Below are 112,354 nucleotides of genomic sequence, written 5' to 3'. Positions count from 1 at the left end.
AATTTTTGCGCCGCAGTTCCAACGGGTCCACCCCCAATTGATGTGCAGCGTGGTCCATCACCCGCTCGATCCCGACCATGCCCTGCGGGCCGCCGAAGCCTCGGTAGGCGGTGGCGGATTGGGTATTGGTCTTCCAGCGGTGGGAGGTGATCCGCGCGGCTGGCAGAAGATAGGCGTTGTCAGCATGCAACATGGCGCGGTCGGCTACGGGCAGCGACAGGTCCATCGCCCATCCACACCGGATGTGCTGGGTGAAATCGACACCAAGCAGATGCCCCTCCGCGTCGAACCCCGCGCGGTAGCTCACGCGCGCATCGTGGCGCTTGCCCGTGATGATGAAGTCATCGTCCCGGTCATAGCGCATCTTGCAGGGCCGTCCGGTACGAGCCGCCATGACGGCGCAGGCGATGGCCAGATGGTTGCCCTGGCTCTCCTTGCCGCCGAAGCCGCCGCCCATGCGCCGCACTTCCACGCGGACCGCGTGCATCGGCAGGCCGAGGGCATCAGCGACCTTGTGTTGAATTTCGGTCGGGTGCTGGGAGGAGGAATAGACGACCATGTCGCCGCCTTCCTGCGGCAGGGCGAGGGCCGATTGCCCCTCGAGGTAGAAATGCTCCTGCCCGCCGATGTCGATGCTACCCTCCACTACATGTTGGGCGTCCGAGAGGGCCGCGTCGATATCTCCCTTCCGGTAAATTCGAGGACCGTCTTCGAACCGGCTGTCGGCGGCCTCCGCCTCTTCGATGCTGAGGATCGGCGTCTCCTCATCCAGCGAGACATGGGCCAGGACGGCGGCGCGGCGCGCCTGCAGATGGGTCTGTGCAGCGACGAGGTAGAGCGGCTGACCCGCGTAGTGGATCGTGCCGTCGGACAGGAGCGGCTCGTCGTGGTTGGAGGGCGAGCAATCGGGGATCGGATCGAGGTCTGCGCCTGACACCACCGCATGGACACCTGCGGCAGCCATGGTCGGTGCAAGGTCCATCCCGGTCACACGGCCCTTCGCGATCGGCGACAGGCCGAAGGCAAGGTGAAGGCAGTCCGACGGCGTGGGAATGTCATCGATGTAGCGCGCGGCGCCCGTTACATGCAGGCGCGCGGCGTCATGGGGCAGGGGCTTGTGAACGCTCATGGCCGCACCTCCAGCACGTTGGTGGCTTGACCGGACAGCTCTGCCACCGCCCGAAGCAGCATGTTCTGCGCCGCTTGCATCCGGTACGCCGCCGAGGCGCGCATGTCGGTGAGGGGAGAGAAATCCTTGGCCAATTCGCCCATGGCCGCGGCCGCCGTCTCTTGCGAGGCCGGTTGGCCGGAGAGGGCCGCCTCGACTGCCTTGGCGCGTTTCGGGATGCCAGCCATGCCGCCGAACGCAATGCGGGCAGCGGTGATGGTGCCGTCTTCCACCACGAGGTTGAAGGCACCGCACACGGCGGAGATGTCCTGGTCGAAGCGTTTCGACAATTTGTAGACGCGCAGAGTGTCGGGCTGCACTGGAAGGCTCACAGCCTCCACGAATTCGCCGGGCGCCCGGTCCTGTTTGCCGTAGTCGAGAAAGAAGTCCTCCAGTGCCACCTCGCGGCGGCTGTCGCCGTGCCGCAGGTGAAGACGGGCGCCGAGGGCGATCAGGGCGGGAGGGTTGTCGCCGATGGGCGAGCCATTGGCGATATTGCCCCCGATCGTCGCCGCATTGCGGACCTGCACCGAGCCATAGCGGCGGATCATCTCGGCGTAGCTCGCGTGACGCGGTTTCATCGCGGCGAGCACCTCCGTCATTGAGGTCATCGCCCCGATGCGGATCGTGTCGTCGGTTATCGAAATACCCTTGAGGTCGGCGCATTGATTGAGAAACGCCACCTGCCCGAGATCGCGGTGCAGCTTGGTCACCCAGAGGCCGACGTCCGTGGCGCCCGCGATGAGCGTGGCGTCAGGATGCGCCGAGTACCAATCGGCGAGGGCGTCCGAGGAGGTCGGGGTGAAAGGTTCTTCATGCTGCCCCTCGGGGGCAAGGGGGGACGCTGTCCCCCGTCCTGCGGACTCCCCCTGGGATATTTCGGGAACGGGGAAGGGGGCGGACGCGAGGGTTTCAGCGTCGCTTTGCATATGCGCGGGGATGGGCTTGACTGCGGCGGCGTCGGCGGCGCGCAGGATCGGGGCGTAGCCGGTGCAGCGGCAGAGGTTTCCGGCGAGTTGATCCTCGTGATCCCGCTCGCCGTTCAGGTGCGCGATCGCCATCGAAGCGATGAAGCCGGGCGTGCAGAAGCCGCATTGGCTGCCGTGGTGTTCGACCATTGCCTCCTGCACCGGATGCAGGGTGCCGTCGGGGGCGGCAATGCCCTCGACCGTGCGCACGGCGCGCCCTTCGAGTTGTGGCAGGAACAGGATGCAGGCGTTGAGCGCGCGGGCCGTGCCATCGGCATCGGTGACCATGACGGTGCAGGCGCCGCAATCGCCCTCGTTGCAGCCTTCCTTGGTGCCAGTCAGGCGCGCGTCTTCGCGCAACCAGTCGAGGAGCGTGCGTGTCGGTGCCGCCTCCACTGATTGCGGCTCTCCGTTCAGAAGGAACCGGGTCGTCATATGGCTATGCCCACCGCGTTACTGGAGCTTTTGGGCGGTCATCCGGCCCTCGATGCGGCGTAGAGGGCGGCCCGTGGTGTAAGACCGCTCACAGGACAAACCATTTGCCCGCAATAATCAAGCCGTGTTGTGGCCAGGGCGTCGCGTCAGGACAGGTAACGGGTCAGGCCGTCGACCGCGTGGGACCAGCCGGATTCGACTTCGGGCAATGCCTCCGCGCCCACAAAGCTGGCCACGAAGACGGTGACGGCCATGTCGGTGCCTTTTCCTGTCGCGGTCAGCTCAAAGATCGCCATCGAGGTCGCGAAGGCGTCGCCCTCTGCCTCCAGGGTTTCGGCGTAGCTGATCCGGGTCGGCGTGATCTCGACCCAATCGGTGCGGACGGTGACGTAGGGGTTGTCGCGCGGCCCGCAGGTCGAGACCTCGCGCACGCCCGGAGCGGGATCCGGTTGGCCCTCGATCAGTACGACCATCTCGGCGTCGGGGGTGCCCCATGTCATCCGCGCCTCGGCGCTGGTCACGGCCTCCGCGACGCGCGCTGGATCGGCGCTCAGGGAGCGGGTGAAGGTGAGGGTCTTGGTGTCTGTCATCGGGTGTCCTTTTCAAGATAGGCCTCGAGGCGGCCCAGTTTGCCCTTCCAGGCGGCGCGTTGCTGATCGAGCCATGACTGGGCGGTTTGCAGGGCTTCGGGGTGCAATGTGCAGATGCGGGTGCGCCCGACTTTGCGCGAGGTCACGAGGCCCGCGCGTTCCAGTTGGGCGAGGTGTTTGAGGAAGCTGGGCAGCGCCATCTCGTGGGGCTGGGCGAGATCCTTTACCGGCGCTTCGCCCGCGCCGAGTTGCGCAATGACGGCGCGGCGCGTGGGGTCTGAGAGCGCAGTAAACAGGTGGTCGAGATTGTTATCCATATGGCTAACTAACATGCTTTGAGGATGATTGGTAGCCTTTTGGCTAAGTTTATTTATCCACAAGATCGCGTGGCCGGGCGCTGGCGTGTCGTCAGGGGGTGGGGTAGGTTTGGGCATGTCCAAATCTCCCAAGTTCATCCACCTGCGCCTGCACACCGAATACTCGCTGCTGGAAGGCGCGATGAAGGTGAAGAAAATGCCCGGCATGGTGGCCGACGCGGGCATGCCGGCCGTCGCGGTGACCGACACGAACAACATGTTCTGCGCGCTGGAATTCTCTGAGACGGCGAAGAAGGCCGGGGTGCAGCCGATCATCGGGTGCCAGATCGATGTGGCCTACGAGGTCGCGGCGCCCGGCGAGAAGCCGCGCGATCCGGCGGCGATCGTCCTGCTGGCACAGAATCGCCGGGGCTACGAGAACCTGATGAAGCTGAACTCGGCGCTCTACCTGCGCGGCGACGGCTCCTTGCCCCACGTGACGCTGCCCGAGTTGACCGAACATGCCGAGGGGCTGATCTGCCTCAGCGGCGGGCCCGACGGCCCTGTGGGTCAGCACCTGCGCGCGGCGCAACGCTCCAAGGCCGAGGCGCTGCTCACGACGCTTTCCGCGATCTATCCCAACCGCCTCTACGTTGAGTTGCAACGTCACCCGGTGGACGGCGGCCTGCCCCCGGCCGAGCGGGCGACGGAGCGGGGCCACGTGGAGCTCGCCTATGCGTTGGAGCTGCCGCTGGTCGCCACCAATGACGTCTACTTCCCCAAGCCCGAGATCTTCGAGGCCCATGACGCGATGATGTGCATTGCGCAGGGCGCTTACGTCGACCAGTCCGAGCCGCGCCGACGCCTGACGCCGCAGCATTACTTCAAGTCCCCCGAGGAGATGGCCGCGCTCTTCGCCGACCTGCCCGAGGCGCTGGAGAACACCGTCGAGATCGCGCAACGCTGCGCCTTCCGCGCCGAGACCCACGACCCGATCCTGCCGAAATTTGCCGACGACGAGGTGGCCGAGCTGCGACGCATGGCGAACGAGGGCCTGCAGGAGCGGCTCCGCGTCATCCCCCATGCGGCGTCGGTGGAGGAATACCAGAAACGGCTCGATTTCGAGCTGGAGATCATCGAGGGGATGGGCTTCCCGGGCTACTTCCTGATCGTGGCCGACTTCATCCAATGGTCGAAGGACCACAAGATCCCGGTGGGGCCGGGTCGGGGTTCGGGCGCGGGCAGCCTCGTGGCCTACGCGTTGACGATCACCGACCTCGACCCCCTGCGCTACAGCCTGCTGTTCGAACGCTTCCTGAACCCCGAGCGGATCTCGATGCCGGACTTCGACATCGACTTCTGCATGGATCGCCGGGAAGAGGTGATCCGCTACGTGCAGGAGAAATACGGCCGCGACCGGGTGGGGCAGATCATCACCTTCGGCGCGCTCCTGTCCAAGGCCGCCGTGCGCGACGTGGGCCGGGTGCTGCAGATGCCCTTCGGCCAGGTCGACCGCCTGTCGAAGATGATCCCCGTGGAGGGGGTGAAGCCGGTGGGCATTGCCCAGGCGATCAAGGACGAGCCGCGCTTCCTCGAGGAGATGCGCGAGAGTGATCAGGACAAGCGCGACGGACGGGTGAACCCGACCCGCCGCTTGATGGACTACGCCGAGAAGATCGAGGGGCTGCTACGCAACGCCTCGACCCACGCGGCGGGCGTGGTGATCGGCGACCGGCCGCTGGACGAGCTGGTGCCGCTCTACCGCGATCCGCGCTCGGACATGCCGGCGACGCAGTTCAACATGAAGTGGGTCGAGCCCGCGGGCCTTGTGAAGTTCGACTTCCTGGGCCTCAAGACCCTGACGGTGATCCAGAACGCCATCGACCTGATCCATGCCTCGGGCCGGCAGCTCCACGAGGGGCCCGATGGCAGCCGCCTCTACGAGCCGCCCGAGGGGGCGGAGAACCAGATCAACGCGATCCCGCTGGACGACAAGGCGAGTTACGATCTCTACGCCTCGGCCAAGACGGTCGCCGTGTTCCAGGTGGAAAGCTCGGGCATGATGGACGCGCTCCGGCGCATGAAGCCCGACTGTATCGAGGACATCATCGCGCTGGTGGCGCTCTACCGGCCCGGCCCGATGGAGAACATCCCGAAGTTCTGCGAGGTCAAGAACGGCACCAGCGAGCGTGACCGGCTGCATCCGACGGTGGACCACTTGCTCGACGAGACCCAGGGCATCATCGTCTACCAGGAACAGGTGATGCAAATCGCTCAGGAGATGGCGGGCTACTCGCTCGGCGGGGCCGACATGCTGCGGCGCGCCATGGGCAAAAAAATCCAGGAAGCGATGGACGCCGAGCGGCCGAAGTTTCTCGCCGGGGCAAAGGCAAACGGCGTCGACGAGGCCAAGGCGCTGGAGACCTGGGCGCTGCTCGACAAATTCGCCAACTACGGCTTCAACAAGTCCCACGCTGCAGCCTATGCGGTCGTCTCATACCAGACGGCCTGGCTGAAGGCGAACCACCCGGTGGAATTCATGGCCGCGGTGATGAACTGCGACATCCACCTGACCGACAAGCTTGCCGTCTACAAGCAGGAGGTCGACCGCATGGGGATCGAGACGCTGGCCCCCTGCGTCAACCGCTCGGCGGCGACCTTCACGGTTGAGGACGGCAAGATCCTCTACGCGCTCGGCGCGCTCAAGAACGTGGGCGTCGAGGCGATGAAGATGATCGTCGACGGCCGGCAGACCGAGCAGGGGGTGAAGCCCTATGCGACGCTTTTCGACCTGGCACGGCGGGTGGACCTCAAGCGCGTCGGCAAGCGCTCGCTGGAGATGCTGGCGCGCGCGGGCGCCTTCGACGCGCTCGACCGCAACCGGCGCCGCGTGCTCGACAGCCTCGACGGGCTGACCGCCTATTCCGGCGCGATCCACGATCAGAAGGCTTCTAGCCAGGTCTCGCTCTTCGGTGATGCCGGAGAAGATCTGCCCGAACCGCGCCTCTCCTCTGCGCCCGATTGGCTGCCCAATGAGCGGCTGGCGGCCGAGCATCAGGCGGTGGGATTCTACTTCTCCGGCCATCCGCTGGACGACTACCAGCCCGCCCTGAAGCGCCGCGGCGTGATGACCCTGCGAGAGGTGGAGCAGCGCGTTCAGCAGGGCGCCTTCGTCGCGAAAATGGCAGGTGCGGTCAGCGTCAAGCAGGAGCGCAAGAGCCAGAAGGGCAACCGCTTCGCCTTCGTCTCGCTCTCCGATCCGACGGGGCTCTACGAGATCACCATCTTCTCCGACACGCTGGAGGCCTCGCGGCAGTTCCTTGAGACCGGCAGCAACGTGATCATCCAGGCCGAGGCGACGCTGGAGGCCGACCAGTTGAAGCTTCTCGGCCGCAGCGTGCAGCCGGTGGACAACGCCATCGCCGGAGAGGCCAACGGCCTGCGCGTATTCATCGAGGACGAGACCGGCATCGTCTCGGTCGAGAGCCTGCTGGAGCGTACCGCCGCGGAGGCGGCAAAAGCGGCAAAGGGCCCGATCCACCTCTGCCTCATGGCGCCCGACCTGCCCGGCGAGGTCGAGGTGATCCTCGGCGACAGCTTCCCCGTATCCCCCCAGATCAAGGGTGCCCTGCGGTCGTTGGAAGGCGTGGTGATGGTGGAGGAGGTGTGAGGCTACATGACTGGGTAAGCTCACGCGCATCCGACCAAAGTTAAGTGCTCCAAAACTTAATCAGGCGTATCCAGCCGCAACTGCATTTCTTTGGTGCAGGTGTCGAACCGTATTTGTGAAAAGATGAAGAACGTAAGGAAAAAGATGCTCTCGTCGCTTCTCTGTCTAACGACAAAAAAAACGGCAGGCGCGCCGCTAAATCTGAAGCAACCTACCTCTCCTTCCTCGTTCCACAAATATCCCCCCGCGGGAGCGTGGGGGAGCCTGAGGCCTGAAAGGCCACAGGCGGGGGCAACGCCCCTTTAATGCGGCAACCGCGCCGAACGCACCGCTCAACTTACTGAAGCGTCGGCGCCTCATCGGACCATTCAACGAAATGGATGATGCCTTCTTCCGTCTGCGGTGCCGCGGCGAAGGCAGCGGCGACGACGTTGGCAGGGGCGCAGGAGAACCACTCGACGCCGCTGGTGTTGGTCAGCGACACGCAGATGCCGGGATAGACCTCATCGACTTCGCCCGAGAACAGAGACCATGTCGCAAAGAAATCTCCGCCTTCGGTCAGGAGGTTGCAGACCTCGACCAACCGGCTGCCGCCGTCCCAGGCGTATTGGGTCGAGACGCTGATCGCGCCGATCGCGTCGCTTGGTTCGACAAGTGCATCTGCCGCGTAGCCGCCGCCGGAGCATTCGGGCTCGGCCATCGCGGGGGCGGCGAGGAGGAGAGTGACGGGAAGGGCGAGGGCGGGGGTGAGGCGATGCATTTTCATGGGAGTTCTTTTGGCGGCGGGATTGCGCTTCTGTCAACGCACCTTTTGGTGCAGGCGTCTTTCGGTCCGTTCTCGCTGAACGCAGCGTCACAGCCGCAGGCGCTGCAGAGGTACGGGTGTCGGCGCAGAGCGGCGATTGCGGTTTCCTCTGTTGGTTCAGCGCACTAGGGTTCGCGCATGAACGACACGGATATTCTTGATACAGGGGCCTCGTGGGGCCGGTTGGCGCTTGCTTTGCTGGTTTCCTTGATCGGCAACGCGGGGATGTGGACGATCATCCTGATCTTGCCCGACGTGCAGGCCGAGTTCGACGTCTCGCGGGCCGCGGCATCGCTGCCCTACACGGCGACGATGGTCGGGTTCGGGCTCGGCAACTTCCTGATCGGGCGCGCGGTCGATCGCTTTGGCTTGGCCTGGTCGCTGGCGGCGTCGGCGATCCTAATGGGGGCGGGCTATGGCGTGGCCTCGGTCGCGCCAACGCTCGGGCTGCTTGCCGCAGCGCAGTTCTTCATCGGCTTCGGATCGGCCGCGAGCTTCGGCCCCCTGATTGCCGATGTGTCACAATGGTTCATGCGCCGAAGGGGCCTCGCCGTGGCGATCGCGGCTTCGGGCAATTACATCTCGGGTGCGGTCTGGCCGATGCTTCTGGCCGGCACCTTGGCCGCGGACGGGTGGCGAGCGGCTTATGTCGTCGTCGCGTTGAGTTGCGTTGTCGTGATGCTGCCCCTGACGTGGAGCCTGCGGAAAGGCCTTCCCGAAAACGCCATCGCGCAATCGGATGCGGCGGCGGCGATGCGGGCCAGCACCACCGGCCTCAGCCCGCGCGGCCTGACGGCTTTGCTTGCCATCGCAGGCATTGGCTGCTGCGTGGCCATGGCGATGCCGCAGGTCCATATCGTCGCCTATTGCGTCGACCTCGGCTATGGGCCGGTAGCGGGCGCGGAGATGCTGTCGCTCATGCTGCTGTTTGGCGTTGCCTCGCGGCTCATCTCTGGCGTGATGGCAGACAAGTTGGGCGGCGTGCTGACGCTTCTCGTGGGGTCCACGCTGCAGATGCTGGCGCTGTTCCTGTACCTTCCGGCAGCGGGCCTGACGTCACTTTATATCGTGTCGATGGTCTTCGGTCTCAGCCAAGGCGGGATCGTGCCCTCCTACGCCGTCATCGTCCGGGAGTACCTGCCGGCGCGCGAGGCCGGGGCGCGGGTCGGGTTCGTCATCATGTCGACGATCGCGGGCATGGCTGTGGGCGGCTGGCTGTCCGGCGTGATCTACGACGCGACCGGGTCTTACCAATGGGCGTTTCTTAACGGGATCGCCTTCAACGTTCTGAATGTGGCGGTGATGGTCTATATCCTGCTCCGCTCCCGACCGCGGCGCGGGGCGCGACCAGTGCCTGCGCCCGCTTGAGCCGGCGAAAACTCTTGCAAGAGTTTTCTCCCCATCCCTTGCAAGGGATGGTGCAGATCCTTGCAAGGATCTGGTGGCGATCACCAATGCGGCGGTTTCTGATCGGCCAGCGGGATCGAGCCGCTGTTGGCATTTGCCTCGCGTTCGGCCTCGCGCGACATCAGCATCTCGACGCGGCGGGTCAGCAGGGCGATCTCGGTATCCTGACGCGCGACCACGTCCGAGAGGTCATCGACCGTCTTGGTCAGATGCGCCAATTGCTCTTCCAATCTTGTATCTTGTGACATTTCTGTAGCCCTCCTTGCCCCGGCCCATGGCACCCGTTAGACGGTGCGCGACGTGAATTGAAGGCACCGCAGCCATGGCCAAGCAGAAAAAACAGCCCCGCCCGAAGGCAGAGACGCCCAAGGGCTTCCGCGACTACTTCGGCGCCGAGGTGGTGGAGCGGCAGGCGATGCTACGCAAGATCGCCGAGGTTTACCACCGCTACGGCTTCGATCCGCTGGAAACCAGTGCTGTTGAAACGGTCGAGGCGCTCGGCAAGTTCCTTCCCGATGTGGATCGTCCCAACGAGGGGGTCTTTGCCTTCGAGGAAGACGACAAGTGGCTGGCGCTGCGCTACGACATGACCGCGCCGCTGGCGCGCGTGGCAGCACAGTTCCGCAATGACCTGCCCGCGCCTTACCGCCGCTATACGCAAGGCCCCGTCTGGCGCAACGAGAAGCCCGGCCCCGGCCGCTTCCGGCAGTTCTACCAGTGCGATGCCGACACCGTCGGTGCGCCTTCGGTCGCCGCCGACGCGGAGATCTGCGCCATGCTCTCCGACTGCCTCGAGGCCGTGGGCATCGAGCGGGGCGATTACGTGGTGCGGGTAAACAACCGCAAGGTGCTCAACGGCGTGATGGAAGTGGCGGGCCTGTCGGGTGACGACAAGGAAGCCGAGCGCGGCATCGTGCTGCGCGCCATCGACAAGCTGGACCGCCTGGGCGAGCAGGGCGTCCGTGATCTGCTCGGCGAGGGGCGCAAGGACGAAAGCGGGGATTTCACCAGGGGCGCGGGGATAAGTCCCGAGAATGCCGAGACGATCATCGCCTTCGTGCAAGCTACCGCCGGGGATAACGAGACGACGCTCGCCAACCTCGACCGGCTTACCGAGGGGTCGGAGGTCGGCATGCAGGGCGTGTCGGAGCTGCGCCAGATCGCGGACCTACTCGCTGCGCAGGGCTACGGGCCGGACCGTATCATCATCGACCCCTCCGTGGTTCGTGGCCTCGGTTACTACACCGGCCCGGTCTACGAGGCGGAGCTGACCTTCGACGTCCAGAACGAGAAGGGTCAGACGGTCCAGTTTGGCTCCGTTGCCGGCGGGGGGCGCTACGACGATCTGGTCAAGCGCTTCACCGGGCAGGAGGTGCCGGCCACCGGCGTCTCCATCGGGGTCGACCGGCTGCTCGCCGCGCTGCGCGCCACGGGCAAGATCAAGGGCGAGGATGCGGGGCCGGTGATCGTCACCGTCATGGACCGCGACCGGATGGCGGATTACCAGGCCATGGTCGCGACCCTGCGCAATGCCGGGATCCGGGCGGAGGTCTACCTCGGCAACCCCAAGAACTTCGGCAACCAGTTGAAATACGCCGACAAGCGCCGTTCACCGGTAGCGGTGATCCAGGGTTCGGACGAGGCCGCGCGCGGGGTTGTGCAACTCAAGGACCTGGTGCTCGGGGCGAAGCTGGCGCAGGACGCCTCGCTCGAGGAATGGAAGTCGCAGCCCGCGCAAAGCGAGGTGGCCACCGGCGATCTCGTGACCGAGGTGCAGGCCATCATCGCGCGCCACCAGTGACTGCCAAGGCTGCCATACGGGCCGAGGCGGAGGCGCTTCAGGCTGCGATCACCCGCGGTGCGCCGGGCACCGTCGCCGTCGACGCGCCGATGCTGGTAAGCGCGGATACGCTACTCGACCTCTACGGCGAGGACATCCGCGCGCGCGCCTTCACCACTCAGGACCCGGACCGGGGCGAGATGATGCTGCGCCCGGACTTCACGGTGCCGGTCGTGGAAATGCACATGTCCGGCGGCGCGGAGCCTGCGCGCTACACCTACCTGGGCGAGGTCTTCCGCAAGCAGTCTGTCGGCGCGGGTCTGCCGTCGGAATACCTTCAGGTCGGCTACGAGGTCTTCGACCGAGAGGCGCCGTTGCAGGCCGACGTGGAAGTCTTTGCCCTTTTCAACGAGGCGCTGGCCGAGGTGCCGATCCGCGCGGTGACGGGCGATACCGGCGTGCTCCTGGCCGCGATCGAGGCGCTTTCGACGACAGAGGCGCGCAAGGCCGCGCTGCGGCGCCACGTCTGGCGGCCCCGTCGTTTTCGCACCCTGCTGGACAGGTTCACCGGTGCGGCGCCCGCGCCGAAGGGGCGTGAAGCCTATCTGGAAGCTGCACGAGCGCAGGGTCTCGCCGCCTTGATCGCGCAGGCCGGCCCGCCCATCGGTCTGCGCACGACGGACGAGATGACCGCTCGTCTCGAACGGCTCGAAGCCGATGCCGCCGAGCCGCCGATCGACGCGACTCAGGCAGAGGTTCTGTCAGAGCTTCTGGCGCTCAAGGCGCCCTTGGCCGAGGCGGCTGCGATCCTTTCGAATTACGCCGTAGACCTGCCAGGCCTTCAGACGGCCGTGGACCGGTTCTCTGCGCGGGTGAACGCTCTGGCCGATGCGGGCGTCGAGGTGGAGACGCTGCCGTTCGAGGCATCCTACGGGCGCACGCAGATGGAATATTACGACGGCTTCGTCTTCGGCATCCTTCCCGCGACGCCGGGGCAGCCGCCTTTGGCCACCGGCGGGCGCTATGACACCCTGACCCGCCTGCTCGGCGGCGGGCGCGAGATTCCCGCCGTGGGTGGGGTCATCCGTCCCGAGCTGGTCTTGGCCGCGAAGGAGGCCGCGCGATGATCACGCTTGGTGTGCCCTCCAAGGGTCGGTTGATGGAGAAGACGTTCCAGTGGTTCGCCGCGCGCGGCATCGAGATGCGGCGCACCGGGTCGGAGCGCGACTACGGCGCCGAAATCGCTGGCCTGCCGGTCGCTCTACGCTTGCTGGCCGCAGGCGAAATCCCGCGCGAGCTCGCAGCGGGGCGCATCCACCTGGGCGTGACCGGTAGCGATCTGGTGCAGGAACGCATCCCGGCATGGGATCAGGCGGTGGAAACCGTCGAGCGCATGGGCTTCGGCCACGCTGACCTGATCATTGCGGTCCCGGCATGGTGGGTGGACGTCACCAGCCTCGACGATCTCGACTCTGTTGCTGCCGACTTCCGCGCGACCCACGGACATCGGTTGCGGATTGCCACCAAGTACCACCGGCTGGTGCGGGACTTCCTGCGAGAGAAGGGCGTGGCCGATTACCGGCTGATCGACAGTCAGGGAGCCACCGAAGGCACGGTCGCTCACGGCACCGCCGAGGCTATTGCCGATATCACCTCCACCGGAGAAACCCTGCGGGCCAATCATTTGGCTATCTTGCAAGACGGCATGATCCACCGCTCGGAGGCCACCTTGTTTCGATCGAGGATCGCACATTGGGGGCAGGAAGAGCGTGCCAGCCTCGGTGCTGTGACAGATCTGCTGCAAGCAGGGCCAACAAAATAGGCCTCAAGCAGCCGGTGTTGCATTTTGGCGACTGGCTCGAAAAAACCGCGTGAGCGAGGGGGCTGGTTTCCCTCCAGTTGCCGCGTGGCGGCCCGTTAACTTATCTTAACAGCATTAAACGACCCGGCATATTTCAGTCGGTATTCTCAAACCTTTCACGACCAAATTTTTTCAAGAACACAGTTTATAGGACCCATTACAATGATCAGACCTGCCATTTTCGTGGGGGTGCTGGCCGCACTCCCTTCCACCACAGTCGCACAAGGCATCTCCTTCGAGGGTGCGGCGACCATCGGCTACAATTTCAACACCATCAGCGGCCTTCCCGGCGACGACCTGACCCTGAACGGGGCTTCCATCGACGTCGACGGCGACCTGCGCTTCAGCGAGCATGTGTCGGTCGGTCTCGGCTTCGGTCTTGCTTCCGGCGAGCTGGACACCGGGGGTGGAACAAACCTCGACGTTGACCTGATGAGCCTCGCCATCGAGCCGGTCTACAACTTCGGCAACGGCGGCTACGTCGGCGCCTACTACCGCACCGGCGACCTCGACATCGCCCTACTGGGGCCGCTCTCGATCGGGATCGATACCAACCAATACGGTATCTTTGGTGGCTATGACTTCGGCCAAGGCCATGTGGAAGCCTTCTACGGCGTCTCGGACCTCGACAATGACAGCCCCGGCTTCGACGTCGACATCGTGGACTATGGCCTCTCCGCCTCCTACGACGTGATGCCGGCCCTCGAGGTCTACGGCGCCGTGATGCGGACCGAGATCGGCGCGGGCGGGTCGGACTTCGACGTCACCGGCTTCTCCATCGGGGCGGACTACATGGTGAATGACGAGTTCACCCTCTATGGCGCCGTGGGCCGGACCACCTTTGTTCTGGGTGCGCCTGACGACATCCATGCCACGGGCCTGACGCTTGGTGCGTCCTACGACCTGACGGCGGCCGCCTCCATGCCCCTGCTGGTGAGTGCCGAATATTCCCACACGGTGGTCGACGGCAGTGGCCTCTTCGGGTTCGAGCCGCAGGTTGACCGTTTTGCGCTCGGCCTGACCATCCCGATCGGCAACAATGCCTCGGCGGTTCCGCTGAACTCCAACACCCGCGCGGCTCGGGGTGAGTACCGCTCCGCCATCGCGTCGGTCATCCAGTCGTTCTGATCCGGATGGACAGCAAACAGGGGCCGGGCACCGCGAGGTGGCCGGCCTTTTCATGTTCTAGAGGACGCCGATCTCGGCAAGGGCGCTTTCAAGCGCCGGGGGCAGCGGCTCCTGCTGGCGGGAGCCGGCGCGCAGATCACGCGGGGCATCTGCCGGCGCGAGATAACGCCAGCCTTGGAAGGCCCGCTTCGGGGTCGCGGCGACGCGCGTCACCTCCGGGTTCAGCACGATGCCACAGCGGTTGATGCCGTCACCCCGGTCGACAGGATCGAAGCGGATGATCGGCTGACGGCACAGGATGACGCCCTTGAAAACCCAATAGAGCGAGCCGCCGTTCAGCACCTCGTCCGCGCGCTTCGGCCACATGCGTGTGACGTGGCGCGGCAGACCGTCCGCACCCTTGGCGCGGGCGCTGGATTGCCAGTTCAGCAAGTCCTCGACGCAAGTCGCGCCAACGCAAAGCTTCAGCATGTGTGTGGTAGCAGGCAACAGGCATTCCCCAAGATGATGTAGCCTTAAAGTTAACATGCGCGGGGTGGGTAACAAGACCTCACGCGACAACCCTGCGTGAAAGCGCCGATGAAACGGCGGTGAAGCCTCTCTCGCTGACGGTGAGGCAAGGCGCAGAAATGGCGTCCGGTTTGCGTGGCGCTTCGGCGGAAAAGAGGCTATCTTGGGTCTCCGCACTCTCATCGATCAAGGACTCTCTGCCGTGAGCCGTTTCTCTGCCCCCATCGCTGAACAAATCTGGGACATGAAATATCGCCTCAAGGAGGCGGACGGCACGCCCGTGGATGCCGGTGTCGAGGATACCTGGCGCCGCATCGCCCGCGCGCTGGCCGAGGTCGAGACCGACAAGGAGACGTGGGAGGAAAAATTCTACGGCGCGCTGGAGGATTTCAAATATCTGCCCGCCGGCCGCATCGTTGCCGGGGCGGGCACCGGGCGCTCCGTGACGCTGTTCAACTGCTTCGTCATGGGCACCGTGCCCGACAGCATGGGCGGCATCTTCGACATGTTGAAAGAGGCCGCGCTGACAATGCAGCAGGGCGGCGGCATCGGCTACGATTTCTCCACCATCCGGCCCAAGGGTGCGGCGGTCAGCGGTGTGGCGGCGGATGCCTCCGGCCCGCTGAGCTTCATGGACGTCTGGGACGCCATGTGCCGCACGATCATGTCGGCCGGTTCGCGCCGCGGCGCGATGATGGCGACGATGCGCTGCGATCATCCCGATATCGAGGCCTTCATCGCCGCCAAGCAAGACCCCGCGCGGTTGCGGATGTTCAACATGTCGGTGCTGGCGACCGACCCCTTCATGGAGGCGGTCGAGGCCGACGGCCCGTGGGATCTCGTCTTCGGCGGACGCGTCTACCGCACCGTGCAGGCGCGCGATCTGTGGAACCAGATCATGCGCGCGACCTATGATTACGCCGAGCCGGGCGTCATCTTCATCGACCGCATCAACGCCGAGAACAACCTCAACTATGCCGAGACCATCTGCGCCACCAATCCGTGCGGCGAGCAGCCTCTGCCGCCCTATGGCGCGTGCCTGCTCGGGTCGGTGAACCTTGCGCAGCTGGTGGAGACGCCGTTCGAGGGCGGCACGCTGAACGCGGAAAAGCTGGCTGATCTGACGGCCACGGCGATCCGGATGATGGACAACGTGGTCGACGCCTCGCGTTTCCCGCTGGAGGCGCAGGCCGCCGAGGCGGCGGCGAAGCGTCGGATCGGTCTGGGTGTGACCGGCCTTGCTGACGCGCTGGCCATGTGCGGACTGCGCTATGGCTCGGAAGAGGCCGCCCGGAAGACCGGCGAGTGGATGGCACTGATCGCCAATGCCGCCTACCGCGCCTCGGCCGAGCTGGCTGCCGAGAAGGGGGCCTTCCCGCTCTTCGACGCGGCGGAATACGCGCGCGCACCGATGGTGCAGCGGCTCGATGCGGATGTGCAGGAACTGATCGCGAAGCATGGGTTGCGCAACGCGCTTCTCACGTCCATCGCGCCCACGGGCACGATCTCTCTCTTCGCGGGCAATGTCTCTTCCGGGATCGAGCCGATCTTCGCCAATGCCTACACCCGCAAGGTGTTGCAGGTGGACGGCACCCGGACCGAGGAGGAGGTCGTCGATTTCGCGGTCTCCAAGTGGCGCGAGTTGCACGGCGACGCGCCGCTGCCCGATTACTTCGTCAACGCGCAGACACTGGCGCCGCTCGATCACGTGCGGATGCAGGCCGCCGCGCAGCCTTGGATCGACAGCAGCATTTCCAAGACGATCAACGTGCCCGCCGACATCAGCTTCGAGGCCTTCAAGGACGTCTATGCCGAGGCCTATGCCACCGGCTGCAAGGGCTGCACGACCTATCGCCCGAACGATGTGACGGGGAGCGTGTTGAGTGTGGCTGAGACGCCGGTCGCGGTGCTTCCATCGTTGGAAACAACCGCAGAGCGCGTGATCTGGGCGCAAAAAGCGGCGGGCTTCGAGACGCAGCAGGAAGCTGCTGACGCAGCCGGCGTCAAGCGGAGCGCATATTCCCATTGGGTGGTGGATGGCGCGCAGGAGCTATCGAAGAAGGGCGCCGAAGCATTGGCTGCAATTTTCAATGTCTCTCCCGGCTGGCTCCTCTTCGGAGACGCGGACACGCCCGGCGGCACGCCGGGCAGCGCCGTTCCGCCCCCCCGGGGCGGCGCTTCGCACCTCCCCGACGGCCCGGCGCAGCCCTCTGTCGAGAGCGAGGATTCCCCCGCGACGCCGATGGAAATGTCCTCCGGCTCCAGTGAAGTCGTCTACATGTCCGAGCCGCTGCAGCGCCCCGGCGAGTTGGAGGGCAATACCTACAAGGTCAAATGGCCCGACAGCGAACATGCGCTCTACATCACGATCAACGACATCGTGCTGAACGGCCACCGGCGCCCCTTCGAGGTCTTCATCAACTCCAAGAACATGGAGCATTTCGCCTGGACCGTGGCGCTGACCCGGATGATCTCGGCGGTGTTCCGGCGCGGCGGTGACGTGTCTTTCGTGGTCGAGGAACTCAAGGCCGTCTTCGACCCGCGCGGCGGCGCTTGGATGCAGGGCAAATACGTGCCCTCGATCCTCGCGGCCATCGGTGGCGTGATCGAGAAACACATGATCGCGACGGGCTTTCTGGCGGGCGAGGGGATGGGCCTCAAGTCCGACCCGCAGGCCGAAGTGGTGAACATCGGCCATCGCCCCGGTCCGGCCTGCCCCTCCTGCGGTCAATACGACTTGCGGATGATGGAGGGCTGCCTGACCTGCGGGTCCTGTGGACATTCCAAATGCGGATGAGACCTGCGCGGGCCGATTAGGCCTGCGCCGCGCGTCGCGCTGTCAGGAACCGTCGTCCTCGGCGGCAAGCAATGTCTCGAGCTTCTGGGTCAATTCCTCGGCACGGACGGGCTTGTCGACCAGCGGCGCGCCGCGGAAGCCTTCGGGCAGTTGGTGCGCCGAATAGCCTGACAGCACGATGAACGGCGTGCCGTTCTCGGTCAATCTCGCGGCAATCGGCTCGGACGTCTCGCGGCCAAGGTTCACATCCAGCACGGCGCCGTCACAGCTTTTCTTGTCAAGCAGCGCCAGCGCGCCTTTGACGCTGCCCACGGGGCCGAGGACGCCGTAGCCCTCGTCTTTCAGCAGGAAGGCCATATCGGCGGCAACCAGCGCCTCGTCTTCCACGATCAGCACAACCGGTTGATGACGCTCCGTTGCGGTCTCGGGCGGTGCCGTCGCGCTGTCCGTTGCATCCAGCTTCGAGTTGCCGGTCAAGAGGTTGCAATTTTCGCAATCGAGCTGCCAGACGAACCCTTCGGGCTCGTAGCGCGCCGTGACCTTTCCGCCGGTGTTCATCTCGACCATGTCGGTCGTGACCGTGTAGCCGAACCCCGTCTTTTCAGGCTCCGATACGGCCGGGCCGCCGCTTTCCTTCCAGGTCAGTTGGAAGCCGGTCTTGGGATCGGCTTCGGTTCCGATCGACCACGTGATGGTGACTTCACCGTCATCATCGGACAGCGCGCCGTATTTCGAGGCATTCGTGGCCAGCTCGTGCAGCGCCATCCCGACGGTCTGCGCCGCATCCGGCGAGAGAGAGATTTCTCCGCCCTCGATCAGGATGCGATCGCCCACGAGGCCCGCAAAATGAACCAGCTGCGAATGGACCAGTTCGATCAGCGGCACGTCGCGCCAGGTGTGGTTCACCAGGACATCCTGTGAGGCGGCCAACCCCCTGAGGCGATTTCCGAAGCGACGCAGGAAATCTTCCGCGTCCGTGTGCTCGGTCTGGCGCGCGATTGCCAGCACGAGGCTCAGCAGGTTCTTCGCGCGGTGATTGACCTCACGCAGCAGCAGTTCGTTGTGTTTCTGGTGCTTCTTGTGCTCGGAATTGTCCCTGAACAGGATCGCGACCAGACCCTTGGCCTCATCAATCCGAAACGCGAAGACGTCGAAGGATCGCCCGAGAAACTCCGAGTTCTCTTCGAAACGCTTCGGCTCGCCACTGCGCGCCACATCGCCGTAGATCTCGTACCAATGTTCTTCCAGATCGGGGGCGGCCTTGCGCAACCAGGCGCCCAGAATTTCGCGCGGAAAACCGGTATTGTCGTAAAAGGCGGAGTTTGCTTCGACGACGCGGTAATCGATCTGGCCATTGCCGTTGTCGAGGTTCACTTCGACAACGCAGAGCCCTTCTTCCAGCCCCTCGAATATCGAATTGTATTTTGCAACCGAGGCGCGCGAGATCGCCAAATCGTCAATCACGATATCCCGCGCGCCATCGGTCCGGGCGACCGGCAGGATGAGCGCGCCGACGACATCGCCGTTTTCATCCCGCACGGGGCTGAAATGCTGGTCAAATTTTGTCGTCTTCAACGAGGACGCTTCGCCCCGGAAGGCCTGCGCGACGGCTTCGGCGACCACGTCCTCGACGTCGAGAAATATCTCGGACAGGTCGCAGCCAAGCTCGGGCGCGCGACCGTTGAGACAGGCGAGATAGGCATCGTTATAGGCAACCACCGCACAGTGTTTCGCGCAGATCAGTGCCATCGGGAGGTCTGTCCCGAGCACGACGTCCCGCGCCGCGTGCAGCGCAGGGGACCAGGCACCGGCCGGGCCAAGGGTCGTAATCGTCCAGTCCTTGTTCTGAACACGTTCGGCCATGGTACGACCACCCGAAGCGGGTGCACCAATGCCGTGTTCAGTTAGATCTGCCATTTCGTCCACTTGGGTATTGCGCATCTCGAAGGTGTGATCAGCTAGCACCTTTAAATGTTCAGAGGTAAGGGTAGCTCGTAGCTATTATCGCCCATTTCAATAGGCTTAGGCAACTTTCTGCCAATCCGTGCGGAATTGGCGCTCTGGAAAGCAAAAAAATTGAGCGTGCAGAGGGTGTCACCAAGCTGCCGCAGGGCAGGGGCCTTTCGTCTGCACGGGGCGCTTTTCCCGCGCTTCGCCGTCAATCGGTGCTAAAAAGGCCACAAATCACCGGCATCATGGCCGGAACGAAAAAACGAGCAGGCAGCAGTAATGGCATTCTTCACGCGCGGGGCGGTGGCCCTTTCCATGGTTGCAACCCTTTGGGGCGGCGGCGCCGTTCAGGCGCAGGACGACGGCCTGACGCGTCTTGGGATCGTGCAGATTTTCGACAACGATTGGTTCGGCATGCCTGTGGGCGACCGCTATGATCGCTGGCGCACGGGCGCCTATCAGGTCAGCGGTTTCTGGGGTCAGGATGACTGGGACGGCACGCTGCCATACGCGCCTTTCGACCTGATCGAATTCCGTTTCCGCGGCGAGATCATCGCGCCTGACAACCTCGCAGCACCGGCTGCAGGCGATCGCCATTACGCGCCGATCCTGTCCTTTGGAGCTGCCACGCACTTCGATTATCGCGGGCTGGAGGTGTCTGCCGGCGCCGATCTGGTGCTTACGGGCGAGCAGACGGGCCTGATGGATGTGCATGACGGCATCCACCGGACCTTCGGTGGCGCAGACGTCGACCTGTCGGACTTCATGGTCGAGGACGGCGTCTATCTGAATGCGACACTGGAGGGCGGCCGCACGTTCGACTGGGGCAACAATCAGGTTCGTCCCTTCGTGGAGGCGCAGGCCGGGTTCGAGAATCTCGTGCGCGTGGGCGCAGACCTGCGTCTGGGCAGCTACGATCCGGACTCTCTCCTGATCCGCGATGCGACGACGGGTCAGCGCATCGTGGCGGTGCCGGGCGAAAGCGTCGGCGGCTGGAGCTTCACGCTCGGCGCGGATGCGGCCTACGTGGAGAGCTCGGTCCTTCTGCCCGACACCGGTCCGGCCCATGAGGACATGCGCTACCGCGTGCGGGGCGGCGTGGGTCATGGCTACGGTCCTGCCGATTTCTTCTACGGCGTGACCTACCTTTCCGAGGAATTCGAAGGGCAGGACGAAGGCCAGTTGGTCGGCACGCTGTCCCTGATGCTGCGGTTCTGAGGCCGCGAGGACTCACTTTCCACGCTTTTGCGAATCGCCCTCTTCCCAGAGCGAATCACCTCTGCTAGCGTCGCCGGCAAGACCCGGGGATCAACCACCGGGTCACGCCATAATTCGGCGAGGCAAGGGCATACATATGGGTACGGGCTTTCAGGGCGCGTTCGTGATTGCATGGGCGCAAACCTGCATTGAAGGGTTTCCGGCAGAACCAGAAATAGAACTGGTCGAAGGAATGAGTTGGAGTTGGCATGGTCAACTTATGCCGCTGGATGGAGATCCGGCGGCCCTGCTCCTGACGGCCAGCCGGGACCAAGATGAGCTCCGTTCCCGTGCGGCGCGGGTGGTGCGCAAGTTATTGCAGCACCCCGCGCCGGGCGCTGCAGAATTCGCCGCCGCAGATGCGGACCCGCTGTTTCGCGGCGCCTTCATCGTCAGCGATGGCGCGAAGTTCCACACCATCGTTCCGATCCTTCTGGAAGACGGCGCAGCCCCGTTGCTGTTGTTCGCAGGCAATCCGCCGCCCTCAGGGCGCGAATTGACGATCGTACATCGCAACGAACAGACCCTGACACCGACCCCCTCGGACGCGCCGGCAGTGATCTGCTTCACACCCGGCACGCGCATTCGAACCGAGGATGGCGATGTTGCAATCGAAGAACTTGGCACCGGCGACCGGGTTCTGACCCGCGACAACGGCCCGCAAGAGGTTCTGTGGTCCGGCCATCGCCGGATGTCGGGCGCACGGCTCTTTGCGATGCCGGATCAACGTCCGATCCGGATGCGGGCCGGGGCGCTTGGCATCGACCGGCCCGATGAGGATCTGATCGTCTCGCCCGAGCACCGGGTTCTGGTCACGGGACGTGCCGCGATGGACCTATGGGGCGAGAAGGAGGTGCTGGTGCGTGCCGCCGACCTCGTGGGAGACAGCCGCGTCACCGTTGATCATTCCTTGCGCGAGACATTCTACATCCACCTGATGCTGGACCGGCACGAGGTGGTCTGGGCCAACGGCCTCGAGGTCGAAAGCTTCCATCCCGGCTTCATGGGTCTCGACCACCTTACCAACCTGCAGCGCACGTCGATGCTCGAGATGCGCCCGGAGCTGGCCGAGAACCCCCATGCCTACGGCGCGCCCGCGCGACGGATGCTCAGCCGGGCCGAGGCGGCGATCCTGATCAACGGGGCGCCAACGAAACCGCTGGCGGCGCGCTCGATGTACGGCGCTCATTGACAGCCCCCTGAACCCCCTCTAAAGACCGCCCAGATCCCGGCAGCGATGCCGGGGTTTTTATTGGTGTTGGTGGCCCCCGCAAGGGGATCCCTGTCAGAGCTACGGCTCAGAGGACAACGCCCTTCATATCGCGGTCTGGAGCTTCTCGGTGAGAGGCGGCAGGGCGCACAACCGAAGGAGAACAGCCGTGACCAAACGCACGTCTGCCAAGTACAAGATCGACCGCCGGATGGGTGAAAACATCTGGGGCCGTCCGAAATCCCCCGTCAACCGTCGCGAGTACGGCCCCGGCCAGCACGGCCAGCGTCGCAAGGGCAAGCTGTCCGACTTCGGTCTGCAGCTGCGCGCCAAGCAGAAGCTGAAGGGCTACTACGGCGACCTGACCGAGAAGCAGTTCCGCCGCATCTACGCCGAAGCCGAGCGTCTGCGCGGTGACACCGGTGAATTCCTGATCGGTCTGCTGGAGCGTCGCCTCGACGCCGTCGTCTACCGTGCCAAGTTCGTCCCGACCGTCTTCGCGGCGCGTCAGTTCGTGAACCACGGCCACGTCACGGTGAACGGCAAGAAGGTCAACATCCCTTCCTACCGTGTACAGGAAGGCGACGTGATCGCCGTTCGCGACAAGTCCAAGCAGCTCGCCGTTGTTCTGGAAGCCGTGCAACTGGCCGAGCGCGATGTGCCCGACTACATCGACGCCGACCACAACAAGATGACCGCGACTTTCGTGCGCACACCGGGTCTGGGCGATGTGCCGTACCCTGTCGTCATGGAGCCGAACCTCGTCGTGGAATTCTACGCGAAGAACTAATCTTCGCGCACCACCAGAGATTTCAGAAGGCCGCCTCAATCGGGGCGGCCTTTTTCGTGGCACGCCCCTGCGGCTGCGGGAACCCAAGGTGCACACGGGCCGTTCCCTTCCTGAACACTCATGAAGGAGAGAACACCATGGCCGATCTTAAACGCGAATTCTGGGACCGGGTGGAAGATGTCCACTCGGGCATGTTGGGCATCAAGGGGCAGGGCCGTCTCGTGCCGATGTCCCCCCAGATCGACGATGACGTGCCGGGCGCCGTGTGGTTCATCACCGCCAAGGGCACCGATCTGGCCAAGGGCGTGGAGTCCGGCCCACGGGACGCGCAATTTGTCGTGGCCAACGATAGCGAAGGCCTCTGGGCCGATATCGACGGTACGCTGGAGCGCTCAACCGACCGTGAAGCGCTGGACGAGGTCTGGAACTTCGTTGCCGACGCGTGGTTCGAGGGCGGCAAACATGACCCCGACGTCTGCCTGCTGAAGTTCACGCCGGCATCGGGCGAAGTCTCGATCACCGAGGGCGGGGGCGCCAAGTTCCTCTACGAGATCGCCAAGGCCCACGTGACGGACCAGAAGCCTGATGAAGGCGAACAGGGCCCCGTCACGTTCTGATCGCCGGAACACACGAATACCTGCAAGGCCGCTCCGACAAAAGGGGCGGCCTTTATCGTTGAGCGAATGCACGGCGCGCGTGGAGATTGCTCTATCTACAGTTTCTTTTTGAACGACACCCCCCTATGAAGCGGGCAGTTTTCTAAGGGGGATTCCATGGCCGACACGCATCCAGTCTACGCGAAAATCGAGGGTCCGATCGTGATGATCGGCTTCGGGTCGATCGGGAAGGGCACCTGGCCCCTGATCGAGCGGCACTTCGATTACGACCATGACCGCTTCACGGTGATCGAACCCGATGCCCGCCAGCATGACTTCCTGCGCGAGCAGGGCTTGGCCTTCGACGACACCGCCCTGACCCCCGACAATTACCGCGAGGTTCTGGGCCGCCTGCTGGAGCCCGGCAAAGGTTTTTGCGTGAACCTCAGCGTCGATACGTCCTCGCTCGACCTGATGAAGTTCTGCCGCGAGATCGGGGTGCCTTACATCGACACCGTGGTCGAGCCATGGGCGGGCTATTACTTCGGCACCACCGACAATGCGAAGCGCACCAACTACGCCCTGCGTCAGGCCGTGCGCGACGAGAAGGCCGCCAACTCCGGCGGCACCACGGCGGTCTCCTGCTGCGGCGCGAACCCCGGCATGGTCTCGTGGTTTGTGAAGGAAGGGCTGCTGACGCTCGCGAAAGACACCGGCCACGACGCAACCGCCCCGTCGGATCGCGCGGGGTGGGCGAAGCTGATGCAATCGCTTGGCGTCAAGGGCGTCCACATCGCCGAGCGCGATACGCAAGTCCGGCTGGAGCCGCGACCGCGCGGCGTCTTCGTGAACACCTGGTCGGTGGAGGGCTTCATCTCGGAAGGCTTCCAGCCCGCTGAGCTCGGGTGGGGCACGCACGAGCCGTGGTTCCCCGAGAACGCTCACCGTCAGGAAGAGGGCTGCAGGGCCGCGATCTGGATGGAGCGTCCCGGCGCTGTGACACGGGTACACACATGGTGCCCGACACCGGGGCCGCAGTTCGGCTATCTCGTGACCCACAACGAAGCCGTCTCGATCAGCGATTATTACACCGTGGGCGAGGGCCACGACCCTGAGTTCCGCCCCACCTGCCACTATGCCTACCACCCCTGCGACGATGCGGTTCTCTCGCTGCACGAGATGTTCGGCTCGGGCGAGACCCAGACCGAGCACCACATCCTGGGCGAGGACGAGATCGTGGAGGGCATCGACGAGTTGGGCGTGCTGCTTTACGGCCACGAGAAGAACGCTCTCTGGTTCGGCTCGCGCCTGTCGAACGAGGAAGCGAAGACGCTCGCCCCCTACCAGAACGCCACCGGCCTGCAGGTGACAAGCGCCGTGCTCGCCGGCATGGTCTGGGCACTGGAAAACCCCAATGCGGGAATCGTGGAAAGCGACGAGATGGACCACGCGCGCTGCCTCGAAGTGCAGCGCCCCTACCTCGGCCCGGTCGAGGCGCATTACACCGATTGGACGCCGCTTCAGGATCGGTGGGAGCTGTTCGACGAGAACCTCGATACCGACGAGCCCTGGGCCTTCCGCAACGTGCTGGCCACCTGACGGGTCATCCGGCAAAAGCGACGCGCTCTCTCGCCATTCCCTCGGGATCGGCGTAAGTGCTCTGCATGGCTCTCGGAGACTCACTCAGAACGATCACCCTCGAAGAGGCGCGCGCCTTGCCCCCTTGGCGCCGCCCGACCGCGTTGTTGGCGCTGATGGCCTTCGCGATGCCGGTGGCCTTCGCCACGTGGTCCGCGCTCCTCAACAACTTCGTGGTCGAGGTCGCGGCCTTCGACGGCTCGGACATCGGGTGGCTCCACACGGTGCGCGAAATCCCCGGATTCCTCGCGATCGGCGTGATCTTCCTGCTGCTGTTCATCCGCGAGCAGGTCCTGGGCCTGTGCGCGCTTCTCCTCCTGGGGGTCGCTACCGCGCTGACGGCGCAGTTCCCCTCCATGGGCGGGCTTCTGATCGTGACGCTGCTCTCCTCCATCGGCTTTCACTACTACGAGACGGTGAACCAATCGCTCCTGCTGCAATGGGTCGAGAAAGAGCGCGCGCCGCAGGTGCTTGGCGCCATGCTCGGCGTCGGATCCGGCGCGACGCTGCTGGCCTACCTGCTGATCGTGGCGACCTGGGACGCCTATGACCTGAGCTACGATCTGATTTACTGGGTGTCGGGCGGCGCAACGGCCCTGATCGCCGTCCTCTGCTTCCTGCTCTTTCCGCAGTTCGAAAGCCCGAACCCGCAGCGCAAGGAAATGGTGCTGCGCAAGCGCTACTGGCTCTACTACGCGATGCAGTTCATGTCGGGGTCCCGGCGTCAGATCTTCGTGGTCTTCGTGCCCTTCATGATGGTCGAGCGCTACGCCTTCGAGGCCGATGACATCACCCGTCTGCTGATGGCAGGCTTTGCAGTGAACATGTTCCTCGCGCCGATCTTCGGTCGCGTCGTCGCGCGGGTCGGTGAGCGCTTGGCACTGATCGTAGAATACTCGGGTCTGGCGCTGGTTTTCGTCGGTTACATGGCGCTGTACTTCATGGACCTGGGGTGGGTCTTCGCCTCGGTCCTCTACGTGGTGAACCAGTTGTTCTTCGGACTAGCCCTCGCCATCAAGACCTACTTCCAGAAGATCGCGTCACCCGAAGACATCGCACCGACGGCGGCAGTGGCCTTCACCATCAACCACATCGCGGCTGTCTTCCTGCCGGCGGCCCTTGGCTATCTCTGGCTCACCTCGCCCACGGCGGTTTTCGTGGCGGCGTCTGCCATGGCGCTGATCTCGCTGGCATTGTCCTGCCTCGTGCCGCGCCACCCGATGCAGGGGCACGAGACCATCATCGCCCGGTTCAACGCGCCTCAGCCCGCCGAGTGATCCACTCAGATGTCGGTGCCGGCTCTCGGGCAGAGCGGCGTGATGTCGAAGGATTGGATCAAGCCGCCAAGAAGCTCGACCCGCAGGGCGCTCTCACAGCCGGAAACCGCCTCCCCGACACCGTAGAGCTCCGTGAAGCGCCCGTCGCCCCGGCCATGGCTGCTGCGCGAGGAGAAGCCGATGTGGTCCCAAGGTTCGATCTCGCCAAAGATCCGCGCCAGCCCACCCGGACCGACCTGCGCTGACAGCGAGGGGTGGAGCAGCGCAACCGCTTCGCTGTGTTCTTCGGCCGCGATGTGGGTCAGGAACGCCCGAGACACGGCCACGTCGTCGCGCTGCCCGCCGAACGCCATCCAGATCAAGGCGCCCATGAAGGTCACGCTCGCGAGTGCGAGAGAGATCGGAACGATCGCGCGTCGGAAGGCACTGGGTCGGTCTGATTGGTCGGCAAGCATCGGGTCAGACATCAGAGGCGCCCTCGCGGCAAAGAGGCTCGATCTCGAAGGCCGTGATCAACCCGTCCACCAACGTGAACCGCAGGGTGCTTTCGCAACCGGCGTCGGTGCTTCCCGTCCCCGACAGCTCTGTCCTGCGAGTGCCGTTCGATGTGGAGAAACTGACAGAGGGAAAGCTGATCTGGGTGTAGGGCGCCATCTGCGCCATCATGCCCGACAGCTCCTCGACGCTGACGTGGGCGTGGACCGTGGGGTGCAGCAATGCGTGGGCTTGCGCCGTTTCTTGCGCGGCGGCGTGGGTCATGAACAGACGCGATGTCTCCGAGTCCCCCCTTTGGCCCGCGAAACCGAAATAGAACGCGCTGGCGATGACGACAGCGGCCCCCAGAAGCGTAACGAGAAGGCCGCGCGGTCCCTTGATCATGGCCTGTCCCTTCCTGAAGCCTGCCAAGCGCAGGTTAGACCATTTCGCACGGCCCGGCGATCTGCGGTTTTCCTCCAATACCCGGCGGCATCATTTGCCTTGGCGCATCAAAGCGGCTACCGAACGGCGACACATCGGATCGGAGTTCCCATGCCTACCTGGACCGCCTTGACCACCTTGCCGCAAAAGCCTCCTGCCGAAGCCTTGGGAGAGGCGTTGGAACAGCTCGATCCCGCGCCCACCGGCGTCGGCGTGTTCGAGTTGGAAGATGGCTCGGGGCTCTACGAGGTCGGCGCCTATTTCGTCGAGGCACCCGATGAGATCGGCCTCGCGGTCCTTGCGGCAGCCCACGGCGCGAAGGATTTTGCCGTCTCGGAAATCCCTGAGACCGATTGGGTCGCCCATGTCCGGCGCGAGCTTCATCCGGTCGAGGCGGGGCGCTTCTTTCTCTACGGCAGCCACGATGCCGACAAGGTGCCCGAAGGCTGCGTTCCACTGCTGATCGAGGCGGCGATGGCATTCGGGACCGGGCACCACGGGACGACAAAGGGTTGTCTCGAGGCTGTGGACAAACTGTTTACGGACGGGTTTTCGCCACAATCTGTGGCCGACATCGGCTGCGGAACAGCCGTCCTCGCGATTGCTGCGGCGAAGGTTCTGGACCTCCCCGTGATGGCGTCTGACATCGATCCGCAAGCGGTCGACGTGGCCCTCGTGAACGCCAATGCCAACGGCGTCGGTGGCTTGGTATCCTGCGTCGAGGCACCGGGATTCGACCATGAGGCCTTGGTGGAAAACGGGCCTTACGACCTTGTTTTTGCTAACATTTTGAAGGGGCCGCTGATCGAGCTGGCGCCGGATATCGCGGCCCAGACTAATGCGCAGGGCTTCGTCATTCTGTCAGGTCTCCTGACCGCTCAGGCCGAGGATGTGATCGCCGCCTACGAGGCGCAAAACCTCTCGGTCCACGCTCGGTCCGAGATCGGGGAATGGTCGACTTTGACGCTCCGCAAGGGGGCCTGACCCGGCGACGTGCGGCGGCGTTGGATTGCCCAAAAGTTGTCGTAATTGCACCGGATCATTGCTATATTCATCTACGGTGGGGGCAGTAACGAGTAGAGCTGCCCAATGGTAAATGAAACAGAAAGCTTTCACGAACGGCTGAACCGGATTCAGCGCGTTCGTCGTCGCAACCGCGGCGGAATGGGCTTTGTCATACATCCCGACGGGATCGTGACGCCCATCGGTAGATCTTCGTCGAGACTACGGTTTGGATTCCCCCTGCGCGGGCTCATCCTGGGCCTGATCGCTGCAATCGCGGTGAAGTCCTACTTGATGTGGGCGCTCGGGATCGAGATCTACGCGCTGAATATTCAATCGCTGCTTTCAGGCACGGCCTTCGAACAACTCGCGGCCATGGTCCTGATGCCGGATGCCCTGTCCCTGTGGGTGACCGAGCGCTACGACGCGATCTACGCCTTCATGCAGGCTGGCTTGGCGGCAAGCAACGCGGCCTGACTTCCGCGATTTCCAAGACGTAGGGCCTGCGCAGGTGCTATTCGCGCGGGCCAGTTGAGCGAACACAAAAAAGCGGCGTAGGGATGCACCCTCGCCGCCTATTGCGTTTCGAGTTGTTCAGCGGCGCTTAGCCGATGCGACGACCCTGCGCGATGTCGTCGATGTCGCCACGGCACAGGCCGAGGTCGTCAAGCTCGCGGTTGGACAGCGAGGAGAGCGCCTTGCGCGTTACGCGCGCGTCATTCCAGATAGCAATCTGGGCAACCAGATTGGAGAGTACACGGGTTGCGCTGAAGCCTGCGCCGAGAGGGCGATTGGTGATCGAGGCCATAGGTCTCATCCTTTCCAGTTCTGTGTTGTATCTCTTGACGGTGGTTCATCCGTGCCGTCGATAGGCGGCAGATAGTAGGGCGATCTGACTCGGGCAAGAATAATTACTGCATGTGTCCTATGCGTTTTATGCATAGCTTTACCGGTCCGTAAGGCGCTGATATAGTTAACATTTTATAGACTTTACGCGCGTCAACGCGATTGAGCCCAATGCCGCCTCTGCGCAAATTTTAAGCGGCTGTCGAAAACAGATGGTGATCCGTCGAATCTGACCCTCGGCCGCATGACTTCTTGGCGATGTTCGCGTTTCGTGCTAACGAAAGCGAAAGCCGGGAAACGGTGAACGTCGGGCGGAGCGGGCAGAATGCGAATAATTGGGATCGATCCGGGGCTCAGAACGCTCGGGTGGGGCGTGATCGAAGCTGAAGGCGGGCGCTTGCGTCATGTGGCGAACGGCCAGTGCTGCTCTGAAGGCGGCGTCCTCGCGGAACGGTTGCTGTCCCTGCATACCCAACTCAGCGCCGTCGTGGCGCGCTATCTGCCCGAGGCCGCTGCCGTCGAGCAAACCTTCGTCAACCGTGATGGAGCCGGGACCCTGAAACTGGGTCAGGCGCGGGGCATTGCCATGCTGGTGCCGGCGCAAGCGGGGCTGATCGTCGGAGAATATGCGCCGAACGCGGTCAAGAAAGCGGTCGTGGGCGTCGGTCATGCCGACAAGAAGCAGGTCGAGCATATGGTGCGCCTGCAACTTCCCGGCTGCGCGCCCGTGGGCTCGGATGCCGCCGATGCGCTGGCCATCGCGATCTGCCATTCCTTTCATGTCGCAACGTCTGCGCGGCTGGCCACGGCAATCGGAGCGGCGCGATGATCGGCAAGTTGACAGGACGTCTGGATTACAAAGCGTCAGATCACGCGCTGATCGACGTGGGCGGGGTCGGCTACGTCGTCCATTGCTCGGACCGGACGCTGGCGGCCTTGCCGGGCAGCGGGGAAATCGTGTCGCTCTACACCGAGATGCTGGTGCGCGAGGATTTGTTGCAGCTGTTCGGCTTTGTCACGCCTTACGAGAAGGAATGGCACCGGTTGCTGACCTCGGTCCAAGGCGTGGGCGCCAAGGCGTCGATGGCGATCCTTGGCACCTTGGGCGCGGAGGGCGCGTCGCGGGCGATTACCCTGGGTGATGCCACGGCCATCAAGGCCGCGCCGGGTGTCGGGCCCAAACTCGCGCAGCGCGTGGTGATGGAACTGAAAGACAAGGCGCCCGCCGTGATGGCCATGGGCGGCACCCTGGACGCGGCCATGGATGCGGTGGTGGAGGATGACAGGCCCGGTGATGCCGCGCCGGCCAAGCCCGCGCCGGTTCGCCGTCCGGCCTCGAACGCTCAGGCGGAAGCCTTGTCGGCGCTGCAAAATCTGGGCTACGGCCCCTCTGACGCGGCGCAGGCTGTGGCGCAGGCGGCCGAGAATGCCTCGGACACGGCGGACCTGATCCGTCAGGCGCTCCGGCTGCTGGCCCCGAAGGATTGAGCCTGATGCCGATGCATCACGAACCATGCTTCAAGCCCGCCATCGGTTGCCATAAGGAGGCACCATGACCGAGCCTGATCCCACCCTCCGTGCTGACCGTTTGCCTGACGACGACCGCGCGCTGCGCCCACAATCGCTGGATGATTTCACCGGGCAGGAGGAGGCGCGCGCCAACCTGCGCGTTTTCGTGGAAAGCGCCCGGCGGCGAGGCGAGGCGATGGACCACGTGTTGTTTCACGGACCTCCCGGCCTTGGCAAAACGACGCTGGCGCAGATCATGGCGAAGGAATTGGGCGTCGGCTTTCGGATGACCTCGGGGCCGGTGCTGGCGAAGGCCGGGGATCTTGCGGCGATCCTCACGAACCTCGAGGCCCATGACGTTTTGTTCATCGACGAAATCCACCGTCTGAACCCGGTGGTGGAAGAGATCCTCTACCCCGCACTGGAAGATTTCGAGTTGGACCTCGTGATCGGCGAAGGCCCCGCCGCGCGCACCGTGCGGATCGAGTTGCAGCCTTTCACACTCGTCGGCGCCACGACGCGCCTCGGGCTGCTGACCACGCCGCTGCGGGACCGCTTCGGCATTCCGACGCGGCTGAATTTCTACACCACCGACGAGTTGGACAAGATCGTCGCCCGTGGTGCGCGGTTGGCGGGGATCGACGCCGATCCCAAGGGCACCGCCGAGATTGCCAAACGCGCGCGCGGCACGCCCCGCATCGCCGGGCGCCTGCTGCGGCGGGTGATCGACTTTGCCGTCGTCGAAGGCAATGGCCGCCTGACGCAGGAAATCGCCGACAGCGCGTTGACCCGGCTGGGTGTCGACGAGTTGGGGCTCGACGGGGCGGACCGGCGTTACCTCAAGCTGATTGCCGAGAATTATCATGGAGGCCCCGTGGGCATTGAAACCGTGGCCGCTGCCCTGGCCGAGCCGCGCGATGCGCTGGAAGAGGTGATCGAGCCGTTCTTGCTGCAACAGGGCCTGATCGCGCGCACCCCGCGCGGCCGTATGCTGGCGCACAAGGGCTGGACCCATCTCGGGTTGCAGCCTCCGCGCCCCGACACTTTCATCTAGGCGCCATTCCGTACCATAAGAGGGCCGAAAGCCCGGCCGTTTCCGGCTCGGACGCGATGACCATGGAGAGTGATGTGACCCGCTTATCGATGATCGCCCTCGCGGGCGCGCTTCTGGCGACACCGACCCAGGCCGAGATCCCGTTCGCCTACGAAGAGGCGCTGAGCACCCGCTATGGCGAGATCCACGTTGTCGGGCAGGGTTTCGAGTTCAACCTCTGGCACAATCAGGAGCCCTTGCCGCTTCCCCAGGACGCCCGCTGGTGGGCGCAATGGAGTGCCGAGGGGGAGGGCGCTTACGACTGGGTGCTGGCCGCGCACCACCATGGCGGCAATGCCTGCGGCGGCGGTTACTACCTCTTGCGATTGGATGCGGACGGGGTGGACCAGAGCCCCGAAATCTCGGACTGCGACGGACGGCTCCTCGACATCCGCACCGGCGATGGGTGGATCGAATTGGACCGGAAGGATCGCGACATACGCGTGTCACTGGTGACGATCCGCTGGCAGGGCGCGAATTACTCCGAGACCTTCCATTACGCGCCGCCCGCCCCGCCCGCAGGCGCAGGAGCGGACGTCACCCGTTGGATCGGCGTGCATGGGTTCGAGATCCTGCAAGACGCGAGCGAGCGCGCTCGTTTCGCGACGGTCATGGCGCCAGCCGAGATGCAGGACCTCGCCATGCGCTTGAGTGTCGGCAGCGGTGTCCGACAGGAAGGCGACTGGGTCGTCGCGACCGGCTGCATGGCGCATTCCTGCGGGCTCGAGATGGGCGCGCTCGGCATAAGGATCAGCGACGGCGCGGTGGCAGCGATCATCCGCAGTCAGGGGCTCGATGACCGCGTCTACGGGCTCGGCGATGACAGAACATTTCGAAACGCGGTGGCGGAGGGCCTGCAATGAGCGATCCTAGCGAAATCGAGGCACTCTTCACACGGGCGGACGGGCAATTCCTCTTTGCGCGGTGGGGGCGGCCCATCGTGCCGATCGTCTTCGGCGTGGAGGACAGCACGATTTCCGTCTTCAAAGGTGCGATCGAGTCGGTCGTCGCTCTGGCCGATCACAAGATGGCCGAGCACGATCCCGAGTTGGGTGCGAACCTGATGGTCTTCTTCCTGCGCGAATGGGACGAGCTGACCGACACTCCGAACCTCGACCGGCTGATCCCCGACGTCGCGCCCCTCGTCGAGCGTTTGAAACAGGCGCAGGCCAACCAGTATCGCAGCTTCCGCTTCGATGAAGAGGGCGGCATCAAGGCGGCCTTCGTCTTCATCCGCATGGATGACGCGATGGCGCAAGCCAGCGCCGACACCATCGCGCTGTCGCAGATCGTTCAGACGATCCTGCTGTGGAGCGATACCGCCTTCCAGAACGCTTCGCCGCTTGCGGTGTTGCAGGATGACGGCCCCGCCGTGCTGAAACCCGACATCGCCGAGGTGATCCGCGCGTCCTATGATCCGGTCCTGCCGGTGGCCGCGACCGACCCGTCGCATGCGTTGCGCATTTTCGCGCGGATGGGGCAGACGCAATGATCCATCGCTGGCCGCTCCGCGTGTATTACGAAGACGTCGATCTGGCGGGCATCGTCTATTATGCGAACTATCTGAAATACCTCGAACGCGGCCGCTCCGAGATGGTGCGCGAGGCGGGTATCTCGCAGCTCGACATGAAGGCGGCGGGGTTGGTTTTTGCCGTCCGGCGGGTCGAGGCCGACTATCTGAAGCCCGCCAAATACGATGATGAACTGGTCATCGAGACGCAGCTCGACGCCCTGAAAGGCGCGAGTTTCGACATGCCGCAAAGGGTGCTGCGGGGCGAGGAAGTCCTGCTAGAGGCCCGAATCAAAGTGGTAATTCTAGACGAACAGGGCCGCGCGGCCCGACTTCCGGCGGATATTCGCGCAAAAGTCACAGCGATCACGGCATGTGACAGCCCGTGACGCAGAAGTGTTCGCCATAGGTCTTCCCAACTGCTAAACTTAGGCACAAATGAGGCGCATCAAAAACAGCGCCCTATCGTGACACACGGTGTTGAGGCCGGGGCAGAGGACAGCAGAAGACTTATGGAAACCGAAACGCTCGCGTTGGCGAATGAGGCGGACTTTACCCTCATCGCGCTTTTCTTTCGTGCAAGCCTGATCGTTCAGTTGGTCATGATCGCCTTGATGGTGGCCTCTGTCTGGGTCTGGGCGATTGCCTTCTCCAAATTCGCCATGTTCCGGCGCTCTCGGGCCAATGCCGCCGCTTTCGACGCGGCCTTCTGGTCGGGCGAGCCGCTGGACGAGTTCTATGACAAGGTGGCCGATGCGCCGCGCTCGGCCTCGGAGAGGGTCTTCGTCGCCGGCATGACCGAATGGCGCCGTTCCCTGCGCGACGATGGCGCGCTGATCCCCGGCGTGCAGCAGCGCGTCGACCGCTCGATGGATGTGGCCATCGCCCGCGAAAGCGCGCGGATGACCAACGGTTTGACCTTCCTCGCCACCACCGGCGCCACCGCGCCCTTCGTGGGCCTTTTCGGCACCGTCTGGGGCATCATGCGGTCGTTTCAGGAGATCGCAATTTCCGGTCAGACCTCGCTTGCCGTCGTTGCTCCGGGTATCGCCGAGGCGCTTCTGGCCACGGGCCTCGGCCTTCTGGCGGCTATTCCGGCGGTTATCCTCTACAACAAGTTGTCCAATGACGCGGACGGCATCGTCGGCACGTACGAGAGCTTTGCCGACGAATTCTCCACCCTGCTGAGCAGGCAGCTCGACTGATGGGCGCGTCGGTGGCCAACAGGGGCGGCGGGACGCGTCGTCGGGGGCGGGCACGGCGCGGTGGCGCGAAGCCCATGTCCGAGATCAACGTCACGCCCTTCGTGGACGTGATGCTCTGCCTGCTGATCATCTTCATGGTTGCCGCGCCGCTGATGACGGTAGGCGTGCCGATCGACCTGCCTGACACCTCGGCCGAAGCCCTGCCGAGCGAACAGGAAGAACCGCTGACCGTGACACTGGCGGCTGACGGGCGCGTCATGCTCCAGACCACCGAGGTCGCGCGGGACGAGATCATTCCGCGCCTGCAGGCGATCGCGGCCGAGCGTGACAGCCCCCGCATCTTCGTCCGTGCCGATGGTGGTATCCCCTATGAGCAGGTGATGGAGGTCATGGGCGCGCTCAACGCGGGCGGTTTCCGCGAGATTGGCCTCGTCACCGACGCGGGCGGACCGCGTCTCGACGGCAACCCGGAAGTCGGGGAGTGACGCTGCCATGCGCCGGTCCCTCTACGCCTCTGCGTCCATACACGTCGCGCTTCTCGCCTGGTTGGCGTTTGGCGGGCTGCTGTTTGACCGGAGCCCGGATGTAGAGTTCGAGGTCACGGGCGTGACCCTGATGTCGGTGGCGGAATTCGACGCCCTGACCCGCGCGACACCGACGCCGGAAGTGGTCGAACAACCGGCAGCGCTGGCGCAACCTGAGGCGACGGAAGAGGCGCCGTCAGCCTCTGCCGCCGAAGCGCCGCCCCCCGCGCAGGACGTTCCCGCCGAGACCCAGGCGCCCCCGCCCGAGCAGATGCCGGCGCCGGTGGAGCCGGTCCCCGAAACCGAGGTGACCGACGAAGTGGCCGCCTTGGCACCGCCACCGGGCGCCCCGGAGGCAGAGGCCTCTCCCACGCCGCGCCCCGAAAGCGCGCCGCGTGTCGCACCCGTCGCCGCACCGATGCCCGAGCCCGAGGCAGAGACCGCGCCGGAGGTACTGGAACAGATTACCGAACCCGAAGTGACCGACGAGACGCCCGTCGAAGAGACGCCCGACACGGCGCCGGAAGAGGCGACGACGGAAATCGTGACGGAGGCCGATGAGCCGGCTGCGGCACCGCGCGGTCCGACCTCTTCGGTCCGGCCCACCGCACGCCCGGCGCGTCCCGCGCCGGTGGAAGAGCCCGTGGAGGTCGCGGTCGAGACGCCGACGGAACCCACGCCCGAGGCGCCGGTGGAGGCTGAGCCCGAGCCGGAGACCCCGGTCGATCCGATGGCAGCCGCCATCGCCGAGGCCGTGGCCGATGCCGTGGAAACGCCTACACCCGCGCCGGCGCCCACGCCCGCTGCGCCGACGTCACCTCCCCTGTCCCAAGGGGTGCGCGACGGGTTCCGTGTTGCCGTTCAGGCCTGCTGGAACGTCGGCGCGCTCTCGACCGAGGCGCTCAACACCACAGTCGTGCTGGCCTTCGACATGGCCCGCGACGCCCGGCCAGACGCGGGCACGATCCGCATGATCGAGTTCTCCGGCGGGTCGGAAGCCGCGGCGAACCAGGCCTTCGAGGCCGCCCGCCGCGCGATCATCCGCTGTGGCGCGAATGGTTTTGACTTGCCGATCGAAAGCTATGATCGTTGGAGCCAGATCGAATTGGTCTTCAACCCGGAGGGGATGCGCCTGAGATGATCCCAGTGTCTCCAGACCCCGGCTTTCGCGACGCGCGCCAGCGAGTCTGGCAGTGCGGAAGTCTTGCCCGGGGTCTGGCGCATCGCAGCATCAAGGCGCGTGTGGCTTTTGCTAGGCTCGCGATCCTCTGCGGACTGGTTGCGGCACCCTTGGCGGCTCAGACCGCCTTGGAAGATCGCCCCGGCCGCTGGATCACCAATTCACGCGCGGCTGAGGCTGTGCAAACCGCGCCCGCAGGCAACATGCCGGTGATGGAGGCTCCTGCCTCCGGGCCTCTCATCCCTGTCGCGCCAGCGCCGCGTTTCATCATTTCCGCGCCGTCTGCATCCGGCGGGCCGCTGCTGACGCCGTCGGGTTCCATCTCGATTGCCGGACAGCGCACTGTTCCGGGCATCAGGCCGGTTCCCCGGCCAACTGAGATCGCCGCCGTCGATCCCGCGCCCGAGGAGGCCGCACCGGCGCAGATAACCGAGACGGCGCCGACCCCGCTCCCGCAAGCTGCCGAGACCCTCGCCGTGGCCGAAGCCATCGCCGCGGACCTTGCGGCGCAGGCGCGTACGATCGCGATTGCAGCACCGCGCGAGGTGCCGGGTGCGGAAGGCATCGCGCCGGATGAGGCCATCGCGCGCACTGATCCCGCGGCGTCTGAAATTCCAGCCTACAGCCCTGTCGCCCCTGCGGTCGTGCCCGCACTCTCCGTTGCGTCCTGGGCCGAGACGCCGCCTTCGCCAGTGCGCGCGGGCGCGGCGGTGCTGCGGATCGACGCCGGTCCCCGCGCGCGCGCCTTGCCGCAGCCGGTGGCCTTTGTGATGTCGCCGCCAGACCAAGCGCCGATCCTGCCGCGGCTCACCCCGTCGGGGCCCGTTGCCTCAGCGCGGGTCGCGGCCCTTGCAGCGCCTGAGGCGCCTGCAGGCTCAACGCATCTTCAACCCTACGCCCCTGACAGGCCGACGCGCCTGCCGCGCCTGCGCCGGCTCGCATCGCCGGCCTTCGACCCTTTCCCGCGCTCCGCGCTGCCGCCCCCCGTTCTGGGTGAGGCCCCTGATACGCTGCTCCGCGCGATCCAGCCGCCGCGACCGTTTGCAGGCAATAATTCTGCCGTGGTCTTTGGCGAGGCCTCGGTCATCCCCGCGCGGCTTCCGGTTCTTCCGGCGCCCGTGACACCCGCGCGCGAGGCGCCGGTCTCCGATCCGGACGCGGCGGTCACCCTTCCCGAGCCCGACCGCGCCGCCTTGGCGCGGATGGTGAACGACGCCACGATCTGCTGGCGCTTGGCCGACATGTCGGTCGAGGCGCAATGGGCGCGGCTTTCGGTTGACGTGGCCTTGGACGAGACAAACATGCCCGCGTCACAGTCCATTCGCCTCACGGGATTTGCCCATGCCGTCTCCAACGCGGCGGAAGATGCCTACCGTGCAGCCCAAAGCGCCCTAGTTGCCTGTGCTGAAGCGACGGACAACCTGCCCGCCACAGCCGCCGCGACACTTGTATTCGATCGTAACGGGGTGCGTCTGAGATGATCCGCAGCCCAATGGAAGTCACAACAGGAGGTCTCAAATGTTGAACCGCCGACACTTTATCCACGCCACCTCGGCCCTCGCCGCGTCGACCGCACTGCCGGGCTACGCCTTCGCGCAAGCGGGGCCCTTGCGGCTTGAAATCACCGAGGGCGTGATCGAGCCACTGCCCTTCGCCTTGCCGACGTTCATCCCGCAGGGCGGGGCCAATGATGCGGCCGCCGACATCAGCCGGGTCATCGCGGCGGACCTCCGCGGGACAGGCCTGTTCCGGCAGATCCCGCCAGAGGCCTATATCAGCCAGATCACCAACTTCACGGCACCGGTCGCCTATGCCGATTGGCAGGCCATCAACGCGCAGGCCTTGATCACGGGCGAGGTCGAGCAGCGAGCCGACGGGCAGCTCGTGGTGCGCTTCCGCCTGTTCGATGTTTTCAGCCAGGCACCCCTTGGGGAAGGCCTGCAATTCGTCGGGCCTGCCGACAGCTGGCGTCGCATGGCCCACACGGTCGCCGATCAGGTCTACAGCAGGATCACCGGCGAGGGCGGCTACTTCGACACCCGCGTGGCGTTCATCGCCGAGGAGGGCCCCAAGAACGCCCGCCTTAAGCGGCTCGCGATCATGGATTACGACGGCGCCAACGTGCAGTACCTGACCGACTCGCGCTCCATCGTGCTGGCGCCGCGCTTCTCGCCGCAGGGGGATCGCATCCTCTACACCAGCTACGAGAGCGGTTTCCCGCAGGTCTACATCATGGACGTGGCCACGGTGCAGCGCCGTCCACTGGAGGCCATTCCGGCCGAGACCATGACGTTCTCGCCGCGGTTCAGCCCGTCGGGGCAATCGGTGGTCTTCAGCCTTGTCGAAGGCTCCAACACCGACATCTTCTCCCTCGATCTGGCAACCGGTACGCGCACACGGCTGACGCAAACGCCCTCGATCGAGACCGCACCCTCCTTCTCGCCCGACGGCAGCGAGATCACCTTCGAGAGCGATCGCTCGGGCGGGCCGCAGATCTATGTCATGTCCGCCACCGGCGGTGAGCCCCGGCGCATCTCGGCGGGGACCGGGCGCTATGGCACGCCGGTCTGGTCGCCGCGCGGTGACTACATCGCCTTCACCAAGCAGGAGAACGGCCGCTTCCACATCGGCGTGATGCGCGCCGACGGCTCGGACGAGCGCCTTCTCACATCTTCGTTCCTTGACGAAGGCCCGACTTGGGCGCCTAACGGCCGCGTATTGATGTTTACCCGCGAGACACCGGGAGACGACGGCGCGCCGGCTGTCTACTCGGTCGATATCTCGGGTCGAAACCTGCAGCGTGTGGCGACACCCGGGATGGCATCGGACCCTGCCTGGTCGCCGTTGCAGACGTAATTGACACTCTCCGTTGGCCGGGGCGCCATGCCCATGCTAAACTGGACAAAACTGAAGATCCGAGGATCAGAGCACATGACAATTTCTTTCCTGAAGCCAACTATTCTGGTGGCAACGCTTGCCTTGGCGGCCTGTTCGCAGGGCGGCATCAACGGCGCGGGCGTCAATGGCGCGGGCGCGGCAGCCGGTCTTTCGGCAGGCGGCGTCAACGACCCGTCGAGCCCCGCCTATTTCAACGAGGTCGTCGGTGACCGTGTCCTGTTTGCCGTGGATCAATCCACACTGTCGGCACAGGCACAGGGCATTCTGGCGGGGCAGGCCCGGTGGCTCATGTCCAACCCCGAGTTCACGGCCCTGATCGAAGGCCATGCGGATGAGCAGGGCACGCGTGAATACAACCTTGCTCTCGGCGCGCGCCGGGCGGCTGCGGTTCAGGAATACCTGCTGAGCCAAGGCGTGCCACGCTCGCGCCTGCGCACGATCTCCTACGGCAAGGAGCGTCCGCTGCAGATCTGCTCGACGGAGGTGTGCTACAGCCAGAACCGCCGCGCCGTGACGGTGATTTCCGCCGGTCTGGGGGCCTGACATGCGGCTTGCACTGGCATTTTGCTGCGCCCTCGTCGCAGCCCCTGCCGCCGCGCAGGACAACACGCAGACCCTCGCCGACATCCGGCAGGAGCTGTCGATCCTCTATGTCGAAATCCAACGGCTTCGCGGTGAGCTGAACACCACCGGCGGGGCAACTGGATCGGGCGGTGGTGCCACCACGCTCGACCGGGTCAACGCGATCGAGGCCGAGGTGACCCGTCTGACAGCCCTGACCGAACGGCTGCAGCTGGACGTCGACAGCGTCGTGCGTGACGGCACCAACCGGATCGGCGATCTGGAGTTCCGCCTCTGCGAGCTGGAGCCTGATTGCGACATCAGCTCGCTCGGTGAGACCCCCTCGCTCGGTGGTGTGACGGCCGAGACCGCAGGTGCAAGCGCGCCGTCGGTTCAAGCGACACCGCTTCCCGCGACTCCTCAGCCTTCGGGTTTGGCCGTGGCAGAGCAAGGGGACTTCGACCGCGCCAACGCCGCGTTTGAGAACGGCGACTTCGCCGACGCGGTGACGGCGTTCCAGACCTTCGTCGACACCTACCCCGGATCGCCGCTCTCGGCCGATGCGCATTACCTGAGGGGGGAGGCGGAAGCCAACCTCGACCGCTGGAACCCGGCGGCGCGTGCCTTCCTCGCGTCCTTCTCCGCCGCGCCGGACGGGCCGCGCGCACCTACGGCGCTCACTTCTCTCGGGGTCGCTCTGGCGCAAATTGGCCAGCCGGAGGAAGCCTGCCTGACGCTCGCGGAAGTCTCCGTGCGCTATCCGGGCAGCCCCTCGGTCGCTGAGGCTCAAGCCGAGATGGGACGCTTGGGCTGCCAGTGACGGCAGACCTGCCTCAGCGCTTTGCCGATCAGATGGGTCGGCTTCTGGGCCCCGATTTCCCTTCAAAAATCGCCCTCGCCGTCAGCGGCGGGGGCGACAGCATGACGATGCTCGCCTTGGCGCATGAATGGTCGCGCAGCTTCGGTGTGGCTTTGCATGTGGTCACCGTGGACCACGGGCTGAGGCCGGAGAGCCGCGCCGAGGCGGCGCTTGTCGCAGAGGAATGCGCGACGCTCGGGCATCCCCACAGCGTGCTGAACTGGCAGTGGGACGGGCAGGGCAACCTGCAAGACGCGGCCCGACGCGCACGTCTGCGACTGATTGGCGATTGGCGCGGAAAGATTGCCCACGTTCTGCTGGCCCACACTCAGGACGACCAGGCGGAAACCCTCCTCATGCGCTTGGCGCGCGGCTCGGGGGTGGAGGGCCTCTCCGCCATGGCGCCGACGCGCGATATGGGCGGCTGGCAGATCGTCCGCCCGCTTCTGTCCGAGCGGCGCGCCACCCTTCGCCACCATATCGACGTGCTGAAGGTGCCCTACGTCGACGACCCGACGAATGAGGACGACAGCTACGAGCGCGTACGCATGCGCAAGGCGATCTCGGCCCTCGACCTCGATGTCACGGTACTATCCGACACGGCGGATCGCATGGCCCGCGCCCGGGAAGCGCTGGCCGCGAGGGCCGCTGATGTCGCCCGAACCTGCGTGACCGAGACCGAATTCGGCGAGCTGCTCATAGACCGAGACCGCTTTGCAACCGTCGAGCGCGATACGCAACTGCGGCTTCTGGCAGCCGCCGTGCAATGGATCACCGGCGCGTCCTATCGTCCGCGCGCAAAAGCGCTCGATCTCCTGCTGGACCGCGCCCTGGGCGGGGCGGGGGGCACGCTGCAGGGCGCGGAGCTGCGCGTCACCAAGATGTGTCTGCAAATTCTGCGCGAGTTCTCGCCGCTTCAACATGTGCTGCAAGCCGCGCCGGAGGCGCGGCTTTGGGACGGAAGATGGCGCATCATCGGGACCGGATTGGACGGCGCGAATGTGCGCGCGCTCGGGCCAGAGGGATGGGCGCAAATGCCGAAAGAGACGGTGTCAAAGGGGCTTAGCCACAGCGTCGCAGTGACCCTGCCTGCGCTGTTCAAGGATGGTGAACTCGTAGGGTTTGCGCCCGCATCCTACGGCCTGCCGCACCGGATCGAATTGTGTCCGCACGGTGGATCATTCGTCGCATCCTTGCTTTCGCGTTGAACTCAGCGCCTTACAGCTTATCTTAGAGAAAACGCGTGGGTTCAGACCCGCGCCTTCCCCCGTTTGAGGAGACGTGCCTTGGGCAACGCGCGAAATATCGCATTTTGGGTCATCCTGTTTCTTTTGATCCTGGCTCTTTTCAACCTGTTTTCAGGTGGTCAAAGCCAAGTGAACAGCCGCACGGTGGCTTATTCCGATTTTGTCGAACAGGTTGAAAGCGGTGGCGTTCTGTCGGCCACGCTGGATGGCGAAAACGTCCAGTTCACGACCAGCGAGGGGACGTTCTCGACGATTGCGCCGGCCGATGCCGAGACGACGAGCACGTTGCTCACCAATGACGTCCGCATCGAGGCGCGCGCGCAGCAGCAGTCGGGTTTCCTGAGCATCCTGTCGCTGTGGCTGCCGGTTCTGGTGCTGATCGGCATCTGGATCTTCTTCATGAACCGGATGCAGGGCGGCGGCAAAGGTGGCGCGATGGGCTTCGGCAAGTCCAAGGCCAAGCTGCTGACCGAAAAGCACGGCCGGGTGACGTTTGATGACGTGGCCGGCATCGACGAGGCCAAGGAAGAACTCGAGGAAATCGTCGAGTTCCTGCGCAATCCTCAGAAATTCTCGCGTCTCGGCGGCAAGATCCCCAAGGGCGCGCTGCTGGTGGGCCCTCCGGGCACCGGTAAGACGCTGCTGGCGCGCGCCATCGCCGGTGAGGCGGGCGTGCCCTTCTTCACCATCTCGGGCTCCGACTTCGTCGAGATGTTCGTGGGCGTCGGCGCAAGCCGTGTGCGCGATATGTTCGAGCAGGCGAAAAAGAACGCGCCCTGCATCGTTTTCATCGACGAGATCGACGCCGTGGGCCGGTCCCGTGGCGCGGGCTACGGCGGCGGCAATGACGAGCGTGAGCAGACGCTGAACCAGTTGCTGGTGGAGATGGACGGCTTCGAGGCCAACGAGGGCATCATCATCGTCGCGGCCACCAACCGCCCCGACGTGCTCGACCCCGCGCTGTTGCGCCCGGGCCGTTTCGACCGTCAGGTGCAGGTGCCCAACCCCGACATCAAGGGCCGCGAGCGCATTCTCGGCGTTCACGCCCGCAAGGTGCCGCTCGGCCCCGATGTGGACCTGCGCATCATCGCGCGCGGCACGCCCGGCTTCTCGGGCGCCGACCTCGCGAACCTGGTGAACGAAAGTGCGCTGATGGCGGCGCGGATCGGCCGTCGTTTCGTGACGATGGATGATTTCGAGAGCGCCAAGGACAAGGTCATGATGGGCAGCGAGCGCCGCTCCATGGTCATGACCGAGGACGAGAAGAAGCTGACCGCCTATCACGAGGCCGGTCACGCCATCGTCGGTCTGAACGTTCCCGATCACGACCCGATCCACAAAGCCACGATCATTCCTCGCGGCCGCGCGCTCGGTCTTGTCCTGTCGCTGCCCGAGCGGGATCAGCTGTCGGTCAGCTATCGCAAATACACCTCCAAGATCGCCATGGCGATGGGTGGACGTGTGGCGGAGGAACTGGTCTTCGGGAAGGAGAACATCACGTCGGGCGCGTCTTCGGACATCCAGCAGGTCACCAAGATCGCCCGCGCGATGGTTACGCAATTCGGCTACGCGGAAGAGCTCGGCTACGTGGATTATGCGAACGAACAGCAGTCCCATCTGGGCGCTTATGGCGGGGGTACAAACCACTCCGCCGCGACGCAGAAGATCATCGACGACAAGGTCAAGGAACTGGTGGAAGAAGGCTACCAGACGGCGAAGCGCATCCTGACTGAGAAGCGCGACGATCTGGAGCGCCTGGCGCAGGGCCTTCTGGAATACGAGACCCTGACCGGCAACGAGATCACCAAGGTCATCGCCGGAGAGCCGCTGACCCGTGGCGACGATGACGACGAAGCGCCGTCCTCGGGTGGCACGCCCTCGGTCACCGCGATCCCGAAGCTGAAGCCGAAGTCGAAGCCGTCTGGCGATATGGAGCCGGAACCGTCTTCGTAAGGCGCGCCTAGGAAAAGCATCAAAAAAGCCCCGTCCGATTGGCGGGGCTTTTTCGTGTCTGGCGATCAGCGGTGTCCTGAGCACCGTTGCTTTACCGGCTCGCAAATGAAGCGGTCAGCCGCATGATGAAATCTGGATATTTGTGGCCCGGTGCGTCTGACCGATCTTCAGGACCCGCCCATGAACTTCTTACGGGTCTCTTCCATCTGGGCTTCCATGTCTTTCCAGGCCTTCTGCATCGAAGCCTGCACGTCTCTCGCCGCGTCCATGTTGGCCTTGGCGAGCTCTTCCATCTGCTTCTCGGTCTGGCGACGCTGCTCGTTGAGCGCTTCCATTTGTGCGAGCATCTGAGCCTGATTGGCTTCGCCGGCCTTCTGCATCTGATCCTGCATCTTTGCCATCTCGGCGTTCCACGCATCCATCTGCGCTTGAGCCTGTGCCATATAGGTCTTGGGGTCAGTCATTGGTGTCTCTCCTGCTGGTACATGATCAGTGTAGCAGGAATTCTACCGATGTCTTGGTTCAGGCGATGCCGAGTACAGCGATGCCTGCGGACATGCCCAAAGCGAGGCCAGTGTAGATCATAAGGCTGATTGCGTGGATTTGCATGTCGTTCCCCTAGCGTTTGATTGCCACCATTCTCGGGCGGCTCGATTAAGAAACGGTTACCGAGTCGCATTTGTTCCGCGGGGCTGTGCATTTTTCCTTTTGGAAACCCCGCGCCTAGCCGATGACGGGTTGCCCCACGAAAATGTCGGAATTGGCCCTGTTGCTGCGGGTCGGTCTCGGTATAGCCATTCAGGACACCGCATTTTCGCGATTGGGAGACCGCTTCATGGGTTACAAGTCAGACATCGAAATCGCTCGTGAGGCGTCGAAGCGCCCGATCCAGGAGATCGGCGCGAAGATCGGCATCGAAAGCACGGATCTGCTGCCCTACGGCCACGACAAGGCCAAGGTTAGCCAATCCTTCATCAATTCCGTGCAGGATCGCGACAACGGGCATCTGATTCTCGTGACCGCAATCAACCCGACCCCGGCGGGCGAAGGGAAAACAACGACAACGGTGGGTCTGGGCGATGGCCTGAACCGCATCGGCAAGAACGCGATGGTCTGCATTCGCGAGGCGTCGCTTGGCCCGAACTTCGGCATGAAGGGTGGCGCGGCGGGCGGCGGCTACGCACAGGTTGTCCCGATGGAGGACATGAACCTCCACTTCACCGGTGACTTCCATGCGATCACCTCGGCTCATTCCCTGCTGTCGGCGATGATCGACAACCACATCTATTGGGGCAACGAGCTGGAAATCGACGTGCGCCGCGTCGTCTGGCGGCGTGTCGTCGACATGAACGACCGCGCCCTGCGCCAGATCACCGCCTCGCTTGGCGGCGTGGCCAACGGCTTCCCGCGTGAAGCAGGCTTCGACATCACCGTGGCCTCCGAGGTCATGGCGATCCTCTGCCTCGCCAAGGACCTCAAGGACCTGCAGGAGCGTCTGGGCGCCATGATCGTGGCCTATCGCCGCGACCGCTCGCCGGTCTACGCGCGCGACATCAAGGCCGACGGCGCGATGACGGTGCTGCTTAAGGACGCGATGCAGCCGAACCTCGTGCAGACGCTGGAGAACAATCCCGCCTTCGTGCATGGCGGCCCCTTCGCCAACATCGCTCACGGCTGCAACTCGGTCATTGCCACGTCGACCGCTCTGAAGCTCTGTGACTACGTGGTGACGGAAGCCGGCTTCGGTGCCGACCTCGGCGCCGAGAAGTTCCTCAACATCAAGTGCCGCAAAGCCGGCCTCGCGCCCTCGGTCGTGGTCGTCGTGGCCACGGTGCGGGCGATGAAAATGAACGGCGGCGTCGCCAAGGCCGACCTCAGCGCCGAGAACGTCGAGGCGGTACAGAACGGTTGCGCCAACCTCGGCCGCCACATCGAGAACGTGAAGAGCTTTGGCGTGCCGGTGGTCGTGGCGATCAACCACTTCGTGACCGACACCGACGCCGAAGTGCAGGCGGTGAAGGACTATGTCGCCTCGCAGGGCGCCGAGGCAGTGCTGTCGCGGCACTGGGAACTGGGCTCGGAAGGCTCCGCGCCGCTGGCCGAGAAGGTCGTGGAGGTCATCGAGAAGGGCGAGGCGGACTTCAACACGCTTTACCCCGACGACATGCCGCTGGCCGAGAAAATCCAGACCGTCTGCAAGAAGATCTACCGCGCCGACAAGGCGGTGATGGACAAGAAGATCCTCGACCAGCTCAAACTCTGGGAAGAGCAGGGCTACGGCGATCTGCCGGTCTGCATGGCCAAGACGCAATATTCCTTCACCACCGACCCGAACGAGCGGGGCGCGCCTACGGGCTTCACGATCCCGGTGCGGGAGGTGCGGCTGAGCGCCGGCGCGGGCTTCATCGTTGCGGTCTGCGGCGAGATCATGACCATGCCGGGCCTGCCCCGTAAGCCGTCGGCCGAGTCGATCCATCTCAACGACACGGGCGAGATCGAGGGGCTCTTCTAAGATGCACGAGGCCCGCGTGATCTGGCAATCGAGCGGCGATTTCGCCGCCAACCGCTACACGCGCGGGCATCTGTGGCGCTTCGACGGCGGCGCGGAGGTCAAGGCCTCTGCCTCGCCCTCGGTGGTACCGGTGCCGCTGTCGGACCCGGCGGCGGTCGATCCGGAGGAGGCCTTCCTCGCCTCAATCTCTTCGTGCCACATGCTGTGGTTCCTCGATTTCTCGCGGCAGGCGGGGTTTGAGCCCACCACCTACGAGGACCGGGCCACCGGGGCGCTTGTCTCGGACGGGGGCCGCATGTGGATCCCTCGCGTCGACCTGAACATCCGCGTCACCTGGGCCGAGGCGCCCGACGCAGACACCCACAAGGCGTTGCACGACAAGGCGCATCACGCCTGTTTCATCGCGAATTCCGTCCGCTCGGAAATTGTCGTGAACCTATTGGAGAATACCCCATGACAGCGAAGATCATCGACGGAAAGGCCTTCGCGGCCGATGTGCGGAGCCAGGTCGCCGAGCACGTGGAACGCCTGAAGGCGGATCACGGCATCACGCCCGGTCTCGCCGTGGTGCTGGTGGGCGAGGATCCGGCCTCGGAGGTCTATGTCAGCCACAAGCACAAGGCGACGGTCGAGGTGGGCATGCAGTCCTTCGAGCACAAGCTGCCCGCCGACACCTCGGAAGAGGATCTCTTCGCGCTGATCGACAAGCTGAACGCCGACCCCTCGGTGCACGGTATCCTGTGCCAGTTTCCGGTGCCCGACCACCTCGACGAGCGGCGCACGGTCGCGCGGATCGACCCGGCCAAGGACGTGGACGGGCTGAGCGTTACCAACGCGGGCCTGCTGGCCACCGGCGGCGAGGCGTTGGTGAGCTGCACCCCGCTTGGTTGCCTGATGCTCCTGCGCGCCGAGTTCGAGAGCCTCTCGGGCAAGGAGGCCGTGGTGATCGGCCGCTCCAACCTTTTCGGCAAGCCGATGGGACAGCTTCTGCTGGCCGACAATTGCACGGTCACCATTGCCCATTCCCGCACGAAGGATCTCGCCGAGGTGTGTCGCCGCGCCGATATCCTTGTCGCTGCCGTGGGGCGCGCCGAGATGGTCCGCGGCGATTGGGTCAAGCCCGGCGCCACGGTGATCGACGTAGGCATCAGCCGCGTGCCGCACCCGGAAAAGCCCGGCAAGACCAAGCTGATCGGTGACGTGAATTTCGAGGAGGCCGTCGAGGTCGCCGGCGCCATCACGCCCGTACCCGGCGGCGTCGGACCGATGACGATCGCCTGCCTTCTGGCCAACACGATCACCGCCTGCTGCCGTGCCAACGGGCTGGAAGCGCCGAAGGGACTGACCGCCTGAACTTGGATCAGACCGGGATCATCGTCCCCTGCAGCAAAGCGACATCGCGGAGGCTGCCGTCGTCGGCCTCTGCCTGAACCGTGCAGCGCGTCACGATCAGGCGACGCCCGGCCTTGGCGACCTCTCCCGTGGCGATCAGGCGGCGTCCTGCGGCGGGCGCGATGAGGTTTATCTTCATCTCGACGGTCATCACCTCGGCGCTTTCGTCCATCACGCTCAACGCCGCATAGCCGGACGCGCTATCGCCCATCGCGAAGGTGGCCCCCGCGTGGGCCACGCCGTGCTGTTGCGACACGGCGCTTCCGATGGGCATCTCGAGAGTGACCTTGCCGCGCTCCAGATGCAGGATCGTGCAGCCGAGCGTCTCCATCAAACCCTGACGGGCGAAGCTCTCGCGGATCCGTTGCGCTTTCTTGTCGTCCATTTCTCACTTCCGGATTGAGCCGCGCAAAGGGTTGCGAGCAGGGCTTTCGCTTGATTATGTTGAGTAAAGTAACACTTGCCAAGAACAGCAAACGAATGAATGCAATCGGATCGGGCGCACCAGGGACGTCTCCCAAGGATTGGGAGGTCCGGATAGGCGTCGCGGCTCTGGCAAGCGTCCTTACGGCATTGCTCGGACCTTTCGGCACGTTCGAACACTACACCCTTTCCGAACGACTTCTCTACTGGGGCTCGATGATCTTTGGCCTCTTGGTGCCCATCTTCTTCATTCGGCTCGGCGTCTATCGCCTGTTCTCGGGAACATTGCTTCGCATGGACCTCTTGGCCGTTGCATTCACCGCCCTAGCGCTCGGCCCCTTGGTGTGGCTTGTGAATTTCTACGTCATGGGGTTCAGGATCGGCAGTCTCAGCGCGTTTTTCCAGCATATCGCCCTCATGGGGCTGGTCTGCCTGATCCCCGTCCTAATCCGATCCTATCTGCGGTGGAGCGTGACCCAATTTCAAAGGGGCACGTCTGAACCTGTGCTGGCCTCGCAGCCATCGGGCCCGCTTCAGGTCGTGCCTGAGCTGACAGAGCCACAGACAAAATTCCTGGACCGTCTGGCGCCCGAGCAACGCGGCGAGGTGCGGCGCGTCTCGGCGGATGATCATCAGGTGGACGTCTGGACCGACAAGGGGAAGGCCAAGGTCCGGCTCCGGTTTGGCGATGCGCTGGCCGAACTGGCCGACTTCAAGGGCCTGCACATCCATCGCTCCCATTGGGTCGCCTTCAGCCGCATCGACTTTATCCAGCAGGAAGGCCGGCGTTACACGGCGCGCCTCTTGTGCGGCGCAACCGTACCGGTCAGCCAGAACCGGTTGAACGAGTTGCTTGATGCGGGGATAAGGTTTCAAAGCCCCGCGCAGATCGCGGAACACGCCTAGCGCGGCATGGGAAGCGCCGTGGGCGTCGGCCCGGTAAGGATCGACTGTGCATTGGGTGCCATCAGCTTGGAGAGGACAGGGCTGCCGCTATAGAGCCCGCCCGTATAGGTGCCATAGGCCGGCATGATCAGGCGCGTGTCATCGATCAGGAAACAGCGCCGCGTGATCGTGCGCCCCTTCAACCTCACCTGCGCCTTGGGATGGTAATGCCCCGAAATTTCGCCCGGTTCCGTCGGCTGCGCAATATGCCGAAAAGTCAGTGGGCCAAGGGTATATTCGGCCAGATGCTCGCCGCTCAGGTCAACGGGACCGGGATCGTGATTGCCCTCGATCCAGATCCAGCGCCGACCGGCCATGACCGGCGCGAGACGTTGCGAAACCGAGCCTGTCGTCGCGCGCGCCGCTGCCAGATCATCGAAGCTGTCGCCGAGGCAAATGACCGTCCGCGCCGCCGTCTTCGCGATGTCTTCCAGCAGCCGGTCCAGGGTCTCGATGACCTCGTAGGGCGGCAAGATCGGCCCGCCCCGCCGTGCCATGCGCTCTGCCTTGCCAAGATGCAGGTCACTCACCACCAAAGCGGCCTCGTCTTGCCAAAACAGGGCACCGGAAGGCATTGCAGCGAGGCGCGCACCGCAAAAGGTAAAGGAGAGGACGTTCATGGTTCGTTCATATTCGGATGTCGCGCTAGAGGGCAAGCCTCAAAGCGTCGGGCCAAATTCCAGCCCGGCGGATTGCATGACTCGCTCCGTTTCTTCAGCCAGCAAGCTTTCATTGGCACCCCCGGCGACGGAGACGCGCCCGACTTCCAGCATCATCGGTGCGGCAAGCGGGCTGACCCGGTCGAGCCGGCAATGATCGAACCGGTCGCCGATGCGGTCCAGCATCCCCTCGATCCGCGAATAATCGACGAGACCGCGCATGGCTTCCTCGCGGGTGATGTGGAGCATGATGTGGCCCGGATCGTACCGCCGCAGCGTGTCGTAGAGCACATCGGTCGAGAACGTCGCCTGCCGCCCCGTCATGCGTTTCCCGCCCGGCGTCGTGCGATCCACCAGCCCGGCGATGACCGCGCTGCCCTTGAAGGTGCGCTTCATCACGGATGTATCCGCGAGCCAGTTCTCCATCGTGGACAGCAAGGCGTCGCGTGCAAAAAGCCGCTTCGGATCGAGAACCTCGTCCAGCCCCCAGATCATCGTCGCGTAATCGGTCGAGACGAAGCCCAAGGGATTGAGGCCAAGGTCTTCCATCCGGTGGGTCAGCAACAGTCCGAGGGTCTGCTGCGCGTTCTTGCCCGCGAAACCGTAGGCCACCAGATGCGGCCGGCCATCGAAAGGAAAGGTCTCGATCAGCAAGCGCTCCTTCTGAGGCAATTGCGAGACGCGTCTTTGCTGGTGCAACCAAGAGCGTGTGTGCTCGGGAAGCTCGGGCCAATCATCCTGGCGAAACATGGTGAGGATCCGGTCGCTCAACTGCGTGGAGGTCGCGAATTTCGTGCCCATGAATGTCGCAATCTTCGGCTTCTTCTGAGAGCTGCGAGAGACTTCGACGGTCATCTCCCGCATCCCCTCGAACTGGACGATCTTGCCCCCGATCAGAAAGGTGTCACCCTTGCGTAGGGTGGAGGCGAAATATTCCTCAACCTCGCCCAGGGGCGTGCCGCCACGGGTTTTTTTCATCCGGACCGGCATCTTGTCGGTATCGACGATGGTGCCGATGTTCATCCGAATGCGCCTGCTGGCACGCGGATCGCGCAAACGATACTCGCCGTCTTTCTCGATCAGGCGCTGCCATTGATCGTAGGCGCGCAAGGCGTAGCCGCCGGTCGCCGCGAAATCGAGACAGCGGTCAAAGAGCGCGCGGGGCAAATCGACGTAAGCGCCCGCAGTCGTGACCTCGGCAAAGAGGGCGTCGGCCGTGAACGGCCCGGCGCAGGCACGGATGAGGATATGCTGGCAGAGCACGTCGAGCGGCCCGGTGTGATCCGTATCCCCGTCAAGGGTGCGCTCGCGCACCGCCTGAAGCGCGGCGACACATTCGATGACTTCGAACCGATTTGCCGGCACGATCAACGCTTTGGAGGGCGCGTTGTAGCGGTGATTGGCCCGTCCGATCCGCTGCACGAGCCGTTTGACGTTCTTCGGGGCACCAACCTGGATCACCAGATCCACGTCGCCCCAGTCGATCCCCAGGTCCAGGCTGCCCGTACAAACGATTGCCTTCAGCTGGCCGGCAACCATGGCGGCCTCAACCCTCTCGCGCTGCTCCCGCGACAGCGCGCCATGGTGGATCCCAATCGGTATCTGATCCTCGTTCGCGAGCCAGAGGTTGTGAAAAAAGATCTCGGCCTGCGCGCGCGTATTGTGAAAGATCAGGGTCGTCTTGTGCGCCTTCACCTGCTCGAGAACGGCCTCCATCGCGTATTTCCCCCCACCGCCAGACCAGGGCGGCGGTGTCTCGGTCGTCAACATAGCGATATCGGGGTCGGGGCCCGGGTCAGCGTGAAGAATGGCGCAGGGGTCCGGGTTCTTGGCAAGGATACGGGCGATCGCTTGCGGGTCTTCGACGGTGGCGGAAAGCCCCACACGCCGCAGCCCCGGTGCAAGCGTGCTGAGCCGGGATAACGCCAGCATCAGTTGGTCCCCGCGCTTGCTTTCGCTCAAGGCATGAATCTCATCGACGATCACGCGTTTCAGCCCCGCGAACGTGCGCCCGGCATCTTCATAGGAGGTCAGCAGCGCCAGAGACTCCGGCGTGGTCAGCAGAATGTGAGGCGGATCGGCCCGTTGACGGCGCTTCCGGCTGGAGGGCGTGTCGCCGGTGCGATCCTCGATCCGGATCGGCAGCCCCATGTCGTCAACCGGTCCGGTCAGGTTGCGTTTGATATCCGCCGCCAAGGCTTTCAGCGGGCTGATGTAGAGCGTGTGAAGCCCCTCGTGCTCGCCCTCCGCCAATTCCGCCAGCGTCGGCAAGAAGCCCGCCATGGTCTTGCCCCCGCCGGTCGGCGCGATGAGCAACTGGCAGGGCTCATCCGCCAGCGCGATCATCTCACGCTGATGGGGATGGATCGTCCAGCCACGGGCGCTGAACCAGTCCTCGATCTGGGGCGGAAGGGTAGGCGTCATGAACCACAGATAGGGCGCAGGGCGGCTTACGTCATCCTCTCCGACCTTGCCATGACGTGCGACGCCAAGAAAATCGCAACGAAAGAAGCGTGAGCCAAGCCATCGCCCCGCGCTCCCTCCTTCATCTTGGCAAATACAACTCCCCCCGGAGGGTCCCGCAAATCGCCACGAGCGCCTTCGCCCGAGGCCGATCGCCTAGTGAACGATCTTCTCTTCGCGAACGTAGAGGTTCTCCCACGCGCGATCGATGTATTCAGGCGTCATGTGATACGGCTCACCCTCGAAATCGCAGATTGCCCGGATCTGGTCGCAGAGGAAAACGGGGTGATAGTTCGCATAGACGTTGTCGATCGTCGGATAGCGGACCTTCAGCATGTGGATCAGGGACTTTTCGTCGAGCGGAATGCCCTTCTTCTTCGCAACCATGGCGAAGATCTTCAGGAATTGCTCCTGGTTCGGTCCGTCGATCTTCACCTTGAAGAAAATCCGGCGCAGGGCGGCCTGGTCGAAGATCTCGTTGGGGTGGAAGTTGGTGGAGAAGACCACGAGCGTGTCAAAGGGCACTTCGAACTTTTCGCCGGATTGCAGGGCGAGGATGTCGTAGTTGACCTCCATCGGGACAATCCAGCGGTTGATCAGGGTCTGCGGCGGTTCGGCCTGCCTGCCAAGGTCGTCGACGATGAAGACGCCACCGGTGGATTTCAACTGCAGGCTCGCTTGATAGGTACGAGACACGGCGTTGTAGTTCAAATCGAGCATCGACAGGCTCAATTCACCGCCGGTCATCACGGTAGGCCGGGTGCAGAGCAGGTAGCGGGTGTCGAACCGGGAGGCGTTCTTGCGCAGGGGGCTCTGCCCCTCGGCATCGGCCGCCTCGGTAACGGGCGTGTGCACGATGGGATCGAACAGCGTGATCACCTGACCCGCATAGCTCAGCGCGTGCGGCACGTAGATGTTGTCGCCCATGGCGGCGCGAATACCCTCGGCGATGGAGGATTTACCGTTGCCGGGCGGGCCATACATCAGCACCGAACGACCGGAGCCCACGGCGGGGCCAAGCTGGTCGATCAGCCCGTCGGGCAGGATCAGGTGGCCCATCGAAGCCTCCAGCATCGGGCGGGTCAGCTTGATGTCGCGGATCGACTGGCGCTTGACCTGCACCTTGTAGGCCTCGAGCGGCACCGGCATGGCCCCATAATATTCGGATTGCGACAGCGCATCGAGCGCGCGTGCCTTGCCGCCATCGGTCAGCTGGAAACCCATCTCGTTGGAAGACGTGGCGTGGAGCGTACCTGTCGCCTGAAGGAAGTTCATGTCGCGCAGCATGTCGATGAGCTGCGTGGTGAGGGGGATGGGCAGGCAGATGGCTTTCGCGATCTCGGAGGTCTGCTCCACGTTCTTGCGGAAGATCGTCTTCAACAGGATGTCGCGCATCATCACGACGGTCAGCCCCGTATCCTCCAGTTTGCGCAGGGCAGGGGGAGCGAAGCCCGGATCGGAGGAGGTTTGCATGTTCATCGGCGTTGGCCCTGTGCAAATCAATAAAGTGCCGGCGCCCAGAGGCGCCGGTCAATCAGACGCCAGAGGCGAAGCCCATGGCAAGGTAAATAACCAGCGCGCCGGCAAGGGCGACGCCCATCGGGAACAACTTTCCCTGCTCCCAACTGGTCCAATGGGAGGTCGCGCGGCGGACGGCGGCAACACGACCGGCGGAGCGGTGCGTGATCCACGAGCCGATCAGCACGAGGCTGAAAAGAGCGAGGAAAAACAGGTAGTCACCGGGCGCGATGAAGGGCGCCATGGCAGCGGCGAACTTGCTGTCGCCTGCGCCGACCAGCCCGAGCGAGGTAATGAGGAAGCCCGCGACCAACACGATGCCGAGCGTTGCCAGCCTCCACAGGTAGGCATCCATCGGCAGGACGATCAGGCCCACGACGAGGAAGACCGCGGTCAGCGCCAGAACGGCAACATTGGGGATACGCATCTGGCGCAGGTCCGAAAAGGCAACCCAGACGCAGATGGGGAGGGCGAGGGGCAGAAACCACATCGCTTCCTGTGCCGTTAGGGTGAGGGTCATGGAAACCTCCGAAATCAGGCGTTGAGCGCGCGAAGCGCCTCAACGGCAGCTTCAAAGTGCTGCGGGTGGGTATCAATGGCTTCGTTCAGGAGGCCGCGGCCTTCATCGACGTCCCCTTGGCGGATCGCGGCAAGGGCTGCGGTGTGCAGAAGCTGCGCGCGCTCGATCTGGGTCATGTTGATGAGAGGCAGCGAGTAATTGCGCTGTGCCGCGCGGGCGAGAACGAGGTTGTTTTTCGCCGTGAACAACTCGGGATCATAGGAGATCGCGCGAACGAAAAGCTCCTCCGCGCCCGCATAATCGCCGCGCGTCAGATGCGAGTAGCCCCAGTTGTTATAGACGTTTGCGGGCCGGGTGGTGAGGCCGGCGGCGGTCTCGTAAAAGCTGTCGGAGCGGGCCCAATCTTCTTCGCTGTCGGCAATCATCGCCTCCAGCCGGTAGCGCTCGTAGGTTTCGAACGTGGGAGGAGTGGCATCAAGCTGCGCCTGCGCGCCGGTCCAGTCACCGGTGCGGATCAAGGCATCGGCATAATCAACGCGGTCCTGGTCCATCGCGCCATCATGGGCGATGACTGTTTGCCAAACCGTTAACGATTCAGCCGCCCGTCCCGCCCGCACAAGGCTGGTGGCCAACCCGCGTTGCAGATCGATGCGGCTAGGGTCTTCATTCGCAGCGCGCCGGAAGTAATCGACCGCCTCGTTCGGGGCCGCAGCGCTGAGCATGATCTCGGCGAGGTTGGTTTCATCGATGACGTTGAGAGGGTCGAGCGCGCGCTCGACATCGGCGTCGGTGCTGCTACACGCCGCGACGGCCGCGACGGCGACAGCCGCCGGAAATAACCGGAGGGTTCGGATCATGCTCTGCCTCATTCAATGGACGCAGGTCTGTTGCCGCGCCTTCATTTCTTGGTGCCGGAGACTTACAGCGAGGATTGCAGAACATAGCGTCCGCCGCCCCGCCGGATCAGACCCGGCTGATTTTGCTCGTTCTCTCCAGTGTACACTTGATTTTCCATTCGCGCTATCGCGAGGCGCAAGTTGTCGCGGATCGTTTCCGAACTGCCACTATCAAGGGCAAAGGCCTGCTCCAGGATGCGCCGCGCCTCCCCATATTCGCCTTGTTCGATAAGCACGGCCCCCAAGTTGTTGAGAGCGGGCACAAAATCTTGTTGCCGCTGCAAGGCGGCGCGGAATTGTTCTTCCGCTTGACCCAAACGCCCGAGCGCGAGGTTGGCGGCCCCGATCGCGGTGATGACATCAACGCTGAGCCCGTCTTCCACCCCGGCCCGGTAATAGGCCCGCAACGCCAGCTCATACTCGCCCGCCTCCATCAGGCGATCGCCCGTGATCATGTTATCGAGGCTGTCGTCCAGCGGCCCGACGCTCGGCGGCGCATAGACATCGTCGTCACCGGTATCCAGCCGCGGGGTCGCGTTGCACGCAGCGAGTGCGACGATCAGGAAAAAAAGGGGCGCGTGCTTAAGCACTGTCAGCCTCACGTGTAACCTCTGCTCAGGCGCCACCATAGGGTCGGCCGCGCCTGTTGGCTAAGTGTTTTTCCGCTACGCCCGCGTTGGGCGAATAAGCTACCGCGACAGGTCGGTGGCGATCCCGTAGATCGACGGTCCGATCAGGATCACCAGAAGCGGTGGCACGCAGAACATCATGGTGAAGAGCGTGAGTTTCGTCGGCAGCTTGTTGGCCTTTTCCTCGGCCCGCATCACGCGTTTGTCGCGCATTTCATCGGCGTAGACGCGCAGCGCCTCGGCCACGGACGTACCGAAAGTTGCGGACTGGATCAGCGTGGTGATGAAGGAGTTCACGTCCTGGATGCCGACCCGTTCGCCCATGTCGCGCAGCACCTTGGTCTTGTCCTTGCCGGCCTTCATTTCATAGGAGACGATCTCGAACTCTTCGGCCAGCGCCGGGTAAGAGGGCTTGATCTCGCGGGCCACCTTGATGATCGCCTGGTCGAGTGACTGGCCAGCTTCCACACAGACCAGCATCAAGTCGAGCGAGTCGGGAAAGCCCGCGTTGATCTGCTCTTCGCGGGTCTGCATCCGCTTGGTCACCCAGTATTTCGGCGCGTAGTACCCGACGAGGCCGGGTATCAGCACCGTCAGGACTGAGCTTTGCGCCGATCCGCCGCCGCCCGAAATCAACACGTAAAGGGTGCCGAGGATCAGGCCGCCGATGCCAAGCGCCAGCTTGGCGAAGTTGAACATCTGGATCGCGGATTTCGAGCGGTAGCCAGCCCGGATCATCATCAGCTGCGTGGCCGAAAGCTCCTGCTTGTCCTGCGGCTCGAGGTATTGGGCAAAACGATCCAGTTTCTGGTTCTTGCCGCCAAGGCGCAGGCCGTTCTTCTTGCCGCTCTCTACTTCACCGCGCTCTTGGCGCAGTTTCTTGTAGGGGTCCTTCTGCTGCTTGAGCAGGGTCGGCAGGGCGATCAGGCACAGCAGGACGCCCAGGCCACCCACGGCGATCAGCGGGCCAAGTTCGCCCAACTGATCCACCAGGTAGCCGTTTGTCTTGGCGAAGAGGTTGCGGAAAAATTCCATCGGCTGCTCTTTCTGATTGGGGCGTTTGTCGCCCGCTTTTCAGGGGGGTTAGACCTTGATGTTAACCAACATGCGCATGATGACCATGTTGAGGCCCAGGGCCACGGCCACGCCTGCGCAGGCGGGAATGAAAATCGGCGTGTTGATCACGTCGGCGTAGTAATCGGGCTGCATCACGTTGATGCCGATCAACGCGAGGATCGGAAAAACCGACAGGAAGTTGCCGGACCATTTGGCCTCGGCGGTGATGGCTTTCACCTTGCGAAACAGCTTGAAGCGCGCGCGGATCACATTGGCGAGGCCCTGCAGGATCTCGGCCAGGTTGCCGCCGGCGGTCTGCTGGATACCCACGGCGACGGCGAGGAAGCGCAAATCCTGAATGCCAAGACGGTCGGCCATGGCGCGAATGCTTTCCGCCACGTCGCGGCCATAGGCGGCCTCATCCGCGATGATGCCCAGTTCCGACGCGATCGGGTCGGACATTTCCCGGCTGACGGTGTTGATCGACGACACGAAAGGGTGACCCACCCGCAGCGAGCGGACCATGAGTTCAACGGCGTCGGGCAGCTGTTCTTCCAGCAGCGCGATGCGTTTCTTGGCGGTGGAGTTCACCCAGAAGAAGACGCCGCCCACGCCCATCCCGACCGAGCAAAGCAGGCTGATCGGCAGAGACGCGGTCGTCAGCGCCTGCAGCAGGACGAAGGCCGCCACGCTGGCGCCGACCATGACCAGCATCAATTGCTGTGGCGTGAAGGCGATATTCGCCTTCTGCGCCTTGTCCGCGATCAGCGTGTAGAAGGGCAGCGAGATACCACCCCGGTGCTGGTTCATTTCCTTGCGGAGTTTCTCCAGCACATCCTCACGCGAAGTGCCACTTTCCAGCATCGTCAGGCGGCGGTTCACGCGGGCGTTCAGGCTGATCGATTTGCCGAAGATGGCAAGGTAGACGCCGTTCACCAGCATGATGACACCCACGAAAATGCCAATGTAGATGAGGGGTTCGATCGACAGTTCCATCTCGGATCGTCCTTGCTGTTCGGGGCTTACTGGGCCGCCATGGGTTCGTAGATCGACGCGGGCAGATCATAGCCCCACTGCCGGAAACGTTCGGAATAATGGGAGCGCACGCCGCAAGCGGTGAAGTGACCCAGGATCTTGCCGTCAGGCTGAAGCCCGGTGCGTTGGAAGCGGAAAACCTCCTGCATCGAGATCACCTCGCCCTCCATCCCCGTCACCTCGGTGATGGAGACCATGCGACGCGAGCCGTCCTGCAGGCGCGAGGCCTGCACGATCAGGTGCACAGCCGCCGAGATCTGGGCGCGAACGGCCTTCAGGGGCATCTCAATCCCGGCCATGGCAACCATGTTTTCAAGGCGCGAACAGGCGTCGCGGGCGTTGTTGGCGTGGATCGTCGTCATCGAGCCGTCGTGGCCGGTGTTCATCGCCTGCAACATGTCGATGACCTCTTCGCCGCGGGTCTCACCCACGATGATCCGGTCCGGGCGCATCCGCAGGGCGTTGCGCAAACAATCGCGCTGCGTGACCGCGCCCTTGCCTTCAACGTTGGGCGGGCGGCTCTCCATCCGGCCGACGTGGACCTGTTGCAGCTGGAGTTCGGCGGTATCCTCGATCGTCAGGATGCGCTCGGAATTGTCGATGAAAGACGACAGCGCGTTGAGCGTCGTCGTTTTACCCGAGCCGGTACCGCCCGAGACGATGACGTTCAGCCGGCAGGCCACGGCGGCCTGGATATAGGCGGCCATCTCTTCCGAGAAGGCGCCGAATTTCACCAGGTCGTCGATGCCCAGTTTCTCTTTCTTGAACTTACGAATGGAGACGAGCGAGCCGTCCACGGCCACCGGCGGCACCATGGCGTTGAAGCGCGAGCCGTCCTTGAGGCGGGCGTCCACGTAGGGGTTGCTCTCGTCCACACGACGGCCCACGGCGGAGACGATCTTGTCGATGATCCGCAGGAGGTGGCGTTCGTCCTTGAAGCGAACGGGGCTGAGTTCCAGCTTGCCCGCGCGTTCGACGAAGACGCGATTGGGCCCGTTCACCAGAATATCGTTAACGGTGTCATCGCGCAGAAGCGGTTCCAACGGGCCGAGGCCCGTCACTTCATCGAAAAGCTCGATGTTGAGGGTCTGGCGATCCTCACGGTTAAGCACGACACCCATCTCGCCCAGTTGCTCACTGGTGATGGCGGTGATTTCCGCGCGCAGGTCGTTTTCCTTGGCGCCTTCCAGCGCCGAGAGGTTGAGGTTGTCGAGAAGACGGTGATGCATCTCGGTCTTAATTTCATCAAGACGCAGGCGCCGCTTCTGATCCTTGTCTTCATTGCTCGCGGCCTCGGGCGACGGAACTGCCGCCACCGGGCCGGGCTTGCGCGCGATCTTCGGCGCGGCGGCCTCGGGGGCCGCGGCCGGGGCCGCGACCGGCTCGGGCGCCTTGGAGGCTTTTGCGACTTTTTCGAGGGGGGCGACGCTGCTGCCGCTGCCGGTCTTCTTGTATTTCGAGAACATGGCTTACCCCTTCGCGCTCGCACCGGCGACCATGGCTTTGTAGAGCCCGTCCGTCAGCTTCATGATTTCCTTGCGCAGCGGGTTCTTCTTGGCCGCTTCGGCCAGAGGCTCACCATTGTCGCCTGCCTGCATCACGGGCTTCCCGCCTTCGGGGAGGTGCGTGGAGAACGACACGCCGAGGCTATCGGCCATCTTCTTCATCCGGTTCTTGCCGTTCAGGTCGGTCATGCCCGGCGCCCGGTTGAGCACAAAGTGCAGCTTCTCCATCGGCAGGTCCTCGGACTTGCAGGCGGTGATGAAGCGCATCGCGTTCTGGGCCGAGCGCAGGTCCAACTCCAGCGTCAGGAAATAGAGGTCGGCGCGGTTCAGTACCGTCTCCGTCCACATCACCATGGTGCGGGGCATATCGATCACGACGATATCGAAGGACTGCGACGCCAGATCGATGACGGCGTTCACCTCGTCCGGTCCGATCAGGTCGAGCGGGACGATCTCGGCGGGTGTGGTGAACACGGGCAGGCGATCATTGTAGGTCACGAGGGCTTGCTTGAAACCGTCGACGTCCATGGTCGTGGCGTCCTGCAACAGCTCCAGCACGATATCGCGGCGCGACAGGTCGAGATAGGTCGCGACGGAGCCATGCTGCAGATCGAAATCGAGCAGGCAGACCGAGGGCGGGTTTTTCTTGTCGGCGTGGGCGAGTTCCCAAGCCATGTTCACCGCGAGCGTTGTCGCCCCGGTGCCGCCGGCAAGGTTCTGGACGGCGAAAATGGCCGAGTTTCCATCCATCCTTTGGCCCGTGGCCACGGTAGGAGGTGCTGCGGGCAGCTCTGCCACCGGGGCAGGGGCCGGTGCTTTCGCCCGGCGGATCTTGTCGATCGCATCATGCAGCGCGCCTTCCGCAAGGGGGTAGGGCACGAAATCATCGGCTCCAAGGCGCAGCAACTCGCGCAATCCCGCGGTCGAGAGGTTCTCGGGGATCAGTATGACTGCGATATCCTTGGAGCGGGCGGCGTTGATGACTTCACCAATGCGTCCTAGGTCGGCTTCGTCGTCTTCACGGACAGCCAAAGCGATGAATTCAAGCGTGCCGTTATCGAGGGCGTGGATGAAATCGCGTGCTTCGTCAAAACCCAAGTCACCCCAGGCTTCACCAAGCTCGTTTTCCATGTCTTCGATCAGGAGGCCAAAGTGATGTACTTTGCTTGATACCGTGCAGGCCACGATCGGCGCCGGTTCAGAGTGTAATGCCAGTCCGCTACTCATTTCCTCAAATCCCACACTTGCCCGGAATTCCCGGATCATTCCATGCGCGGCGCGTTTTTTAGCTGCTCGACAACGCCGTCCGCGATTCTCTCAGGTCCGCATGAGCCTACGCACATGGGACCTTCTCAAAGAGGAACCTGACTTGAGAAAGCGGCAGGAATGGGACGCAAATGAGGGAATACGTTTACAATTCGCCGGCTTTGAATGGTTTGTCGCCAAATGAAGAACCGCGCCAAGCGGCAGGCCTGGCGCGGTTTCTCAAGCGTTTTACCATGTGAGGCGGCGTTTAATCCGCCGAGTTGTCGCCACCACCCGAGCGGTAGCTGCGGTAGATGATCTCCGCGTAGCGACCATCCAGAACCAGCGGATCATTCTCGAGGAAGCCCGAAACCTCGGTAACTGTCCGGCGGTTGCGCCGTTCCTCGTCCTGCGTGGCGACGACCGGTTGGGTCTCGCCAAAGGAGACGAGCGCAGCGAGGCGATGGCGGCTGATGCCTTGGCTGGTCAGGAAATGCACTGCGGCCTGTGCGCGGCGGCGACCGAGACGGCGGTTGTAGGCGTTGGAGCCGACCGCGTCCGTATGGCCGTAGACCGAGAAACGGACTTCCGGGAAGTTCCGGATGAAGGCGGCCTGCTGCATCAGGATCGCGCGAGCGGTCGCGTCCAGCTCTGCCGAGTTGAAGGCGAAGTTGATCGTGGTAGGCACGGTATTCGCAAACCGCTCCCCCAGGATCGCGGCCCATTGGATGTCGCCGTTATGCACACCGATGTTGTTGCGTGTCGGTTGCCCGAAGGTGCCGTTGGCGTCCAGATGCGCGCCAAGGGGGCGTCCGGTTTCCACGGTGACCGAACCGCAAGCGGTCAGAGCCAGTGTGGAGCCCATGCTTGCAAGGACAGCACGACGGGAGTGGCGTTGATGTGTCATGGTCGCGTCCCTCTCAATCCAACACGTAGCCGTAGGAGCCCGAGAAGTCCTGTTGAGCGACTTCTCCGGCAGCAGTTCCGGGGGCAGGGCCACGGCCCACGACGTGCCCGCCGAAGAACAACTCGCTCTCGGTCGGGATGCGCACGCGGTCCGTTGGCAGGGCGAGGGCCTCGCCGTTGACCGGGCTCACCAGATGGGCGGTCACGATGATGACCAGCTCCGACTGCGAGCGTTGGTAGGAGGAAGAGCGGAACAACGGGCCGAGGACCGGCAGATCGCCGAGCCACGGCACTTCTCCCACGGAGCTGCGGAAGTCGTCCTGCAACAGGCCCGCAATTGCGAAGCTGTCGCCGTCGCGCATCTCGACCGTGGTGGCGGCCGAGCGGGTATTCACCGAGGGCACGCCGTTCGAGATGATCTCGCCGATCGAGGAGATCTCCGCGTTGAGGGAGAGGTTGATGATCCCGTCGGTGATGACGGTGGGGGTGAAGGAGAGCTGCACGCCGAAGGGCTTGAACTCTACGGTCGTGCCACCGGATTCGGATTCCGTGGGAACGGGATATTCGCCACCGGCAAGGAACGACGCCGTCGCGCCGGTGAGGGCGGTCAGGTTCGGTTCGGCCAGAGTGCGAACAAGTCCATTGGATTCAAGGGCTTCCAGAAGAACCGACAGTTGCAAGCCACCGGCCGAGAAGCTGACGCCGAGCCCGCCGGTGCGTCCCGCAAGGCCGCTCGCGATATCGCCGCTGCCATAGGTTGCCGGGCCGTTGGCACTGCCGCTGCCGAAGGTGGCGCCGAAGTCCGAGCCGGAGCTGCCGATGCCGAGGGAGGCCGAGAGTTCCTGCCGGACGGTGCGCTGCATTTCGGCAAAACGGACCTGCAACATCACCTGTTGCTGCCCGCCCACCATCATCAGGTTGGAAACCCGACCCGGCGCGTAGCGCTCGGCGAGTTCCATAGCGCGGTCCACCGCGAAAGAGGAGCCGACAGTACCAGACAACACGATGCCATCATTGGCCGTGCGAACCTCGACAGCGTCGTGGGGAAGGATCTCTCGCAGACGCTCGCGCAATTCGGCGACGTCCGGGACCACTTGGATCTCCACGTTGGCGATGAGCGATCCATCGGCGCCAAGCAGGGTCATCGTTGTCCGGCCGGGCGCGCGTCCGAGAACGTAGATGGAGCGCTCCGACAAGGTCGCGATATCTGCGATGGCGGGGTTGGCGACGGAGAGCTCTGCGAAGAGCATCTCGGCCTCGACCACCACGGCTCGGTTCATCGGGACACGAAGCGTTCCCGTGCTCTGTCCCTCGACGACACGAAGACCTTGGGCCTGCGCGGGTAAAATCGGTTGAATAAGAAGTGTTGCGGCACCAAGCAGGCACGCGCGCAATATACCGGTAATGTTCATTGTGACCTGCCTCTATGCCACGGTTAAGGCGTTGTCCTAATGGCCGCCCTTTGGCGAACCATGCCTCAATTCCTCTTTTCACGCAAGAATCATGCAATTGGGGGCTGTTGTTAATGTGCCATATCGACAACGGTAGCCAAGTTTTACACAAGCAAACGGCGCCCGCGGTTGGTACCGGGGCGCCGTTGAGTTGTGAGTAAGCCTGTGGATATCAGTTCACGCAGGGCACTTGCGTGATGACCACTTCAGCCCCGCGACGGTTGCGAACAGTGCAGACACGCGGGCCTTCAGACGCGACTTCCTCCACCTCGCCCAGAAGCGATGAGGTCGATACTTCGACTTCGCCCTGCTCGGTCATGTCGTTCACGCCGACCAGCGCGAGCGTCAGGGAGCCGGAGCCCTGGGCCTGGGTGAGGGCCGCAACATCCTCGGGACGCGCCGTTACGGTGATGGTGCGCGCAATGGTCGGGCTGTTGCGCTGTTCGTCGGCGATCTGGTCGATCGCGATCAATTGCACATTGGCCCGGATCAGGCGCGTCACGGTTTCGCCGCCGCGGCCGGGGCCGGTCCAGTAGACGTCGACACGGTCGCCGGGGCGCAGGAAGCCGGATACGCCGGAACTCACGTCCACGCGCAGGGCAATGGCGCGCATCCCGGTTTCGAGCCGCGAGGCGACGCCTGCGTCTTCGCCGGGGGCCGTGACCTTGGCCAGCAGGATCGGCTCATGTTGCTCCATCATGCGGATGACGGTGCGCGCGCCTTCCTCGTCCTCTGGAAAGAGATCTTCCATCGAGTTGAAGGACCCGAAAGGCACATGATCAGCAGGCCAGCGAATGACCTGAACGTCCTGCGGTGTCAGACGCTCACCATAGCGGAGCTGCCGGTTCACGACGACGACGTCGACCGTGGGGATAATGGCGTTGCGCTGTTCAGCCAACGCCGTCTGATATTGATCAAAGCGGTCCTTGGCGATGGAGACGGCGAAACCCGCCAAGCCAACGCCGACGGCCAAGACCAGAATGAAAACGATACGCATGCTGCCCACCTCGTATTTGTTGCCCGTGCCAGGGTCATTCCCAGCAACAAAGCTGGCTACACCCGGTGTTTGTTGCGGAGAATTCGGGCGAAATGATGGTCCTGCCAAGATATGACGATGGCGCGGCCATCTCCGCGATCAGCCGAAACCCGGCGACCCCGGGCTGCCACGAAGGGCGCCCGAGGCCGTGGGAGGTGCATTATTCCGATTCGGTGAAGGTCGTATTGCCGACGAAGGGATCGGTCAGCGGATCGGTGTCGGTGAGGCCTTGGCCGATATCGGTGGAGAGGTTTTCGACACCTCCGGAAACGACGGACATGACGGCGAGGCCGAGGCCGACGAGTGCGGCGGTCAGAACAACCCAGTCCACCGTGACGGCGCCGGATTCGTTGGAGAGAAAGGTGTTGATGTGCGACAGAGCCATTAGAGGAACTCCCTTTTCGTCAGTGAGAATGAAACTGATCCTGGATAGATCGAGGCGCGTTCTGCACCGGCGCTGCTTGATGAAGCGCAGGGAAGGAATGGCGGATCACGGGGGGCAAGATTGTGGCACGGTCACGTCGACCACCGCCCGTTTCGGGAAGCGTTGTTTCAAATTTTGCCGAGTCGGCTAAGAGCAAGGATGGCGGCAAGAGCCTGCGTCACCAGAGGCTAGACGTGAACTTCTGCGTATAACCGGAGCAAAAAGAGAACCGCCGCACCCTGGGGGGATGCGGCGGTTACCGTCTTCACGCGAAAGCGTGAAGGTGCTTCGTCGAGGATCAAACCTCGCCGAGAACGGGCCACCCCGGGTTTAGCCGGGGCGGGCCATGAGAGAGTTACTCGCTGTCGGTGAACGTGTCGTTGCCGTCGAAGGGGTCGGTCAGCGGATCGGTGTCGGCCAGACCCTGAGCGATATCGGTCGAGAGGTTCTCAACGCCGCCGGAAACAACGGCCATCACTGCGAGGCCCAGGCCGACGAGAGCGGCGGTCAGAACGACCCAGTCAACAGTCACGGCGCCGGATTCGTCTGCTGCGAAGTTTTTGATGAAGTTGGTCATGGTAGTCTCCGTTTTTAAATTCAAGTTGTTCAGTCTAGGTTGCGGTCCCATTCGTGGGCCGCTGCCCTTGGGATGAGATATGTTTGATGGTTAATCAGGGCGTGATTGGGGCGGTCCCGCGAATTTTATGAGAATTCTACCGGGTTGTTTTAAGGCGCCGGGTTGAGGCATCATCGCGGAACAGGCGCTCAACAACTGGCAAAGAACCAGTAAAACAAGGCGCCAAGAGCAGTTTCACAGGTGGACCATGGTCAATCGCATATTAGTAGCGACCGCTTTTGCGGTTCTGTCAGGCAGTTCAGCCATGGCCCAAGAGAGCAGTATTCGCTTTGTCCGTGCGCCTGAGGCCGGGCAAACCGGGCCGCGCATCACCATTCAGATCACCGAAGAAGACATGGCCCGGCAAGCCGCGCCGGTCGACGTGACGCCCCTGCCCGAGGCTGTGACCCCCGTGGCGCTACCGACGCCGGACGGGGCCTCGTCGTGGTTCTGGGCCGAAGTGCCGAGCCATATGCCAGCGGACCCGGCGCGCTTCTGGGCGGCGCTGGATCTACTATCCCGCGCGCCGGAGATCGGGGGCCTTGGGGCGCCGCGTCTGGACACCGTCAGCCAGATCGCCGCCCGCCATGGACGGGAAATCCTCGCGGCGACGATCGGAACGCAGGTCTCTCCGGCTTTCGCGCTGGCGGTGATCGCAGCCGAAAGCGCCGGGCGCTCGGACGCCATCAGCGGCGCAGGGGCGCAGGGCTTGATGCAATTGATCCCGGCGACAGCCGAGCGGTTTGGTGTCGCGGACGCCATGGACCCGGCGCAGAACATCGCGGGCGGCGTGGCCTACCTCGATTGGCTGATGGAGGAGTTCGACCGCGACCCGATCCTCGTGCTGGCCGCATATAATGCGGGCGAGGGGGCGGTGACGCGGGCGGGCGGCGTGCCGGAATATGATGAGACACGCACCTACGTGCCGCGCGTGCTCGCGGCTTGGGGCATGGCGCGGGGGCTGTGCAACACGCCGCCCGAGCTGGTGTCGGACGGCTGCGTGTTCCAGATGATGAACTAAACGGCCACTGGCGCGTCGGGCAAGGGGCGGGTCACGCCCGAGCTTGCGATGGCCACGAAGGTGAACGTGCCCTCGGTCACGAGGATATACTCGCTGGTCCGCTGGCGACGCACCCAGGCTTCCACATGCATCGTCATGGACGTGCGGCCCGTTGCCGTGATCCGGGTGTAGACCGAGAAAAGATCCCCCACCAGAACCGGCGCGTGGAAGCGCAGCGCCTCGATCGCGACCGTGGCGCAGCGCCCCTGCGCGCGGTCAATGGCCGTGGTGCCGGCGGCGATGTCCATCTGGCTCACCACCCATCCGCCAAACACGTCTCCGCCGGCATTGGTGTCGCCGGGCATCGGAACGGTCTGGAGGGTGAGCGTGCCTTCGGGTTCCCGCGGCTCAGACAATTTTGGCTTGCGTGGCGGCGCGCAGCTCGTCTTCGGTGACACCTTCGGCCGTCTCGACGATCTTCAGACCGCCCTCGACCACGTCCAGCACGCCGAGGTTGGTGATGATCCGATCCACCACGCCCTTGCCGGTCAGCGGCAGGGTGCATTCCTTCAGCACCTTGCTGTCGCCGTGCTTGTTGGTGTGGTCCATCACCACGACAACGCGGCCGACACCCGCCACGAGGTCCATCGCGCCGCCCATGCCTTTCACCAGCTTGCCGGGGATCATCCAGTTGGCGAGGTCGCCGTTCTCGGCAACTTCCATCGCGCCCAGGATCGCCATGGCGATCTTGCCGCCGCGGATCATCCCGAAGCTCTGCGAGCTGTCGAAGTAAGAGGTGTGCGGCAGCTCGGTGATGGTCTGCTTGCCGGCGTTGATCAGGTCGGCGTCTTCCTCACCCTCGATGGGGAAGGGGCCCATGCCGAGCATTCCGTTTTCCGATTGCAACGTCACTTCGATGCCCTCGGGAATATAGTTGGAGACCAGCGTCGGGATGCCGATGCCGAGGTTCACATACCAGCCGTCTTGAAGTTCCTGTGCCGCGCGGGCGGCCATCTGGTTGCGGTCCCACATAGGGTGTCTCCTCCGTATAAGGTGCAGGGCGGGTTAAGGTGCTGCGCCGATTGCTATCGCAAAGGCGTTGAAAAGCGAAGCGCCGAAATCGGCGTTCATGTGGCGGTGGTCGTTGAGCAGATTGTCCTGATTGCGGAAGTCCATCGACCCATGGCCGTAGGGCTCCTTGGTGAGGAACGGTTGTGCGATGGTCTCGTCCGGTTGCGGGATGAGCGTCATGCCGCGATCCGCGAGCGCGAGGGTCAGGGCGTGCCGATGAAGCGTCTGGAGCGCGGCCGCATGGGGATAGGTCGCCATGGCGGCGTAGGGCTGCTGGTGGTGCACCCCTTTCGGGACCACCGCCGTCGTCGGGTAGGGGGCGTGGGCCACGTGAAGCTCGAACGTGCCGAACTGCGCGCGCAGGTGATCGGCGCGGGCGGCAATCGCCTCTTCCGCAGTGGCTTGCAGGGCGGGGAGGGACAGAAGGTCCCGCCCGGTGCGCGTGGACCAATCGGCAATGTCGTAGGACAGCGCGGTCCAAAGCGTCGCGGGGAGGCCGAGGGTGTCGCCGATCACGAGGATATGGGCAAACCGCGAAAGATCGAGCGTCGGCGCCCCGTTGATGCGTCGGGCGAGCTTCATCGCGGCAGTATCTGCGCGGTCAGGCCCGAAGTGATTGTCTATCAGCTGCGCGCCGTCGAACTTGCCGCCGGGCAAGCCATAGCAAGTGACGGCAAGCTGAGGATAGGCCGCCTCGATGCGGGTCTGGGCATATTTCACCGCGCCGATGTTGGATGTGCCGATCACGGCGACGTTGATGTCCTCTTGCGCGGTCATGGGCGATCCGGCGCGAAAGCGTCGAGCAGGATGTCTTCGCAGACCGCGTCACTCTCCGATTCTGTGCTCGGGTTCGTGGGGTTTGGCGAAGCCGCTGCGTCCGGCGCACCACCAAGGCCGTGAGCCGCAAGAAACGTCTGCATGATTTGCGCCACGATCTCCGGCCGGACCGAGCGCAGGTCTTCGGCGAAGGGGCTGCGAGGATGCGCGGGCGAAGTCACCAGCTCGTAACTGGGGAAATAGTCGATACGCGGGCTGCTCTCGGCCAGCATGTCGCAAACGACGCGCAGCGTGGCTTTTGAGCGCGTCGTGGCAGCCAGCACATGATCCTCCTTCGCGGTGGCGGCCAGTGGCACGGGCGAGACGGTGAGTAGCCATTTGAGGTCCGGATTGATCGACGCGAGGGAGGTCTCCAACGCGGTGAAATCCTCCACGATGTCCGCCACGCCGTAGTTCACGAAGCGGAAGACCTCCGGATCGTAGCTGCCAGCGATGGTGCCGGGCGCGGTCGGATAGACGGTGCCGGATTGCCGATGCTCCCACGCCTCCGTCAGGCCGAGGGTGAAGACGATCACCTCGGCCTCCTGCAGCGCGCGGGCGAGGGCCGAGAGGTGCTGCGCGCGCATCTCCGCGACAAGTTCCGGCGTGGCCAGACCCTCGGGCTCCACCCCCGGACGCAGCGCGTCCCAGAACCGGCCGTCTCTCTCCCACACGGGCAAGGCAGGTTGCGCGCCGTTCATCTCTGCGACCAACTGGCGAAATTGTCTGACCGTGTAGAGGTTGCCGAAACGCGCGGAATAGACCCCGTAGCCGAAGCGCTTTGCCGTCTCGGGCGTCATGCCGCGCCGTGCGGGTTCCGCGTCAATGACACCGATGCCCGCCGCCTTCATCGCCGCGCCGACATGCTGCGCAAAGCAGGAGCCGGCGGTGAAAACCTTGGTGTCCCGGGTGACGGCAAACTTCGGTCGATAGATATCCGTCGGAAACGGCGACGCGCCTGCCACGGCACCGCGCCAGAAGGCACGGGCAGGCAGGCCGCGGTAGGGGGAGGGGGGCGGCATCAGGGCGTCCCGCCATGGCAAGGGCGTCGTGTCGCAAAGAGCCAGCCGCGCCGTTCTGTAGACGTGTCGGACACGGGCGTCTTACGCCGCCCGCACCGTCCGCTGCTCGATCCGCTTCTCGTGCTCGCCCTGGATCATCCGGTGCACATAGATGCCTGGCAGATGGATCGCGTCGCCGTCGAGCGTGCCGGTTTCGACAATCTCTTCGACCTCGAGAATGCAGACCTTGCCACACATGGCAGCGGGCGGGTTGAAGTTGCGCGCGGTCTTGCGGAAGACGGCGTTGCCGGTCGCATCGGCCTTCCACGCCTTGACGATGGCGACGTCCGCGAAGATGCCCCGCTCGAGGATGTATTCCTCGCCGTCGAATTCCTTCACTTCCTTGCCCTCGGCAATCACGGTCCCGACGCCGGTCTTGGTGTAGAAACCGGGGATGCCGGCGCCGCCGGCGCGCATCCGCTCGGCAAGGGTGCCCTGCGGGTTGAATTCCAGCTCCAGCTCGCCGGAGAGATACTGGCGCATGAACTCGGCATTTTCACCGACATAGGAGGACATCATCTTTTTGATCTGACGCGTCTCCAGCAGCTTGCCGAGGCCGAAGCCGTCCACGCCCGCGTTGTTGGAGGCAACGGTCAGGTCCTTGGTGCCTGCCTCGACGATGCCGTCGATCAGAAGCTCCGGAATGCCGCAGAGGCCGAAGCCACCCGCTGCAATCAACATGCCGTCGAACAGAACGCCGTCGAGCGCTTCTGCTGCTGAGCCATAGACCTTTTTCATCCCGTGTATCCCCTGCTGCTGCGTTGCGGCGTAAATTGGCGGAGGGGGCGGGTGAAGTCAACGCGGGCGTTGGGGGCGGGCTACAGCCCGAGGGTGTCTTCCATCTCGGCGATGAGGGTGGAGACATAGCGGTTGAACCGATCGCCCGGCTGCTGTCCTTCGAACTTGGCTTGAAAGGGATCGGGGGCGTGGATGTCGCTGCCCGACATGGACTCCAGAACCGCGTGGCCCAGGAAGGGGACGTGAACCTCGGAATAGCCGCCCTCATGGGCCATCATGAGGCGACCGTCACAAAGCTCGGCCGCGGCCTCCATCGTCATGTCGGTCATCGCGCGGAAGGTATCGCCGCCGGTGATCATGCGAGAGAGCGGATCGACGAGAGAGGCGTCATAGCCGCAGGCCACGATGATCGCATCGGGCTGGAAGGCGTGAAGCGACGGTATGACGAGACGCTCGAAGGCCTCGACATAGCCCGCGTGACCGGTGCCGGGGGGCAGGGGGATGTTGAGGTTGAAGCCGTCGCCGCCGTCCGAGCCGCGATCCGCGAAATCGCCGCTGTCGAGCGGGTAGTTGCGCTCCTGATGCAGCGAGATCGTCAGGACATCATCGCGATCATAGAAAATCGCCTCCGTCCCGTTTCCGTGGTGTACGTCCCAGTCGATCACCGCGACGCGGTCGGTGAGCTTGTTGGTTTGCGCGGCCTCGATCGCGATGGCGATGTTCGCGAGCAGGCAGAACCCGTTGGGGAAATCAGGCAGGCAATGGTGGCCCGGCGGACGCGAGAGTGCATAGGCATTGTCGACCTCGCCCTTGAGCGTCGCGAAGAGCGCCGCCTTCGCCAGACCGGCGGAGACACAGGCAATATCGAAGCCGTCCGGGCCGAAAGGCGTGCGGAGCCCAAGCTCGCCGCCGCCCTCGGCGGACTTGGCCTTGAAGCTCTCTATATACTCACGCGGGTGAATGCGCAGGAGGTCCTCCTCGGTGGCCGCCCGAGCCTGTTGCGTGGCGAGATCGTCCCAAAGACCCGTCACCCGCATCAGGTTGACAAGACGACGCTTCGTCTCCGGGTTCTCGGGCAAGCCGCCGCCCGGCTGGATCAAGCCACCCACCTGCAGAAGGCCCGCGTAGTTACCGCCGGAATGCCAGAAGCAGCGTTCGTCCCAGAAAAAGCCAGTGGTCATGGGCGGGTCCTTCGATTGTGGAGGGAGGTGGTAAATTCGAAAGGGGCGGGGCGACTTATCCCCGGTTGTCCTGTGGATAGGGCGGTTTCACGCACGGTCAGGAGAAAGCTTGTAAGCGCCCTCCGGCAGATCAAGGGCTGCGGCCAAGTCGTGAACCTGGGCGAGCGAAAGCGTGATCGTGCGCACCTGATCCGTGCGAGGGTCGACCTGTTGCAGGGTCACGCATTCATCGAAGGCCGAGACGATCACGTCTTCCTTCAAGGGCAATTCGCCCTCGTCCACAAGGGTGACGATGGTGGCGTCGAATTCGTGCTCGATCGTAAACATGGGGTCAGGTTATGGGCGCGGGTTCACCTTGCCAAGCCTTTGTATGATTGCGCGGCTTTGTGCCGACTGACGGTGACGTGAGCCGCGATTGCCTCAAACGCTCTGGACGCCCCGGCGCGCGTGGCTAGTGTTGGCGCGCCTCAGCCGGAGACCTCCATGCGTGTTCTGATCCCCCTCCTGTCCGCCCTCGCCCTGAGCGCTTGCGTCTCGGTGCCGCCGCCTGCCGCAACTACGCCCGCGACCGGCCCTGGCCGCGCCGAGGTCTCGGTCACCCGCGCCGTGCAGGTGACGCAGCGGATGGAGCCGGTGGCCGAACAGATGTGCCGCACGCAGTCGTCGCTCCTCAACTGTGATTTCGAGTTTCTGGTCAATCGGGATCCCCGCTCCGGCGTGAATGCGTTCCAGACCGTCGATCGCTCCAACGGACAGCCGATCATCATTCTCACGGTCGGCATGATCCGCTCGGTGCGCAATGATGACGAATTGGCTTTCGTACTCGGCCACGAGATCGCCCATCATATTGCCGAGCATATCGGCCAGCAGGAAGCCGCCGCGCGCCTGAGTGCCGAAGCATATGGTCTGTCGGCGCAGGCAAGAGGCGGAAGCCGCGCCGAGATCATCGCAGCGGCGCAGCAGGGTGCGATGGTCGGCACCGCCCAATTCAGCCAACGCGCGGAGTTGGAGGCCGACAGCCTCGGCACCGTGATCACCTGCCGCGCGGGGTTCGACCCTGTTCTGGGCGCGCGCTTTTTCAGCCAGCTTCCCGATCCCGGCGCTCGGGTCTTTGGCACGCATCCGCCCAATGCGGCCCGTATCCAGGCGGTGCGAACGGCGGCTGCGCGCGCGTGCTGATCGAAGGCGTCGTCAGCGACCGCGGGTCCAAATACGCGGTTTCAGGCAGCGCCGTGCGCGACCGCGCCGAGGTTGAGGCTTTTCTCAAGGACCTGAAGCGGAAGAAGAAGTACGCCAAGGCAACGCACAATACCTGGGCGGTGCTACTCCCTGACGGTCCGTTGAAGAACGACGATGGAGAAGGCGGCGCGGGGCAGGTGATCTTGCAGATGCTCGAGCGCGAAGACCTGCGCGATCACGTCGTGGTCGTCACCCGCTGGTACGGCGGCAAGCATCTGGGCGAAGACCGATTCCGCCACGTGGCCACCTGCGTGCGAACCTATCTGGACGCGCTACGGCGCTAGCTTGCCCCAAAGATCGTAATCGCTGGCTTCATCCACCTCGACCGAGACCATGTCGCCTGGCGCAAGGGCCTCGAATCCCTCGTCGATGAACAGGTTGCCGTCGATCTCGGGCGCATCTGCCGTGGTGCGGCACGTCGCGCCCTCCGCGTCGACGCTATCGACAAGCACCTGCATCCTGCGACCGACCTTGGCCTGCAGCTTCGCCTCGGAAATCGCCTGCGCCTTTTCCATGAAACGCTCCCACCGCTCCTGCTTCAGCGCATCGGGCACGTGATCGGGCAGCGCGTTGGAGCGCGCCCCGTCAACGTTTTCGTACTTGAAGCACCCGATGCGATCGAGCTGCGCCTCGTCGAGCCAGTCCAGCAACGTCTGGAACTCGGCCTCCGTCTCGCCGGGATAGCCGACGATGAACGTGGACCGCAGGGTGATGTCCGGACAGTCCCGCCGCCACGCCGCAATCTCGTCAAGGGTTCGCGACGCGGCCGCGGGCCGTGCCATGCGTTTGAGAACGTCGGGATGGGCGTGCTGGAACGGGATGTCGAGGTACGGCAGCAGCCCGTTGGCCGGATCGGCCATGAGCGGAATAAGCTCGCGTACATGGGGATAGGGGTAGACATAATGCAAGCGCACCCACGCGCCCAACGTGGATAAGTCGCGGGATAGATTGAGGATGGGAAACTTCTCCTCCCGCCCTTTCCAATCCACGCCATAGGCGGATGTGTCCTGACTGATGATCAGGAGCTCTTTGACGCCACTCTCCACCAGCTTCTCCGCCTCGCGCATGACAGCCTTCTGCGGCCGCGAGGCAAGCTTCCCGCGCATGTCCGGAATGATGCAGAACTTGCACTTGTGATCGCACCCTTCCGAGATCTTGAGGTACGCGTAATGGCGCGGGGTCAGCTTGACGCCGGCAGCGGGCAGCAGATCGACGAACGGATCGGGCGCGGGCGGCACGGCACCGTGGACGGCATCGAGAACCTGCTCGTATTGCTGCGGACCGGTGACCGCCAGAACCTTGGGATGCGCGCCGGTGATATACTCCGGCTCTGCGCCCAGACAGCCAGTGACGATGACCTTCCCGTTTGCCTCCAAAGCCTCTCCGATCGCGTCGAGGCTCTCCATCTTCGCGCTGTCGAGAAAGCCGCAGGTGTTGACGATCACCGCTTCGGCGCCGTTGTAGTCGGGGCTGATCGCGTAGCCCTCCGCGCGCAGCCGCGTGAGGATGCGCTCGCTGTCGACCAGCGCCTTCGGGCAGCCAAGCGACACCATGCCGATGCGCGGCTGGCCGGGACGGGCGGCATCGGGAACCTGTGCGCGGGCAAGGTCGGGGCGGAGGAGGGGCGGGTTCTGGCTCATGGGTGCCAGATAGCGATTGGCGGTCTCCATGGGAAGGGGCCGCGGCGTCGGCAAAGGCTTGCCGCACGGCGAGGTTTCGGATGTGCGACGCGCCACAGACGCGATAGGCTGCGGCCGTTGAACGGAAAAGGCGCATTCCATGCGGTGGATAATTCGAGTTTTGGCGGCCATCGTCGTGCTGCTGTTTCTGGGCCTCGGGACGGTTTTGCTGATCCCGGCAGAGCGGATTGCCGAGATCGCGGGAAACCGAATCTCCGCCGCCACCGGACGCCCCGTCACCATCACCGGAGAGGCCCGTCCGACGCTCTGGCCCGATCTTGGTGTCGAGATCGATGGCCTTCAGGTGGCCAATCCTTCCTGGGCAGGCAGCGCGCCGCTGATCTCTGCGGATAAGGTCAACGTCGGCGTCGCGTGGTCCGGGTTGCTTTCAGGAAATATCCATGTGAACCGCGCTGTCTTTGAAGGGGCGTCCATCACCTTGGTGCGCGCGGAGGATGGGAGCCTCTCTTGGGAGGCGGATGAGGAAGCCTCTGTTGGGGAACCTCGTGCTGCGCGGCGTTTCGGGCTGGAGGAAGCGATCATCCGCGACGCGCAGGTGCGGTTCGAGGACCGTGAAGCCGGCACCGACCTCTCCGTCACGGCGCTGAACGCGACCCTGCGGCTGCCTGATTCCGACGGCGCGGGCATGGTCTCGGGTACAGCGCAGGTAAACGGCGTGCCGATGGAGTTGGAGACCACAATCGACGGCGTCGCGGGCCTGATCGCCGGCGAGGCGCGGCCGATGCAGGCGCGGCTGGTCTGGCCGGAAGGGCGCCTTGCCTTTGACGGGACATTCGGCGTGGACGCCGCTGCGGCGGGTCGCGTGGAGCTCTCGGCTCAAGACCTCTCGCCTCTTGCCGCGCTGGCAGGCCAGGACCTGCCCGAGTTGCCAGAGGGCTTCGGCCGCGACCATGTCGCGCTGGCAGGCGAGGTTCGGCGTGCGCGCGAAGGCTCTTTGCACCTGCGCGACGCGACGTTGCAGCTTGATGAGACGATCCTGCAAGTCGCGGCTGATCTGGTCCCGGGCGAGGTGCGGCCGATGTTGCGCGGCACGATCACCGGGGGAGAGGTCTCGCTACCCAGTGCGCTTTCCGGCGACGCTTTGACGGAGGCAGGCTGGTCGCAGGAAATCCTCGACGTATCGGGCCTGTTCAACAGCGATGCCGATTTGACTGTGCGGGTCGAAAGCCTCGCCCTCGGAGGGCTGGTGCTCGGAGAGGTCGACCTTCGCGCCACGGTAGAGCGGGGGCGGCTGGTGTTCGACATCGCGTCGATCCGCGCCTACGAGGGCCAATTGGCGGGTCAGTTCGTGGTTAACGGGCGCGGCGGCCTATCTGTCGGCGGCGATCTGATCCTGTTTGACGCCGCGCTCCGCCCGTTTCTGGGCGCGGTCGCGGGTTACGAGCGGTTGGAGGGGCGCGGATCGGCGTCGGTCGAGTTCCTTGGAGTCGGAGACGATTTGCACACGCTGATGAGCGGGCTGGAGGCCGAGGGCGATATCGCCATCGGCCAAGGCGCGTTATTGGGCCTCAACCTCGCGTCCCTTCTGGATGAACCGGAAGCGACGGACGCAGAAGGTCGAACCCTGTTCGACCGGCTGACCGCGGATTTCATCGTGCGCGACGGCGTGTTGATGAATGAGGACCTGTTGCTGGACGCCCCATGGGGCGAGGTGCGCGGCGCGGGCGAGATCGATCTGGGTGCGACGACGCTGGACTACACCCTTGCGCCCGCAATCCTGCGGGACGCGGGTCGCCCGGCGCAGGCCCAGATCCCCATCGCTCTCACGGGCACATGGGCGGCGCCCGAAGTGGGGCCGGACCTCGAGTTGCTGGCAGAGATCGAGCGCGCCGCAGAGGCAGAGCGCCGCGCGGCGGAAGCGCGGGCCGCTGCGGAAGAGGAGGCGGAATTGTTCCCGGATTTGGGTACCGCCACGGACGCGACACCGGAACCGGCTCTGGAGCCAGCGCGGGAGGAGAGCGAACCGGTCGTCGCCTTCCCGGAAGATATCGAACAGCAACTGACAGACGAGTTGATCAGCGGAGTGCAGGAATTGATTTTTGGCGATTTGGGGGAAGTGGAATGAGAGCGTTTGGCGTTTTGGCTCTTTGCGCGGTGCTGACGGGCTGCGGCGGTGGTCTTCCGTTTAACGGCGGGGCGGATGCTCAAGCCGTCCGGGCGCAGCCGGATCTCTATCCCGGTGAGACTCCGGCAATGCGTGCGTTGGTGATCGAATACGCCGCGCGCCACGATATTCCCGAGGCTTTGCTGCACCGGGTGATCCAGCGCGAAAGCGACTACCGGGCCAATGCGCGCAACGGTCCCTATTACGGGCTGATGCAGATCCTGCCGCAAACGGCGGCGCAGATGGGGCACCAAGGCAGCCCGAACGATCTGCTCGATGCGCGCACGAACCTCGAATACGCGGGGCGCTATCTGCGGGGCGCGTGGCTCTTGAGCGATGGCGACATCGACACCGCCATCGGTTGGTACGCGCGCGGCTATTATTACGAGGCGCGGGATCGCTGCATGCTGGTGGAAACCGGGCTGCGCATCCGAGAAGTGGCGCGGGCCTGTCGCTAGGCTAGAGCACCGCCAAGCGCGGCGTCCAACAAAAAAGCCCCGCGTTCCGCCTCGATCATCGAGGGCGGAACGCGGGGCTAAATCGTTGCCGTAACGCCTGACGCGATGGCCTTAGCGACGACGATCCCGGCGCGACGACATCGGCTGGAACGCCACGCCCACGTGGGCATCGCAATAGGGTTTGCCTTGCTGAACGGGCAGGCCGCAGAAGTAGAAATCGTCCGTGGCCGGATCACCGATGGGCCATTTGCAGACCCGCTCGGTCAGTTCCATCAGGCTGATCTTCTTGGCGTGCTTCTCCACCTCGGAGACTTTCGCAAGCGCCTCGGGGCTGATCTCGTTGGCGGAGGGCTGCGGCGGCAGGGGCTGACCCGCGGGCGCGATGGGCTTGCGCAGGGGCATGACATTCGTGCGTGGCGCGGGCGTCGCGGCGGGCGCTTCGGCCGCCTTGGCCTCAGGCGCGGGCGCGGCTGCTGCGGGCGCAGGCTTGGCGGCCGGCGCGGCTTTCGCAGCGGGTGCCTCTTTCGCCGCGGGCGCGGGCTTGGAGGGCGCGGATGCGCCGCCGCCCGAGCGGTTCGACAGACCCAGACGGTGCACCTTGCCGATCACGGCGTTGCGTGTCACCCCGCCCAATTCCTTGGCGATCTGGCTGGCCGACTGGCCTTCGCCCCACATTTTCTTAAGCGTCTCAACCCGTTCGTCGGTCCAGGACATGATGTGCCTTCCGGTCTATCGTTCCGCCGCAAGCGGCATTCGTGTATCAGCATGGGCTTATGATGCGCGCGCCCTGCGATTGGAAGTCCTATTGTGGGGGTCCGCGTGGCCGAGGGCAAGGTGGTGCGACAGTATTTGCCGTCGCGACGAGGACTGGGAAAGAGAATCGGATGAGAATTCTTACGAGAACTTTGAGTAACGTGTTGGTTTCGATTGGACTCGTGACGGGGCCGGCAATGGCGCAGGACACGGCGCAGGAAATCGCCGAGGCGCTGGCCGGGATCTCTGACGTGCCGGCGGCCGCCGCGGGGTGGGTGACAGCGCAGGACATGGACTTCGGCGTCGCGGGCACCCGCGTCGTGAACGGTAGCGACAGGGTGCAGCCGGACGATCAGTGGCACGTGGGATCGATTACCAAGGGAATGACCGCAACACTCGCCGCTCGACTGGTGGAAGCCGGAGCCATCACCTGGGACACGCGGCTCGGCGCGGTACTGGGTGACAGCTACCCGGACATGCATCCTGATTGGCACGACACGCCGCTGCGCCGGTTTCTGACCCATCGCTCGGGCATGGCGGCGAATTTGCCCGACGACACGGCAGCGGGCCTCGGCACGGCGCCGCGTCGCGATTACGTGGCAGAGGCGCTTTTCGCGGCCCCCATCGGTGCGCCGGGCGAATTCGTCTATTCCAATGCCGGATACGTCGTCGCGGGGGCGATACTGGAGGCCGCCGGGGGCGCCTCTTGGGAAGAGCTGATGCGCATTCACGTCTTTGCCCCTCTGGGGATGGAGAGCGCGGGGTTCGGGCCGCCTCAGGGCGCGGTCATCGAGGGCCATTCCCCAAGGCTGCTCTGGGGTGTCAGCGCTGCGGGGCAAAGCCCGGAGGCAGATAACATTCCGGCAATGGGCCCCGCCGGGCGGGTGCACCTGAGCGCCGCAGACATGTTGCGCTACCTGCGCGCCCATCTGCTGCGCGACGAGACCTTTCTGAGCACTGACGCGTGGGAGACCCTGCACGCGCCGATCGGAGAGGAAGCCTACGCGATGGGGTGGGGCGTCGGTGAGGACGGAAGCCTCGTCCATTCCGGCTCGAACACGCTCTGGTACGCGGTGGCCTATGTCGCTCCGGACAGCGGCCGGGCGGTTTTTGTGAGCACGAACACAGGCGATTTCGACGCGGTGGTGGAGCCAGTCGACGAGGCACTCAGGTCGTTACTGGAGGCGCGCTAGCAGCCTCTTTCGCTTTGCGGCTCAGCCGCGCCTCGCGCCATGCCAGAAGGGCTGCGCCACTGATGATCGTGGCGGCGCCAAGGTAGGACAACCCGGTCGGCGTCACCCCGAAGATGGCGAAGTCATAGACGGCCGCGAAGACCAGCGTCAGATAGGAGAACGGCGTCACGAAGCTGGCGTCCGCCCGCGCGACCGAGCTTACAAAACACGCCTGAGCCGCGGCCATGAGGCATCCCAGTGCCACCAGTCCGGCCCATTGCGCGCCGGTCGGCGGTTGCCAGACGGCGATGACGGCAATCGTGGCGATCACAACCCCCAGGGAGTTGTTGATGAACAGGATCTGCAAGGGCGCCTCGCGCCCTGCGAGGCGCTTGATGAAGGTCAATTCGAGCCCGAGGGCGAGGGCCGCGCCCAGGGCTACCAAGGCGCCTGGCGCGATCGCGCCGCTGCCGGGCCGGATCAGGATCAAGGCGCCGGTGAAGGCGATGGCCGCGGCGAGCCAACGCCATTTGCCGACTTTCTCACCGAGCAGGGGAATCGCGAGGATCATCCCAAAGACCGGATTGAGGAAACTGATCGCTGTCGCATCCGCCAGCGGGATCATCGAGGCGGCGGCGAACATGCAGGTGACGCCCGCAAAGCCCATGACGGTTCGCCCGATGTGAAGCCCCCAGTTCAGCTTGCTGAACCGGGGCCGGAGTATCGCCACAACGCTGCCGATGGTGATCCATGCGAACAGAAACCTGCCGTGACTGATTTGGAACGGATGCAGGGGCGGGCCGAGGGCATCGGTGCCAAGCGCCTTGGCAAGCAGGGTCGTGCTGGCGATGAAGGCGGTAGCCACCAGCATGAAAGCCACGGCGAGCCCCGGCGAGGGCTTGGCGAGCGTGACAGGTGTGGCAGGCACCGAAGACTGGATCACCGGACGCATGGGTATTCTCCGATTGAGAGCCTTGGCGGCGCGGCGGCCCTGAGGCCCATCGCGTTCGCATCAGTGCGACCGTGCGGAGGCGCCTGCAATCCCGCTCTTCCCCTCACCTCAAGCGGTCCTCGGCCGCTCGCCCAATCATGCGCCGAGGCACCACCGCATGATCGCCTTCTGCGCGTGCAAGCGGTTCTCGGCCTCGTCGAACACAACCGAGCGCGGACCATCGAGGATCGCATCGGTAATCTCCTCGCCGCGGTGCGCCGGCAGGCAATGCATGACCATCGCATGATCCGGCGCGGCCTCCATCAGGCGCTCGTTCACCTGGTAAGGACGCAACAGATTGTGACGCCGCTGACGCGAGCTTTCGGCATCGCCCATGGAGACCCAGGTATCGGTCACCACGAGATCGGCGTCGGCAACCGCCTTGACCGGATCACGCTCGATCCGCACGTCACGACCCGCGTTGCGCACCGCGCCGACAAGATCGTCCCGCGGATCGAGCTGCGCCGGGCCGGAGAAGGTGAAGTCGAACCCGAATGACGCGGCGGCGTGAAGGAAGCTCTGGGCGACGTTGTTGCCATCGCCCATCCACGCCACCCGCTTGCCCGCGATCGGGCCGCGGTGTTCCTCGAAGGTCATGACATCCGCCATGATCTGACAGGGGTGGGAATTATCCGTCAGCCCGTTGATGACCGGCACCGTGGCGTGCTCTGCCATCTCGTGCAGAATATCCTCGCCGAAGGTGCGGATCATGATCAGGTCGACGTAGCGCGACAGTACGCGGGCGGTATCGGCAATGGTCTCGCCGTGGCCCAATTGCATCTCGGCGCCTGACAGCACCAGCGATGTGCCACCCATCTGGCGCACGCCGACATCGAAGCTGACCCGCGTGCGGGTGGAGGGCTTCTCGAAGATCAGCGCCACCACGTGGCCGTCGAGTGGCAGCTCGTCGTCCGGCGTGCCCTTGGGGCGGCTGCCGCGGGCGGTCTTCATGTCGCCAGCAGTCGCGAGGATGTCGCGCAGGGCGGCGGGATCAGTGGTATGAATGTCGAGAAAATTTGGCATGCTATGGCGCCTGTGGCTGGCGAAGGCGGTGAGGGGCCAGCCCCTCACACTCCCCGCTGTATTTTTGAAAAGGTGAAGGACTAAGCGGCGCGCTCTTCCAACGCGGTTGCAGTGGCGTCGAGGCGGTCGATGCCTTGTGAAATTTCCTCCTCGGAGATGGTCAGCGCCGGCAGGACGCGCACGACGTCGTCAGCGGCGGGCACCGTGAGGACGGCGTGGTTGTAGCCCTCCGCGACCACGTCAGTGGGCGCAACGCGGCACTTGAGGCCGAGGATCAACCCCTGGCCCCGGACGCTCTCGAAGATCGTCGGGTGCGAGGCGACGAGGCCTTCCAGCTTCTGGCGCAGGAAACCGGCCTTGGCGTTGACCGCCTCGAGGAAGCCGTCTTCCGTGATCGTGTCCATCACAGCGGTGCCTACGGCGCAGCCCAGAGGATTGCCGCCATAGGTGGAGCCGTGGGTCCCCGCGGTCATGCCCTGTGCCGCCTCCTCGGTGGCGAGAAGCGCACCGATCGGAAAGCCGCCGCCGATGCCCTTGGCCACCAGCATGATATCCGGCGTGATGCCGGCCCATTCATGGGCGAAGAGCTTGCCGGTACGCCCGACGCCGCATTGGATCTCATCGAAGATCAGCAGCAGGCCATGTTCATCGCAGAGATCGCGCAGGCCCTTCAGGCATTGGTCTGGCACGGGGCGAATGCCGCCTTCTCCCTGGATCGGCTCGATCATGATGGCGCCAACGTCCTCTTGCGCGGCAGCCTCGCGCAGCGCGTCGTGATCGCCGAAGGGCAGGCTCTGGAAGCCTTCCAACAAAGGCCCGAAACCCTTGGTGAGCTTCTCGGACCCGGCCGCGGAAATCGCGCCCATAGAGCGGCCGTGGAACGACCCTTCGAAGGTGAGGATCTTCATGCGCTCAGGCGTGCCGGTCTCGGTGCGGTACTTGCGCGCCATCTTGATCGCCAGCTCGGCGGCCTCGGTGCCCGAATTGCAGAAAAAGACGGTGTCGGCGAAGGTGTGTTCCACCAACCGTTCGGCCAGCGCCTTCTGCTGCGGCACTTCGTAAAGGTTGGACGTATGCCACAGCGCGTCGGCCTGATCCTTCAGGGCGCCTACGACCGTCGGGTGCCCGTGGCCGAGTGACATTACGGCGATGCCGCTGGCAAAGTCGAGAAAACGTCGCCCGTCCGCTTCCACCAACCAGGAGCCTTCGCCTTTGACGAAGGACAGATTTGCGCGGGAATAGCTTGGAAGGACTGGCGAGATCATTGGCTCGGCTCCGTTTGGGTAGACAAGCGCCTGTGTTGCACTGCGCCTGTGACCTAGTCAATTCAAGGATGCTGATGGGGTCATGTGCCAGCGGTGATAGAGACCTGCATGATCAGACAGGTGGTGGAGCCCGTGGCATAGAGCTTGCCACTCGCGGCATCCCGGATCGTGCCCTCGGCGACGCCTGTGGTGCGACCGGAATGGGACACGATCCCCTCGGCAAGCACCTCCGTGCCAATGGGGATCGCGCGGGTGATGTTAACCTTGTATTCGAGCGTCGTATAAAGACTGCCGCGCGGCACCTTGGTCATCACGGCGCAGGCCATCGCGCTATCAAGAATCGTCCCGTACCAGCCGCCATGCACCGTGCCCACCGGATTGAGGCTCTCGAACGACGGCTTGCCGCGAAAGACAACGCGCCCGTCCTCAACCGCATCCAGCTCAAACCCGAGGGTCTCGCCGATTGGCGGATTGGTCACCTCGCCATCCAAGATCGCTTGCATGAACGCCAGCCCCGACATCGACAGTGTCCGGTCGCGGCTCGGCAGCTCGTCCACGTCTTGGGCGAAATAGGCTTTCTGCATGGATACCTCCAACTCGGTTCGCGCCATAGCGCCATGCCACGCGTCCGAGCACAACCCGTGCCTTCACCTTGGTCCTACAACTCTGGGGGTGGGCGACCGCAAGGGCGCCAGGGGGCTAGCCCCCTTTACGCGACTTCCGCGAGCGCAACGTTTGGGGTGACCCCCAGAGCAGCGCAGACGTCCCGGGTCAATTCGGGGCGATTGAGCGTGTAGAAATGCAGATGGTCCACGCCGCCTTCGATCAGGTCGGTGCAAAGCTCCGTGCAAAGCGCCGTTGACAGAAGGTCCGCCCGACCGTCGCGGAGCGCGGTGTCATAGGCATCGTCGAGCCATTGCGGGATCACAGCGCCACAACCGTTGGCAAAGCGCCGCGCGCGGGGCCAGTTCTCGATCGGCAGAACGCCGGGCAGGATCGGCGCGTCGATGCCGGCGGCGACACAGGCGTCGCGGAAGCGGAAGAAGGTCTCGGCCTCGAAGAAGAACTGCGTGATCGCCGAGGTGGCCCCGGCTTCGATCTTGCGTTTGAGGTAATCCACGCACTCCTGCATCGAGCCCGCCTCAGGATGCGGATCGGGATAGGCACCGACGCGGATGTCGAACTTGCCAGTGGCCGCCAGTGCCTCGATCAATTCCACCGACGAGGCGAATCCGTCCGGGTGCGGCGTGAAACCTTCCGCGCCCTTGGGCGGATCGCCCCGAAGCGCCACGATCTGCGAGATGCCTGCCTCGGCGTATTGCTCGGCGATTTCCAGCGTCTCGGCACGGGTGGCATCGACGCAGGTCAAATGCGCTGCCACCGGCACACCGAAATTCGCGTCGATCGTCGTCACGGCGTCATGGGTTAGCTTGCGCGTCGTCCCCCCCGCCCCATAGGTGACGGAGACGAAATCCGGGCTCAGCGGCGCCAAAACGCCGAGCGTTTCCCACAATTTGAATGATCCCTCCAATGATTTGGGCGGGAAAAATTCGAACGAGACGCTTGGCTTGGTCATGACGGAAAGGGTCCTTGATATGTCGCAACCGGATGTCGCATAGATGGCGGCGATCAACAAATTCATAACTCTCATCATCAATATGAGTTTCGCATGCATATCGAGTTCCGCCACCTGCGCACGATCAAGGCTATCCACGAAGAGGGCGGCTTGGCAAAGGCGGCCGACAGCCTGCACATCACCCAGAGCGCACTCAGCCACCAGATCAAGGGGCTCGAAGATCAGGCGGGGCTGGAGCTGTTCATCCGCCGCTCGAAGCCCATGCGCCTCTCACCCGCCGGCATGAAGATGCTGCGGTTGGCCGAAGAAGTCCTGCCCCGTGTCGCCGCGCTGGAAGAAGTTTTCACCGGCCTGCGCGCGGGCAAATCCGGGCGGCTGCACATCGCGATCGAGTGCCACGCCTGTTTCGACTGGTTGCTGCCGGTCCTCGAAGCCTTCCGCCAGACATGGCCGGACGTGGACGTGGACATCCGCCCCGGCCTTCAGTTCGAAGCACTGCCCGCGCTGAACCGACAGGACGTCGACCTCGTGGTCTCAAGCGACCCGGAGGACCTGCCCGGCATCGATTTCACGCCGCTGTTCGACTACGAGCCCGTTTTCGTCTGCGCGGCCGACCATCCCCTGGCCGCCAAGGACTTCGTCGAAGCCGCGGATTTCGCGGATCAGACGCTGATCACCTACCCGGTCGACCGCCCGCGCCTCGACGTGTTCAGCCAACTGCTTTTCCCCGCGGGCGTCGAGCCGAAGGCGATCCGTCAGGTGGAGCTTTCAGCCGTGATCCTGCTTCTCGTCGCCTCGGGCCGGGGCGTTTCCGTCTTGCCCGATTGGGTGGTGCGCGACATCGGCGCGAGCCAGTCGATCGTCACCAAACCCCTGACGGCCAACGGGTTGACCCGGCGCCTCTACGGCGCCAGCCGGTCCGAGGACACGGCGAAACCCTTCATGTCCCACGTGCTGAAGCTGTGCCGGACCGAGCCGTTGAAACTCCAACGCCGCGGCTGACGCCCGAGACCTTTGCAAAGGTCTCGGACAAACTCTTGCAAGAGTTTGGTGCGCCCCTTGGCACGGGCAGGCGTGACAGCTATAGGATCGCGCCTGACCTAGAGGGAATTCCGATGCAAGGCTCCGCCAATCTCAACGTGATGATCAAAGCCGCGCGCATGGCGGCGCGGTCCCTGCAGAAGGACTTCCGCGAAGTCGAGCAGTTGCAGGTCTCCTCCAAGGGGCCGGGCGACTTCGTTTCCCGTGCGGATCGGGCGGCGCAGCAGATCATCAAGGACGAGTTGATGGAAGCGCGTCCGAACTACGGCTTCCTCGGCGAGGAAGAGGCCGAGATCATCGGCAAGGACCCGACGCGCCGCTGGATCGTCGATCCGCTCGATGGCACCACCAACTTCCTGCACGCCATGCCCCACTGGGCGATCTCGATCGCGTTGGAGCACAAGGGCGAGATCGTCGCCGGTGTGGTCTATGACCCTGCCAAGGACGAGATGTTCTTTGCCGAGAAGGGCGCAGGTGCCTGGCTGAACGACACGCAACGCCTGCGGGTCTCGGCGCGCAAGCGGATGTCGGAATCGGTCTTCTCGGCGGGTTTCCCGCCCGATGGCGGGCGCTACCTGCCGGGCGTTCTGCGCGATCTGGCGCGACTTCTGCCACTCTGCGCCGGGATGCGCCGCAACGGTGCGGCGTCGCTGGACCTGTGTTGGGTCGCGGCCGGTCGGTTCGAGGGTTATTGGGAATACAATCTGAAGCCGTGGGACATCGCGGCAGGCATCCTGATTGCCCGCGAAGCCGGCGCCTTCGTGGAGCCCATTCGCGAGGATCAGACCTTGCTGGAAGACGGCCATGTGATCTGTGGCACCGAGGCGATCTTCGACCAGTTCGCCAAGGTGATCCGGACGCGGGACTAACCGTATCGGCAGGGCGCGCGGGAGCGGCGCCTTCCGACCTCGACCCTCAACCTTTCGTTAACGCGCGTAGCCGCGATCGTAGATGATCTGCTGCGCCACGCCTGCGGCCAGCAGGTAGATCGACGTCACCGTGACCACCGTCGTCAGGGTCGGGTTCGACGCGAAATCGGTCCAGGCGGCATAGGCAATGCTCGTGACCCAGATCAGCGCCACGGGAAGTGACACGATCCGCCACCGTGCCGTGCGGACGGGGTGGACGAACTTCAGGTTCAGGAACTGCGCCGCCGACAGCACCAGCACGATTCCGAGGATGACCGGCGGCGGCGGCACGATCACCAATGTCGCCAAGGCGACCATGTTCCAACAGCCCGGAAAGCCTCGGAAAGACTTGTCCGCCGTCTTCATCCGCGTGTCCGAAAAATAGAGCGAAGACGCGAAGGGAATCAGCAGCACGACCAGCCAGCCCGGCCAACCCGGCAACAGCCCGGAGCCGTAGAGCGCATAGGCCGGGATCATCACGTAGGTGAGGAAATCGATGATCAGGTCGAGCAGCACCCCGTCGATCACGGGCGCATGCGTGGTGACGTCGTAGCGCCGGGCCAGAGGGCCATCGATGCCGTCGACGATGAAGGCCACGGTGAGCCAGATCGTCATCATCGCCCAGTCCTGCTGAGCCGCTTCCAGAAGCGCCAGCATGGCAAGGGACGCGCCGGCGGCTGTGAACAAATGGACGGAGTAAGCTCTAAATCGCATGGCAGCTTCGATGCCTGTTTGCGGGCCGGTTTGCAACCTCAAGTGCGCGTGGCGCAAGCCTCATGCCTTCGGATGAGCTGCGTTGTAGACTTCCATGAGGCGGGCCGTGTCAACGGCGGTATAGGCTTGGGTGGTAGACAGAGACGCGTGACCCAGAAGCTCCTGAATCGCACGAAGATCACCACCTGCATCCAGCAGATGGGTGGCGAAGGAGTGGCGCATGGCGTGGGGCGTCGCGGTCGCGGGAAGCCCCAGTTGCATGCGGGTCTTCTCCATCACCTTGGCAACGGCGCGAGGGCCGAGCGCCCCGCCACGGATGGCGCGGAAAAGCGGCGTGCCGGCCGGCAGATCGTGGGGGCAAAGGCGCGCGTAACGGGCGGTGGCCTCTTGCGCGGCAGGCAGCACCGGCACCTCGCGTTCCTTGCCGCCTTTGCCGGTGATCCGCAGCACCGACGGCAATGAGGCGTGGCGGGCATCGAGGCCAAGCGCCTCGGAAATGCGCAGGCCGCAGCCGTAGAGCAGCGTGACGACCGCCATGTCGCGGGCCTGCACCCAATCACGCGCGTCCTGATCGGCCACGCCGTTTATCATCTCTTTCGCGCCGACCTCCGTCAGGGGGCGGGGCAGGCGTCGGATGTGTTTCGGTGCCCGCATCGAGAGCACGACTGTGGCATCGAAACCATCACGCTCGGCCCACCATTTGAAGAAGGCCTTCACGGCAGAGAGGCGCCGCGCGAGAGACCGGGCGCTGACGTCCCGGCTCCGCTGCGCGGCCATCCAAGCCCGCATGTCGCGCGTCTGCAACGCCCGCAGACCCGCCGGGCCGGGAGAGCCGCCAAGGTGATCGGCTTGGAACGAAAGAAACTCGCTCACGTCGGCGCCATAGGCGGTGACCGTGGCAGCAGCCCGACCGCGCACGGAACGCAGATGGGTCAGCCACGCGTCCAGCAGGTCGCGGACCGCCGGCGTGAGAGAGAGGCTCAATCCAGCCAACCGCGCATCAGGCGCTCGAACACGCCTGCGAAGAAGGTCAGCAGGTCCGTGCCCTGCGAGGGCCGAAATTGGTGGGGGTCCTCCGCGCCCATGACCAACAGGCCGGGCAGGCGCCTTTCGCCCAGATCAAGCGTCAGGCAGGCCTCAGAATGGATCCAGCGCGAGGCTTCTCCGAAGATCCGCTCGGCGTCGCCACCCACCTGCCGCAGGCTGACCTGCCGATGCGGCACATCGCGCCCGCCGGTCACGTATTCCTGCACGAAACCCGGCGCGACGACCGTCAGCACGTCTTCCAGCTTCTGCACCTTCGGGGCTTCGGTCTCGGTCGCTTCGGCGCTTTCCAGCACCAGCCGCACGCGGTCCACGCGCAGGATGCTGGCGATATCGGTTCCCAGAAGGGTCAGGAACTCGGTGAATTCCTTGGCATCGAGCATCCGGATGATCGAGCGGTGGATCTGGTTCGTCCCTGCAAGATTTTCGTAAGCCGCCGCAATGACGGAGCGATGCGTGTCCTCCAGCCGGTCGAGCCGGTTCTGCAGACGCTCCATCGCGATGCCGCGCATGTCGACGATATTGCCGCCCATCTGCCGGTCGTTCGCCGCGATCAGGGCGCGCATCAGGTCCCGGTCTTCGAGGATCAACTCCGGATCCGCCAGCGCGCGGTCGCGCCAATCGGCTTCGGGTGCATTCAAAAGGGAATCGAGCGGGGCTCCCGCCTCGGTGCTGCTCATCAATACTGCCTCAACTTTTTTATCGTTGAGGTGTGCATATCATAGGCGGCGACGCGCGGGCTAGAAATTTTGGCCAGCCCGCGCGGATGATGTTCAGGAGTGTGGCTTATGCCGGTTCAGACGATGGACTGCCCGGTCTTGGCCCAATCGGCCATGAAGGCATCAAGGCCCTTGTCGGTCAGCACATGGTTCGCCATCGATTTGATCACGCCCGGAGGGGCCGTCGCGACATCCGCGCCGATCAGGGCGGCGTCCTTCATGTGGTTGGCGTTCCGGATCGAGGCCACGAGGATCTCGGTCTCGAAGGCGTAGTTGTCGTAGATCTGGCGGATCTCGGCGATCAGGTCCATGCCGTCGATGTTGATGTCATCAAGCCGGCCCACGAAGGGCGAGATGAAGGTCGCGCCCGCCTTGGCGGCCAGCAGCGCCTGGTTAGCCGAGAAGCAAAGCGTCACGTTAACCATGCGACCCTCGCCCGAGAGCACCTTGCAGGCCTGAAGTCCTGCCCAGGTCAGCGGCACCTTGATGGTGATGTTGTCGGCGATCTTGGCCAGCTCGCGGCCCTCGGCGATCATGCCGTCGGCATCCAGCGCGACGGTTTCAGCGGAAACGGGGCCATCGACGAGGTCACAGATCTCGGCGGTCACTTCCTTGATATCGCGTCCGGATTTCATGATCAGCGAGGGGTTGGTTGTGACGCCATCCACCATGCCGAGGCCATGCAGCTCACGGATCGCATCGATATCGGCGGTATCCACAAAGAATTTCATAAGGCTGGTTCCTTTCGGGAGGATTACGTGATGATTTAGCGGCCTTCTACAGCAACGACGGTATCCCTGAAAGCCATGGACGAGCATTTCGATGAAGGCGATCTGGTGGGGGTTCTGACCGCAGAGCCCCTCGATCGCGTGCTTGACTACAAGGCGCCTGCGGGCGGGTGCTGGTTGGGCGCCTTCGTGGAGGTGCCACTCGGCCCACGGAAGGTGCTCGGTGTGGTCTGGGGGCCGGGGCGCGGGGACTGGGATATCTCCAAGGTGCGCAAGGTAAATCGCGTGCTCGACGTGGCCCCCATGCGCGCCGAGATGCGCGATTTTCTCGAAAAGGCCGGCGCTTACACGCTGACACCGATGTCGCTGATGCTGCGGTTGGCTACCCGCGCGCCGGGCCTCGGTGATCCGCCCTCGATGCGCAAGGTCTACCGTCTGGGGCAAGGATCGCCCGACCGGATGACGCCTGCGCGGACGCGGGTGATCGAGACCCTCGTCGAATACGGCGGCTTGGGCTTCACCCTGAAAGAACTGAGTGAGCTGGCCGGCGTCACCTCATCCGTTGTCAAGGGACTGGCCAAGCAGGGCGTGGTGGAGGAGGCCGATACGCCGCGCGATGCGCCCTATCTGAGGCTCGACCCGACCCTGCCGGGCAAGGAACTGACCGAAGATCAGGCGGCGGCCGCTGCGCAGTTGCAAGAGGGTCTTCGTGCCCGCCGCTATGGCACGGTTCTGCTGAAAGGGGTGACAGGCTCGGGCAAGACGGAAGTCTACCTCGAAGCGGTCGCCGAATGCCTGCGGCAGGGGCGACAGGCGCTGGTGCTGCTGCCCGAAATCGCGCTGACCTCCGAGTTTCTGACCCGGGTGAAAGCGCGCTTCGGGGCCGATCCGGCGGAATGGCATTCGGGCGTCACGATGACCGAGCGCCGCCGCTGTTGGCGCATGGTGGGGCAGGGGGAGGCGCAACTCGTCGTCGGCGCCCGCTCCGCCCTGTTCCTGCCCTACCGCGACCTCGGGCTGATCGTGGTGGATGAGGAACACGACACCTCCTACAAACAGGACGAGGGCGCCAGCTACAACGCGCGTGACATGGCTGTGCTGCGCGCCTCGCTGAACGATGCGCAGGTGGTGCTGGCCTCGGCCACGCCCTCGCTCGAGACATGGGCCAACGCCGAGGCCGGCAAGTACACGCGCCTCGATCTCGCGTCGCGGTTTGGCCCGCAAGACCTGCCCGAGATGGCGTCGATCGACATGCGGACGGAGGATCTGCCCGGCTCATCCTGGCTCTCCCCGAGCCTTCAGAGCGCCGTGGGCGCGCGGCTTCAGGCGGGCGAGCAGGCGCTTTTGTTTCTCAACCGTCGCGGCTATGCGCCGGTGACGCTCTGCCGCGCCTGCGGCGAGATGGTGGGCTGCGATCATTGCGACGCGCGCATGGTCGAGCATCGGTTCCAGAAGCGCCTGATCTGCCACCAATGCGGCGAGACCAAGCCGATGCCCGAGGCCTGTCCCTCCTGCAAGGTGGAGGGCAAGATGGCCGCCGTCGGCCCCGGCGTCGAGCGCATTGCCGAGGAGGCCGCCGCGGCTTTCCCCGATGCCAAGACGGCGATCCTGTCGTCGGACCTTTTCGGCTCGGCCCGCGCGCTCAAGCAACAGATCGAGGAGCTCGCCCACGGCGACACCGACCTGATCATCGGCACGCAGCTTGTCGCCAAGGGTCACAACTTCCCGCGCCTCACGTTGGTGGGAGTGGTCGATGCCGACCTCGGCCTGCAAGGCAGCGATTTGCGCGCGGCAGAGCGGACGTTCCAGCTGATGCGGCAGGTGGCGGGCCGCGCCGGGCGGGCGGAGAAGCCGGGGCAGGCGTTGTTGCAGACCTTCCAGCCCGAGCACCCGGTGATCCGCGCGATCCTCTCAGGCGACGAGGAGGGCTTCTGGCGCACCGAGGCCGCCGAGCGCGAGGCTGCCGGCATGCCCCCCTACGGGCGGCTGGCAGGGATCGTGATCTCCAGCACCGAGGCCGCCGCCGCCTTCGATCTCGGCACCCATCTCGCCCGCAACGACGCCGCGATCCGCGAGGCCGGTGGCATCGTCTATGGCCCCGCACCGGCCCCCATCGCGCGGGTGCGCGGACGCCACCGGGTGCGGCTTCTGGTCAAGGCGCCGCGCGGCGTCGCGCTGCAATCGGCGCTAAGTCGTTGGACACATGGGCTGAAATTGCCGGGACACCTGCGGCTATCGATCGATATCGATCCGCAGAACTTCTTTTGAAAACGGTTCCCCCTCGCGGGTGCGCGCGCTAGAACCTTGCGAAATCCTACGAGAGATCACACCACCATGACTGCGCCCCTTCCCGGCCCCATCCGTCCGCAACCCGGTATCCTCGATATCGCCCTCTATCAGGGCGGCGCCTCGAAGATCGAGGGCCATGCCGCGCCGCTGAAGCTCTCGTCGAACGAGAACCCCTTCGGACCGTCGCCGGCCGCCGTGACGGCAATGGCAGAGGCAGCCGCCGGGGCGCATCGTTATCCTTCGACCGATCATGCGGGGCTGCGCGCGGCCATCGCCGAGATCTACGGCCTCGACGCGGACAACATCATCTGCGGCGTCGGCTCGGACGAGGTGATCCATTTCCTCTGTCAGGCCTATGCGGGACCGGGGGACGAGGTGCTCTATACCGAGCATGGCTTCGGCATGTATCCGATCGCCGCGCGTGCCGCAGGCGCCACGCCGGTCGTCGTTGCCGAGGCCGAGCGCCGCGTCGACGTGGACGCGTTGATCGCCGGCATCACGCCCGCCACGCGGCTGATCTTCATTGCCAACCCCGCCAACCCCTGCGCCACGATGATCGACAGCGGCGAGATCACGCGGCTGGCCGATGCACTGCCCGACCAATGCCTGCTGATCCTCGACGGGGCTTACGTGGAATTCGCGGAAGGCTACGACGGCGGCAAATCACTGGTGGAAGCGCGCGACAACGTGGTGATGACGCGGACCTTCTCCAAGGTCTACGGGCTCGGCGGGCTGCGGGTGGGCTACGGCTACGGGCCGCGCCATGTCATCGACACGCTCAACCGCATCCGAGGGCCCTTCAACCTCTCCGCCATGGCGCTGGCTGGCGCCGAGGCCGCGGTGCGCGATGTCGATTGGGTGGCGGAATGCCTGCGCGTCAACGCCGAGGAGCGCGCGCGACTGGCGGGCGGGCTGCGCCAATTGGGCATCGCCTGCGACGACAGCCAGGCGAATTTCGTGCTGGCCCGTTTCAAGGATGAAGCCGCCGCCGACGCGGCGGATGCGCACCTCAAGTCCGACGGCATCATCGTACGCGCGCCGAAATCCTACGGGCTGCCCGACTGCCTGCGGATCACCGTGGGCCGCCCCGAGGACAACAGCCGTGTGTTGGCTTCCCTGACGGCGATGGTGGCGGCATGAGCGTGATCTACGACCGCGTCGCCCTGATCGGCCTCGGCCTCATCGCGGGCTCGATGGCCCATGCGATGCGCCGCGCGGGCCTCGCCGGTGAGATCGTAGGCACCGCCCGCTCGGCCGAGACCCGCGCCGTGGCGGCCGAGATCAACCTCTGCGACCGGATCACCGAAACAGCGGCCGAGGCCGTGGCGGGCGCCGACCTCGTGGTTCTGGCCGTTCCCGTGGGGGCCATGGCTGCCGTTGCCGCCGAGGTCGCGCCGCATCTGGCGCCGGGCGCGACCGTCACGGACGTGGGCTCCGTCAAGCGTGAGATCATCGAGGCGGTCGGCCCGCATCTTCCAGATGCGGTGCATTTCGTGCCCGGCCATCCGCTGGCAGGCACCGAGCATTCCGGCCCCCGGTCGGGCTTCGCGGAGCTCTTCGACAACCGCTACACGCTGCTGACCCCGGTGGAGGGCACCGACCCCGGTGCCACCGCGAAGTTGCGTGCGCTTTGGGAAGGGTGCGGCGCTCTGGTCGAAGAGATGGACGCCGAGCACCACGATCTCGTCCTCGCCGTTACCTCCCACACGCCGCACCTCATCGCCTATACGATGGTGGGTGTCGCCGACGATCTGCGCCGGGTGACCGACAGCGAAGTGATCAAGTATTCCGCCGCCGGTTTCCGCGACTTCACCCGGATTGCCGCCTCGGATCCAACGATGTGGCGCGATGTCTTCCTATCCAACAAGGAAGCGACGTTGGAAATTCTGGGTCGCTTTACCGAGGAATTGTTCGCGCTCCAGCGCGCGATCCGTACCGGCGACGGCGATCATCTGCACGATTATTTCACCCGCACCCGCGCGATCCGCCGCGGCATCATCGAGGCGGGCCAAGACACCGACGCGCCGAACTTCGGACGTGAACCCGCAAAGAAGGACGGCCCGTCATGAATGTCCGCGCCGCCGTCATCGCCTTGGCCGTCGGCGCCAGCTTTCCAGCAGGCACCCTGGCGCAATCAGCCGAGGTGCGCGTGATCGAGGCGACACCGCTCGCCCCGGCCGGGTCCCTGCGTCCCGCCGCCCGGCCCGGCAGCGGCACGCCCGTCCCGTCAAGCAGCGGCCCGGGCGCGATCGGTGCAACCGTTAGCGACACCATCGGCGCAGTGCCCGGAGCCGAGGCGCCCGCGCCCAATGCACCCCGTGGCTTGGCCGACCTTTTCCGCCCCCGCGGAGAGACGACAGCCCTGGCAGGTGTCGGCAGCGGAGGCTCGACCCTCGCCATAACGCAATCCCTGCGGCCGCAAATACGGCCTGACGGGCTGGAGGGACGGGTCCGCTCGGCCGCGACGCGCAACACGCCCGGCCGCGTGGCGCAGCCGGGCCGCAACACCGGAACGCTCTGCGGCGTCGTCGGATTGCAGGGCGAAGAGATCGAGGCTGTGACCGGCCGGATCAGCGGCTGTGGCATCCCCAACGCCGTCCGCTTGCGTGTGGTTCATGGAGTGCAGCTGACGACGCCTGCCACGATCAACTGCACGACCGCGCAATCGCTCAGCCAGTGGGTGCTCGATGCCGACGAGATCATCGGCGGCACCGGGGGAGGGATCGCGAACATGCGGGTGATGGCATCCTATGCGTGCCGGACCCGCAACTCGCGCGCTGGCGCGCGTCTGTCCGAACACGCTACCGGCAGCGCCATCGATATCGGCGGCATCGGCCTGCAGAATGGCAACGAACTCAGCGTGTTGGGCGATTGGCGCGGGGGAAATTCCGCTGTCATGCGCGAGCTGCACGCGGCGGCTTGCGGGACGTTCGGCACCGTTCTGGGGCCTGAGTCAGACCGCTTCCACCAGGACCACTTCCATTTCGACGTGGCCTCGTATCGGTCCGGTTCCTACTGCCGTTAGAGCCGCAGGCTAGCGGATGCGCAGGCTCGGTGCCGGGCCGATGGGCAAGGGGCCGATGAACATGCGGCCGTTGGAGAATGACAGCGTCGCATCGATGTTCTCCGCGCTGCCTGTCATGCCAGCCAGAACCTGAAGCATTGCCTCGGCAGTGGTGCGCAAACGCTCGGGCATAACGCCGGCGTTGCTGGCCAGTTCCACCATCGCACGCCAGTTCTCGGCGCGGACCGAAAGCTCTCCCTCCGGCACGCCGCCGGGGGTCACGTCCAATGTGCCCGTCGCGCGGAACAGCATGTCGCCCCACTGCATGTTCAGGTTCTCGATATCGATCGACGTGACCTGCGGGCGCGCGCGTTCGATCGCGTCCATGTCCCACGGGGCGTCGAAGGTCGCCGTGGCACGGACCTCTGCCTGCTCCATCGCTTCGGGCAGCACGTTGGCCGGGTCAAGACGACGGCGCCACGCCTCGGGCGGGACCATGCCTGTCGTCAACGTGGCGATATCATAGGTCGCCTCGGTGTCGGCGACGCGGGCGACCGAGAGATTGCCCTGATCCCACTGCATCTCCCACCCTTCGCTGGAAGAGACCCGAAGCGGCCCGGTGTCCGCGTCCAGCGCATCCAGCGCGAAGCGGTTGGTCGGTTGAACGTCGAGCATTGCCTCCATCGCATGGGTCTCGGCCCCGATGCTGGACAGGGTCAACCGCTCGAGCGGCGAGGCGATGGTCTGCGCCGCGGGCCAGCGTGCGGCGATCCGGTCGAGGCGGAAGACGTCTTGTTCGAACTGCAGCGACTCCACGGTCCACGCGAGGCCGGTCTCCGGATCGGCAAGCTCGACACCTTGGAATTCCGTCGTGAATTGCATGGGAAACCCGCTGACCGAGATGTCGGACGCATTGGCCACCCATCCGGCTGAGCGGCGTTCCTCCATCCAGCGGGACGCAGCGGTTTCCGTCAGCATCGCGCCGGCACCCCACGCGACTACGCCCAGGGCAGCTACCACCAAAATCCCGATCAAAAACCGCTTCATCGCTCTCCCCTTTCGGAACTCTATCGCCTATAGGGGCAGGGCACGACAAGGACCATCGCATGACCTCTTCTCTCTGGGTATTCGGCTACGGATCACTTTTGTGGAATCCGGGCTTCACCGTGGCTGAAACGCGCATCGCGCGGCTGCATGGGTGGCACCGCTCGTTCTGCATGTCGTCGATCCACCACCGGGGGACCGAGAAGAAGCCCGGCCTCGTGCTGGCGCTGGACGCGGTCGACGGTGGATATTGCGACGGGCTGGCGCTGCGGGTGGCGCCGGGGACGGAGGACTCCACGCTGGCCTACCTGCGCGAGCGGGAACTGATCTCCTCCGCCTATGTCGAGCGGCGCCTTCAGGTGAGCTTCCGCGAGGGCGACACCCAAGACGACGTGCTGACCTACGTCATCAACCCCGGCCACGTGCAATATTGCCAGCTTCCGCTGGACGAGCAGGCGCGGATCATCGCGGGCGCTGTGGGCGGGCGGGGGCCGAACGACGAATATCTCTACAATACCGCCTCGCATCTGAGCGAACTGGGCATCGGTGACGCCGATCTGGAGGCCTTGGTAGACATGGTCCGGGCGATGAAGACACCCGCCTGAGGCTTTTGTTGGCGTGATCGGGCGCAACCGTGTATAAGCCCTCTAGACAAGTCAAAAGAGCGGTTGAGACAAACCCCATGGCGAGCAGCAGAGAGGGCGCAGGAGCCGCCCGATTTACACGTCCGACACAGCAGATTCTGCTGATGCTGATCATCCTTGCGCTGGTGATTGCCGGGGGCGTGTTGGTGTGGCCGCGCGTTCAGGATGTCTTCCTGACCTCGCCCTATCTCAACGGCACCATTGCGGTGGTCTTCGTGGTCGGCGTTTGCGCCACCTTCTTCCAGGTGATCCAACTGTTCTCCTCGGTCGCGTGGATCGAGCAGCTCGCCGGCGGCTCGCAAGCCGATGTCGATGAACAGCCGCCGCGCCTGCTGGCCGCCATTTCCGGCGTCGCGCGGCTGCGCGGATCGCGCTCTCAGGTCACGCCAGCGACGGCGAAGTCGATCCTCGACAGTGTCGGCGCGCGGATGGAGGAAAGCGGCGACATCACCCGCTACATCGCCAACCTTCTGATTTTCCTGGGCCTTCTGGGGACCTTCTTTGGCCTCGCCACCACCGTTCCAGCGGTGGTGGAGACCATCCGTTCCCTGCAGCCGACCGAGGGGGAGGAAGGGCTCGCCGTATTCGGTCGCCTGATGGACGGCCTCGACGACCAGTTGGGCGGCATGGGCACGGCCTTCGCATCCTCGCTTCTGGGTCTTGCCGGATCGCTCGTCGTTGGCCTGCTGGAGCTTTACGCCGGTCACGGCCAGAACCGCTTCTACCGCGAATTGGAGGAATGGCTGGCCTCGATCACCCGCGTCTCTTTCTCCGGTGACGGCGATGGAGCGATCGACAAGGCCGCCATCGCCACGGTGCTCGACCACATGGTCGACCAGATGGATACGCTGCAATCCCTCTTCGCCCAGTCCGAAACCCGCCGCGCCGCGACCGAGCAGCGCGTTCTGACCCTCGCCCAAGCAATCGAAGGGCTCACGGAGCGGCTCGGGCCCGGGCAGGTCTCGGCCACCGAACGGCTCGCCACGGCGCAGGACCGTCTGGCGGCGGCGCTCGACGGGATCGCGGCCGAGCAGGGGCTGGACGACGAAAGCCGCAATCGCCTGCGCTCCATCGACGTGCAACTCTACAAGATGGCCGAAGAGATCGGCGCCAACCGCGATGCAGAGGTCATGGGACTTCGCGGCGACATGGCGCAGCTGACCGAGGCTTTGCAAGCGCTCACCCAGGCAGCCCGCGCCCCGGCCGAGGCGCGCGCGCGCCGGAACGCGGACAGATAGGCCATGGCCTTCCATCGCAGCAGTAAGCAAGGGATGTCCGGGGCGATCTGGCCCGGCTTCGTCGACGCGATCACCGCGCTGCTGATGGTGATGATCTTCGTGCTGACCATCTTCATGGTGATGCAATACGTGCTGTCGGAAGAGATCAGCACGCAGGACGACGAGCTCAACTCCCTCACCGCGCAGGTGAACCAACTGGCGCAGGCGCTCGGGCTGGAAGAGGCGCGCGCCGGGCAGTTGGAATCGCGTGTCGCGACCCTCTCCAATTCCCTTTCGAGGGCTGAAGCGGAAGCCGCCGCGCAAGAGAGCCTGATTGCCGCCCTGACCGCGGAAAGTGCCGAGCAATCCGCCCGGATCGTCGCTTTTGAAGAGCAGGTTGCGGGCCTTCTGGCGCAGAACTCGGAACTTGCAGCCGGGCAGGCGGCAACCGAGGCGGAATTGGCCGACGCCATGTCCGAGGCCGAGGCGCTGAACCTCGCGCTGGCCACGGCGCGAACGGAGATCGACGAAGCCGCCGAAGCGGCCCGTCTCGCCGCGGCACGTCGGGAGGCACTGGAGGCGTTGATCGCCGATCTCGAGACGGAGGGCGCGGCGCGCGAAACCTCCCTCGCTGAAGCACTCGCGGCGCTCGACAGCACAACCGCGGATCTGGAGGAGCGCCAGTCGGAACTGACCCGCGCCCTCACCGCCTTGGCGGGCGCTGAAACCCGCAACGCTCAGCTGGCGGGCACGCTTCTGGAGCAGGATCGATCGCTCACCAACGCGCTCGACGCTTTGGCCAGTGGAGATGAGCGGGCAGAGGAACTTCTGTCCCGGCTTCAGGGGGTCGAAGAAGACCTGACCGAGGCAGAGGCGGCGCGACTCGCGGAAGCCGCCGCCGCCGAAGCCCTGCGCTTGCGACTGGCTGATCTGGAACAGGAGTTGACCGAGGAAGAAGCCGCCAGGCTGGCCGAATTGGCGACGGCCGAAGCCCTGCGCGCCCGCCTTGGTGAGGCCGAAGCCGCCCTGTCAGAAGAAGAGGCCGCGCGATTGGCCGAGGCCGCCGCCGCCGCCGCCTTGCGCGCAGAGTTGGAGACCACGACCCAAGCACTTTCCGAGGAGGAGGCGGGCCGTCTGGCCGAGGCCGCCGCCGCCGAAGCCCTGCGCCGTCGCTTGGAAGATGCCGACGCCGAACTCACCGCGATGTCCCTTGCGCTGGAAGAGCAACGTCAGCGCGCCGAGGAGACGCTGACCTTGCTCGCCGCCGCCGACGCCGCGCGCGATGACCTTGCAACGCGGCTGGCAGGGGCGCTGGCGCGGGCGCAAGACGGGCAGGGCGAAGCCGCTTCCTTGGCCGATGCCCTCTCGGCTGCGCAGTTGGAGTTGGAACGGGCGGAAGCCGCGCTCTCGACGCAATCCGGCGAACTCACTGATCTGGAACGCGAATTGGCGCTGGTCCTGTCGCGCCTTGAAAGCGCCGAGGCAAGCGCGGCCGCCCGCGTCGCAGAGCTGGAAGCCCGCATCGCGGCTGCAGAAGCGGAAGCGGCGGAGGCGACTGAGGTGGCGGGCAACCTCTCGGAGTTGGAGACGCAATTGGCCGCCGCCCTCGCGGCGCGGCAATCGACGGAGACCGCGCTGGCCGAGGCCCTGTCAGACGCCGAGCGGCGTGAAGCCCTGCTGGCGCAGGCCAATGTCGAACTTGAAAACGCCGAGGCGCAGTCCGAGCAAAGCGCGCGTCAGGTCGCTCTGCTCAACGAACAGGTTGCGGCATTGCGCGCGCAATTGGGCTCCCTGCAATCCCTGCTGACCTTGTCCGAGACCCGCGACGAAGAAGCCCAAGTGCAGATCCAGGCGCTCGGCTCCCGCTTGAATACCGCCTTGGCGCAATTGGCGGCGGAAGAACGCGCCCGCGCGGAGCTGGAAGCCGCCGAGGTTGCACGGCTCGCCGCGGAAGCGCAGGAATTGGAGCGCTACCGCTCGGAATTTTTCGGCCGCCTGCGCGAATTGCTGGAGGGCCGCGAGGGTGTCCGGATCGAGGGTGACCGTTTCGTCTTCTCCTCCGAGGTCCTGTTCGAGGTCGGCTCCGCTGATCTCGCCCCGGAAGGCCTGTTACAGATCGAGAACGTGGCCGCTCTGCTGCTGGAGATCGCCGAGGACATCCCCGAAGCGATCGACTGGATCATCCGCGTGGACGGTCACACCGACGATCAGCAACTACGCGAAGGCGCGACCTACGCCAACAACTGGGAGCTCAGCCAGGCCCGCGCATTGGCCGTCGTGCTTTACATGAGCGAAGAATTGGGCATCCCGCCTCGGCGCCTTGCGGCGACCGGGTTCGGAGAGCATCGCCCCATCGCGCCGAACGACACGCCAGCGGGGCAGGCTTCCAACCGGCGGATCGAATTGAAGCTGACCGAGCGTTAATCGACCGGGACCGTTGTCGTTTCCGTATCAAGCAAGATGCCGTCGCGCCTCAAAGAGATGCGTCCGGTGTATGTACCGAGCATGAGGGGCGCCGTTCGGCGCAGTCCTGACGCACGGAAGACCTGCGCCTGCGTGCGTTCTAACGTGATTTCTTGCGAGTGGAGCGTCGAGCCATCGGGCGACAAGATTTCCGCGATCACGATGTCGCCGGCACGCGCGCCGTGGAAGAAATCCCAGATTACAATCGCGTCCGACAGGCGCGAGAGGGCAGGTGCGTCAGCCGTTCCTGCTTGGACAGCGTCGTAATCCGGTACACCCGCGGCGAAGCCGATGCTGAGGATGCCACCCTGCGCCAAGGGCACGTCGTGAGACCAGAGCGGCGTGGTGGTTCCTCCGCAGGTGTCGCCTGCGAAGGGGGCAAATGGGTCGATCACCACCCCGTTATGGCGGACGGTCAGGTGCAAATGCGGGAACACGGTGTTGCCGGAGAAGCCCATCTCGCCAATCCGCTCACCGGTGCTGATGCTGTCACCGGTGCTGACTGAAACCGAGCCTTGGGCCAAGTGACAGTACTGCGTTTGCCAGCCGTCGGCGTGATCGATCACCACGCCATTGCCGCACTCCTGACCCTCGGGGTATCCGCCGGAACCGGTGTCCGGCACCGAATTGCGCGTGCCGCGCACCGTGCCATCCGCGGCCGCGAGAATGGCAACGCCCTCCGCTAAGGCCTCGTGGTCGGGCAGGCGGATGTCGGTGCCTTGGTGTCCGTCATAGCTCATCGGGCCGCAGAGGAAGTCTTGCACGCCGGGGCCCGGATCGTGATCCATGAGTTGCTGGATCATGCAGGTCTCACCCAGGGTGCACTCGACCGGGAAGGCGAGCGCCAATCGGTCCTGTGCCGAGGCGGGAAGGGTCAAAGCGAGGAGGGGGATCAGCGCGCGCATGAGAGGTCCAATGGTGGATGAACTCCATCGAAGCGGTTCAGCGCGCGATCTTCAAGGGTCGTCACAGGGCGCGTCGGGGAGTGGCACGAAAAAGGGCCGGAGAAGAACTCCGGCCCTTTCCATAGATATCATTGCGACGCGATCAGTCGGCGGTCAGAAGCGGTGGCCTCTTTTTCGACGACAGTCGGGGGCTTCCGGATTCCTCGATGCGCAGATCAATCGCACCGTCCTTGACGCCGACCTTCACGTTGCCGCCCTTGGCGAGCTTGCCGAAGAGCAGCTCCTCCGCCAGCGGCTTCTTAATGTGCTCCTGGATCACGCGGCCCAGGGGACGCGCGCCCATGCGGTCGTCGTAGCCTTCATTCGCCAGCCATTCGGCCGCCGGTTTTGTCAGCTCGATCGTCACGTTGCGGTCCATCAGCTGCGCTTCAAGTTGCAGCACGAACTTCTCGACCACTTGCAGGATCACCTCTTTCGGCAAGGCACCGAAGGAGATCACCGCATCCAGACGGTTGCGGAATTCCGGCGTGAACGTGCGTTCGATCGCGGCCGTATCCTCGCCCTCGCGGCGGTCACGGTTGAAGCCGATGGCCGCCTTCGCCTGTTCGGCAGCGCCCGCGTTGGAGGTCATGATCAGCACCACGTTGCGGAAGTCGACGGAGCGTCCGTTGTGGTCCGTCAGCGTGCCGTGATCCATGATCTGCAGCAGGATGTTGAACACGTCCGGATGCGCCTTCTCGATCTCGTCGAGCAGCAGCACGCAATGGGGATGCTGATCGATCCCATCGGTCAGCAGACCGCCCTGATCGAAGCCGACATAGCCTGGAGGCGCACCGATCAAGCGCGAGACCGCGTGTTTCTCCATGTACTCGGACATGTCGAAACGGATCAGCTCCACACCGAGTGTGTCGGCCAACTGCTTGGCCACCTCGGTCTTGCCGACGCCGGTGGGGCCCGCAAAGAGGTAGTTGCCGATCGGCTTCTCGGGTTCGCGCAGGCCAGCACGGGCCAGCTTGATGGACGACGACAGCGCCTCGATCGCCTTGTCCTGACCGAAGACCACCCGCTTGAGCGATACTTCCAGGTCTTTCAGAACGATGGCGTCATCCTTCGACACGTTCTTCGGCGGAATGCGGGCGATCTTGGCGACCACGTCTTCCACTTCCTTGGTGCCGATGGTCTTGCGGCGCTTGCTTTCCACGACCAGATGCTGCGCCGCGCCCGCCTCGTCGATCACGTCGATGGCGGAGTCCGGCAGCTTGCGGTCGTTGATGTAGCGCGAGGCCAGCTCGACCGAGGTCTTGATCGCATCGGCGGTGTATTTCACCCCGTGGTGATCCTCGAAGTAGGGCTTGAGGCCCTTGAGGATTTTCACCGCGTCATCGACCGAAGGCTCTTCCACGTCGATCTTCTGGAAGCGCCGCGACAGGGCGCGGTCCTTCTCGAAGTGCTGGCGGAATTCCTTGTAAGTGGTCGAGCCCATGCAGCGCAGGCCACCGCCCTGAAGTGCGGGCTTCAGGAGGTTGGAGGCATCCATCGCGCCGCCAGAGGTCGCGCCCGCACCGATGACGGTGTGGATCTCGTCGATGAAGAGCACCGCATCAGGGTGGTCTTCAAGCTCCTTCACCACGGCCTTCAGCCGTTCCTCGAAATCGCCACGGTACCGGGTGCCGGCCAGAAGCGCGCCCATGTCGAGCGAGAAGATCGTGGCGTTCTTGAGCACCTCGGGCGTTTCGCCCTCGACGATTTTCTTCGCCAGACCTTCGGCGATGGCCGTCTTGCCGACGCCCGGATCGCCCACCAGAAGCGGGTTGTTCTTGCGGCGGCGGCAGAGCACCTGAATGCAACGCTCCACCTCGGAGGCGCGGCCGATCAGCGGATCGACATCGCCTTTGCTCGCCTTGGCGTTGAGGTCGACGCAGTACTTCGACAGCGCGGATTCCTTTTCCTCGCCGCTCGGCTCTTCCTGCACGTTGGGGGAATCGATCCCCTCATCCTCGGCACCGGTCACGGGCCGCGCTTCACCGTAGCTCGGGTCCTTCGCGACCCCGTGGGCGATGAAATTCACGGCGTCGTACCGCGTCATGTCCTGCTCCTGCAGGAAGTAGGCCGCGTTCGACTCGCGCTCGGCAAAGATGGCGACTAGGACATTGGCCCCGGTCACTTCCGTGCGGCCCGAGGACTGCACATGGATTGCCGCGCGCTGGATCACGCGCTGGAACGCTGCCGTCGGGACGGCTTCGGAACCTTCGACGTCGGTCTCCAGCGTGGAGAGATCATCGTCGATGAACTTTGTTAGGGTGTCGCGCAGCACCTCGATGTCGACCGAGCAGGCCTTCATGACCTTTTGTGCATCGGGTTCGTCAATCAACGCGAGAAGCAGGTGTTCCAGGGTCGCCAGTTCGTGACGGCGCGCATTGGCGTTTGCCAGTGCGGCGTGGATGGCCTGTTCCAGTGTGTTCGAAAAAGACGGCACTATCTGTGCTCCTTTCGTCTGCATCGAGGCGGGGGCGTTACCCCATCACTCGATCGTGGCCTCATAAAGTTAAATTTTGCTTTCCTCGGGCAGGTTTCAAGCAAATTCGCATCAACAGCCCGTGTTTGGCAGACCGCACCTTCGAAAATTGTCACAAAATTCTCATTAAAGGTTTGGGCTGGCTCAGTTTTCAGGCATTCTGTCTAGAACGCATCTTTTTGTGCGCGGATCTTGGTGAAAACCTCGACAGGGTCCGCGCCTGTCAGGTTGAGATTGGCCGCGATGGCGGGGTGATCGGCCCGAAGGAACGGGTTGGTCGCGAGTTCCTCGGACAGGGCAGATGGGACGGTTGGCTCACCCGCCGCACGAGCAGCGGTGATCCGCTCTACCCGAGAGATAAGGTCTGGATTTTCCGGTTCAATAGTTAACGCGAACCGTGCGTTGGTGGCCGTATATTCGTGCCCCGAGTAGACGATCGTCTCGGCGGGCAGGGCGGCCAGTTTCTGCAAGCTTTCGTACATCTGGGCAGGCGTGCCTTCGAACAGGCGGCCGCAGCCAAGCGCCATCAGGCTGTCGGCGGTGAAGACGGCTTGCGCGTCAGGCACGTGAAACGCGATATGGCCGATGGAATGGCCTGACACATCGATGACCTCGCCGCGCAGCGCGCCGACCGCAATCTCGTCCCCCTCGACCAGCCCATGATCCAACGGAGGCAGGCGATGGGCGTCTGCCTTCGCCCCCCAGACCTTCGCGCCAGTGGCCTTCACCAGATCGGGCACGCCATCGATATGGTCCCAGTGGTGGTGGGTGATGAGAATGTCGGAAAGGCTCCAGCCGCGCGCCTCCAGCTCGGCGAGAATCGGCGCGGCTTCGGGCACGTCCACGCAGGCGGTGGCGCCGGTTTCGGGATCATGCAGGAGGAAGGCATAGTTGTCTTCCAGGCAAGGGATGGTGATGATCTGCGGATCGGCCATGGTCTTCGCGCCCTCAAAGGTTAATGTCTGGAGCGTGAGCCTGCGACGTGGGCGGGAGGTATGCAAACGGGTTTTCCCCGGGAGTGAGCGCTTTGCATCTGGATGTCATCGACTTGCGGCAATTCTACTACCGCACGCGTTTGGGGCGGATCGCGCAGAAGGCGGTGCGCGAAAGGATGTTGGGCATGTGGCCCTCGGCCAAGGGCGAAACCGTGGTGGGCTATGGCTTCGCGGTGCCGCTCCTGCGCCCCTATCTGGCAGAGGCGCAGCGGGTGATCGGCGTGATGCCCGCGCAGCAGGGCGTGATGCCGTGGCCGGCCGGGCAGGATAACGTCTCGGTGCTCTGCCGCGAAGGGTTGTGGCCGGTGCAAACGGGTCAGGCGGACAAGCTGGTGTGCCTGCACGGATTGGAGACCTCCGAGCACCCGGCAAGCGTCTTGGAAGAATGCCAGCGGGTGCTCGCGCCCGAGGGCCGGGCGATCTTCGTGGTGCCGAACCGGATGGGCCTTTGGGCGCGGCGCGACGGGACGCCCTTCGGGTTCGGACGGCCCTATTCCCTTGGCCAGCTGGAGGCGCAGTTGGAAGCCTTCGATTTCATCCCGCAACGCCACGCCGCCGCGCTCTTCGCGCTTCCCTCGCCAAAACGGTTCTGGCTGCGTTCGGCGGATATGCTGGAGAGCCTTGGCACGACCCTCAGCCGGAACCGGGCCGGGGGCGTGATCCTGATCGAAGTGACCAAGCGCATCCCCGCGCGTCGCAAGCCGGGGTTGGCGGAGCGGGTACGCCGCCCCCTGTCGGTGCTCGAGGGCAGTTCGCAACCGGTGGGCGTCTCGGGCCGAGGCTACGGGAAGACCATCGGATGATCGCCATCGCGTACTTCAGCGGGGCCGGGCACACGGCGCTGCTGGCCCGTGCCATCGCGGAAGGGGCGGGCGGCGCGCATTTGATCGACGTCACCGCGATGACGGCCGAGGATTGGACCGCCCTTGATGCCGCCACCGCCATCGTGTTGGGCGCGCCGACCTACATGGGGTCCACCGCGGCCCGGTTCGACCTGTTCCTCGAGCAGGCCTCGGACCCGAGGTGGGAGACCGGGGCTTGGCGCGACAAGCTTGCGGGAGGCTTCACGGTCGCCTGCCATGGCTCGGGCGACAAGGGCGTGGCGCTGCAACGGCTCAGCACCTTCGCCGCGCAGATGGGGATGATCTGGGTCGGGCAGTCGGAGATCGGCGCGCCGGTCTACCCAGATCGGCCCGGCATCAATCGGGACGGATCGTGGATCGGCTTGATGGCGACGCAGGTCATCGGCGAGGCCGACATTCTCGATACCGGAGATCTGGAGACCGCCCGGCTCTACGGCGCGCGGCTCGCCGCCTCTGCGCGCAGGTGGGCGATGGGGGCGCCGGACTGATCCGATCCCGCTGCTACGCCCCCGCGCGCGGATCACGTGCCTCAAGCGGTTTTCTGTGCAGAATCCGAGAGCAGGCTACCCGCCGGAGGTTAAGAATCGCCAAATCAGGCGCAGCATTTTACGCGGGCAAACCGCCGCACCGCAGAAAAGAGCACCTAACCATCTAATTTTGCTGAATATACTGTCAAATCGGCGGCAATTCAGGACGGTTGCAGCAAATTAAACCCTCTGCTACATCACGCTCGATTTACCGGGGAACGGGCGGATTGGGCCGCCTTGACACGTCATAGCGAGAAGCATTTCCACGCTTCCCGATCACTGGACGTGCATATGAAAGGGTTGATGTGAGCGAACCTGCTTCGATCTCGACCGGCATCGCCGCGCGCTATGCGACCGCGATGTTTGAGCTGGCCTCCGAGGCCAACGCGCTGTCCGCGCTGGAGGGGGATGTCGACGCGCTTGACGCGGCTCTCTCGCAGAGCGCTGACCTGCGTGACCTGATCCACTCGCCGCTTTATGGCCGCGACGAGACCGCCGCCGCGATCGGCGGCGTGGCCGACGCGATGAACCTGCAGGACATGACCGGCAACACGCTGCGCCTGATGGCCCAGAAGCGCCGTCTGTTCGTTCTGCCGTCGCTTCTGGCCGAGCTGCGCACGCGCATTGCGGATCACAAGGGTGAAGTGACTGCCGAGGTGACGTCGGCCAAGGCGCTGACCAAGACACAACTGGACAAGTTGACCAAGTCGCTCAAGGCGCAGGTCGGCAAGACCGTGAATGTGAAAGCGACCGTTGATGAGAGCATCATTGGCGGTCTTGTTGTAAAAATTGGCTCGAAGATGATCGACACGTCGGTCCGCTCCAAGCTGAACGCACTCCAGAATACGATGAAAGAGGTCGGATAATGGCTATCCAAGCAGCTGAGATTTCTCAGATCCTCAAAGACCAGATCAAGACTTTCGGGCAGGACGCCCAGGTCGCAGAGGTTGGTCGGGTTCTGTCTGTGGGCGACGGTATCGCCCGCGTCTACGGCCTCGACAACGTTCAGGCCGGTGAGATGGTCGAATTCCCCGGCGGCATTCAGGGCATGGCCCTGAACCTCGAAGCCGACAACGTGGGTGTTGTTATCTTCGGCTCCGACCGTGACATTAAGGAAGGCGACACCGTCAAGCGCACGAACTCCATCGTGGACGTTCCCGCCGGTGATGAGCTTCTGGGCCGCGTCGTTGACGGCCTCGGCAACCCGATGGACGGCAAGGGCCCGATCAACGCCTCCGAGCGTCGCGTCGCCGACGTGAAGGCGCCGGGCATCATCCCGCGCAAATCGGTGCACGAGCCGATGGCGACCGGCCTCAAGGCCATCGACGCGATGATCCCCGTCGGCCGTGGCCAGCGCGAGCTGATCATTGGCGACCGTCAGACCGGCAAGACTGCCGTGGCGCTCGACACGATCCTGAACCAGAAGTCCTACAACGACGCCGCCGGCGATGACGAGAGCAAGAAGCTCTATTGCATCTACGTGGCCGTGGGTCAGAAGCGCTCCACCGTGGCGCAGCTGGTGAAGAAGCTCGAAGAGACCGGCGCGATCGAATACACGACTGTCGTCGCCGCCACCGCTTCCGACCCCGCGCCGATGCAGTTCTTGGCACCCTACGCCGCGACCGCCATGGCCGAGTACTTCCGCGACAACGGCCGTCACGCGCTGATCGTCTACGATGACCTCTCCAAGCAGGCCGTGTCCTACCGTCAGATGTCGCTGCTGCTGCGTCGTCCGCCCGGCCGTGAAGCCTATCCCGGCGACGTTTTCTACCTGCACTCCCGCCTGCTGGAGCGTTCGGCCAAGCTGAACGAGGACAACGGCGGCGGCTCGCTGACGGCTCTGCCGGTCATCGAAACCCAGGGCGGCGACGTTTCGGCGTTTATTCCGACCAACGTGATCTCGATCACCGACGGCCAGATCTTCCTCGAGACGGAACTGTTCTTCCAGGGCATCCGTCCTGCCGTGAACACCGGTCTGTCGGTTTCGCGGGTTGGCTCCTCGGCCCAGACCAAGGCGATGTCCTCGGTCGCCGGTCCGGTGAAACTGTCGCTCGCCCAGTACCGCGAGATGGCGGCCTTCGCTCAGTTCGGTTCCGACCTCGATGCCTCCACGCAGCAGTTGCTGGCCCGTGGTGCGCGTCTGACCGAGATGATGAAGCAGCCCCAGTATTCGCCGCTGACCAACGCCGAGATCGTCACCATGATCTTCGCCGGCACCAACGGCTTCCTCGACAAGCTCCCCGTCGACGACGTGGCGCGCTTTGAAGAGGGTCTTCTGGCCCACATGCACGCCAACAAGTCTGACGTGCTGGACTGGATCACCAACGAGGATCCGAAGATCAAGGGCGATGCAGCCGACAAACTGAAGGCAGCTATCGAAGAATTCGCCGCCGATTTCGCGTAAGGGAGATTTGGCATGCCCAATCTCAAGGACCTAAAAAACCGGATCGCGTCGGTCAAATCGACCCGCAAGATCACCAAGGCGATGCAAATGGTCGCCGCCGCGAAACTGCGCCGGGCGCAGGAGTCGGCGGAGATGGCGCGTCCCTATGCGGACAAGATGGAGGCCGTGATGAGCGGCCTCGCATCGGCTGTCGGCAATGCGGAAGGCGCGCCGCGTCTTCTGGCGGGCACCGGCAAGGACGACGTCCACCTGCTGATCGTCATGACGGCGGAGCGGGGCCTCTGCGGGGGCTTCAACTCCACCATCGTGCGCAAGGCCCGCAGCCATGCGGCCAAGCTGTTGTCCGAAGGCAAGACGGTCAAGATCCTGACTGTCGGCAAGAAGGGCCGGGAGCAGATCAAGCGGGACTACGCTGACAAGATGATCGGCCATGTCGATCTGTCCGGTGTCAAACGCGTTGGTTACGCCGATGCCGCCGACATCGCGTCGGATGTGCTGGAACGCTTCGAGGCCGGTGAGTTCGACGTCGCGACGATCTTCTACAACCGCTTCGAGTCGGTGATCTCTCAGGTGCCGACGGCAACCCAGATCATCCCCGCCGTCTTCGAGGGTGGTGACGATGCGGAACCTGCGACGCTCTACGATTACGAGCCTTCGGAAGAGGCCGTTCTGGAAGATCTTCTTCCGCGCGGCATCGCCACACAGATCTTTACCGCGCTGCTGGAAAATGGCGCGTCTGAGCAAGGGGCGCGGATGTCCGCAATGGATAACGCAACCCGTAACGCCGGTGAAATGATCGACCGGTTGACGATCGAGTACAACCGCTCGCGTCAGGCCGTGATCACCAGCGAGCTGATCGAAATTATCTCGGGCGCTGAAGCGCTTTAACGACGGAGACACGACACATGGCTAATGCAGTCGGTAAAATCACGCAGGTCATCGGCGCTGTCGTTGACGTGCAGTTCAACGATCACCTGCCGGAGATCCTCAACGCTCTCGAAACCCAGAACGACGGCAAGCGTCTGGTTCTCGAGGTTGCTCAGCACCTGGGCGAAAACACCGTCCGGACCATCGCGATGGACTCGACCGAAGGTCTCGTGCGCGGTCAGGAAGTGACCGACACCGACGGCCCGATCAGCGTGCCCGTCGGCAACGCGACCCTCGGCCGGATCCTCAACGTCGTGGGTGAGCCCGTGGACGAAGGCGGCCCCGTGGCCACCGAAGAGCGTCGCGGCATCCACCAGGACGCGCCCGAGTTCGCCGACCAGTCCACCGAGGCCGAAGTCCTCGTGACCGGCATCAAGGTGGTCGACCTTCTCGCGCCTTACTCCAAGGGTGGTAAGATTGGCCTCTTCGGCGGTGCCGGCGTGGGCAAGACGGTTCTCATCATGGAACTGATCAACAACATCGCGAAGGTGCACTCCGGTGTGTCCGTGTTCGCCGGTGTGGGTGAGCGGACCCGTGAGGGCAACGACCTCTACCACGAGATGATCGAATCCGGCGTTATCGTTCCCGATAACCTCGAGGAGTCGAAAATCGCTCTGGTTTACGGCCAGATGAACGAGCCTCCCGGTGCGCGCATGCGGATCGCCCTGTCCGGCCTGACCATCGCCGAGCAGTTCCGCGATGCCACCGGCGCAGACGTGTTGTTCTTCATCGACAACATCTTCCGCTTCACGCAGGCCGGTTCCGAGGTTTCCGCCCTTCTGGGTCGTATTCCTTCGGCCGTGGGCTACCAGCCGACGCTGGCCACCGACATGGGCACCATGCAGGAGCGTATTACCTCCACCAAGCGCGGGTCGATCACCTCGATCCAGGCCGTCTACGTTCCCGCGGACGACCTTACCGACCCCGCGCCTGCAACGACCTTCGCCCACCTCGACGCCACCACGGTTCTGTCGCGTGCGATCTCCGAGCTCGGCATCTACCCCGCCGTGGACCCGCTCGACAGCTCCTCGCGCCTGATGGATCCGACCATCGTCGGGGAAGAGCACTACCAGGTTGCCCGTGACGTTCAGGGTATCCTTCAGCGCTACAAGTCGCTGCAGGACATCATCGCCATTCTGGGCATGGACGAACTGTCGGAAGAGGACAAACTGGTCGTGGCCCGTGCCCGCAAGATCCAGCGTTTCCTTTCGCAGCCCTTCGACGTGGCGAAAGTCTTCACCGGTTCCGACGGCATCCAGGTGCAGCTGGAAGACACCATCTCGTCCTTCAAGGCGGTGGTTGCCGGTGAATACGATCACCTGCCCGAAGGTGCGTTCTACATGGTTGGCGGTATCGACGACGTGATCGCCAAAGCTGAAAAGATGGCAGCCGACGCTGCCTGATCCAACGGCGGTTAGCTCCCGCCTCCCGCGGTCGCCCAGAGGCGGCATGCGGGGGCGGGAACGACCCCGCCAATCGCCCTATGACTGGAGGCCGACATGGCAACCATGCAATTCGATCTCGTCTCGCCCGAACGGCGCCTGGCTTCTTTCGAGGTCAGTGAAGTGCAGATCCCCGGTGCCGACGGTGACCTGACGGCGATGCCCGACCATGCGCCGCTGATCACGACGCTGCGCCCCGGCGTGCTGAAAGTGTCTGGTCCGGAGGGGGAGAAATCCTACTTCGTCACCGGCGGTTTCGCTGATATCGCGGGCCCGTCCGCCACGATCCTCGCCGAAATGGCCCTGCCGATCGAGGAAGTCGAAGCCCCCTTGGTGGAAGAGCTGATCTCGGCCTCTGAAGCGCGCGTCGCTGCGGCGTCCGGTGATGCGGCTGACGCAGCCAACAAGCACCACATGGATCTGACCACCACGCTGGACAGCATCATCGGCCGCTAAGCCGGCACGACATCTTCTAACACGCCCTCGGTCTCGCGCCGGGGGCGTTTTTGTATCTGCTGTCGAAATATGCCGGGGCAGGGCGGATTTTTGTCGGCAATGCCTCCAATATTTGCGAAGTTGTAGGTCGGAAACTCGAACAGGCTCTATGAAACGCTTCAGAAACAACCTTATCGCCGTCGACCAAGGCTCAAGCGTCATGTTCTCGGACTTTGCCAACAACGGCCCGATGTGGGCCGGTGACGGCCCCCGGGAAGCGGTGACCATGGTCGAATTCGCCGAGCCCTACCTGCACCCACCCATGGTCCATGTATCCATCTCCATGTGGGATACCGGTGGCGACACCAACCAACGCGCCGACCTTAGGGTCGAGAAGATCACCGAAACAGGCTGCGCCCTCGTCTTCCGCACCTGGGGAGACAGCCGCGTCGCCCGCATCCGCGCCGACTGGATGGCCATCGGCGAGATCGCCGACGACGACGCATGGGATGTGGGGTGAGCTGAGAAGGCACGAATTCCCTTCACGAACGACCACCCTTCACGAACGAAAAACGCCGGAGAAGCCCTCTCCGGCGTTGTTCCTCAAAAGCGGGGAGCGCCGCTCACCGCCCCCACATACCGTTCGGATAGAGGCTCTCGTAGATCGGCACCAGCGATGCCGTGTCAAAGAGCGACGAGACGGACGTCCCATGCCACACATTCAGGATCGATTGCGCGAACATCGGCGCTGTCGGGACCACGCGGATGTTGGGGCATTTCTGCACCGCTTCCGTCGCCTCGATGGTGTCCGTGATCACCAGAGACTTCATCACCGAGTTCGTCACCCGCTCCACCGCCGGGCCGGACATGACGCCGTGGGTGATGTAGGAATGCACCTCTACCGCGCCGGCCTCCATCAAGACCTCTGCCGCCTTGCAGAGCGTGCCGGCCGTGTCGCAGATGTCATCGACGATGATGCATTTCTTGCCGGTGACGTCACCGATCACCGTCATGCCAGAGACCTCGCCCGCCTTCTCGCGGCGCTTGTCCACGATCGAGAGCGGCGCGCCGATCCGGGTAGCCAGTTCCCGCGCGCGGGCCACGCCGCCCACGTCCGGCGAGACGACCATCACGTCCTCCATGTCGCCGCCGAACTGGTGCAGGATGTCCAGCGCGAAGATCGGTGAGGCGTAGAGGTTGTCCACGGGGACGTCGAAGAAACCCTGGATCTGCGCCGCGTGCAGGTCCATCGTCAGCACCCGCTCGATCCCGCCCGAGGCAATCATGTTGGCCACCAGCTTTGCCGTGATCGGCGTGCGCGCCTTCGTGCGGCGGTCCTGGCGGGCATAACCGAAGTAGGGAATGACGGCGGTGATGCGGGCGGCCGAAGACCGGCGCAGCGCGTCGGCCATCACGAGCAGTTCCATGAGGTTGTCATTCGCCGGCTTGGAAGTCGGCTGGATGATGAACATGTCCTCGCCGCGGACGTTCTCATAGACCTCGACGAAAATCTCACCGTCGTTGAAACGCTCGACCCGGGCATCGACGAGGCCGATCTGCAGGCCCCTGTGCATCGACATGCGCCGCGCGATCGCCTCGGACAAGTTCTTGTTTGCGTTTCCAGAAATGAGTTTAGGGTCTAGTGCGGCCATGGTCTTCGGTTCCCGAGATGCGGGGCACCGGCCCGTCCCCACGCGGCCATCCCCTGAGCAGTTGACACCCCCTATCACTCAGCCCACGGTTCGGGAAAGCCCAAATGGGCGCACTGCGACGGAAGGGGCCCCATGGCACATATCGATTACTATTTTGCCACGATCTCACCCAACACCTACATCGCCGGCACCCGGATGGAGGCCGTGGCCGCGAAGCATGGCGCGACGATCACCTACAAGCCCGTCGATATCATGGGCCTCTTCGCACGGACCGGCGGGACGCCACCGGGGGAACGGCACGAGAGCCGCCAGAACTACCGATTGCAGGAGATCCGCCGTCAGGCAGCCAAGGCCGGTCTGCCGATCAACGTGAAGCCGATGTTCTGGCCTGCCAACCCAGCGCCGTCTTCCTACGCGCTGATCGCGGCCCAGAAGGAGGGCGGCGGAGACATGGGCGCGCTGGTCTTCGCTCTCACGCGCGCCTGTTGGGCCGAGGAACGCAACATCGCCGAAGACGACGTAATCCGCGCGGCGCTGGAAGAGGCGGGCTTCGACGGCGATCTGGTCAATCGCGGCATGCTCGCCGGCGCCGAGGAATATGTCCGCAATCTTGACGATGCCGTCGCCGCAGGCGCCTTCGGCGCGCCCTTCTATATCGTCGACGGAACCGAGCATTTCTGGGGTCAGGACCGGATCGACGATCTGGACCACTACCTCGCCAGCCTTTCGTGAGCCTCCACCGATGGGGCGGGGGGCCCGAGACGGCGCTCCTGCTCCACTGCACGCTGGCCCAAGGTGGCGCTTGGGCCGGTGTCGCGCGGCATCTGCGAGACCGCTTCACGATGATCGCCCCCGATCTCCTGTCCCACGGCAAGGGGCCACGCCACGATCCCGCCCGCGATTTCCACGATCAGGCGACCGAGGAAGCCGCGAAGCACCTCCCCGACCGGCCCACGCATTTGATCGGTCACTCCTTTGGTGCCACGCTCGCGCTGCGTCTGGCGCTTGAGCATCCCGCGCAGGTCAAAAGCCTCACCATGATCGAGCCGGTGCTCTT

At 64.4% G+C, this 112,354-nt stretch carries 110 protein-coding genes (2 of these 110 cut by a window edge); 59 read left to right on the top strand and 51 right to left on the bottom strand.

The genetic code is table 11. From position 1 onward, the window contains the following. The 4 genes from xdhB to KYE46_RS15760 form a co-directional block, all read right to left on the bottom strand. On the bottom strand, positions 1-1,129 hold the 5' portion of the coding sequence (gene xdhB / locus KYE46_RS15775) for a xanthine dehydrogenase molybdopterin binding subunit (protein WP_219001914.1). It extends 1,310 nt beyond the left edge of the window; only the first 1,129 of its 2,439 coding nucleotides appear in the window; it begins with the start codon at positions 1,127-1,129; the stop codon falls past the left edge of the window. Further along, positions 1,126-2,571: a xanthine dehydrogenase small subunit gene (xdhA, locus tag KYE46_RS15770; RefSeq protein WP_219001912.1), complete on the bottom strand. Its 1,446-nt coding sequence runs from the start codon at positions 2,569-2,571 to the stop codon at positions 1,126-1,128. Before xdhA ends, xdhB begins: the two co-directional genes overlap by 4 nt. A 146-nt stretch (positions 2,572-2,717) precedes the next feature. Next, on the bottom strand, positions 2,718-3,161 hold the full coding sequence (locus tag KYE46_RS15765; protein ID WP_219001910.1) for an SRPBCC family protein: 444 nt from the start codon (positions 3,159-3,161) through the stop codon (positions 2,718-2,720). Beyond that, positions 3,158-3,595 (bottom strand): ArsR/SmtB family transcription factor, encoded by a 438-nt coding sequence (locus KYE46_RS15760; RefSeq protein WP_346345209.1) that lies wholly within the window; start codon positions 3,593-3,595, stop codon positions 3,158-3,160. The genes KYE46_RS15765 and KYE46_RS15760 overlap by 4 nt, the downstream gene beginning before the upstream one ends. Here KYE46_RS15760 and dnaE point away from each other — a divergent pair. Next, on the top strand, positions 3,594-7,127 hold the full coding sequence (dnaE, locus tag KYE46_RS15755; protein WP_219001908.1) for a DNA polymerase III subunit alpha: 3,534 nt from the start codon (positions 3,594-3,596) through the stop codon (positions 7,125-7,127). The genes KYE46_RS15760 and dnaE overlap by 2 nt on opposite strands. Positions 7,128-7,464: 337 nt before the next feature. On the opposite strand, the gene KYE46_RS15750 is transcribed toward dnaE, so the two are convergent. Beyond that, positions 7,465-7,893 carry a hypothetical protein gene (locus KYE46_RS15750; protein ID WP_219001906.1) on the bottom strand — a complete coding sequence of 143 codons (429 nt, stop codon included), beginning with the start codon at positions 7,891-7,893 and terminating at the stop codon, positions 7,465-7,467. Between the two features lie 177 nt (positions 7,894-8,070). Here KYE46_RS15750 and KYE46_RS15745 point away from each other — a divergent pair, with 177 nt between their 5' ends. Beyond that, positions 8,071-9,300 carry an MFS transporter gene (locus KYE46_RS15745; protein ID WP_219001904.1) on the top strand — a complete coding sequence of 410 codons (1,230 nt, stop codon included), beginning with the start codon at positions 8,071-8,073 and terminating at the stop codon, positions 9,298-9,300. Positions 9,301-9,380: 80 nt separating this feature from the next. Here the strand turns inward: KYE46_RS15745 and KYE46_RS15740 are convergent, their stop codons facing one another. Further along, positions 9,381-9,587: a SlyX family protein gene (locus KYE46_RS15740; protein WP_219001902.1), complete on the bottom strand. Its 207-nt coding sequence runs from the start codon at positions 9,585-9,587 to the stop codon at positions 9,381-9,383. Between the two features lie 74 nt (positions 9,588-9,661). Here KYE46_RS15740 and hisS point away from each other — a divergent pair, with 74 nt between their 5' ends. The 4 genes from hisS (at position 9,662) to KYE46_RS15720 (ending at position 14,108) form a co-directional block, all read left to right on the top strand. Further along, a complete protein-coding gene (gene hisS / locus KYE46_RS15735) occupies positions 9,662-11,140 on the top strand; it encodes a histidine--tRNA ligase (protein ID WP_219001899.1) in 1,479 nt (492 codons plus the stop codon). Next, a complete protein-coding gene (locus tag KYE46_RS15730; protein ID WP_247716860.1) occupies positions 11,137-12,246 on the top strand; it encodes an ATP phosphoribosyltransferase regulatory subunit in 1,110 nt (369 codons plus the stop codon). The genes hisS and KYE46_RS15730 overlap by 4 nt, the downstream gene beginning before the upstream one ends. Then, positions 12,243-12,941: an ATP phosphoribosyltransferase gene (hisG, locus tag KYE46_RS15725; RefSeq protein ID WP_219001894.1), complete on the top strand. Its 699-nt coding sequence runs from the start codon at positions 12,243-12,245 to the stop codon at positions 12,939-12,941. The genes KYE46_RS15730 and hisG overlap by 4 nt, the downstream gene beginning before the upstream one ends. A gap of 201 nt (positions 12,942-13,142) precedes the next feature. Beyond that, positions 13,143-14,108, top strand: a complete 966-nt coding sequence (locus KYE46_RS15720; protein ID WP_219001892.1) for a porin — start codon at positions 13,143-13,145, stop codon at positions 14,106-14,108. Positions 14,109-14,165: 57 nt separating this feature from the next. Here the strand turns inward: KYE46_RS15720 and KYE46_RS15715 are convergent, their stop codons facing one another. Next, entirely contained in the window at positions 14,166-14,597 is a 432-nt protein-coding gene (locus KYE46_RS15715; protein WP_219001890.1) for a DUF1489 family protein, read from the bottom strand. 223 nt (positions 14,598-14,820) lie between these two features. Between KYE46_RS15715 and KYE46_RS15710 the strand changes: the two genes are divergently transcribed. After that, on the top strand, positions 14,821-17,415 hold the full coding sequence (locus KYE46_RS15710; protein ID WP_219001887.1) for an adenosylcobalamin-dependent ribonucleoside-diphosphate reductase: 2,595 nt from the start codon (positions 14,821-14,823) through the stop codon (positions 17,413-17,415). A 42-nt stretch (positions 17,416-17,457) separates the two neighbouring features. On the opposite strand, the gene KYE46_RS15705 is transcribed toward KYE46_RS15710, so the two are convergent. Then, positions 17,458-19,278 carry an HWE histidine kinase domain-containing protein gene (locus KYE46_RS15705; RefSeq protein ID WP_219001885.1) on the bottom strand — a complete coding sequence of 607 codons (1,821 nt, stop codon included), beginning with the start codon at positions 19,276-19,278 and terminating at the stop codon, positions 17,458-17,460. Between the two features lie 366 nt (positions 19,279-19,644). On the opposite strand from KYE46_RS15705, the gene KYE46_RS15700 reads away from it, so the two are divergent. The 6 genes from KYE46_RS15700 (at position 19,645) to KYE46_RS15675 (ending at position 26,133) form a co-directional block, all read left to right on the top strand. Continuing rightward, the gene (locus KYE46_RS15700; protein ID WP_219001882.1) at positions 19,645-20,583 is read left to right on the top strand and encodes a lipid A-modifier LpxR family protein; all 939 of its coding nucleotides are present in this window, start codon (positions 19,645-19,647) and stop codon (positions 20,581-20,583) included. Positions 20,584-20,842: 259 nt separating this feature from the next. After that, the gene (locus tag KYE46_RS15695) at positions 20,843-21,814 is read left to right on the top strand and encodes a Hint domain-containing protein (protein WP_247716858.1); all 972 of its coding nucleotides are present in this window, start codon (positions 20,843-20,845) and stop codon (positions 21,812-21,814) included. A gap of 187 nt (positions 21,815-22,001) precedes the next feature. After that, positions 22,002-22,622, top strand: a complete 621-nt coding sequence (gene rpsD, locus KYE46_RS15690) for a 30S ribosomal protein S4 (protein WP_219001878.1) — start codon at positions 22,002-22,004, stop codon at positions 22,620-22,622. 137 nt (positions 22,623-22,759) lie between these two features. Further along, the gene (locus KYE46_RS15685; RefSeq protein WP_219001876.1) at positions 22,760-23,239 is read left to right on the top strand and encodes a pyridoxamine 5'-phosphate oxidase family protein; all 480 of its coding nucleotides are present in this window, start codon (positions 22,760-22,762) and stop codon (positions 23,237-23,239) included. Between the two features lie 156 nt (positions 23,240-23,395). Further along, complete coding sequence (locus KYE46_RS15680) at positions 23,396-24,817, top strand: homospermidine synthase (RefSeq protein ID WP_219001874.1); 1,422 nt, start codon at positions 23,396-23,398, stop codon at positions 24,815-24,817. Positions 24,818-24,882: 65 nt separating this feature from the next. Then, the gene (locus KYE46_RS15675) at positions 24,883-26,133 is read left to right on the top strand and encodes an MFS transporter (RefSeq protein ID WP_219001872.1); all 1,251 of its coding nucleotides are present in this window, start codon (positions 24,883-24,885) and stop codon (positions 26,131-26,133) included. A gap of 5 nt (positions 26,134-26,138) precedes the next feature. Here KYE46_RS15675 and KYE46_RS15670 read toward each other — a convergent pair whose 3' ends face one another. Beyond that, on the bottom strand, positions 26,139-26,600 hold the full coding sequence (locus KYE46_RS15670) for a hypothetical protein (protein ID WP_219001870.1): 462 nt from the start codon (positions 26,598-26,600) through the stop codon (positions 26,139-26,141). Then, positions 26,593-27,012, bottom strand: a complete 420-nt coding sequence (locus tag KYE46_RS15665; RefSeq protein WP_219001867.1) for a hypothetical protein — start codon at positions 27,010-27,012, stop codon at positions 26,593-26,595. Before KYE46_RS15665 ends, KYE46_RS15670 begins: the two co-directional genes overlap by 8 nt. Before the next feature lie 150 nt (positions 27,013-27,162). Between KYE46_RS15665 and KYE46_RS15660 the strand changes: the two genes are divergently transcribed. Both KYE46_RS15660 and KYE46_RS15655 read left to right on the top strand, forming a co-directional pair. Continuing rightward, positions 27,163-28,035 carry a 50S ribosomal protein L11 methyltransferase gene (locus tag KYE46_RS15660; RefSeq protein WP_219001865.1) on the top strand — a complete coding sequence of 291 codons (873 nt, stop codon included), beginning with the start codon at positions 27,163-27,165 and terminating at the stop codon, positions 28,033-28,035. 105 nt (positions 28,036-28,140) lie between these two features. After that, positions 28,141-28,530, top strand: a complete 390-nt coding sequence (locus KYE46_RS15655) for a hypothetical protein (RefSeq protein ID WP_219001864.1) — start codon at positions 28,141-28,143, stop codon at positions 28,528-28,530. Positions 28,531-28,657: 127 nt separating this feature from the next. Here KYE46_RS15655 and KYE46_RS15650 read toward each other — a convergent pair whose 3' ends face one another. Then, entirely contained in the window at positions 28,658-28,861 is a 204-nt protein-coding gene (locus KYE46_RS15650) for a DUF1127 domain-containing protein (protein WP_219001862.1), read from the bottom strand. A gap of 363 nt (positions 28,862-29,224) precedes the next feature. On the opposite strand from KYE46_RS15650, the gene ruvC reads away from it, so the two are divergent. From ruvC to ftsH, 15 genes are all read left to right on the top strand, one after another. Continuing rightward, positions 29,225-29,728 carry a crossover junction endodeoxyribonuclease RuvC gene (ruvC, locus tag KYE46_RS15645; protein ID WP_219001860.1) on the top strand — a complete coding sequence of 168 codons (504 nt, stop codon included), beginning with the start codon at positions 29,225-29,227 and terminating at the stop codon, positions 29,726-29,728. Further along, positions 29,725-30,387: a Holliday junction branch migration protein RuvA gene (ruvA, locus tag KYE46_RS15640; protein WP_219001858.1), complete on the top strand. Its 663-nt coding sequence runs from the start codon at positions 29,725-29,727 to the stop codon at positions 30,385-30,387. The genes ruvC and ruvA overlap by 4 nt, the downstream gene beginning before the upstream one ends. A gap of 64 nt (positions 30,388-30,451) precedes the next feature. Further along, a complete protein-coding gene (gene ruvB / locus KYE46_RS15635; RefSeq protein WP_219001855.1) occupies positions 30,452-31,462 on the top strand; it encodes a Holliday junction branch migration DNA helicase RuvB in 1,011 nt (336 codons plus the stop codon). A gap of 74 nt (positions 31,463-31,536) precedes the next feature. Then, a complete protein-coding gene (locus KYE46_RS15630; RefSeq protein WP_219001853.1) occupies positions 31,537-32,364 on the top strand; it encodes an Ivy family c-type lysozyme inhibitor in 828 nt (275 codons plus the stop codon). After that, entirely contained in the window at positions 32,361-32,993 is a 633-nt protein-coding gene (locus KYE46_RS15625) for a hypothetical protein (RefSeq protein ID WP_219001851.1), read from the top strand. Before KYE46_RS15630 ends, KYE46_RS15625 begins: the two co-directional genes overlap by 4 nt. Beyond that, a complete protein-coding gene (gene ybgC / locus KYE46_RS15620; RefSeq protein WP_219001849.1) occupies positions 32,990-33,400 on the top strand; it encodes a tol-pal system-associated acyl-CoA thioesterase in 411 nt (136 codons plus the stop codon). Before KYE46_RS15625 ends, ybgC begins: the two co-directional genes overlap by 4 nt. Positions 33,401-33,523: 123 nt before the next feature. After that, the gene (gene tolQ / locus KYE46_RS15615; protein ID WP_219001846.1) at positions 33,524-34,216 is read left to right on the top strand and encodes a protein TolQ; all 693 of its coding nucleotides are present in this window, start codon (positions 33,524-33,526) and stop codon (positions 34,214-34,216) included. Beyond that, positions 34,216-34,701, top strand: coding sequence for a protein TolR (tolR, locus tag KYE46_RS15610; RefSeq protein ID WP_219001844.1), 486 nt, complete (start codon positions 34,216-34,218; stop codon positions 34,699-34,701). Before tolQ ends, tolR begins: the two co-directional genes overlap by 1 nt. Before the next feature lie 7 nt (positions 34,702-34,708). After that, positions 34,709-35,881 (top strand): hypothetical protein, encoded by a 1,173-nt coding sequence (locus KYE46_RS15605; RefSeq protein ID WP_219001842.1) that lies wholly within the window; start codon positions 34,709-34,711, stop codon positions 35,879-35,881. A gap of 167 nt (positions 35,882-36,048) precedes the next feature. Beyond that, positions 36,049-37,401 (top strand): hypothetical protein, encoded by a 1,353-nt coding sequence (locus tag KYE46_RS15600; RefSeq protein WP_219001840.1) that lies wholly within the window; start codon positions 36,049-36,051, stop codon positions 37,399-37,401. 37 nt (positions 37,402-37,438) lie between these two features. Then, entirely contained in the window at positions 37,439-38,776 is a 1,338-nt protein-coding gene (gene tolB, locus KYE46_RS15595; RefSeq protein ID WP_219001838.1) for a Tol-Pal system beta propeller repeat protein TolB, read from the top strand. Between the two features lie 75 nt (positions 38,777-38,851). After that, positions 38,852-39,361, top strand: a complete 510-nt coding sequence (gene pal, locus KYE46_RS15590) for a peptidoglycan-associated lipoprotein Pal (RefSeq protein WP_219001836.1) — start codon at positions 38,852-38,854, stop codon at positions 39,359-39,361. Position 39,362: 1 nt separating this feature from the next. Then, positions 39,363-40,199, top strand: a complete 837-nt coding sequence (gene ybgF, locus KYE46_RS15585) for a tol-pal system protein YbgF (RefSeq protein WP_219001834.1) — start codon at positions 39,363-39,365, stop codon at positions 40,197-40,199. Beyond that, the gene (gene tilS / locus KYE46_RS15580; RefSeq protein ID WP_219001831.1) at positions 40,196-41,446 is read left to right on the top strand and encodes a tRNA lysidine(34) synthetase TilS; all 1,251 of its coding nucleotides are present in this window, start codon (positions 40,196-40,198) and stop codon (positions 41,444-41,446) included. Before ybgF ends, tilS begins: the two co-directional genes overlap by 4 nt. A 78-nt stretch (positions 41,447-41,524) precedes the next feature. Next, positions 41,525-43,438, top strand: a complete 1,914-nt coding sequence (gene ftsH / locus KYE46_RS15575; RefSeq protein ID WP_219001830.1) for an ATP-dependent zinc metalloprotease FtsH — start codon at positions 41,525-41,527, stop codon at positions 43,436-43,438. A 167-nt stretch (positions 43,439-43,605) separates the two neighbouring features. Here ftsH and KYE46_RS15570 read toward each other — a convergent pair whose 3' ends face one another. Next, entirely contained in the window at positions 43,606-43,902 is a 297-nt protein-coding gene (locus tag KYE46_RS15570) for a sll1863 family stress response protein (RefSeq protein ID WP_219001829.1), read from the bottom strand. A 371-nt stretch (positions 43,903-44,273) separates the two neighbouring features. On the opposite strand from KYE46_RS15570, the gene KYE46_RS15565 reads away from it, so the two are divergent. The 3 genes from KYE46_RS15565 to folD are packed head-to-tail and all read left to right on the top strand — an operon-like array spanning position 44,274 to position 47,303. After that, positions 44,274-45,950 carry a formate--tetrahydrofolate ligase gene (locus KYE46_RS15565; protein WP_219001828.1) on the top strand — a complete coding sequence of 559 codons (1,677 nt, stop codon included), beginning with the start codon at positions 44,274-44,276 and terminating at the stop codon, positions 45,948-45,950. Position 45,951: 1 nt separating this feature from the next. Continuing rightward, complete coding sequence (locus KYE46_RS15560; protein ID WP_219001827.1) at positions 45,952-46,407, top strand: OsmC family protein; 456 nt, start codon at positions 45,952-45,954, stop codon at positions 46,405-46,407. Further along, the gene (gene folD, locus KYE46_RS15555) at positions 46,404-47,303 is read left to right on the top strand and encodes a bifunctional methylenetetrahydrofolate dehydrogenase/methenyltetrahydrofolate cyclohydrolase FolD (RefSeq protein ID WP_219001826.1); all 900 of its coding nucleotides are present in this window, start codon (positions 46,404-46,406) and stop codon (positions 47,301-47,303) included. The genes KYE46_RS15560 and folD overlap by 4 nt, the downstream gene beginning before the upstream one ends. Positions 47,304-47,310: 7 nt before the next feature. Here folD and KYE46_RS15550 read toward each other — a convergent pair whose 3' ends face one another. Then, positions 47,311-47,727, bottom strand: a complete 417-nt coding sequence (locus KYE46_RS15550; RefSeq protein ID WP_219001825.1) for a PaaI family thioesterase — start codon at positions 47,725-47,727, stop codon at positions 47,311-47,313. A 14-nt stretch (positions 47,728-47,741) separates the two neighbouring features. Between KYE46_RS15550 and KYE46_RS15545 the strand changes: the two genes are divergently transcribed. Beyond that, a complete protein-coding gene (locus KYE46_RS15545) occupies positions 47,742-48,671 on the top strand; it encodes a LytTR family DNA-binding domain-containing protein (RefSeq protein WP_219001823.1) in 930 nt (309 codons plus the stop codon). On the opposite strand, the gene pdeM is transcribed toward KYE46_RS15545, so the two are convergent. From pdeM to KYE46_RS15470, 15 genes are all read right to left on the bottom strand, one after another. Next, positions 48,668-49,330: a ligase-associated DNA damage response endonuclease PdeM gene (gene pdeM, locus KYE46_RS15540; RefSeq protein ID WP_219001821.1), complete on the bottom strand. Its 663-nt coding sequence runs from the start codon at positions 49,328-49,330 to the stop codon at positions 48,668-48,670. The two genes, KYE46_RS15545 and pdeM, sit on opposite strands and share 4 nt — an antisense overlap. A gap of 39 nt (positions 49,331-49,369) precedes the next feature. Beyond that, positions 49,370-51,793: a ligase-associated DNA damage response DEXH box helicase gene (locus KYE46_RS15535; RefSeq protein ID WP_219001819.1), complete on the bottom strand. Its 2,424-nt coding sequence runs from the start codon at positions 51,791-51,793 to the stop codon at positions 49,370-49,372. A gap of 195 nt (positions 51,794-51,988) precedes the next feature. Then, positions 51,989-53,311 (bottom strand): P-loop NTPase family protein, encoded by a 1,323-nt coding sequence (locus KYE46_RS15530; protein ID WP_219001816.1) that lies wholly within the window; start codon positions 53,309-53,311, stop codon positions 51,989-51,991. Positions 53,312-53,366: 55 nt separating this feature from the next. Continuing rightward, positions 53,367-53,870: a prepilin peptidase gene (locus KYE46_RS15525; RefSeq protein WP_219001815.1), complete on the bottom strand. Its 504-nt coding sequence runs from the start codon at positions 53,868-53,870 to the stop codon at positions 53,367-53,369. Between the two features lie 14 nt (positions 53,871-53,884). Then, entirely contained in the window at positions 53,885-54,727 is an 843-nt protein-coding gene (locus KYE46_RS15520; protein ID WP_219001813.1) for a tetratricopeptide repeat protein, read from the bottom strand. A gap of 62 nt (positions 54,728-54,789) precedes the next feature. Further along, positions 54,790-55,368 carry a tetratricopeptide repeat protein gene (locus KYE46_RS15515; RefSeq protein ID WP_219001811.1) on the bottom strand — a complete coding sequence of 193 codons (579 nt, stop codon included), beginning with the start codon at positions 55,366-55,368 and terminating at the stop codon, positions 54,790-54,792. Between the two features lie 87 nt (positions 55,369-55,455). Next, a complete protein-coding gene (locus tag KYE46_RS15510) occupies positions 55,456-56,430 on the bottom strand; it encodes a type II secretion system F family protein (RefSeq protein WP_219001808.1) in 975 nt (324 codons plus the stop codon). A gap of 48 nt (positions 56,431-56,478) precedes the next feature. Continuing rightward, entirely contained in the window at positions 56,479-57,447 is a 969-nt protein-coding gene (locus KYE46_RS15505; protein WP_219001806.1) for a type II secretion system F family protein, read from the bottom strand. Between the two features lie 26 nt (positions 57,448-57,473). Further along, positions 57,474-58,952 (bottom strand): TadA family conjugal transfer-associated ATPase, encoded by a 1,479-nt coding sequence (locus tag KYE46_RS15500; RefSeq protein WP_219001805.1) that lies wholly within the window; start codon positions 58,950-58,952, stop codon positions 57,474-57,476. Positions 58,953-58,955: 3 nt separating this feature from the next. Further along, positions 58,956-60,122: a CpaE/TadZ family protein gene (locus KYE46_RS15495; protein ID WP_346345207.1), complete on the bottom strand. Its 1,167-nt coding sequence runs from the start codon at positions 60,120-60,122 to the stop codon at positions 58,956-58,958. Between the two features lie 382 nt (positions 60,123-60,504). Further along, entirely contained in the window at positions 60,505-61,143 is a 639-nt protein-coding gene (locus tag KYE46_RS15490; RefSeq protein WP_219001800.1) for an OmpA family protein, read from the bottom strand. A 13-nt stretch (positions 61,144-61,156) separates the two neighbouring features. Beyond that, the gene (locus tag KYE46_RS15485; RefSeq protein ID WP_219001798.1) at positions 61,157-62,554 is read right to left on the bottom strand and encodes a type II and III secretion system protein family protein; all 1,398 of its coding nucleotides are present in this window, start codon (positions 62,552-62,554) and stop codon (positions 61,157-61,159) included. Between the two features lie 211 nt (positions 62,555-62,765). Continuing rightward, a complete protein-coding gene (gene cpaB / locus KYE46_RS15480; RefSeq protein WP_219001796.1) occupies positions 62,766-63,590 on the bottom strand; it encodes a Flp pilus assembly protein CpaB in 825 nt (274 codons plus the stop codon). A 199-nt stretch (positions 63,591-63,789) separates the two neighbouring features. Continuing rightward, positions 63,790-64,014, bottom strand: a complete 225-nt coding sequence (locus KYE46_RS15475) for a hypothetical protein (protein WP_219001794.1) — start codon at positions 64,012-64,014, stop codon at positions 63,790-63,792. Between the two features lie 394 nt (positions 64,015-64,408). Next, positions 64,409-64,630, bottom strand: a complete 222-nt coding sequence (locus KYE46_RS15470; protein WP_219001792.1) for a Flp family type IVb pilin — start codon at positions 64,628-64,630, stop codon at positions 64,409-64,411. A gap of 304 nt (positions 64,631-64,934) precedes the next feature. Here KYE46_RS15470 and KYE46_RS15465 point away from each other — a divergent pair, with 304 nt between their 5' ends. Next, the gene (locus KYE46_RS15465; RefSeq protein ID WP_247716856.1) at positions 64,935-65,690 is read left to right on the top strand and encodes a lytic transglycosylase domain-containing protein; all 756 of its coding nucleotides are present in this window, start codon (positions 64,935-64,937) and stop codon (positions 65,688-65,690) included. Here the strand turns inward: KYE46_RS15465 and KYE46_RS15460 are convergent. From KYE46_RS15460 to KYE46_RS15430, 7 genes are all read right to left on the bottom strand, one after another. Further along, on the bottom strand, positions 65,687-66,085 hold the full coding sequence (locus KYE46_RS15460) for an acyl-CoA thioesterase (protein ID WP_247716855.1): 399 nt from the start codon (positions 66,083-66,085) through the stop codon (positions 65,687-65,689). The two genes, KYE46_RS15465 and KYE46_RS15460, sit on opposite strands and share 4 nt — an antisense overlap. Continuing rightward, entirely contained in the window at positions 66,078-66,701 is a 624-nt protein-coding gene (locus KYE46_RS15455; protein WP_219001787.1) for a 3-oxoacid CoA-transferase subunit B, read from the bottom strand. The genes KYE46_RS15460 and KYE46_RS15455 overlap by 8 nt, the downstream gene beginning before the upstream one ends. 33 nt (positions 66,702-66,734) lie before the next feature. Then, the gene (locus KYE46_RS15450; protein WP_219001785.1) at positions 66,735-67,517 is read right to left on the bottom strand and encodes a hypothetical protein; all 783 of its coding nucleotides are present in this window, start codon (positions 67,515-67,517) and stop codon (positions 66,735-66,737) included. Continuing rightward, the gene (locus tag KYE46_RS15445) at positions 67,514-68,578 is read right to left on the bottom strand and encodes a GSCFA domain-containing protein (protein ID WP_219001784.1); all 1,065 of its coding nucleotides are present in this window, start codon (positions 68,576-68,578) and stop codon (positions 67,514-67,516) included. The genes KYE46_RS15450 and KYE46_RS15445 overlap by 4 nt, the downstream gene beginning before the upstream one ends. Before the next feature lie 81 nt (positions 68,579-68,659). Next, entirely contained in the window at positions 68,660-69,355 is a 696-nt protein-coding gene (locus KYE46_RS15440) for a CoA transferase subunit A (protein ID WP_219001783.1), read from the bottom strand. Between the two features lie 80 nt (positions 69,356-69,435). Then, positions 69,436-70,536 carry a class II histone deacetylase gene (locus KYE46_RS15435; RefSeq protein ID WP_219001782.1) on the bottom strand — a complete coding sequence of 367 codons (1,101 nt, stop codon included), beginning with the start codon at positions 70,534-70,536 and terminating at the stop codon, positions 69,436-69,438. An 87-nt stretch (positions 70,537-70,623) separates the two neighbouring features. Beyond that, positions 70,624-70,863 carry a hypothetical protein gene (locus tag KYE46_RS15430; RefSeq protein WP_219001781.1) on the bottom strand — a complete coding sequence of 80 codons (240 nt, stop codon included), beginning with the start codon at positions 70,861-70,863 and terminating at the stop codon, positions 70,624-70,626. A gap of 156 nt (positions 70,864-71,019) precedes the next feature. Between KYE46_RS15430 and KYE46_RS15425 the strand changes: the two genes are divergently transcribed. Together KYE46_RS15425 and KYE46_RS15420 are read left to right on the top strand one after the other, a co-directional pair. Further along, on the top strand, positions 71,020-71,715 hold the full coding sequence (locus tag KYE46_RS15425) for a M48 family metallopeptidase (RefSeq protein WP_219001780.1): 696 nt from the start codon (positions 71,020-71,022) through the stop codon (positions 71,713-71,715). Continuing rightward, positions 71,709-72,059: a YigZ family protein gene (locus KYE46_RS15420; RefSeq protein ID WP_219001779.1), complete on the top strand. Its 351-nt coding sequence runs from the start codon at positions 71,709-71,711 to the stop codon at positions 72,057-72,059. Before KYE46_RS15425 ends, KYE46_RS15420 begins: the two co-directional genes overlap by 7 nt. Here KYE46_RS15420 and rimO read toward each other — a convergent pair. After that, positions 72,048-73,415, bottom strand: coding sequence for a 30S ribosomal protein S12 methylthiotransferase RimO (rimO, locus tag KYE46_RS15415; protein ID WP_219005132.1), 1,368 nt, complete (start codon positions 73,413-73,415; stop codon positions 72,048-72,050). The genes KYE46_RS15420 and rimO overlap by 12 nt on opposite strands. A gap of 139 nt (positions 73,416-73,554) precedes the next feature. Between rimO and KYE46_RS15410 the strand changes: the two genes are divergently transcribed. Together KYE46_RS15410 and KYE46_RS15405 are read left to right on the top strand one after the other, a co-directional pair. Then, a complete protein-coding gene (locus KYE46_RS15410; RefSeq protein WP_219001778.1) occupies positions 73,555-75,540 on the top strand; it encodes an AsmA family protein in 1,986 nt (661 codons plus the stop codon). Further along, the gene (locus KYE46_RS15405) at positions 75,537-76,037 is read left to right on the top strand and encodes a transglycosylase SLT domain-containing protein (protein WP_219001776.1); all 501 of its coding nucleotides are present in this window, start codon (positions 75,537-75,539) and stop codon (positions 76,035-76,037) included. Before KYE46_RS15410 ends, KYE46_RS15405 begins: the two co-directional genes overlap by 4 nt. 111 nt (positions 76,038-76,148) lie before the next feature. Here KYE46_RS15405 and KYE46_RS15400 read toward each other — a convergent pair whose 3' ends face one another. Beyond that, positions 76,149-76,751 carry a GcrA family cell cycle regulator gene (locus KYE46_RS15400; RefSeq protein ID WP_219001773.1) on the bottom strand — a complete coding sequence of 201 codons (603 nt, stop codon included), beginning with the start codon at positions 76,749-76,751 and terminating at the stop codon, positions 76,149-76,151. Between the two features lie 236 nt (positions 76,752-76,987). Between KYE46_RS15400 and KYE46_RS15395 the strand changes: the two genes are divergently transcribed. Beyond that, on the top strand, positions 76,988-77,983 hold the full coding sequence (locus KYE46_RS15395; RefSeq protein WP_219001771.1) for a serine hydrolase domain-containing protein: 996 nt from the start codon (positions 76,988-76,990) through the stop codon (positions 77,981-77,983). Here KYE46_RS15395 and KYE46_RS15390 read toward each other — a convergent pair. From KYE46_RS15390 to metF, 5 genes are all read right to left on the bottom strand, one after another. Next, on the bottom strand, positions 77,958-78,914 hold the full coding sequence (locus KYE46_RS15390; RefSeq protein WP_219001770.1) for a DMT family transporter: 957 nt from the start codon (positions 78,912-78,914) through the stop codon (positions 77,958-77,960). The two genes, KYE46_RS15395 and KYE46_RS15390, sit on opposite strands and share 26 nt — an antisense overlap. Positions 78,915-79,049: 135 nt before the next feature. Then, complete coding sequence (gene argF / locus KYE46_RS15385; RefSeq protein WP_219001769.1) at positions 79,050-79,976, bottom strand: ornithine carbamoyltransferase; 927 nt, start codon at positions 79,974-79,976, stop codon at positions 79,050-79,052. Positions 79,977-80,056: 80 nt separating this feature from the next. Continuing rightward, positions 80,057-81,241 carry an aspartate aminotransferase family protein gene (locus KYE46_RS15380; RefSeq protein ID WP_219001768.1) on the bottom strand — a complete coding sequence of 395 codons (1,185 nt, stop codon included), beginning with the start codon at positions 81,239-81,241 and terminating at the stop codon, positions 80,057-80,059. 80 nt (positions 81,242-81,321) lie between these two features. Next, on the bottom strand, positions 81,322-81,825 hold the full coding sequence (locus KYE46_RS15375; protein ID WP_219001766.1) for a PaaI family thioesterase: 504 nt from the start codon (positions 81,823-81,825) through the stop codon (positions 81,322-81,324). Positions 81,826-81,950: 125 nt separating this feature from the next. Next, complete coding sequence (gene metF, locus KYE46_RS15370) at positions 81,951-82,817, bottom strand: methylenetetrahydrofolate reductase [NAD(P)H] (protein ID WP_219001764.1); 867 nt, start codon at positions 82,815-82,817, stop codon at positions 81,951-81,953. A gap of 93 nt (positions 82,818-82,910) precedes the next feature. Between metF and KYE46_RS15365 the strand changes: the two genes are divergently transcribed. Both KYE46_RS15365 and KYE46_RS15360 read left to right on the top strand, forming a co-directional pair. Beyond that, positions 82,911-83,819 carry a LysR family transcriptional regulator gene (locus tag KYE46_RS15365; RefSeq protein WP_219001762.1) on the top strand — a complete coding sequence of 303 codons (909 nt, stop codon included), beginning with the start codon at positions 82,911-82,913 and terminating at the stop codon, positions 83,817-83,819. Positions 83,820-83,932: 113 nt separating this feature from the next. Then, entirely contained in the window at positions 83,933-84,727 is a 795-nt protein-coding gene (locus KYE46_RS15360) for an inositol monophosphatase family protein (RefSeq protein ID WP_219001760.1), read from the top strand. Between the two features lie 57 nt (positions 84,728-84,784). Here KYE46_RS15360 and KYE46_RS15355 read toward each other — a convergent pair whose 3' ends face one another. The 4 genes from KYE46_RS15355 to fsa form a co-directional block, all read right to left on the bottom strand. After that, complete coding sequence (locus KYE46_RS15355) at positions 84,785-85,480, bottom strand: CDP-alcohol phosphatidyltransferase family protein (protein ID WP_219001759.1); 696 nt, start codon at positions 85,478-85,480, stop codon at positions 84,785-84,787. A 60-nt stretch (positions 85,481-85,540) separates the two neighbouring features. Further along, positions 85,541-86,464 (bottom strand): tyrosine recombinase XerC, encoded by a 924-nt coding sequence (locus KYE46_RS15350; RefSeq protein WP_219001756.1) that lies wholly within the window; start codon positions 86,462-86,464, stop codon positions 85,541-85,543. Continuing rightward, positions 86,461-87,204, bottom strand: coding sequence for a DUF484 family protein (locus KYE46_RS15345; RefSeq protein WP_219001753.1), 744 nt, complete (start codon positions 87,202-87,204; stop codon positions 86,461-86,463). Before KYE46_RS15345 ends, KYE46_RS15350 begins: the two co-directional genes overlap by 4 nt. A 116-nt stretch (positions 87,205-87,320) precedes the next feature. After that, positions 87,321-87,974 carry a fructose-6-phosphate aldolase gene (gene fsa / locus KYE46_RS15340; RefSeq protein WP_219001750.1) on the bottom strand — a complete coding sequence of 218 codons (654 nt, stop codon included), beginning with the start codon at positions 87,972-87,974 and terminating at the stop codon, positions 87,321-87,323. A gap of 75 nt (positions 87,975-88,049) precedes the next feature. Between fsa and KYE46_RS15335 the strand changes: the two genes are divergently transcribed. The 4 genes from KYE46_RS15335 (at position 88,050) to KYE46_RS15320 (ending at position 93,285) form a co-directional block, all read left to right on the top strand. Continuing rightward, positions 88,050-90,239: a primosomal protein N' gene (locus KYE46_RS15335; RefSeq protein ID WP_219001748.1), complete on the top strand. Its 2,190-nt coding sequence runs from the start codon at positions 88,050-88,052 to the stop codon at positions 90,237-90,239. Between the two features lie 66 nt (positions 90,240-90,305). After that, the gene (gene hisC, locus KYE46_RS15330) at positions 90,306-91,400 is read left to right on the top strand and encodes a histidinol-phosphate transaminase (RefSeq protein ID WP_219001747.1); all 1,095 of its coding nucleotides are present in this window, start codon (positions 90,306-90,308) and stop codon (positions 91,398-91,400) included. Continuing rightward, complete coding sequence (locus KYE46_RS15325) at positions 91,397-92,329, top strand: prephenate/arogenate dehydrogenase family protein (RefSeq protein WP_219001744.1); 933 nt, start codon at positions 91,397-91,399, stop codon at positions 92,327-92,329. The genes hisC and KYE46_RS15325 overlap by 4 nt, the downstream gene beginning before the upstream one ends. Then, on the top strand, positions 92,326-93,285 hold the full coding sequence (locus KYE46_RS15320) for an extensin family protein (RefSeq protein ID WP_219001742.1): 960 nt from the start codon (positions 92,326-92,328) through the stop codon (positions 93,283-93,285). The genes KYE46_RS15325 and KYE46_RS15320 overlap by 4 nt, the downstream gene beginning before the upstream one ends. 9 nt (positions 93,286-93,294) lie before the next feature. Here KYE46_RS15320 and KYE46_RS15315 read toward each other — a convergent pair whose 3' ends face one another. Next, positions 93,295-94,311, bottom strand: coding sequence for a DUF2125 domain-containing protein (locus tag KYE46_RS15315; RefSeq protein WP_219001740.1), 1,017 nt, complete (start codon positions 94,309-94,311; stop codon positions 93,295-93,297). Between the two features lie 59 nt (positions 94,312-94,370). Between KYE46_RS15315 and KYE46_RS15310 the strand changes: the two genes are divergently transcribed. The 3 genes from KYE46_RS15310 (at position 94,371) to KYE46_RS15300 (ending at position 98,593) form a co-directional block, all read left to right on the top strand. Then, positions 94,371-94,913, top strand: a complete 543-nt coding sequence (locus KYE46_RS15310; RefSeq protein WP_219001738.1) for a gamma-glutamylcyclotransferase — start codon at positions 94,371-94,373, stop codon at positions 94,911-94,913. 77 nt (positions 94,914-94,990) lie between these two features. Further along, positions 94,991-96,190, top strand: coding sequence for a biopolymer transporter ExbB (locus KYE46_RS15305; protein WP_219001736.1), 1,200 nt, complete (start codon positions 94,991-94,993; stop codon positions 96,188-96,190). Positions 96,191-96,193: 3 nt separating this feature from the next. Beyond that, positions 96,194-98,593 carry a peptidoglycan -binding protein gene (locus KYE46_RS15300; RefSeq protein WP_219001734.1) on the top strand — a complete coding sequence of 800 codons (2,400 nt, stop codon included), beginning with the start codon at positions 96,194-96,196 and terminating at the stop codon, positions 98,591-98,593. On the opposite strand, the gene KYE46_RS15295 is transcribed toward KYE46_RS15300, so the two are convergent. The 3 genes from KYE46_RS15295 to gloB all read right to left on the bottom strand — a co-directional run bounded on the left by KYE46_RS15295 (position 98,590) and on the right by gloB (position 102,987). After that, positions 98,590-99,537 (bottom strand): M23 family metallopeptidase, encoded by a 948-nt coding sequence (locus tag KYE46_RS15295; protein ID WP_219001732.1) that lies wholly within the window; start codon positions 99,535-99,537, stop codon positions 98,590-98,592. The two genes, KYE46_RS15300 and KYE46_RS15295, sit on opposite strands and share 4 nt — an antisense overlap. Before the next feature lie 142 nt (positions 99,538-99,679). Continuing rightward, positions 99,680-102,013 carry an ATP-dependent Clp protease ATP-binding subunit ClpA gene (gene clpA / locus KYE46_RS15290; RefSeq protein ID WP_219001730.1) on the bottom strand — a complete coding sequence of 778 codons (2,334 nt, stop codon included), beginning with the start codon at positions 102,011-102,013 and terminating at the stop codon, positions 99,680-99,682. A 203-nt stretch (positions 102,014-102,216) separates the two neighbouring features. Further along, positions 102,217-102,987 carry a hydroxyacylglutathione hydrolase gene (gene gloB / locus KYE46_RS15285; protein ID WP_219001727.1) on the bottom strand — a complete coding sequence of 257 codons (771 nt, stop codon included), beginning with the start codon at positions 102,985-102,987 and terminating at the stop codon, positions 102,217-102,219. A gap of 92 nt (positions 102,988-103,079) precedes the next feature. Between gloB and KYE46_RS15280 the strand changes: the two genes are divergently transcribed. From KYE46_RS15280 to KYE46_RS15245, 8 genes are all read left to right on the top strand, one after another. Next, positions 103,080-103,850, top strand: a complete 771-nt coding sequence (locus KYE46_RS15280) for a class I SAM-dependent methyltransferase (RefSeq protein WP_219005131.1) — start codon at positions 103,080-103,082, stop codon at positions 103,848-103,850. Beyond that, on the top strand, positions 103,847-104,398 hold the full coding sequence (locus KYE46_RS15275; RefSeq protein WP_219001725.1) for a flavodoxin family protein: 552 nt from the start codon (positions 103,847-103,849) through the stop codon (positions 104,396-104,398). The genes KYE46_RS15280 and KYE46_RS15275 overlap by 4 nt, the downstream gene beginning before the upstream one ends. A gap of 344 nt (positions 104,399-104,742) precedes the next feature. Then, on the top strand, positions 104,743-105,303 hold the full coding sequence (locus KYE46_RS15270; protein WP_219001723.1) for a F0F1 ATP synthase subunit delta: 561 nt from the start codon (positions 104,743-104,745) through the stop codon (positions 105,301-105,303). After that, positions 105,303-106,841: a F0F1 ATP synthase subunit alpha gene (atpA, locus tag KYE46_RS15265; protein WP_219001721.1), complete on the top strand. Its 1,539-nt coding sequence runs from the start codon at positions 105,303-105,305 to the stop codon at positions 106,839-106,841. The genes KYE46_RS15270 and atpA overlap by 1 nt, the downstream gene beginning before the upstream one ends. A 12-nt stretch (positions 106,842-106,853) precedes the next feature. After that, on the top strand, positions 106,854-107,729 hold the full coding sequence (locus KYE46_RS15260) for a F0F1 ATP synthase subunit gamma (RefSeq protein ID WP_219001719.1): 876 nt from the start codon (positions 106,854-106,856) through the stop codon (positions 107,727-107,729). Positions 107,730-107,746: 17 nt separating this feature from the next. Further along, positions 107,747-109,171, top strand: coding sequence for a F0F1 ATP synthase subunit beta (atpD, locus tag KYE46_RS15255; protein ID WP_219001717.1), 1,425 nt, complete (start codon positions 107,747-107,749; stop codon positions 109,169-109,171). A gap of 96 nt (positions 109,172-109,267) precedes the next feature. Then, positions 109,268-109,666, top strand: coding sequence for a F0F1 ATP synthase subunit epsilon (locus KYE46_RS15250; RefSeq protein ID WP_219001714.1), 399 nt, complete (start codon positions 109,268-109,270; stop codon positions 109,664-109,666). Between the two features lie 148 nt (positions 109,667-109,814). Further along, positions 109,815-110,165 carry an H-type lectin domain-containing protein gene (locus KYE46_RS15245; protein ID WP_219001713.1) on the top strand — a complete coding sequence of 117 codons (351 nt, stop codon included), beginning with the start codon at positions 109,815-109,817 and terminating at the stop codon, positions 110,163-110,165. Between the two features lie 103 nt (positions 110,166-110,268). Here KYE46_RS15245 and KYE46_RS15240 read toward each other — a convergent pair whose 3' ends face one another. Beyond that, positions 110,269-111,297: a ribose-phosphate pyrophosphokinase gene (locus KYE46_RS15240; protein WP_219001712.1), complete on the bottom strand. Its 1,029-nt coding sequence runs from the start codon at positions 111,295-111,297 to the stop codon at positions 110,269-110,271. Positions 111,298-111,429: 132 nt separating this feature from the next. On the opposite strand from KYE46_RS15240, the gene KYE46_RS15235 reads away from it, so the two are divergent. Then, the gene (locus KYE46_RS15235) at positions 111,430-112,029 is read left to right on the top strand and encodes a 2-hydroxychromene-2-carboxylate isomerase (RefSeq protein ID WP_219001711.1); all 600 of its coding nucleotides are present in this window, start codon (positions 111,430-111,432) and stop codon (positions 112,027-112,029) included. Further along, positions 112,026-112,354, top strand: the 5' portion of a protein-coding gene (locus tag KYE46_RS15230) for an alpha/beta fold hydrolase (protein ID WP_219001710.1). It continues 424 nt past the right edge of the window; 329 of the gene's 753 nt are visible here — the first part of the coding sequence; the start codon lies at positions 112,026-112,028; the stop codon falls past the right edge of the window. Before KYE46_RS15235 ends, KYE46_RS15230 begins: the two co-directional genes overlap by 4 nt.

This window comes from Gymnodinialimonas ceratoperidinii, from assembly GCF_019297855.1.
GTDB lineage: Bacteria > Pseudomonadota > Alphaproteobacteria > Rhodobacterales > Rhodobacteraceae > Gymnodinialimonas > Gymnodinialimonas ceratoperidinii.
This window is presented reverse-complemented; position numbering and strand designations above follow the sequence as displayed.

Excerpts from the sequence above, each read along its gene's own strand:
- xdhA (WP_219001912.1), bottom strand. The coding sequence starts at position 2,571 with ATGACGACCCGGTTCCTTCTGAACGGAGAGCCGCAATCAGTGGAGGCG.
- KYE46_RS15765 (WP_219001910.1), bottom strand. The coding sequence starts at position 3,161 with ATGACAGACACCAAGACCCTCACCTTCACCCGCTCCCTGAGCGCCGAT.
- dnaE (WP_219001908.1), top strand. The coding sequence starts at position 3,594 with ATGTCCAAATCTCCCAAGTTCATCCACCTGCGCCTGCACACCGAATAC.
- KYE46_RS15760 (WP_346345209.1), bottom strand. The coding sequence starts at position 3,595 with ATGCCCAAACCTACCCCACCCCCTGACGACACGCCAGCGCCCGGCCAC.
- KYE46_RS15750 (WP_219001906.1), bottom strand. The coding sequence starts at position 7,893 with ATGAAAATGCATCGCCTCACCCCCGCCCTCGCCCTTCCCGTCACTCTC.
- KYE46_RS15745 (WP_219001904.1), top strand. The coding sequence starts at position 8,071 with ATGAACGACACGGATATTCTTGATACAGGGGCCTCGTGGGGCCGGTTG.
- KYE46_RS15740 (WP_219001902.1), bottom strand. The coding sequence starts at position 9,587 with ATGTCACAAGATACAAGATTGGAAGAGCAATTGGCGCATCTGACCAAG.
- hisS (WP_219001899.1), top strand. The coding sequence starts at position 9,662 with ATGGCCAAGCAGAAAAAACAGCCCCGCCCGAAGGCAGAGACGCCCAAG.
- hisG (WP_219001894.1), top strand. The coding sequence starts at position 12,243 with ATGATCACGCTTGGTGTGCCCTCCAAGGGTCGGTTGATGGAGAAGACG.
- KYE46_RS15720 (WP_219001892.1), top strand. The coding sequence starts at position 13,143 with ATGATCAGACCTGCCATTTTCGTGGGGGTGCTGGCCGCACTCCCTTCC.
- KYE46_RS15705 (WP_219001885.1), bottom strand. The coding sequence starts at position 19,278 with ATGGCCGAACGTGTTCAGAACAAGGACTGGACGATTACGACCCTTGGC.
- KYE46_RS15700 (WP_219001882.1), top strand. The coding sequence starts at position 19,645 with ATGGCATTCTTCACGCGCGGGGCGGTGGCCCTTTCCATGGTTGCAACC.
- KYE46_RS15695 (WP_247716858.1), top strand. The coding sequence starts at position 20,843 with ATGCCGCTGGATGGAGATCCGGCGGCCCTGCTCCTGACGGCCAGCCGG.
- KYE46_RS15685 (WP_219001876.1), top strand. The coding sequence starts at position 22,760 with ATGGCCGATCTTAAACGCGAATTCTGGGACCGGGTGGAAGATGTCCAC.
- KYE46_RS15680 (WP_219001874.1), top strand. The coding sequence starts at position 23,396 with ATGGCCGACACGCATCCAGTCTACGCGAAAATCGAGGGTCCGATCGTG.
- KYE46_RS15675 (WP_219001872.1), top strand. The coding sequence starts at position 24,883 with ATGGCTCTCGGAGACTCACTCAGAACGATCACCCTCGAAGAGGCGCGC.
- KYE46_RS15670 (WP_219001870.1), bottom strand. The coding sequence starts at position 26,600 with ATGTCTGACCCGATGCTTGCCGACCAATCAGACCGACCCAGTGCCTTC.
- KYE46_RS15665 (WP_219001867.1), bottom strand. The coding sequence starts at position 27,012 with ATGATCAAGGGACCGCGCGGCCTTCTCGTTACGCTTCTGGGGGCCGCT.
- KYE46_RS15660 (WP_219001865.1), top strand. The coding sequence starts at position 27,163 with ATGCCTACCTGGACCGCCTTGACCACCTTGCCGCAAAAGCCTCCTGCC.
- KYE46_RS15655 (WP_219001864.1), top strand. The coding sequence starts at position 28,141 with ATGGTAAATGAAACAGAAAGCTTTCACGAACGGCTGAACCGGATTCAG.
- KYE46_RS15650 (WP_219001862.1), bottom strand. The coding sequence starts at position 28,861 with ATGGCCTCGATCACCAATCGCCCTCTCGGCGCAGGCTTCAGCGCAACC.
- ruvC (WP_219001860.1), top strand. The coding sequence starts at position 29,225 with ATGCGAATAATTGGGATCGATCCGGGGCTCAGAACGCTCGGGTGGGGC.
- ruvA (WP_219001858.1), top strand. The coding sequence starts at position 29,725 with ATGATCGGCAAGTTGACAGGACGTCTGGATTACAAAGCGTCAGATCAC.
- ruvB (WP_219001855.1), top strand. The coding sequence starts at position 30,452 with ATGACCGAGCCTGATCCCACCCTCCGTGCTGACCGTTTGCCTGACGAC.
- KYE46_RS15625 (WP_219001851.1), top strand. The coding sequence starts at position 32,361 with ATGAGCGATCCTAGCGAAATCGAGGCACTCTTCACACGGGCGGACGGG.
- ybgC (WP_219001849.1), top strand. The coding sequence starts at position 32,990 with ATGATCCATCGCTGGCCGCTCCGCGTGTATTACGAAGACGTCGATCTG.
- tolQ (WP_219001846.1), top strand. The coding sequence starts at position 33,524 with ATGGAAACCGAAACGCTCGCGTTGGCGAATGAGGCGGACTTTACCCTC.
- tolR (WP_219001844.1), top strand. The coding sequence starts at position 34,216 with ATGGGCGCGTCGGTGGCCAACAGGGGCGGCGGGACGCGTCGTCGGGGG.
- KYE46_RS15605 (WP_219001842.1), top strand. The coding sequence starts at position 34,709 with ATGCGCCGGTCCCTCTACGCCTCTGCGTCCATACACGTCGCGCTTCTC.
- tolB (WP_219001838.1), top strand. The coding sequence starts at position 37,439 with ATGTTGAACCGCCGACACTTTATCCACGCCACCTCGGCCCTCGCCGCG.
- pal (WP_219001836.1), top strand. The coding sequence starts at position 38,852 with ATGACAATTTCTTTCCTGAAGCCAACTATTCTGGTGGCAACGCTTGCC.
- ybgF (WP_219001834.1), top strand. The coding sequence starts at position 39,363 with ATGCGGCTTGCACTGGCATTTTGCTGCGCCCTCGTCGCAGCCCCTGCC.
- KYE46_RS15570 (WP_219001829.1), bottom strand. The coding sequence starts at position 43,902 with ATGACTGACCCCAAGACCTATATGGCACAGGCTCAAGCGCAGATGGAT.
- KYE46_RS15565 (WP_219001828.1), top strand. The coding sequence starts at position 44,274 with ATGGGTTACAAGTCAGACATCGAAATCGCTCGTGAGGCGTCGAAGCGC.
- KYE46_RS15560 (WP_219001827.1), top strand. The coding sequence starts at position 45,952 with ATGCACGAGGCCCGCGTGATCTGGCAATCGAGCGGCGATTTCGCCGCC.
- folD (WP_219001826.1), top strand. The coding sequence starts at position 46,404 with ATGACAGCGAAGATCATCGACGGAAAGGCCTTCGCGGCCGATGTGCGG.
- KYE46_RS15550 (WP_219001825.1), bottom strand. The coding sequence starts at position 47,727 with ATGGACGACAAGAAAGCGCAACGGATCCGCGAGAGCTTCGCCCGTCAG.
- pdeM (WP_219001821.1), bottom strand. The coding sequence starts at position 49,330 with ATGAACGTCCTCTCCTTTACCTTTTGCGGTGCGCGCCTCGCTGCAATG.
- KYE46_RS15535 (WP_219001819.1), bottom strand. The coding sequence starts at position 51,793 with ATGACGCCTACCCTTCCGCCCCAGATCGAGGACTGGTTCAGCGCCCGT.
- KYE46_RS15530 (WP_219001816.1), bottom strand. The coding sequence starts at position 53,311 with ATGAACATGCAAACCTCCTCCGATCCGGGCTTCGCTCCCCCTGCCCTG.
- KYE46_RS15525 (WP_219001815.1), bottom strand. The coding sequence starts at position 53,870 with ATGACCCTCACCCTAACGGCACAGGAAGCGATGTGGTTTCTGCCCCTC.
- KYE46_RS15520 (WP_219001813.1), bottom strand. The coding sequence starts at position 54,727 with ATGATCCGAACCCTCCGGTTATTTCCGGCGGCTGTCGCCGTCGCGGCC.
- KYE46_RS15510 (WP_219001808.1), bottom strand. The coding sequence starts at position 56,430 with ATGGAATTTTTCCGCAACCTCTTCGCCAAGACAAACGGCTACCTGGTG.
- KYE46_RS15505 (WP_219001806.1), bottom strand. The coding sequence starts at position 57,447 with ATGGAACTGTCGATCGAACCCCTCATCTACATTGGCATTTTCGTGGGT.
- KYE46_RS15500 (WP_219001805.1), bottom strand. The coding sequence starts at position 58,952 with ATGTTCTCGAAATACAAGAAGACCGGCAGCGGCAGCAGCGTCGCCCCC.
- KYE46_RS15495 (WP_346345207.1), bottom strand. The coding sequence starts at position 60,122 with ATGGAAAACGAGCTTGGTGAAGCCTGGGGTGACTTGGGTTTTGACGAA.
- KYE46_RS15490 (WP_219001800.1), bottom strand. The coding sequence starts at position 61,143 with ATGACACATCAACGCCACTCCCGTCGTGCTGTCCTTGCAAGCATGGGC.
- KYE46_RS15485 (WP_219001798.1), bottom strand. The coding sequence starts at position 62,554 with ATGAACATTACCGGTATATTGCGCGCGTGCCTGCTTGGTGCCGCAACA.
- cpaB (WP_219001796.1), bottom strand. The coding sequence starts at position 63,590 with ATGCGTATCGTTTTCATTCTGGTCTTGGCCGTCGGCGTTGGCTTGGCG.
- KYE46_RS15475 (WP_219001794.1), bottom strand. The coding sequence starts at position 64,014 with ATGGCTCTGTCGCACATCAACACCTTTCTCTCCAACGAATCCGGCGCC.
- KYE46_RS15470 (WP_219001792.1), bottom strand. The coding sequence starts at position 64,630 with ATGACCAACTTCATCAAAAACTTCGCAGCAGACGAATCCGGCGCCGTG.
- KYE46_RS15465 (WP_247716856.1), top strand. The coding sequence starts at position 64,935 with ATGGCCCAAGAGAGCAGTATTCGCTTTGTCCGTGCGCCTGAGGCCGGG.
- KYE46_RS15455 (WP_219001787.1), bottom strand. The coding sequence starts at position 66,701 with ATGTGGGACCGCAACCAGATGGCCGCCCGCGCGGCACAGGAACTTCAA.
- KYE46_RS15450 (WP_219001785.1), bottom strand. The coding sequence starts at position 67,517 with ATGACCGCGCAAGAGGACATCAACGTCGCCGTGATCGGCACATCCAAC.
- KYE46_RS15445 (WP_219001784.1), bottom strand. The coding sequence starts at position 68,578 with ATGCCGCCCCCCTCCCCCTACCGCGGCCTGCCTGCCCGTGCCTTCTGG.
- KYE46_RS15440 (WP_219001783.1), bottom strand. The coding sequence starts at position 69,355 with ATGAAAAAGGTCTATGGCTCAGCAGCAGAAGCGCTCGACGGCGTTCTG.
- KYE46_RS15435 (WP_219001782.1), bottom strand. The coding sequence starts at position 70,536 with ATGACCACTGGCTTTTTCTGGGACGAACGCTGCTTCTGGCATTCCGGC.
- KYE46_RS15430 (WP_219001781.1), bottom strand. The coding sequence starts at position 70,863 with ATGTTTACGATCGAGCACGAATTCGACGCCACCATCGTCACCCTTGTG.
- KYE46_RS15425 (WP_219001780.1), top strand. The coding sequence starts at position 71,020 with ATGCGTGTTCTGATCCCCCTCCTGTCCGCCCTCGCCCTGAGCGCTTGC.
- rimO (WP_219005132.1), bottom strand. The coding sequence starts at position 73,415 with ATGAGCCAGAACCCGCCCCTCCTCCGCCCCGACCTTGCCCGCGCACAG.
- KYE46_RS15410 (WP_219001778.1), top strand. The coding sequence starts at position 73,555 with ATGCGGTGGATAATTCGAGTTTTGGCGGCCATCGTCGTGCTGCTGTTT.
- KYE46_RS15405 (WP_219001776.1), top strand. The coding sequence starts at position 75,537 with ATGAGAGCGTTTGGCGTTTTGGCTCTTTGCGCGGTGCTGACGGGCTGC.
- KYE46_RS15400 (WP_219001773.1), bottom strand. The coding sequence starts at position 76,751 with ATGTCCTGGACCGACGAACGGGTTGAGACGCTTAAGAAAATGTGGGGC.
- KYE46_RS15395 (WP_219001771.1), top strand. The coding sequence starts at position 76,988 with ATGGCGCAGGACACGGCGCAGGAAATCGCCGAGGCGCTGGCCGGGATC.
- KYE46_RS15390 (WP_219001770.1), bottom strand. The coding sequence starts at position 78,914 with ATGCGTCCGGTGATCCAGTCTTCGGTGCCTGCCACACCTGTCACGCTC.
- argF (WP_219001769.1), bottom strand. The coding sequence starts at position 79,976 with ATGCCAAATTTTCTCGACATTCATACCACTGATCCCGCCGCCCTGCGC.
- KYE46_RS15380 (WP_219001768.1), bottom strand. The coding sequence starts at position 81,241 with ATGATCTCGCCAGTCCTTCCAAGCTATTCCCGCGCAAATCTGTCCTTC.
- KYE46_RS15375 (WP_219001766.1), bottom strand. The coding sequence starts at position 81,825 with ATGCAGAAAGCCTATTTCGCCCAAGACGTGGACGAGCTGCCGAGCCGC.
- metF (WP_219001764.1), bottom strand. The coding sequence starts at position 82,817 with ATGACCAAGCCAAGCGTCTCGTTCGAATTTTTCCCGCCCAAATCATTG.
- KYE46_RS15365 (WP_219001762.1), top strand. The coding sequence starts at position 82,911 with ATGCATATCGAGTTCCGCCACCTGCGCACGATCAAGGCTATCCACGAA.
- KYE46_RS15360 (WP_219001760.1), top strand. The coding sequence starts at position 83,933 with ATGCAAGGCTCCGCCAATCTCAACGTGATGATCAAAGCCGCGCGCATG.
- KYE46_RS15355 (WP_219001759.1), bottom strand. The coding sequence starts at position 85,480 with ATGCGATTTAGAGCTTACTCCGTCCATTTGTTCACAGCCGCCGGCGCG.
- KYE46_RS15345 (WP_219001753.1), bottom strand. The coding sequence starts at position 87,204 with ATGAGCAGCACCGAGGCGGGAGCCCCGCTCGATTCCCTTTTGAATGCA.
- fsa (WP_219001750.1), bottom strand. The coding sequence starts at position 87,974 with ATGAAATTCTTTGTGGATACCGCCGATATCGATGCGATCCGTGAGCTG.
- KYE46_RS15335 (WP_219001748.1), top strand. The coding sequence starts at position 88,050 with ATGGACGAGCATTTCGATGAAGGCGATCTGGTGGGGGTTCTGACCGCA.
- hisC (WP_219001747.1), top strand. The coding sequence starts at position 90,306 with ATGACTGCGCCCCTTCCCGGCCCCATCCGTCCGCAACCCGGTATCCTC.
- KYE46_RS15325 (WP_219001744.1), top strand. The coding sequence starts at position 91,397 with ATGAGCGTGATCTACGACCGCGTCGCCCTGATCGGCCTCGGCCTCATC.
- KYE46_RS15320 (WP_219001742.1), top strand. The coding sequence starts at position 92,326 with ATGAATGTCCGCGCCGCCGTCATCGCCTTGGCCGTCGGCGCCAGCTTT.
- KYE46_RS15315 (WP_219001740.1), bottom strand. The coding sequence starts at position 94,311 with ATGAAGCGGTTTTTGATCGGGATTTTGGTGGTAGCTGCCCTGGGCGTA.
- KYE46_RS15310 (WP_219001738.1), top strand. The coding sequence starts at position 94,371 with ATGACCTCTTCTCTCTGGGTATTCGGCTACGGATCACTTTTGTGGAAT.
- KYE46_RS15305 (WP_219001736.1), top strand. The coding sequence starts at position 94,991 with ATGGCGAGCAGCAGAGAGGGCGCAGGAGCCGCCCGATTTACACGTCCG.
- KYE46_RS15300 (WP_219001734.1), top strand. The coding sequence starts at position 96,194 with ATGGCCTTCCATCGCAGCAGTAAGCAAGGGATGTCCGGGGCGATCTGG.
- KYE46_RS15295 (WP_219001732.1), bottom strand. The coding sequence starts at position 99,537 with ATGCGCGCGCTGATCCCCCTCCTCGCTTTGACCCTTCCCGCCTCGGCA.
- gloB (WP_219001727.1), bottom strand. The coding sequence starts at position 102,987 with ATGGCCGATCCGCAGATCATCACCATCCCTTGCCTGGAAGACAACTAT.
- KYE46_RS15275 (WP_219001725.1), top strand. The coding sequence starts at position 103,847 with ATGATCGCCATCGCGTACTTCAGCGGGGCCGGGCACACGGCGCTGCTG.
- atpA (WP_219001721.1), top strand. The coding sequence starts at position 105,303 with ATGGCTATCCAAGCAGCTGAGATTTCTCAGATCCTCAAAGACCAGATC.
- KYE46_RS15260 (WP_219001719.1), top strand. The coding sequence starts at position 106,854 with ATGCCCAATCTCAAGGACCTAAAAAACCGGATCGCGTCGGTCAAATCG.
- atpD (WP_219001717.1), top strand. The coding sequence starts at position 107,747 with ATGGCTAATGCAGTCGGTAAAATCACGCAGGTCATCGGCGCTGTCGTT.
- KYE46_RS15250 (WP_219001714.1), top strand. The coding sequence starts at position 109,268 with ATGGCAACCATGCAATTCGATCTCGTCTCGCCCGAACGGCGCCTGGCT.
- KYE46_RS15245 (WP_219001713.1), top strand. The coding sequence starts at position 109,815 with ATGAAACGCTTCAGAAACAACCTTATCGCCGTCGACCAAGGCTCAAGC.
- KYE46_RS15240 (WP_219001712.1), bottom strand. The coding sequence starts at position 111,297 with ATGGCCGCACTAGACCCTAAACTCATTTCTGGAAACGCAAACAAGAAC.
- KYE46_RS15235 (WP_219001711.1), top strand. The coding sequence starts at position 111,430 with ATGGCACATATCGATTACTATTTTGCCACGATCTCACCCAACACCTAC.